Origin of the sequence: Mesorhizobium sp. M0119 (genome assembly GCF_040322615.1) — a bacterium.
Classification (GTDB): Bacteria; Pseudomonadota; Alphaproteobacteria; order Rhizobiales; family Rhizobiaceae; genus Mesorhizobium.
Genome location: NZ_JAMYTU010000025.1, coordinates 1 through 81,462 on the forward strand (window position 1 = coordinate 1; position 81,462 = coordinate 81,462).

The 81,462-nt window shown below is 62.5% G+C and carries 84 protein-coding genes and 1 tRNA gene; 56 read left to right on the forward strand and 29 right to left on the reverse strand.

The window, feature by feature from the left end; genetic code table 11:
* The first annotated feature begins 352 nt into the window (after window positions 1-352).
* The 5 genes from NKJ40_RS21375 to NKJ40_RS21395 are packed head-to-tail and all read left to right on the forward strand — an operon-like array spanning window position 353 to window position 6,293.
* Window positions 353-2,149, forward strand: a complete 1,797-nt coding sequence (locus NKJ40_RS21375; RefSeq protein ID WP_352467756.1) for an ATP-binding cassette domain-containing protein — start codon at window positions 353-355, stop codon at window positions 2,147-2,149.
* The gene (locus NKJ40_RS21380; RefSeq protein WP_352467757.1) at window positions 2,112-3,476 is read left to right on the forward strand and encodes an ATP-binding protein; all 1,365 of its coding nucleotides are present in this window, start codon (window positions 2,112-2,114) and stop codon (window positions 3,474-3,476) included. Before NKJ40_RS21375 ends, NKJ40_RS21380 begins: the two co-directional genes overlap by 38 nt.
* A gap of 23 nt (window positions 3,477-3,499) precedes the next feature.
* Window positions 3,500-4,633 carry a hypothetical protein gene (locus NKJ40_RS21385; RefSeq protein WP_352467758.1) on the forward strand — a complete coding sequence of 378 codons (1,134 nt, stop codon included), beginning with the start codon at window positions 3,500-3,502 and terminating at the stop codon, window positions 4,631-4,633.
* A gap of 17 nt (window positions 4,634-4,650) precedes the next feature.
* Window positions 4,651-5,151, forward strand: a complete 501-nt coding sequence (locus NKJ40_RS21390) for a phospholipase D-like domain-containing protein (RefSeq protein ID WP_352467759.1) — start codon at window positions 4,651-4,653, stop codon at window positions 5,149-5,151.
* On the forward strand, window positions 5,151-6,293 hold the full coding sequence (locus tag NKJ40_RS21395) for a hypothetical protein (RefSeq protein ID WP_352467760.1): 1,143 nt from the start codon (window positions 5,151-5,153) through the stop codon (window positions 6,291-6,293). Before NKJ40_RS21390 ends, NKJ40_RS21395 begins: the two co-directional genes overlap by 1 nt.
* 63 nt (window positions 6,294-6,356) lie before the next feature.
* On the opposite strand, the gene NKJ40_RS21400 is transcribed toward NKJ40_RS21395, so the two are convergent.
* Window positions 6,357-6,433: transfer RNA gene (locus tag NKJ40_RS21400), tRNA-Arg, on the reverse strand.
* Between the two features lie 163 nt (window positions 6,434-6,596).
* Entirely contained in the window at window positions 6,597-7,517 is a 921-nt protein-coding gene (locus NKJ40_RS21405) for a zinc-binding dehydrogenase (RefSeq protein ID WP_352467761.1), read from the reverse strand.
* A gap of 200 nt (window positions 7,518-7,717) precedes the next feature.
* Here NKJ40_RS21405 and NKJ40_RS21410 point away from each other — a divergent pair, with 200 nt between their 5' ends.
* Complete coding sequence (locus NKJ40_RS21410) at window positions 7,718-8,524, forward strand: AraC family transcriptional regulator (protein ID WP_352467762.1); 807 nt, start codon at window positions 7,718-7,720, stop codon at window positions 8,522-8,524.
* A gap of 33 nt (window positions 8,525-8,557) precedes the next feature.
* Here the strand turns inward: NKJ40_RS21410 and NKJ40_RS21415 are convergent, their stop codons facing one another.
* Window positions 8,558-9,448 (reverse strand): D-alanyl-D-alanine carboxypeptidase family protein, encoded by an 891-nt coding sequence (locus NKJ40_RS21415; RefSeq protein ID WP_352467763.1) that lies wholly within the window; start codon window positions 9,446-9,448, stop codon window positions 8,558-8,560.
* Between the two features lie 233 nt (window positions 9,449-9,681).
* Between NKJ40_RS21415 and NKJ40_RS21420 the strand changes: the two genes are divergently transcribed.
* From NKJ40_RS21420 to NKJ40_RS21430, 3 genes are all read left to right on the forward strand, one after another.
* Window positions 9,682-10,788 carry a hypothetical protein gene (locus tag NKJ40_RS21420; RefSeq protein WP_352467764.1) on the forward strand — a complete coding sequence of 369 codons (1,107 nt, stop codon included), beginning with the start codon at window positions 9,682-9,684 and terminating at the stop codon, window positions 10,786-10,788.
* A 76-nt stretch (window positions 10,789-10,864) separates the two neighbouring features.
* Window positions 10,865-11,485: a nucleoside triphosphate hydrolase gene (locus NKJ40_RS21425; RefSeq protein ID WP_352467765.1), complete on the forward strand. Its 621-nt coding sequence runs from the start codon at window positions 10,865-10,867 to the stop codon at window positions 11,483-11,485.
* Window positions 11,486-11,570: 85 nt separating this feature from the next.
* Entirely contained in the window at window positions 11,571-11,936 is a 366-nt protein-coding gene (locus tag NKJ40_RS21430; protein WP_352467767.1) for a hypothetical protein, read from the forward strand.
* A gap of 21 nt (window positions 11,937-11,957) precedes the next feature.
* Here the strand turns inward: NKJ40_RS21430 and NKJ40_RS21435 are convergent, their stop codons facing one another.
* The 3 genes from NKJ40_RS21435 to NKJ40_RS21445 form a co-directional block, all read right to left on the reverse strand.
* A complete protein-coding gene (locus NKJ40_RS21435; protein ID WP_352467768.1) occupies window positions 11,958-12,662 on the reverse strand; it encodes a glutathione S-transferase family protein in 705 nt (234 codons plus the stop codon).
* Window positions 12,663-12,798: 136 nt separating this feature from the next.
* Entirely contained in the window at window positions 12,799-14,007 is a 1,209-nt protein-coding gene (locus tag NKJ40_RS21440) for a beta-ketoacyl-[acyl-carrier-protein] synthase family protein (protein WP_352467770.1), read from the reverse strand.
* 4 nt (window positions 14,008-14,011) lie between these two features.
* Window positions 14,012-14,266, reverse strand: coding sequence for an acyl carrier protein (locus NKJ40_RS21445; protein WP_023677013.1), 255 nt, complete (start codon window positions 14,264-14,266; stop codon window positions 14,012-14,014).
* A gap of 223 nt (window positions 14,267-14,489) precedes the next feature.
* Here NKJ40_RS21445 and NKJ40_RS21450 point away from each other — a divergent pair, with 223 nt between their 5' ends.
* Genes NKJ40_RS21450 through NKJ40_RS21465 form a run of 4 tightly spaced genes read left to right on the forward strand, consistent with a single transcriptional unit; the run spans window position 14,490 to window position 16,251 of the window.
* The gene (locus tag NKJ40_RS21450) at window positions 14,490-15,311 is read left to right on the forward strand and encodes an urease accessory protein UreD (protein ID WP_502903737.1); all 822 of its coding nucleotides are present in this window, start codon (window positions 14,490-14,492) and stop codon (window positions 15,309-15,311) included.
* 28 nt (window positions 15,312-15,339) lie between these two features.
* Entirely contained in the window at window positions 15,340-15,642 is a 303-nt protein-coding gene (locus NKJ40_RS21455; RefSeq protein ID WP_023677011.1) for an urease subunit gamma, read from the forward strand.
* A 19-nt stretch (window positions 15,643-15,661) separates the two neighbouring features.
* Entirely contained in the window at window positions 15,662-15,916 is a 255-nt protein-coding gene (locus NKJ40_RS21460; RefSeq protein ID WP_352467771.1) for a DUF1272 domain-containing protein, read from the forward strand.
* 29 nt (window positions 15,917-15,945) lie between these two features.
* A complete protein-coding gene (locus tag NKJ40_RS21465; RefSeq protein WP_352467772.1) occupies window positions 15,946-16,251 on the forward strand; it encodes an urease subunit beta in 306 nt (101 codons plus the stop codon).
* A 26-nt stretch (window positions 16,252-16,277) separates the two neighbouring features.
* Here the strand turns inward: NKJ40_RS21465 and NKJ40_RS21470 are convergent, their stop codons facing one another.
* Window positions 16,278-16,772 carry a hypothetical protein gene (locus NKJ40_RS21470; RefSeq protein WP_352467773.1) on the reverse strand — a complete coding sequence of 165 codons (495 nt, stop codon included), beginning with the start codon at window positions 16,770-16,772 and terminating at the stop codon, window positions 16,278-16,280.
* 126 nt (window positions 16,773-16,898) lie between these two features.
* A complete protein-coding gene (locus tag NKJ40_RS21475) occupies window positions 16,899-17,282 on the reverse strand; it encodes a hypothetical protein (RefSeq protein ID WP_023677006.1) in 384 nt (127 codons plus the stop codon).
* A 179-nt stretch (window positions 17,283-17,461) separates the two neighbouring features.
* On the opposite strand from NKJ40_RS21475, the gene ureC reads away from it, so the two are divergent.
* The 8 genes from ureC to NKJ40_RS21515 all read left to right on the forward strand — a co-directional run bounded on the left by ureC (window position 17,462) and on the right by NKJ40_RS21515 (window position 23,635).
* On the forward strand, window positions 17,462-19,174 hold the full coding sequence (ureC, locus tag NKJ40_RS21480; protein WP_502903738.1) for an urease subunit alpha: 1,713 nt from the start codon (window positions 17,462-17,464) through the stop codon (window positions 19,172-19,174).
* Between the two features lie 47 nt (window positions 19,175-19,221).
* Window positions 19,222-19,815: a hypothetical protein gene (locus NKJ40_RS21485; RefSeq protein ID WP_352467774.1), complete on the forward strand. Its 594-nt coding sequence runs from the start codon at window positions 19,222-19,224 to the stop codon at window positions 19,813-19,815.
* Window positions 19,816-19,874: 59 nt separating this feature from the next.
* Window positions 19,875-20,459 (forward strand): urease accessory protein UreE, encoded by a 585-nt coding sequence (gene ureE, locus NKJ40_RS21490; protein WP_352467775.1) that lies wholly within the window; start codon window positions 19,875-19,877, stop codon window positions 20,457-20,459.
* Window positions 20,452-21,141 carry an urease accessory protein UreF gene (locus tag NKJ40_RS21495; protein ID WP_352467776.1) on the forward strand — a complete coding sequence of 230 codons (690 nt, stop codon included), beginning with the start codon at window positions 20,452-20,454 and terminating at the stop codon, window positions 21,139-21,141. The genes ureE and NKJ40_RS21495 overlap by 8 nt, the downstream gene beginning before the upstream one ends.
* Complete coding sequence (locus tag NKJ40_RS21500; RefSeq protein WP_352467777.1) at window positions 21,138-21,578, forward strand: DUF3995 domain-containing protein; 441 nt, start codon at window positions 21,138-21,140, stop codon at window positions 21,576-21,578. Before NKJ40_RS21495 ends, NKJ40_RS21500 begins: the two co-directional genes overlap by 4 nt.
* Window positions 21,575-22,216, forward strand: a complete 642-nt coding sequence (gene ureG, locus NKJ40_RS21505; RefSeq protein WP_352467778.1) for an urease accessory protein UreG — start codon at window positions 21,575-21,577, stop codon at window positions 22,214-22,216. The genes NKJ40_RS21500 and ureG overlap by 4 nt, the downstream gene beginning before the upstream one ends.
* 81 nt (window positions 22,217-22,297) lie before the next feature.
* On the forward strand, window positions 22,298-23,065 hold the full coding sequence (locus NKJ40_RS21510) for a class II aldolase and adducin N-terminal domain-containing protein (protein ID WP_352467779.1): 768 nt from the start codon (window positions 22,298-22,300) through the stop codon (window positions 23,063-23,065).
* Between the two features lie 237 nt (window positions 23,066-23,302).
* Window positions 23,303-23,635, forward strand: coding sequence for a hypothetical protein (locus NKJ40_RS21515; protein WP_352467780.1), 333 nt, complete (start codon window positions 23,303-23,305; stop codon window positions 23,633-23,635).
* Between the two features lie 53 nt (window positions 23,636-23,688).
* Here NKJ40_RS21515 and NKJ40_RS21520 read toward each other — a convergent pair whose 3' ends face one another.
* A complete protein-coding gene (locus tag NKJ40_RS21520) occupies window positions 23,689-24,321 on the reverse strand; it encodes an HAD family hydrolase (protein ID WP_352467781.1) in 633 nt (210 codons plus the stop codon).
* 360 nt (window positions 24,322-24,681) lie between these two features.
* On the opposite strand from NKJ40_RS21520, the gene NKJ40_RS21525 reads away from it, so the two are divergent.
* Entirely contained in the window at window positions 24,682-25,641 is a 960-nt protein-coding gene (locus NKJ40_RS21525) for a sugar-binding transcriptional regulator (RefSeq protein ID WP_352467782.1), read from the forward strand.
* A 75-nt stretch (window positions 25,642-25,716) separates the two neighbouring features.
* On the opposite strand, the gene NKJ40_RS21530 is transcribed toward NKJ40_RS21525, so the two are convergent.
* Window positions 25,717-25,902 (reverse strand): hypothetical protein, encoded by a 186-nt coding sequence (locus NKJ40_RS21530; RefSeq protein WP_352467783.1) that lies wholly within the window; start codon window positions 25,900-25,902, stop codon window positions 25,717-25,719.
* Window positions 25,903-26,010: 108 nt separating this feature from the next.
* Here NKJ40_RS21530 and gcvA (NKJ40_RS21535) point away from each other — a divergent pair, with 108 nt between their 5' ends.
* From gcvA (NKJ40_RS21535) to NKJ40_RS21575, 9 genes are all read left to right on the forward strand, one after another.
* Window positions 26,011-26,922 (forward strand): transcriptional regulator GcvA, encoded by a 912-nt coding sequence (gene gcvA, locus NKJ40_RS21535; RefSeq protein WP_292662413.1) that lies wholly within the window; start codon window positions 26,011-26,013, stop codon window positions 26,920-26,922.
* A gap of 221 nt (window positions 26,923-27,143) precedes the next feature.
* On the forward strand, window positions 27,144-28,454 hold the full coding sequence (locus NKJ40_RS21540; protein WP_352467784.1) for an ABC transporter substrate-binding protein: 1,311 nt from the start codon (window positions 27,144-27,146) through the stop codon (window positions 28,452-28,454).
* A gap of 116 nt (window positions 28,455-28,570) precedes the next feature.
* Window positions 28,571-29,443 carry a carbohydrate ABC transporter permease gene (locus NKJ40_RS21545; protein WP_031195183.1) on the forward strand — a complete coding sequence of 291 codons (873 nt, stop codon included), beginning with the start codon at window positions 28,571-28,573 and terminating at the stop codon, window positions 29,441-29,443.
* An 11-nt stretch (window positions 29,444-29,454) separates the two neighbouring features.
* The gene (locus tag NKJ40_RS21550) at window positions 29,455-30,279 is read left to right on the forward strand and encodes a carbohydrate ABC transporter permease (protein WP_292662404.1); all 825 of its coding nucleotides are present in this window, start codon (window positions 29,455-29,457) and stop codon (window positions 30,277-30,279) included.
* Between the two features lie 51 nt (window positions 30,280-30,330).
* A complete protein-coding gene (locus NKJ40_RS21555; RefSeq protein ID WP_352467785.1) occupies window positions 30,331-31,335 on the forward strand; it encodes an ABC transporter ATP-binding protein in 1,005 nt (334 codons plus the stop codon).
* Window positions 31,332-32,102: an L-iditol 2-dehydrogenase gene (locus NKJ40_RS21560; protein ID WP_292662398.1), complete on the forward strand. Its 771-nt coding sequence runs from the start codon at window positions 31,332-31,334 to the stop codon at window positions 32,100-32,102. Before NKJ40_RS21555 ends, NKJ40_RS21560 begins: the two co-directional genes overlap by 4 nt.
* Window positions 32,103-32,174: 72 nt before the next feature.
* Window positions 32,175-33,653, forward strand: coding sequence for a mannitol dehydrogenase family protein (locus NKJ40_RS21565; protein ID WP_352467786.1), 1,479 nt, complete (start codon window positions 32,175-32,177; stop codon window positions 33,651-33,653).
* Between the two features lie 15 nt (window positions 33,654-33,668).
* Window positions 33,669-34,352, forward strand: coding sequence for an HAD family hydrolase (locus NKJ40_RS21570; protein ID WP_352467787.1), 684 nt, complete (start codon window positions 33,669-33,671; stop codon window positions 34,350-34,352).
* The gene (locus NKJ40_RS21575) at window positions 34,349-35,935 is read left to right on the forward strand and encodes an FGGY-family carbohydrate kinase (RefSeq protein WP_352467788.1); all 1,587 of its coding nucleotides are present in this window, start codon (window positions 34,349-34,351) and stop codon (window positions 35,933-35,935) included. The genes NKJ40_RS21570 and NKJ40_RS21575 overlap by 4 nt, the downstream gene beginning before the upstream one ends.
* A gap of 14 nt (window positions 35,936-35,949) precedes the next feature.
* Here the strand turns inward: NKJ40_RS21575 and NKJ40_RS21580 are convergent, their stop codons facing one another.
* Complete coding sequence (locus NKJ40_RS21580; RefSeq protein ID WP_352467829.1) at window positions 35,950-36,531, reverse strand: histidine phosphatase family protein; 582 nt, start codon at window positions 36,529-36,531, stop codon at window positions 35,950-35,952.
* A 228-nt stretch (window positions 36,532-36,759) separates the two neighbouring features.
* On the opposite strand from NKJ40_RS21580, the gene NKJ40_RS21585 reads away from it, so the two are divergent.
* Entirely contained in the window at window positions 36,760-38,163 is a 1,404-nt protein-coding gene (locus tag NKJ40_RS21585; RefSeq protein ID WP_352467789.1) for an MATE family efflux transporter, read from the forward strand.
* A 277-nt stretch (window positions 38,164-38,440) separates the two neighbouring features.
* Here the strand turns inward: NKJ40_RS21585 and NKJ40_RS21590 are convergent, their stop codons facing one another.
* From NKJ40_RS21590 to speB, 5 genes are all read right to left on the reverse strand, one after another.
* On the reverse strand, window positions 38,441-39,673 hold the full coding sequence (locus NKJ40_RS21590; RefSeq protein ID WP_352467790.1) for a serine hydrolase domain-containing protein: 1,233 nt from the start codon (window positions 39,671-39,673) through the stop codon (window positions 38,441-38,443).
* A gap of 253 nt (window positions 39,674-39,926) precedes the next feature.
* Window positions 39,927-40,574, reverse strand: a complete 648-nt coding sequence (locus NKJ40_RS21595; protein ID WP_352467791.1) for an amino acid ABC transporter permease — start codon at window positions 40,572-40,574, stop codon at window positions 39,927-39,929.
* A complete protein-coding gene (locus tag NKJ40_RS21600; protein ID WP_292662374.1) occupies window positions 40,571-41,239 on the reverse strand; it encodes an amino acid ABC transporter permease in 669 nt (222 codons plus the stop codon). Before NKJ40_RS21600 ends, NKJ40_RS21595 begins: the two co-directional genes overlap by 4 nt.
* 6 nt (window positions 41,240-41,245) lie before the next feature.
* Window positions 41,246-42,055 carry a transporter substrate-binding domain-containing protein gene (locus tag NKJ40_RS21605; RefSeq protein ID WP_352467792.1) on the reverse strand — a complete coding sequence of 270 codons (810 nt, stop codon included), beginning with the start codon at window positions 42,053-42,055 and terminating at the stop codon, window positions 41,246-41,248.
* Window positions 42,056-42,192: 137 nt separating this feature from the next.
* Entirely contained in the window at window positions 42,193-43,254 is a 1,062-nt protein-coding gene (gene speB, locus NKJ40_RS21610; protein ID WP_352467793.1) for an agmatinase, read from the reverse strand.
* A 183-nt stretch (window positions 43,255-43,437) separates the two neighbouring features.
* On the opposite strand from speB, the gene gcvA (NKJ40_RS21615) reads away from it, so the two are divergent.
* The 8 genes from gcvA (NKJ40_RS21615) (at window position 43,438) to NKJ40_RS21650 (ending at window position 52,351) form a co-directional block, all read left to right on the forward strand.
* On the forward strand, window positions 43,438-44,412 hold the full coding sequence (gene gcvA, locus NKJ40_RS21615; RefSeq protein ID WP_352467794.1) for a transcriptional regulator GcvA: 975 nt from the start codon (window positions 43,438-43,440) through the stop codon (window positions 44,410-44,412).
* Between the two features lie 194 nt (window positions 44,413-44,606).
* Window positions 44,607-45,911 (forward strand): nicotinate phosphoribosyltransferase, encoded by a 1,305-nt coding sequence (gene pncB, locus NKJ40_RS21620; protein WP_352467795.1) that lies wholly within the window; start codon window positions 44,607-44,609, stop codon window positions 45,909-45,911.
* A gap of 171 nt (window positions 45,912-46,082) precedes the next feature.
* On the forward strand, window positions 46,083-47,519 hold the full coding sequence (locus tag NKJ40_RS21625; RefSeq protein ID WP_352467796.1) for a hypothetical protein: 1,437 nt from the start codon (window positions 46,083-46,085) through the stop codon (window positions 47,517-47,519).
* 163 nt (window positions 47,520-47,682) lie between these two features.
* Entirely contained in the window at window positions 47,683-48,987 is a 1,305-nt protein-coding gene (locus NKJ40_RS21630; RefSeq protein ID WP_352467797.1) for an ABC transporter substrate-binding protein, read from the forward strand.
* Between the two features lie 86 nt (window positions 48,988-49,073).
* The gene (locus tag NKJ40_RS21635) at window positions 49,074-49,955 is read left to right on the forward strand and encodes a branched-chain amino acid ABC transporter permease (protein WP_352467798.1); all 882 of its coding nucleotides are present in this window, start codon (window positions 49,074-49,076) and stop codon (window positions 49,953-49,955) included.
* A complete protein-coding gene (locus NKJ40_RS21640; protein WP_352467800.1) occupies window positions 49,952-50,914 on the forward strand; it encodes a branched-chain amino acid ABC transporter permease in 963 nt (320 codons plus the stop codon). The genes NKJ40_RS21635 and NKJ40_RS21640 overlap by 4 nt, the downstream gene beginning before the upstream one ends.
* Window positions 50,911-51,639 (forward strand): ABC transporter ATP-binding protein, encoded by a 729-nt coding sequence (locus NKJ40_RS21645; RefSeq protein WP_352467801.1) that lies wholly within the window; start codon window positions 50,911-50,913, stop codon window positions 51,637-51,639. The genes NKJ40_RS21640 and NKJ40_RS21645 overlap by 4 nt, the downstream gene beginning before the upstream one ends.
* The gene (locus NKJ40_RS21650; protein ID WP_352467802.1) at window positions 51,632-52,351 is read left to right on the forward strand and encodes an ABC transporter ATP-binding protein; all 720 of its coding nucleotides are present in this window, start codon (window positions 51,632-51,634) and stop codon (window positions 52,349-52,351) included. Before NKJ40_RS21645 ends, NKJ40_RS21650 begins: the two co-directional genes overlap by 8 nt.
* Here NKJ40_RS21650 and NKJ40_RS21655 read toward each other — a convergent pair whose 3' ends face one another.
* Complete coding sequence (locus NKJ40_RS21655; protein ID WP_352467803.1) at window positions 52,352-53,779, reverse strand: sodium:proton antiporter; 1,428 nt, start codon at window positions 53,777-53,779, stop codon at window positions 52,352-52,354.
* A gap of 40 nt (window positions 53,780-53,819) precedes the next feature.
* Window positions 53,820-54,419, reverse strand: coding sequence for a bifunctional nicotinamidase/pyrazinamidase (pncA, locus tag NKJ40_RS21660; RefSeq protein ID WP_352467804.1), 600 nt, complete (start codon window positions 54,417-54,419; stop codon window positions 53,820-53,822).
* A 272-nt stretch (window positions 54,420-54,691) separates the two neighbouring features.
* Between pncA and NKJ40_RS21665 the strand changes: the two genes are divergently transcribed.
* Genes NKJ40_RS21665 through NKJ40_RS21690 form a run of 6 tightly spaced genes read left to right on the forward strand, consistent with a single transcriptional unit; the run spans window position 54,692 to window position 61,753 of the window.
* Entirely contained in the window at window positions 54,692-55,552 is an 861-nt protein-coding gene (locus tag NKJ40_RS21665; protein ID WP_352467805.1) for an FAD binding domain-containing protein, read from the forward strand.
* Entirely contained in the window at window positions 55,552-58,305 is a 2,754-nt protein-coding gene (locus NKJ40_RS21670; protein ID WP_352467806.1) for a molybdopterin-dependent oxidoreductase, read from the forward strand. Before NKJ40_RS21665 ends, NKJ40_RS21670 begins: the two co-directional genes overlap by 1 nt.
* Complete coding sequence (locus NKJ40_RS21675; protein WP_352467807.1) at window positions 58,302-59,843, forward strand: 6-hydroxynicotinate reductase; 1,542 nt, start codon at window positions 58,302-58,304, stop codon at window positions 59,841-59,843. The genes NKJ40_RS21670 and NKJ40_RS21675 overlap by 4 nt, the downstream gene beginning before the upstream one ends.
* Complete coding sequence (locus NKJ40_RS21680; RefSeq protein WP_352467808.1) at window positions 59,843-60,718, forward strand: UPF0280 family protein; 876 nt, start codon at window positions 59,843-59,845, stop codon at window positions 60,716-60,718. The genes NKJ40_RS21675 and NKJ40_RS21680 overlap by 1 nt, the downstream gene beginning before the upstream one ends.
* Entirely contained in the window at window positions 60,711-61,295 is a 585-nt protein-coding gene (locus tag NKJ40_RS21685; protein WP_352467809.1) for an amino acid synthesis family protein, read from the forward strand. Before NKJ40_RS21680 ends, NKJ40_RS21685 begins: the two co-directional genes overlap by 8 nt.
* Entirely contained in the window at window positions 61,292-61,753 is a 462-nt protein-coding gene (locus tag NKJ40_RS21690; RefSeq protein ID WP_352467810.1) for a MarR family winged helix-turn-helix transcriptional regulator, read from the forward strand. The genes NKJ40_RS21685 and NKJ40_RS21690 overlap by 4 nt, the downstream gene beginning before the upstream one ends.
* 68 nt (window positions 61,754-61,821) lie before the next feature.
* Here NKJ40_RS21690 and NKJ40_RS21695 read toward each other — a convergent pair whose 3' ends face one another.
* From NKJ40_RS21695 to NKJ40_RS21705, 3 genes are read right to left on the reverse strand one after another with little or no spacing between them, the layout of a single operon-like run.
* Window positions 61,822-62,787, reverse strand: a complete 966-nt coding sequence (locus NKJ40_RS21695) for a substrate-binding domain-containing protein (RefSeq protein WP_352467811.1) — start codon at window positions 62,785-62,787, stop codon at window positions 61,822-61,824.
* A complete protein-coding gene (locus NKJ40_RS21700; RefSeq protein ID WP_023718176.1) occupies window positions 62,784-64,097 on the reverse strand; it encodes an ABC transporter permease in 1,314 nt (437 codons plus the stop codon). Before NKJ40_RS21700 ends, NKJ40_RS21695 begins: the two co-directional genes overlap by 4 nt.
* Window positions 64,094-65,677, reverse strand: a complete 1,584-nt coding sequence (locus tag NKJ40_RS21705; protein WP_352467812.1) for a sugar ABC transporter ATP-binding protein — start codon at window positions 65,675-65,677, stop codon at window positions 64,094-64,096. Before NKJ40_RS21705 ends, NKJ40_RS21700 begins: the two co-directional genes overlap by 4 nt.
* Before the next feature lie 217 nt (window positions 65,678-65,894).
* Here NKJ40_RS21705 and NKJ40_RS21710 point away from each other — a divergent pair, with 217 nt between their 5' ends.
* A complete protein-coding gene (locus NKJ40_RS21710) occupies window positions 65,895-66,914 on the forward strand; it encodes a LacI family DNA-binding transcriptional regulator (RefSeq protein WP_352467813.1) in 1,020 nt (339 codons plus the stop codon).
* 247 nt (window positions 66,915-67,161) lie between these two features.
* Entirely contained in the window at window positions 67,162-67,785 is a 624-nt protein-coding gene (locus tag NKJ40_RS21715; protein WP_352467814.1) for a L,D-transpeptidase, read from the forward strand.
* A gap of 159 nt (window positions 67,786-67,944) precedes the next feature.
* Here the strand turns inward: NKJ40_RS21715 and NKJ40_RS21720 are convergent, their stop codons facing one another.
* The 3 genes from NKJ40_RS21720 to NKJ40_RS21730 all read right to left on the reverse strand — a co-directional run bounded on the left by NKJ40_RS21720 (window position 67,945) and on the right by NKJ40_RS21730 (window position 71,444).
* Complete coding sequence (locus NKJ40_RS21720; protein WP_352467815.1) at window positions 67,945-68,946, reverse strand: LLM class flavin-dependent oxidoreductase; 1,002 nt, start codon at window positions 68,944-68,946, stop codon at window positions 67,945-67,947.
* 157 nt (window positions 68,947-69,103) lie between these two features.
* On the reverse strand, window positions 69,104-70,264 hold the full coding sequence (locus tag NKJ40_RS21725) for an AI-2E family transporter (protein ID WP_352467816.1): 1,161 nt from the start codon (window positions 70,262-70,264) through the stop codon (window positions 69,104-69,106).
* 118 nt (window positions 70,265-70,382) lie between these two features.
* A complete protein-coding gene (locus NKJ40_RS21730; RefSeq protein ID WP_352467817.1) occupies window positions 70,383-71,444 on the reverse strand; it encodes an LLM class flavin-dependent oxidoreductase in 1,062 nt (353 codons plus the stop codon).
* Between the two features lie 230 nt (window positions 71,445-71,674).
* Between NKJ40_RS21730 and NKJ40_RS21735 the strand changes: the two genes are divergently transcribed.
* Window positions 71,675-72,103 (forward strand): DUF6481 family protein, encoded by a 429-nt coding sequence (locus NKJ40_RS21735; protein WP_023718183.1) that lies wholly within the window; start codon window positions 71,675-71,677, stop codon window positions 72,101-72,103.
* Window positions 72,104-72,185: 82 nt separating this feature from the next.
* Here the strand turns inward: NKJ40_RS21735 and NKJ40_RS21740 are convergent, their stop codons facing one another.
* Window positions 72,186-72,494 (reverse strand): DMT family transporter, encoded by a 309-nt coding sequence (locus NKJ40_RS21740; protein ID WP_352467818.1) that lies wholly within the window; start codon window positions 72,492-72,494, stop codon window positions 72,186-72,188.
* A 158-nt stretch (window positions 72,495-72,652) separates the two neighbouring features.
* Complete coding sequence (locus tag NKJ40_RS21745; protein WP_013528464.1) at window positions 72,653-72,778, reverse strand: hypothetical protein; 126 nt, start codon at window positions 72,776-72,778, stop codon at window positions 72,653-72,655.
* 215 nt (window positions 72,779-72,993) lie between these two features.
* Here NKJ40_RS21745 and NKJ40_RS21750 point away from each other — a divergent pair, with 215 nt between their 5' ends.
* From NKJ40_RS21750 to NKJ40_RS21760, 3 genes are all read left to right on the forward strand, one after another.
* Window positions 72,994-73,803: a transglutaminase-like domain-containing protein gene (locus tag NKJ40_RS21750; RefSeq protein ID WP_352467819.1), complete on the forward strand. Its 810-nt coding sequence runs from the start codon at window positions 72,994-72,996 to the stop codon at window positions 73,801-73,803.
* Window positions 73,804-73,928: 125 nt separating this feature from the next.
* Complete coding sequence (locus tag NKJ40_RS21755; RefSeq protein WP_352467820.1) at window positions 73,929-74,891, forward strand: cation diffusion facilitator family transporter; 963 nt, start codon at window positions 73,929-73,931, stop codon at window positions 74,889-74,891.
* A gap of 67 nt (window positions 74,892-74,958) precedes the next feature.
* Complete coding sequence (locus tag NKJ40_RS21760) at window positions 74,959-75,363, forward strand: GFA family protein (protein ID WP_352467821.1); 405 nt, start codon at window positions 74,959-74,961, stop codon at window positions 75,361-75,363.
* Window positions 75,364-75,408: 45 nt separating this feature from the next.
* Here NKJ40_RS21760 and NKJ40_RS21765 read toward each other — a convergent pair whose 3' ends face one another.
* A complete protein-coding gene (locus tag NKJ40_RS21765; protein ID WP_352467822.1) occupies window positions 75,409-76,671 on the reverse strand; it encodes a DNA recombination protein RmuC in 1,263 nt (420 codons plus the stop codon).
* A gap of 103 nt (window positions 76,672-76,774) precedes the next feature.
* Here NKJ40_RS21765 and def point away from each other — a divergent pair, with 103 nt between their 5' ends.
* From def to truA, 4 genes are read left to right on the forward strand one after another with little or no spacing between them, the layout of a single operon-like run.
* Complete coding sequence (gene def, locus NKJ40_RS21770) at window positions 76,775-77,305, forward strand: peptide deformylase (RefSeq protein ID WP_352467823.1); 531 nt, start codon at window positions 76,775-76,777, stop codon at window positions 77,303-77,305.
* 16 nt (window positions 77,306-77,321) lie between these two features.
* A complete protein-coding gene (gene fmt / locus NKJ40_RS21775) occupies window positions 77,322-78,251 on the forward strand; it encodes a methionyl-tRNA formyltransferase (protein ID WP_352467830.1) in 930 nt (309 codons plus the stop codon).
* Entirely contained in the window at window positions 78,248-78,757 is a 510-nt protein-coding gene (locus NKJ40_RS21780) for a GNAT family N-acetyltransferase (protein WP_352467824.1), read from the forward strand. The genes fmt and NKJ40_RS21780 overlap by 4 nt, the downstream gene beginning before the upstream one ends.
* 18 nt (window positions 78,758-78,775) lie before the next feature.
* Window positions 78,776-79,531: a tRNA pseudouridine(38-40) synthase TruA gene (gene truA, locus NKJ40_RS21785; protein ID WP_352467825.1), complete on the forward strand. Its 756-nt coding sequence runs from the start codon at window positions 78,776-78,778 to the stop codon at window positions 79,529-79,531.
* On the opposite strand, the gene NKJ40_RS21790 is transcribed toward truA, so the two are convergent.
* Together NKJ40_RS21790 and dapE are read right to left on the reverse strand one after the other, a co-directional pair.
* Window positions 79,513-80,121 carry a transporter gene (locus NKJ40_RS21790; protein WP_254815875.1) on the reverse strand — a complete coding sequence of 203 codons (609 nt, stop codon included), beginning with the start codon at window positions 80,119-80,121 and terminating at the stop codon, window positions 79,513-79,515. The two genes, truA and NKJ40_RS21790, sit on opposite strands and share 19 nt — an antisense overlap.
* A 2-nt stretch (window positions 80,122-80,123) precedes the next feature.
* Complete coding sequence (gene dapE, locus NKJ40_RS21795) at window positions 80,124-81,323, reverse strand: succinyl-diaminopimelate desuccinylase (protein ID WP_352467826.1); 1,200 nt, start codon at window positions 81,321-81,323, stop codon at window positions 80,124-80,126.
* Window positions 81,324-81,462: the final 139 nt, after the last annotated feature.

Here is an 81,462-nt window from a genome sequence, read left to right on the forward strand (position 1 = left end):
AAGCAACAGCAGCCTGATCAGACCAGATACCGTTCCCGATTCGAAGGCCTCCGTCGAAAGCGCTCGCGTCAACGTGCAGCGAAAATAGCGCTTACAGTTGACGCACCTGACAGATTAGAATGACCAACCTGTCAGCAGGCGTCTGCGTCGGAGCCGCAAGCCTCAACGCCACGTAAGGCACACTTACATTCTCCAAGGCAAAAGTGCTCTGACTGCTTGGCCAAGGCAATTGTGGCGCGCTAGCGTATCAGCGTACAAGGAGCCTGACTCAAAATGGCCCGATTCCTTGATCCATCTCCGCATCGAATATCGAGACGATATGCTCGCTGTACGCTCTAGAACACTGCATAAGATGGAGACCGTGATCAAACTGTCGGATGGGTCGTCCGTCAGGGCTCGCAGGTATATTCCAATTGGAAAAAACGACTTCGTAAGGTTCGATAATAATGGCGAGCTAGAAGTTTTCGTCAAGAACGATCAGACGTTTATTCCATCTACGCCATGGCGCTTGGAAAAAGAATTCAAGATAGCTGGAAGAAACATTGATATCACATTTAAAGAGATCGAGACAAATGAAGAGCTCGAAAAATATGAGGGCCTGAAGAGATTCCATTATCGCGGTGGTGGAGGCGCGGGAAGGGTGGTTCCGTTAATTGCAAGGTCAGATTTATGGGACCTCCCGGAAGTTCTGGGATTCATTGAAATTACATCAAGTATGATTGCAAATACTGCACGTAGAGATTTCTTTAATGCTCCCTACCAAGAGCCAGGTGGGCTCGCGTGGACCACTTGGAATAGAGGCGCTAGCATAAAGTACTCAAACATTATTGCTCGTATTTCACGAGTTGTTGTTCACCCAGAGATTCGTGGATTGGGGCTGTCTAAGCTTTTTCTAGCGGCGGCACTCAACTATACAGCTCTTCGGTGGCATTACGGTGGTTATAGAGCTAGATTTCTCGAAATAACGGCCGAAATGCTCAGATATTACCCGTTCGTGTCGGGAGAGGATTTTGTTTTTGCCGGTAATACAGAAGGAAATGAGCACCGCTTGGACAAAGATATGAAGTATCTAGTTCGAAAAGCACTCTCCCCAGAGGGTATAATGCCTCAAGGAGGCGGTGGTGTTATGACTATGCAACGAGGGTATGCCGAAAAAGTACTTCAATTTATGAAAAAAAGTGGGACGCCGCTTGCAGCAATTTTGGATAATCTCAGGCATGATCCTGGGGTGCTAGACCAAGTGACATGGGAAGCCTTATACCGAGTTAGCAGAAGGCCAAAGCCAACGTACGTCGCCGGTCTCAATGCCGTCGCGAGGACGTACGTCCGTAACAGGGCGGCTTTACAAGCTAAACCGGGCGTACGCACCAAATTGCCAGAGTCGCCACGTGTATGGCGCATCTCAAAACTTAGAGCTGAGGCCTATGCTGATATCAGCCAGTCCTCAAATGCACGAGCCCTTCAAGACACCTTTGGATTCGTTGGAAAAAGATTGAGCACGAAGGTATCCTCTGATTTCTCGATCGATCTCCGATCTGGTGAGATAACGTTGATATGTGGAGCCAGTGGTTCTGGAAAAAGCCTCTTCCTATCTGCCATCTATTCAATTTGCCGCGACTCTGGGGCAAGTGATGATTTAAGGTCCGCAAGCACCACAGAGGGCCTTGAATTGCTTTACTCGGGCCAAGTCGACGGGTCGCCGTTGATTCAGAACTTAGCGGAGATCGATCGAAAACGGACGGCCATTTCATACCTCGGGAAAACGTCGCTGAAAGAGTTCTTAGATGTAAACGCGAGCGCTGGGCTCGCTGAGCCGCAGCTATTTGTCCGGCCCATCGCTAGCCTGAGCGTCGGACAAGCCTATCGGCTTCAACTTGCCCTTTCTTTTTTGACGGTTCCAAATATTCTGATAGTCGATAATTTCTGCGAAACATTGGATAGGTACAATGTCCTCGCTGTTTGTAGAGGGCTCCAACGTCTTGCGAAGCGTTACAATGTTGCGGTTGTAGTGGCTTCAGCTGCATATGAAAGGCTGCTTGCGGTGCTCTCCCCGAATCAAGTGGTTCTATTGAGGCGAGGGGACGAGCCGAAGCTATTGGATCAATCAAGCAATGACGAGATCACACGCTTATCGCAAGGTCTTTACTAAAACAAAATTTGGAACGGCAGAGCCTCTTTCATTTACGATAGATCACAAGCTTAAACGGGTATTAGTCGGATCGCGGGATTCGGACGCGCTCTCTGCTTTGTTCATGGGAAAAGTACTGGAAAGTGGAAGAAGCGCAAATATATTAGACTACGATGTATATATCGATGTGAAGTTTCCTCACGTAGTCGGTATTTTTGGATCAAGAGGGAGTGGAAAAAGCTTTGACCTCGGCGTATTTGTGGAAGGGTTGTTTCTAGATGAGCTAATGTGGGGTACGCCGAATAGCGGACAAGCTGCGATAATCTTCGACATACAGGACCAATTCTGGACCTTGCAACATGAACCGCAGGCAACCATCCCGCAGGATGCCAGCCACCGCCAAGCTCTAGAGAAGTGGGGTATTAGTCCCAACTCAGTAAACGGGCTTCAAATCTGGATACCCAACGGAAGCGACACCCAGGTTCCCAACGCAAGGCCGTTGTCGCTTTCTCCAGCACAGCTAACAAAAGCCGATTGGTTGTCGATACTTGAACTTGATCGATTTAGCCCAATGGGCCAAGCGCTGATTTCGCTGCTCGAAAATGCGACTGACGCCACTCCTGCAGAACTAGTAGACCGATGTTCCGCAGGAGTCCTACAGAACTATCAGCAAGGCACAGTGGACGGTCTTCGTTGGCGTCTAATATCTCTCCAGGAAGCGGGCGTAATCAACGCAGAGGGGCTAGAAGTTGACCAGCTGCTGGCGCCGGGAACGCTATCCGTCATTCTCATGCGAAATCTGCACGATTCTATCCGAGCGCTAATTGTGGGCGTGATAGCGCGTCTCGTAGCAGACAGAATGGGGCGTATTCAGCAGGCTCGAAAAATAGCATTGAGAACAAACACGTCTATGGTTGATAGTGAAAAACTGGCGCGAAGATTGTGGCTCGTGCTGGACGAAGCGCACGTGCTTGTTCCCTCAGGTGCATCGACACCGGCGACCGGCCCAATGATCGATTATGTAAAGCGTGGCCGGGACGCAGGATTGTCGCTCGTTTTCGCGACCCAACAACCTTCGGCTGTCGATAATCGGCTCATGAGCCAAGTTGATTTGACTCTGACCCATACGCTCGGATTTGAGATCGATCTTTCAGCTGCGACGGCGCGAATGCCAACTAGGACAGCCGTTGACTATGACATCGATAGCGCAAGGTCGCCAAACATTGCCGACGTAGTCCGATCACTAAGCCCTGGCGAGGCGCTTGTTGCAGACGCTTCAAGTGGTCGCGTGTTTCTCTGCCATATTAGACCTAGGGCCACCGCCCATGGTGGTAACACTCCAGGTTGATTATGTACAAGTCGCGGGAAGAGTTGGAAAAAAAGCTGGCGAAGTCTCTGTCTCGCCACATAGGATATACGGCAGCGGCTTACGATTTGGACAGAACGGTATCAATTCTGGACTACTTTACAGCCACACCATCCGCCTACCTGACGGAAGTTGTATCACATTTGCACCTTACAGCAAATGACGTGAGCGGCGATCTGGAAGATAAATACTTGGCTGAGGCTGTAAACATAGCCTCATCGCTTCAGATAATTAGCGTAGTATCTCCTCGAGCAAGTAAAATTCACAAAGTGGCGCCGACGATGATAGGGAGGTCACTACTTGGTGCCAAGGCGTCGGGGGATTTGAGATTTTATAAATACTTTCTATTGAAAGTAATATTATTAGCGGATTCTGATACCATCGCCATAATTCTTGAGTACTTACACTCCGGCACTAGAGGGGATATCAAAGCTTACTATTTGAGCAGTTTCAGTAGATTGCGGCAAGCGCGGCTGCGGTGGCTAGAGCGTGCCTTCCCTGAGAGACAGCTCCTTGACCGTATGGTCTCTCATATCCCGTGGATCCGAAAGGACAAAAGTGCCATCGGCCGCTACGATATAGAACCGATTACCCTCAATACCGCCCGGCACCACGTCACTCCGCGGCGCGGCTGGCTAGATTATCTCGGGCTTGCCGATCACACGAGCGGGCAACTCACTAGTTTTGGAAAGGCCGTCCATTCGGCGCTAAGTCCATCAGGCTCATATTTCTGGCTTGGACCTGAACGCGAGGTTCAAACTCTTCTACGGATCGATCCGGCAAATCGGGCAGCCGGGCCATTTGAGGACGAACTCAAAATAGTGCCGTCGATAACCCCTCGTAAGTCCACAAGTCGCATGGAAATTGTCAGAGACACAGCACGTCTGATGGTAGCCGCCTACACAAGCGCAAAGCTAGTTCATGCGTCCCAAGCTCCCCTGGACTTACCCATCGCTTACATAGAGTACAGGTCATATCGTGACGGCGTTAACTACGAGTGGCCCGGCATTATGGATGACCTTTTCAAGATGTATAAGGGTAATTTCCAGAGACTTTCTGCAAAGGTGGGGCAGATTGGCTATTACAAAGTAGTGAATCAACGGCTTGGGGATATTCGATGGACACAAGATCTAGGATAACGTTTCAAGATATACACATGACAAGGAGTTTTTGGAAAAGGTTTGTTTCTTCCTTAAGCGATGAAATCGGTCATGCTATAATCTGCTCGCCATATTTTGATGGGTTGCCTGAGCCGTTTAAAGAGATTTCAGGTTTCTGCAGGCACCTAAGGACTCGTGGCGTAAAAAAGATCGAAATAATTACGAGGCCGCCTGGCAAAGCTAACGCGATGACTATCGAGACGGCGAAGTTCCTAATGCGTGATGACGTAGATATATACATCAGAACTCAACCGTATCTGCATGCAAAAATGTACCATTTTGAGTATGTTAAGGGATACTTTAGGAATTTTGTCGGGTCATCGAATTTCACTATTGGAGGGCTTGAACGCAATGACGAATTAATGGCTGAATTCGAAGGTGTTGGCAATGAGACTCCGTGCCATCGCGAGATTGCCCGGTTGCGCGACAAAGGGGCGTTCCCGTATTCAGCATGGGTGAATTTGAAGATGCCGGAAGGGGTGGAGGAGACAACGTGATGCTTGAAACATTCGATCTGAAGCAAGACCCATTTCCTATGGTTCCAAACGGGCCAGTCCATAATTGGGCGGGCCGAGGTGAGCTTAAAGACGAGCTTGTCGACTTAGTCAAAGGCGTTAGAGCGCGCGACATTGGAGTAACTGAGTTTGCTATTGTCTACGGGGAGTATGGGGCAGGGAAGAGCCATGCGCTTCAATTCCTAAAAACATATGTGGCGACCAATGACCAATTCAATTCCCTCGCGATTTACTTAGAGCGGCCGCGGGTCGCATCCAAAATAAACTTTTTGGAAATTTACAAGTACATAATGAGGGATATAGGGAAAGACGCCATAAGAGATTGTTGCAAGAAGTTAAAAACGATTTATCAGAGTATAGTAGACCAGAAAGTGGCTGGCACTGGCTATCAAATCAAAGATCAATCCTCTTTTCATGATCCGGCAATGACAGAATTTGCCGAGCCAGATCGTGCCATGATAAATCTGTTACTCGTTGGGGCTGAGAAGTTTGATGCCGTATATTCCTATCTCACTGGTGAGGGGAAATATGATTTGGAAGGGCTCGCTCCCAAGATCGATTCCGATTTTGTTGCTGCAAAGGTCCTCGGTCAATTTTTTCGGGTTATTACAGCAGACTATAAAGATAAAGAACGGATATATGAATCCGTATATCTTTTTGTTGATGAATGTGAGATCCTCATTGACGTCAAAGCGTCGGAGAGCGAGCTTCTTTTCACGGGGTTTCGCGAACTAATCAATGAGCTGCCGTATCGTTTTTCCTTGCTGCTAAGCTTTTCAGCGGCCACGGCTCTCATCGAGGCGATCATGCCCATTCATCTGCTGAAAAGGATGACAAGGCCATACATCGAGGTTGGCCCTCTTGATGATCAGCATGCAAGAGAATTTATCAAATCACAGATGAATTTTTATCGAACTGAAAATTCACCTTACGTCGACACATTTTACCCTTTTAGCAATGAGGCCATGGACGATATCATCGGCCATATGGTCGATTTAACGCCAAGAAACATATTTATTCAGTGCAAGAGGGTGCTAGAGCGATCGATACGAAAATACGAACTGAAAAAGGGTGAGGAAATTTCAGCAGAAATGGCAAACAGGATACTAGAAAATTATCGGTAAAATTTCTTTTCCTGCGCCGCTCCTTAATATGATCTACTTAGGGTTCTTTTCCTTTTGCAAATTTGGCGCACCCGACAGGATTCGAACCTGTGACCTCTGCCTTCGGAGGGCAGCGCTCTATCCAGCTGAGCTACGGGTGCCTTCAGGATCGGTGATCCCAAAAACGAACCAGCCGGTAAACCGGCCAGCCACGGCTTCTTAGCGGAAGCAGGCGCCGGCTTCAACGGGCAATCGCCAGCGGGCTCAAGTTGCCGTAGCAGCCCGGGGGAGACAGACATCGTCCCGTCCGGCGGCCGCGCCTGCTCATTCTGTCATGGTAAGCACTGCCTTGCCGCTGATGCTGCGCTGCCGCAGCGCGTCTAGGGCCTGGGCGACGTCCCGCCACGGCAGGGTGAGGACTACGCGCGTTTCGAGCCGGCCGGCTGCGATCAGCGCGAGCAGCGAGGCGATGTCGGCGCCAACCTCCGGACCGGAAGCGTAGTAGGCGAAGGTCTGCAGCCGCGCGCCTTCGTGCCCCGGAACGAACTGGCGGAAGCCGATGGGCGTGAGTTCGCCGCTGCTCAAGCCGAACATGACGACGGTCCCGCCGGGCGCGATCCGTTCGATCGCGTGGGCGAGGCTATCGCCGCCCACCGATTCGGTAATCAGCGAGAACAGTCCTTCGGCCAGCTCGATCGTTTCGACGACCCGCTCGGCTCCGAGGCCGCGGAGATCGTCGGCATGACGGGCAGCGGCGACCGCCACCACCGACGCGCCCTGCTGGCGGGCGATCTGGATCTGGAAACGGCCGACCGCGCCGCTTGCGCCGGTAATCAGGACCCGCTGGCCGGCCAGGTCGCCGCCGAGGCGCAGGGTCCGCAGCGCGGTCGTGCCCGCGACCGGAACAGTGGCGGCGGAGACGAAGCTGACGTCGTCCGGCAGGACGGCGAGGTGGTCGGTCGGAACGGCGACCCGTTCGGCCCACCCGGCCTCGTCGACCAGAGCCGCAACCCGGGCGCCGACGGCCGGCCCGGAGCCGCCGGCCGCGGCGCGCTCGACAATTCCGGCGACGTCCTGGCCAGGCACCCAGCCGTTCGGACGGATGTTGAGCAGGCGCAGTTCGCCGCGGTTCAGCGAGACTGCCCGGACCGAGACCAGCGCCTCATGCGGGGCGGGCTCGGGCTCACCAAGCTCGGCGAGCCGCAACCCGGTGGCGCTGTCGGAAGATGTGACCAAGGCGAGCATTGGTATCGTCCCTTCTTGCTGCGTCGCGGACGCCAGCCTGTTTTCGTGCGCCGGGCTTGTTGGTCCGACGTTCAGAACGCAAGCAGGGCATGACTAAATGGAAGGCCGCCTGCCGGCTTCTGAGTTACTCATCCCTAAACTATCGACTTTCCTGTTTGAGTAATTTAGATATCTTGGCAGTCGATCGCTAAAATCAGTCAATGAGACAGCCTCTCCGCTACCCCTGGCCTTTCGATCCGGATGATGTCCTCGCCCCGGCAATCGCTGTGCGCGTTGACGTTACCGAAACCAGGGCGGAGGTGCCGGACCACCACCACCGCAAAGGGCAACTCGTCTTCGCACTCGGCGGTGGCGTCACATGTCGCGTCCCCAGCGGCCTGTGGATGGTGCCGCCGCATTGCGCGGTGTGGATTCCCGGCGACATGGAGCACAGCAATATCGCGACCGCCAATGCCCGGATTTTCTTCGTCTATATCGAACCGGGAGCTGCCGACCTGCCGGACCGGTGCTGCACGCTTTCGATCACGCCGTTGCTGCGCGAGCTCATCATAGAGCTGACGGATCGCGTTGAGGACGATGACGCGAGGGGCGAGCTCCTGACCAGCGTACTGCTATCCGAATTGCCGCGCATGCCTGTCCAGCAGCTGCATTTGCCGGTCTCGTCCGAGCCGCGCTTGAGGCGCATCGCCGCGGCGTTGGCGCAAGATCCTGCCGATCGCAGCACCCTGGCGGAATGGGCCAGTCGCGTCGCGCTCAGCGAGAGCAGTCTCGCACGTCTCGTGGTGAAAGAGACAGGGCTGACCTTCGGGCGCTGGCGCCAGCAACTGCACCTGATCGTCGCAATGCGCGAGCTGGCCTCCGGCGCCAGCGTGCAGCAGGTTTCGGCCGATCTCGGTTACGAATCGGTCACCGCCTTCATCACCATGTTCAAGAAAGCGCTTGGCAAGCCGCCGGCAAAGTATCTCAGCAGTGTCGCCCAAAACGGTGGCTCTGCGTTTGTCGCCTGAACCCGCACGCGGTCAACACTCGGACTTCAACTGTCACTGCTCCTCGGCATACAGCAGCCGCGTCTTTGCCTCGGAGGTCGGCAACAGGCTGCGCTGGATCAGCGCCTCGACGTGGTCGTTGCGCTGGCGCGCGCTGTCGGCGCCCATCACCACGATGATCAGCCTGTGCCCGTCCGCATTATAGGAGGTGACGATGTTGAAGCCCGAAGCCCTGATGTAGCCGGTCTTGATGCCGTCGACCCCGCGCACCCGGCCGAGCATGTCGTTGTGGCCGCGCACCAGCCTGCCGCGGAACATGAAGTCGCTTTCAGAGAAATAGTGGAAATGCTGCGGGAAGCGGGCGTGCAGCGCCATGCCGAGCACCGCCATGTCGCGCGCGCTGGTGTGCTGGTCGCCATCCGGCAGGCCCGAGGCGTTGCGGAAAACGGTGCTGCTCATGCCGATCTGGCGCGCCTTGGCGGTCATCATGCCGGCGAACCCCTCTTCGCTGCCGCCGAGATATTCGGCGACGGCGACCGCCACGTCATTGGCCGATTTGACGACGACGGCGCGGATCGCCGAATCGACGTCGATGGTCTCGCCGCGCCTGAACCGCAGCTTGGTCGGCGGCTGCCGGGCGGCGTTGTCCGACACCGGAATTTGTGTCTCCTTGCTGATGCGGCCAGAATCCAGCGCCTCGAACAGAAGGTAGAGCGTCATCATCTTGGTCAGTGACGCCGGATAACGCGGCGCCGTCGAATTGACCTCGAACAGCGTCTTGCCGGTGCCGGCATCGATGACCATGGCGGCATATTTCTGCGGCGGCGCCGGTACCGCCAGCACGCTGTCGGGCGGCGTGACAGTCGTGCAGCCGGCAGCAAACAGCAGCAGCGCCAGCACAGCGACGCATTTGTGGACGGACGAAAAGAACCGGAAGGCGGACAAGTCAGTTCCGAAGGCAGGCTGTTTCTGAGACGAGGCGAAGCTATCTTAACGCAAAGGCACAGTCCATTTGGTTAATATCGGTCTGGGCCTGGATTGGTGCCCTGTCCACAGGCCGACGTGGCGCCGTCTGATGCGAATTGCCGGCCACCGCGCTTGCGCAACCGGCGGCGAGTGGGCTTTGTTGGCCGGCAGAATCGGGCCGGAATTGGGCCGGCAGAATCGGTAGGGTGCACATGGATACGGTCACGATCACGGCGAAGGGCATTTCGGTATCGGTCGATCTTGCCGTCGGCCATCTCGCCGACATGACGGTCGAGATCGATGGCCGCCGGCTGAAGCCGCTGCATCGCGCACCCTGGGTCGACGAGCCGCGCGAGACGCTACCGAAAGACCTGCCTGAAGGGACGGTCCACCTGTCCGGCGATTTCCTCTGCGCGCCGTTCTCGGTCAGCGACGTCGAAGCGGCACCTTTGCATGGCTGGCCGGCCAACAGTCGCTGGGACGTCGTCGACAGCGCGGCAACGGCCGATGGCTGGCGCGCCGTCTTCCGCCTGCAGCGCCCGGTCATGGGCGCAACCGTCGACAAGATCCTGACCTTGCGCGACGATCATCCCTTTCTCTATCAGGAGCACGTCTTTTCCGGCGGCGCCGGCGCCATTCCCCTCGCCCACCATCCGATGACGGTGATGACGGCCGGCGGCAGGCTGGCCTTCTCGCCGAAGCGCTTTGCCGCAACGCCTAACGAGGCGCCGGAGCCCGATCCGGCTCGTGGCCGTTCGTTGCTTGCCTACCCAGCGCGAACCGCCGACCTGACGCGCTTTCCCGCCGCCGGCGGCGGCACGATCGACCTGACCGGCTATCGGATGGACCAGGAGCGTGAGGACTTCGTCACGCTGGTCGAGGCCGACCATGGCGGGCCGGGCTGGACCGCACTGGCGCGCCAGGCGGAAGCCGATCTCGTGCTGGTGCTGAAGAACCCGGCCGAATTGCCGGTCACAATGCTATGGGTCAGCAATGGCGGGCGCGATTATGCGCCATGGAGCGGCCGCCACCGCGGCGTGCTCGGCATCGAGGATGGCCGCACGGCCGTCGGCCACGCCGCATCGCTCGGCGACAACTGGCTTAAGCGCGAAGGCGTGGCGACCGCGTTTGCGCTTTCTGAAGGGCGCAGCTTTTCGTTCCGTCATGTCATCGGCGCACTGCCATGGCCATCCGGCGAGCCGCCGCGCGACGTCACGACCTCGCCGGGCCGCATGCGCATCCTGGCGGCTGACGACGCCGTGCGCGACGTCGGCTTCGACAGCGATTTCCTGCGGATCGGGCAATCCAGGCCCGATTGAAGGCCTGACACAATCCGGCGTTTGAAATTTCCGAAAACTGCCGCCAAAATGCGCCAGAACCACCGTAAGGGGGCCAATGTCAGAAATCGCCCATATCGCTGCTGCCATTTTCAAGCGCGCCGGCAAGGCGCCGCGCTTCGTCGTTGCCATTGCCGGTCCGCCCGGCGCCGGCAAATCGACATTGTCGGCAGGCTTGCACGACCTGCTGCCGGAAGGCACGACGGAAGTCGTGCCGATGGACGGGTTCCATTACGACGATGTCGTGCTCGAGCGGCGCGGCCTCCGCCAGCGAAAGGGTGCCCCGGAAACCTTTGATTTTGCCGGCTTCGAAACGCTGCTGAAGCGCATCCGCGCCGGCGAGCCGGATATCGCCATCCCGGTCTTCGACCGCAGCATGGAGCTGTCGCGCGCCGCCGCTGCGATCATCGCCGCCGAGACCAAATTCATCCTGGTCGAAGGCAATTATCTGCTGCTCGACGAAGAGCCATGGACGCGGCTGGCGCCGCTGTTCGACTTCTCGATCTTTGTCGATGTGCCGCGCGCCGAGCTCGAGCGCCGACTGCTGGAGCGATGGCACGAGCACGGCCGGTCCGACGAGGACGCGCGCGCCTGGATCGCTTCCAACGACATGCCGAACATCGATCGGGTGCTTGCCCGTCGGCGGCCCGCCGACCTGGTGGTCGGTGAGCAGGCCTGATCTGTAAGGACTGTTCGGCCGGAACCTTAAAACTTTCAGGCCGTTATCCCGGACACGGTAATTGTGCCGCATGAGGGAACAGTCGATGGAAACCATGGCAAGAAAGCCTGCGCCCGCCAAGGGCAGGGCAACACGATCAAAAGCAACCCGAGCGAAAACCAGCGCCGGCCCGGCAGCGGCGACGCGCTCCAAGGATGCGGCCAAGCCCAGCTTTGGCAAGGCAGCGCCGAAAAAGGTGATGCCCGCTGCGGCCAAGGCCGCAACTCCCAAAGCCGCCAGCCCTAAAAAGCCGGCAGGCAGCAGAGGATCGATCGCCGGCAGCGCAATGCGCACCGTCAAAACGACGGCCAACGTCGCCGCTGGTGCCGTGCTTGCGACCGCCAAAGGTGCGGCGTCGCTTGCCGCTTCCGTAGTCGGCAAGGGCTCGAAACGCCGGACCAAGGCAAAATAGCCGGGCCAGTCAGGGTTTTGATCAGGCTCTGGCCGGAATGGCGAGGCCCCTCTGCACCGCTGGACGGGCGAGGCCACGCTCCAGCCATGCGCCCACGCTGGGGAAATCGTCGAAACCGACGAGTTCCCGTGCCTCGTAAAAGCCGATCAGATTGCGCACCCATCCAAGCATCGAAATGTCGGCGATGGTGTAGTCGTCGCCCATGATCCAGCTGCGGGCCTTGAGCCTCGTTTCGAGGACGCCGATCAGCCGTCGCGACTCGTCGCGATAACGTTCCAGCGGGCGCTTGTCGGCGATTTCGCGGCCGGCGAATTTGTGGAAGAAACCGACTTGGCCGAACATCGGCCCGATCGAAGCCATCTGGAAGAACACCCACTGGATCGTCTCGTAACGCAGCGTTGCGTCTGCCGGAACCAGCTTGCCGGTCTTGTCGCTGAGGTAAAGCAGGATGGCGCCGGATTCGAACAGGCCGATCGGCTGTCCGCCCGGGCCGTCCGGGTCAATCATCGCCGGTATCTTGCCGTTTGGGTTCAAAGACAGGAATTCCGGGGTCCAGCTCTCGTTCTTGCCGATGTCGACGGCATGCGGCTCGTACGGCAGGCCAAGTTCCTCCAGCGCGATCGACACTTTCACCCCGTTCGGCGTCGGAAACGAATAGAGCTGGATGCGGTCGGGGTGGCTCGCCGGCCAGCGCCTGGCGATCGGAAACGCGGACAGATCGGTCATCGAAACTCCTGGTCGGGGACCGCGCCGAGCGGCATGGTCATGGCGGGTCGCAGACAGTTAGGCGCGACGCCTGGCGTGATCAATATGCGCATGGAAGGTTTCGCCGGCCCCGGTGAAGGGCCCGCAAGGCGTGCGGTCACACGGCCTTGACCGCCAGCACCGCATTGGTGCCGCCGAAGGCGAAGCTGTTGCTGATCGCAGTGCGCACGGTGCGTTCGCGCGCCACGTTCGGCGTGATGTCGAGATCGCAGTCGGCGTCGGCTTCCCGATAATTGGCGGTCGGCGGCACGATGCCTTCGCGGATCGCCATCACGCAGGCGATCATTTCCAGCGCGCCGGATGCGCCGAGGCAGTGGGCATGCATCGATTTGGTCGAGGAGATAGAAAGCTTGTAGGCATGGCCGCCGAAGACACGCTTGATCGCCGCCGTCTCGATCTGGTCGTTGGCCTTGGTGCCGGTGCCATGCGCGTTGAGATAGTCGACGTCCTCCGGATTGAGCCCGGCATCGACGAGGCAGAAGCGCATCGCCGCCTCCGGCCCTTCGATAGTTGGCGCGACGATGTCGGAGGCGTCGGCGGAAAGGCCGACGCCGGCGATTTCGGCAAGGATGGCGGCGCCGCGCGCCATGGCATGCTCATATGTTTCCAGCACCACCATGCCGGCGCCTTCGCCGAGCACAAGCCCTTGGCGATCGGCCGAAAACGGCCGGCAGGTGTCCGGCGACAATACCCGCAGGGCCTCCCAGCCCTTGAGGATGCCCCAGACCAGCGGCGCATCGGTGCCGCCGGCGACCATGACGTCGGCCCGGCCGAGCCTGATCTGATCGACCGCCGAGGCAATGGCGTGGTTGGATGACGAGCAGGCAGAGGTGATGCCGAACACCGGCCCGCGCAGACCAAGATTCATGCTGACATGGCCGGCGGCTGCGCCCGGCATTACTTTCGGTACGGTGAAGATGCCGGCGCGGTTCTTGCCTTCGAGCAGGATGGCGCGATAGTTCTCTTCGATTGCCTCCCAGCCGCAGACGCCGACGCCGACGATGGTGCCCATCCGGTAGGTGTTGGCCGCGTGCGGGTTCAATCCCGCCTGCTGTGCCGCCTCCCGCGCGGCAATCGTCGCCAGAAGGCTGAAGCGGTCCATCGACACGACCTGCTTGCGGTCGATGCCGTGCTCGGGAAGCGCCTTGATTTCGCAGCCGACCTTGACCTTCAGATCGTGCAGCAGCGGATTGTCGATCGCGCCGATTGCCGAACGGCCGGCGCGCATCTCATTCCAGATTGCCGGTGCATTGGTGCCGAGGCCGCATAATCCGCCGATGCCCGTGATGACGATGCGCTTGTGCATTCAGTCAGGCTTTTTTCGCGATCAGCGCGCGAACCGCCTCGACCATGTCGCCGACATTCTTCAGATTGCTCCAGGCATCGACCGTGTTCATCTCGATTTCGATGCCATACTCTTCCTCGAGATCGAAGATGATTTCCGTCAGTTCCAGCGAATGGATGCCAAGGGCGGTCAGTTCGGTACTGGTGGTGATTTCCTCGCCGCCCGGCTCGGCATGAGCCTTGATCTTGGCGATGATATCGTTTGCCAGCTGGTCAGCCATTCGGTTTCTTCCCCAACTCTGTCGTTTCCCGACGCCAACGGATCAGCGCCCCTTTTGTCCTCGATTACGTCGTCATCGTCGCCTTTTACCCCCGCCGGGCGCCGGTGACCGTACCAAGGTGGCTCCCTCTATAGAAACCGAAACGCTGTCAAGCAACAAGCTATATATCGACAAAGCCGCCGCAGTGCTTAACGTTGGTGTCGTGGATACGATCGCATATAGCTTGACCTCAGTGCCGCCGGCCCAGCGTGTTGCCGGCGTCGCGCGGCTTGCCTGCGACTGGAACGGAGGCCGCACGCGTCTTCGGCGCCTGTACCAGGACGGTTCGGCCAAGATCCGCATGCCGGCGGTCTCGGCCGATCCGCTCGAAGCCGTCCTGATCAACACTGCCGGTGGGCTGACCGGTGGCGACCGTCTCGCCTGGGAGGTCGATGTCGGTGCCGGCGCCTCCGCAACCATAACAACGCAGGCCTGCGAGAAAATCTACCGCGCCGCATCCGACCGCGCCGAAGTGCGGGTGCAGCTGACCGTCGGCGAAGATGGCCATATTGCCTGGCTGCCGCAGGAAACCATCGTCTTCGACCGCTCGGCCTTTGCCCGCACGCTTGACGTGGAGCTTGCCGCCGGAGCCGAGGCGCTGATCCTGGAGGCTGCCGTCTTCGGCCGTCTGGCCATGGGTGAACGGGCAGCGCAAGGCCATTTTCACGACCGCTGGCGTGTCCGCCAGGACGGGAAGCTGGTCCATGCCGAGGAGTTCCGCATCGGGCCGGACATTGCGGCCACCTTGAACCGCACGGCAGTTGCCGGCGGTGCCGTCGCCGTGGCGACGCTGCTGATGGTGTCGCCGCGGGCAGAGGCTTTGCTCGAGCCGGCCCGGGGCATAGTCGGCGACCAGGGCGGCGTCAGTTTCTGGAGCGTGCGGAAATCTGGCAAGCTTCTTGCGAGGCTGTTCGCCGAGGACGGCTACCAGCTCCGCAAGCGGCTGGTGCCGCTTGTCGAATTGCTCAACGGACGGGCGGGCCTGCCCAAATTATGGTCACTCTGATTTCGATTGTGCCACTGCAGGAAAAAGTATGAATCTGACGCCGAGGGAGAAAGACAAGCTGCTGATCGCCATGGCGGCGATCGTGGCCCGCAAGCGGCTCGAACGCGGCGTCAAGCTCAACCATCCGGAAGCGATCGCGCTGATAACCGATTTCGTCGTCGAGGGTGCCCGCGACGGCCGCGCGGTCGCCGAGCTGATGGAGGCCGGCGCCCATGTCGTCACCCGGGCCCAGGTGATGGAAGGCATTGCCGAAATGATCCACGATGTGCAGGTCGAGGCGACGTTTCCAGACGGCACCAAGCTGGTGACCGTGCACGAGCCGATCAGATAACACCGCCAAGGAGAGGAAAATGCTTGAGCTGGGTCCCAACTGCGAGTGCTGCGACAAGGATCTGCCGCCCGATGCGACGGATGCGGTGATCTGCACCTTCGAATGCACCTTCTGCGCCGACTGCGCACAAAACGTGCTCGGCGGCGCCTGTCCGAATTGCGGCGGCAACTTCTCGGCCCGCCCGATCCGTCCGGCAGCGATGCTGAAGAACTATCCGGCCTCCACCAGACGTGTGCTGAAGGCCGAAGGCTGCGGCCCCCGCAAGGCCGCCTGATCCGGCGACCGTGAAACGGAAGGCAATCAATGATCCCAGGTGAAATCATCACGACAAGCGGCGAGATCGAACTGAACCAGGGACTGCCGACGGTCACCTTGAAGGTAGCCAACAGCGGCGATCGGCCGGTTCAGGTCGGCAGCCATTACCACTTCTTCGAGACCAATGAGGGACTGAGATTCGATCGCGACAAGGCCCGCGGCATGCGTCTCGACATCGCAGCCGGCACCGCGATGCGCTTCGAGCCTGGCCAGGAGCGCGACGTTACCCTGGTGCCGCTCGGCGGCAAGCGCGAGGTCTACGGGTTTCAGCAGAAGATCATGGGCGCGCTGTGAGATCGAAGGCGTCGAGCAGTTTCAGCTCAGCCGGGCGGCTTGGCCGCCGCATAGATGACGACCTTTCCCGGATCGTCGAATTCTACCGCCAGAACGTCCTCGGTCTGCACTCGCCGCGAGTCGATGGCGTTGAACAGCAATGCGTTCGCCTCGATCTCCTTGCGCAGCTCGGCAATGTCGTCCCGATGTTGCCTGACCTTGTTCTCGATCGCCGGCGGCGGGCCGCCTTCGGTGCGCGCGGCGTCGGTAAGAAACACGATATCGACCTTGTCGAGCTTGGATGTCTTGCGCACGACGGCGATGTTTTCACGCGTGCGGTCGATCGCCGAACTGACCTTGCCGGCTTCCGCATTTGTCTTGGTCTCTTCCTGGCCGACCTCCGAGCCGACGATCCGGTTGACGGTCTCGGCGCTGTCAAGGCTCTGCGCGTTCAGCGCGGCGTACGGAATGCTGGCTGCCAGAAACGCGGTCGCGGCAATCCCATGCAGCCATCTGGTGTCGGAGAAGGTGGTGATCGCCATCGCTCGTTCTCAGGGTCCTTTTCGAGGCTTGTGTCAGGGCGACAGGACCGAAACGTAACGTCCCCCGTGAAGGTTCCCTTTGCGATGCGGCGGGCTGACCGGGCGCCGGCCCGCCGCCTCGTCTCGTCAGCTCGCTTTCTTGGTGATCAGCGTCAGCGCGCCATTGGTGCTCATGCTGGCGGCGATCACCTGCGCCGAGGTGAGCCCTTTGGCTTCGAGCGCGGACTTGACCTGCGGTGTCGCGTCGATCGAGCCGCGCAGTTTCTGCAGGTCGGCGTCGCTGCGCTTGGCGATCACCTCGTTGACCTTGGCTTGAGTGTCCGCGGGCAGATCCTTGATATCGACGACGTTGATCGCCTGGATGGTGGGCGCCTGCGGCTGCGCCCCGGGTGCGGCAGGAGCAGGCGCGGCCGGCGCCGGACTGGGCTGCTGCGCAGGCTGTTGCTGGGCGCTGGCGGCGGTTGCGAGCACCAGCGTGGCGGCGGCTGCCAGAAGGGTCGTTTTGCGCATGGATGTTCCTTTCCATCGATTGGCAAATGGTCGTTTTGGGGTGACCTGGCCACCTCAACCGCCAAATGGGATCGGAAAGTGTCGCTCAGCGGGTCATTGCGTGACCATAGGATGGCGGCAATGTGGGGCCCGGCTTCGACAAGCGGTATTTTCGGGCTGTATTTCGGGAGCAATTGCTGATGGCTAAAATCACCCGCGCCGCCTATGCGCAGATGTACGGCCCGACCGTTGGCGACAAGGTCCGGCTCGCCGACACCGAGCTGTTCATCGAGGTCGAAAAGGATCTCACCCTTTACGGTGAGGAGGTGAAGTTCGGCGGCGGCAAGGTCATCCGCGACGGCATGGGCCAGAGCCAGGTTTCGCGCGCGCAAGGCGCGGTCGACACCGTCATCACCAATGCGCTGGTCGTCGATGCCACCGCCGGTATCATCAAGGCGGATATTGGCCTCAGGGATGGCCGTATCGCCGCAATCGGTAAGGCCGGCAATCCGGATACTCAAGGCGGCGCCACCATCATCATCGGCCCGGGCACCGAGATCATCGCCGGCGAAGGCAAGATCCTGACCGCCGGCGGCTTTGACGCGCATATCCACTTCATCTGCCCGCAGCAGATCGAGGAAGCGCTGATGTCGGGCATCACCACCATGCTCGGCGGCGGCACCGGTCCGGCGCATGGCACGCTGGCCACCACCTGCACGCCGGGGCCATGGCATCTGGCGCGCATGATCCAGTCTTTCGATGCCTTCCCGATGAATATCGGCCTGTCGGGCAAGGGCAACGCGTCGCTGCCTGCCGCGCTCGAGGAGATGGTGCTCGCCGGCGCCTGCTCGCTGAAGCTGCACGAGGACTGGGGCACCACGCCGGCTGCAATCGACTGCTGCCTGTCGGTCGCCGACGATTACGACGTGCAGGTGATGATCCACACCGACACGCTGAACGAATCCGGCTTCGTCGAAAACACGGTCGCGGCGATCAAGGGCCGCACCATCCATGCCTTCCACACCGAAGGCGCCGGCGGCGGCCACGCGCCTGATATCATCAAGGTCTGCGGCCTGCCCAACGTCATTCCGTCCTCGACCAATCCGACCCGCCCCTACACGGTCAACACGCTGGCCGAACACCTCGACATGCTGATGGTCTGTCATCACCTGTCGCCGTCGATCCCCGAAGACATCGCCTTTGCCGAAAGCCGCATCCGCAAGGAAACCATCGCCGCCGAAGACATTCTGCACGACATCGGCGCCTTCTCGATCATCTCGTCGGACAGTCAGGCCATGGGTCGCGTCGGCGAAGTGGCGATCCGCTGCTGGCAGACCGCCGACAAAATGAAGCGCCAGCGCGGTTCGCTGCCGCAGGAGACCGGCGACAACGACAATTTCCGTGTCCGCCGCTACATCGCCAAATACACCATCAATCCGGCCATCGCGCATGGCCTGTCGAAGGACATCGGCTCGGTGGCGGTGGGAAAACGCGCCGACCTTGTGCTGTGGAACCCCGCCTTCTTCGGCGTCAAGCCGGACATGGTGCTGATCGGCGGCATGATCGCCGCCGCCCCGATGGGCGATCCCAACGCCTCGATCCCGACGCCGCAGCCGATGCATTATCGGCCGATGTTCGGCGCCTATGGCAAGGCGATGACCAATTCGTCGGTGACCTTCGTTTCGAAGGCCGCGCTCGATTCCGGCCTGCGCGGCAGGCTCGGCATCGACAAGCAGATGGTGGCGGTAGAGAACACCCGCGGCGGCATCGGCAAGCACTCGATGGTGCTCAACGACGCCACGCCGCATGTCGAGGTCGACCCCGAAACCTATGAGGTCCGCGCCAACGGCGAGTTGCTCACCTGCGAGCCGGCCACCGTGCTGCCGATGGCGCAACGCTACTTCCTGTTCTGAACCATAGGCGTTAGAACGACCGATGTAGAACATGCCGCGCCAGGCCTATGGACCAGCAACTCCCCTACGCCCACGACATTTTCCCGCATATTCGCATTGTCCTGGGCATGGTGATCGGCCTCGGCGTCACCCGGCTGCTGTCGGGGCTCGCCCGCATCGTCCAGCATCCCGGCCAATACCGGCTCTATCCCGTGCACCTCGCCTGGGTTGCGTCGGTGCTTTTAATGCTGGTGCATTTCTGGTGGTGGGAGTTCGGTCTGTTCCAGATCGAGAATTGGACCTTCGGCAAATACCTGTTCATCATCTTCTATGCCGTCACGCTGTTCCTGCTCTGCGCGCTGCTGTTCCCGGATTCGATGCTGGACTACACCAGCTATGAGGATTTCTTTTATTCGCGCCGCGCCTGGTTCTTCGGCCTGCTGGCGGCGACCTATCTGCTCGACGTGGTCGATACGCTGCTGAAAGGGCCGGCGCATTTCGCACATTTCGGCGTTGAATATCTGATCCGCACGCCGGTTTTCGTAGCGCTTTGCGTCATTGCGGTCCTGCTGCGCGACCGCCGCTTTCACATCGCCTTTGTCGCCGGCGCGCTCGTCTATCAGATATCGTTTATCCTGCGGCTCTTCGACACGATTGTTTGAGCGCCATTGGGGCGGCCGACGCGATAGGCTAGGCTTTTTTTGGGAGAGGCAGTTTTTACATGAAGCTCGATATTCGCACCGACTTCACCAAATTCCCGCGCGCCGTCGCCGTCCTGGCCGCAGGTGAAGCCGGAACCACCACGCCATACGACAGTGCGGTGCTTGCCCATGACGAGCGGCATCTGCGCCGGCGCGCCATCGAAACGGCCCGTAGCGACAAGGTGCTGGTCGACCTGCCCGAACCGGTGACCTTGAACCATGGTGACCGGCTGGTGCTGGAGGATGGCCGTCACATCCAGATCATCGCGGCCGAGGAGCCGCTCTACGACGTCCGGGCCAGCGACCCTGTCCATCTGGCCGAGCTAGCCTGGCACATCGGCAACCGCCATCTTGCAGCCGCCATCGAAGCTGGGCGCATCCTCGTCCTGCGCGACCGTGTCATCAAGGCGATGCTGGAGGGATTGGGCGCCACGGTGAGCGACGTCTCCGAACCGTTCAAGCCGGTGCGCGGCGCCTATTCCTGGCATGGCGGCCACGGCCATGCTCATGCCGAGGCACATGCGCACAGCCACGCCGAAGCGCATTCCCATAGCCACAGCGAATCGCATTCCCACAGCCATTCGCACGACCATGATCATGACTGACCAGCCCTCCAACGTGGCCCAGCCTTCCAACGTTGCTTTGTTGCGGCTGATGGCGTGGCTGTCGCCGTCTTTTCCGGTCGGCGGTTTTTCCTACAGCCATGGCCTGGAACAAGCCGTGCATGCCGGGCTGGTTGCCGACAGCAAAGACCTCGCCGCGTGGCTGGAAACGCTGGTCGAGATGGGTTCGGGCTGGAACGATGCGGTGCTGTTTGCCGAAAGCTGGCGCAGGGCACGAGAAGCCAGCGATCTCACCGAGATTGCAGCACTCGCCGAGGCCTTGGCAGGCTCGCGCGAGCGTCATACCGAGACGATGCTGCAGGGCGCCGCCTTCCTGAAAGCGGCCTCCGCCTGGCCGTGCCAGGTGCTGGATCGCCTGCCGGCCGAATGTGCCTATTGCGTTGCCGTCGGCGCCGTTGCCGGCGGCCACGGAATTATGCTGCGGGATGCGCTGGCCGGCTTCCTGCAGGCCTTCTTTTCCAACCTCGTCCAGGCCGCGATCCGGCTTGGTGTCGTTGGCCAGACCGGAGCGACCGCGCTGCTCGCCGGCTTCGAGCCGCTGGCCTTGGCGACTGCAGCCCGCGCTGCCGGCTCGACCCTCGACGATCTCGGCGGCTGCGCTTTTATCTCCGATATCATGGCGATGAAGCACGAGACCCAGTATTCGCGGCTGTTCCGCTCATGATCATCCTAGCCTCCGCGCTCTCCTCGGTCCTGCTGCTGATCACCGCGCTGCATGTCTATTGGGGCATTGGCGGCATCTGGCCGGGCAGGGATGCCGCGTCCTGCGCCCGCGCCGTCATCGGCTTTCGCGGCGTCGACGAAATGCCGGCACCCTTCGCCAGCTTCGCCGTCGCCGCATGTCTCGGCCTGGCGACACTGTGGCCGATGGCGCTCGAGGGCATCGTTGCCACGCCGTTTCCCAAGGCTGGGCTTGCCGCCACGTCACTGCTCATCGCGCTGGTTTTCCTGGCGCGTGGCATTGCCGGCTTCACGCCCTGGTGGCGCCGGCTGACGCCCGAACAGCCTTTCGCGCGGCTCGATCTGCGTTATTATTCGCCGCTGTGCCTGCTGATCGGGCTTGGCTTTGCTGTTCTTGCCCTCATGGAGTTCCCCGGATGATATCGCCCAACGGTCCTCTTCGCATCGGCATTGGCGGTCCGGTCGGCTCGGGCAAGACGACGCTCACCGAAAAGCTCTGCAAGGCGCTGCGTGACGAGTTCTCGATCGCCGTCGTCACCAACGACATCTACACCAAGGAAGACGCCATGATGCTGGCCCGGCTGCAGGCGCTGCCCGAGGATCGCATCATCGGCGTCGAGACCGGCGGCTGCCCGCACACCGCCATCCGCGAGGACGCCTCGATCAATCTGCAGGCGATCGCCGAGATGACCAAGAAATTCCCGGATCTCGACATCGTCTTCATCGAATCGGGCGGCGACAACCTCGCCGCCACCTTCTCGCCGGACCTTGCCGACCTGACGCTTTATGTCATCTCGGTTTGCCAGGGCGAGGAGATCCCGAGAAAGGGCGGCCCGGCGATCACCCGATCCGACTTCCTGGTCATCAACAAGAGCGACCTTGCGCCCTATGTGAACGTCAATCTCGACATCATGGAAAGCGACGCTGCCCGCATGCGCGGCAAGCGGCCGTTCGGCTTCACAGACCTGTCGCGCGGCAAGGGACTGCAGGAGGTGATAGATTTCATCGTCGAGCATGGCGGGCTCAGGGTCGGCGCGGCCACTAGCACGGCGGCATAACGGCGCTCGCCTGCACCAAACGAAACCGGTTGCGCGTGTTCCAGCCGCGCGGCATGCTCGCTCCATTCACGGAGGTCTACGATGAGCATCACGCGCCTGCAGAAGGAAGTGCTGACCAACCTGCCGTTCTATGAGGAGCGCGTCGATCTGGCTTGCGCCTTCCGCTGGGCGGCGCGGCTTAACATGCACGAGGCGGTGGCCAACCATTTTTCGCTGGCGGTCAACGACGATGGCTCGCAATTCCTGATGAACCCTAACCAGGTGCATTTCTCGCGCATCAAGGCGAGCGACCTGCTTCTGATCGACGCCAATGATCCCGACACGCTGGTCGGCCCGAATGCGCCCGATCCGACAGCGTGGGGCCTGCATGGTGCCATCCATCGCAACGTGCGTCATGCGCGCTGCGTCATGCATGTCCACTCGATCCACGCCACCGTGCTTGCCTCGCTCGCCGACTCGACGCTGCCGCCGATCGACCAGAACTCGGCGATCTTCTTCAATCGCCATGTCGTCGACGGGCATTACGGCGGGCTGGCCTTCGAGGAAGAGGGCGAGCGCTGTTCGCAGCTGCTTGTCGATCCGAAGGTCAAGGTGATGGTGATGGGCAACCATGGCGTGCTGGTCATCGGCGACAGCGTCGCCGATACCTTCAACCGCATGTTCTATTTCGAGCGCGCCGCCGAAACCTATATCAAGGCGCTGTGGACCTGCCGGCCGCTGCGGGTATTGTCGGACGAGATCGCGGAGAAAGCGGCAAGGGAACAGGAAGATTATCCCGGCCAGGCCGAGCGCCACCTTTCCGAACTGAAGGCGATCCTCGACGAGCAGGAGCCTGCCTACCGGAACTGAGAGCAGAGACTTCCGCGGACGCTAACGAGAGAGGGCGGCCCTGGCAAAGTCGCGCCGTCATCCACAACTTTCAGTGCCTAACGTTCATGCGGCTCTCTCTTTAGTTGGGCGAATTGGGCATCAATCCTATACTTGCGGTCAGGGGCGGGCGCGCATGATTATACGGCTAATAACTGGATTCACCGTTGCGTTGCTGCTCGGCCTAAAACCCATTCGACGCGTCGGAAGCAAATTGACATGAAGGTAAGAAATAAACGCCGCAAGAAAGAATACGATGTTTGTGCGATTGCATTTTATATATCTGATGATTTGGAATTTAAGGATCGAATTGTTTTCCATGTGGCCGAAGACGGTCTTTTCGGTTTAGGTGCAGAAGGATTTAAGGATGTAGAAATAATCGACCCAACATTGGGTTCAGAGTTTAAGTTTCATAATATGGATCATGATAAGGGATTCATGATGCTTTGGGACCATTTCACAGATATCAACCATCTTGCCCGCTTGATTGATCTTGACCCGGAGACCGTGGCCGCATTTGAAAAGGCGCGGGCCGCGCGTAGCATCAGCTAGGATCGGTACTTTCGACCTGTAGATGTGGGGCAGCGTCTACGTTTGCGGTGCGCTCAGAGTCCCAGTTCAGCTCGCAATTCGTCGGCGCTGTTGATGACAATCGCCCCCGGCGGCCCTTCCATCGGCACCTCTGGCCAGAAGATCGTCTTCATTCCCGCTGCCAGCCCCGCCGTGGCGCCGGTCACGCTGTCGTCGACCGCCACGGCCTCGGCGGGATCGACGTCGGCCAGCCAGGCGGCGCGCAGGAAAGGTTCGGCATGCGGCTTGCCTTCACGTACGTCGTTGCGGCTGACCGTCTTCATGCCGGGATAGATGAGGCCTACGGCGCGCAGATTGGCATCGACGATCAGCCTGTCCGAGTTGGACACCACCGCTTGCGGCACGCCAAGCTCCCGCAGCTCATTGAAAATCTCGATCGCGCCGCTGCGTGGCATCAGCGTTTCGGCCATCGGCAGATAGTGATCGTATTTGCGCACGATCCAGTCGTCGAAAGGCAGGTCGAGGCCGAACTCGTCGCGCAGCATTTCGTAGACCGGCCATGCGGCGATGCCGAGCACCCGCTCGTGCAGGTTGGCCGGCGGTGCGATGCCGACGCTGTGCAGCGCCGCAATCAGCGCTGCCTCGTGCAGCGGCTCGCTGTCGACCAGCGTGCCGTCCATATCCCAGAAAACCGCTTTCGGCGTCATGCAAGGCTCCATTCTCAAAAAATCCCTTAAAGCGTTTAGCGCGGGAGATAAACCGCCGCGTCCCCGCTAATGCATGTCGCTCAGAAATGTGGAGCGGTTTTGCGATGACGACATGCATAGAAAAGACCCTAAAACGCGTCGCATGAGGCCGATCGAACGCGACGCGCTTTAGAACCGAAATTGGTGCGACCTCGACAGCCTTGCTGTTGCAACGAGACTGGGTCGACCCGTCACTTCGCTCCAAACACCAAGTTTCAGCCCTAAGCAATTGCTCTTACAATAGGCAATTGCGCGCACGTTCATTCCCTGCGAAACTATGGTCCCCCGCCTCTTATGCTCGGCGGGTTGGGAGGCAGGAAATTGAATTCGCGGCAGGATAGCGGCGGCAACAGGCTGGACGACGCGGCGCGCGCCGGCTGGCTCTATTACGTTGCCGGCAACACCCAGGACCAGATCGCCGCCACGCTTGGCATCTCGCGGCAGACGGCGCAGCGGCTGGTGTCGCTCGCGGTCTCCGAAGGGTTGATCAAGGTGCGCGTCGACCATCCGATCGCCAATTGCCTCGACCTTGCGGCACGGCTGAAATCGCGCTTTGCGCTTGATCTGGTCGAGGTGGTGCCGAGCGACCCGTCTTCGTCCTCCACCGTCATCGGCGTCGCCGAGGCGGCGGCGGCCGAGATCGAACGGCGGCTGCGCTCGCCCACACCAATCGTCATGGCGATCGGCACCGGCCGCACGCTGAAGGCCGCGATCGAGCAACTGCCGCCGATGGAATGCCCGCAGCACAAGGTGGTGTCGCTGACCGGCAATATCTCGCCGGACGGCTCGGCGGCCTTCTACAACGTCATCTTCACCATGGCCGACAGGGTCAAGGCGCGCTCGTTTCCGATGCCTTTGCCGGTCATCGCCTCCTCGCAGGACGAGCGCGAGATGCTGCTCAGCCAGCCGATGATCCAGCCGACGCTGGCGCTTGCGGCTGAGGCCGACGTCACCTTTGTCGGCATCGGCGATCTCGGCCCGAAGGCGCCGCTTTACGAGGACGGCTTCATTTCGGAGGGTGAATTAAAGGCGCTGCAGAAGGCCGGCGGCGTCGCCGAGATCGTCGGCTGGGTGTTCGACCGCGACGGCCGCATGATCGAGGGCATCACCAATGATCGGGTCTCGTCGGCACCGCTGCCGTCGCGCGAAAAGTCGCTGGTGATCGCGCTTGCCATGGGCGACCGCAAGCTGCCGGGCATCTTCGCCGCCGTCAACCGGCGGCTGGTCAACGGCCTGATCACCGATGAGCGGACCGCCGCCGCCTTGCTGGCGGGCGCATGATCTCCGAGCCGCTGGCGGTCGGAAACGATCATGTGAAATCGAAACGCATCTGAACCCCCGATAAAACGAGCGACACTACTGGCGACGTCCGCAAGGATCATTGCCGTCGAGGAAGCCCATGTCGCGCTGCAGATGCGGCGGCAGTTCCCGGACGTCGAGATAGGCCCGTTTCCGCGCCGCGTGCCTTGCCAATCCCTGCGCCAGCCGTGAAAACCAGCCGTGGGCTGGAGCAAGAAGCAGCTTTTCCTGTATCGTGGTCATGATCGTCAGCCTTCACTATCTAGGCGTAATTGATCTTCAACACGGAATATCGGTAGGACCGGCCGGTGCCGCCAATCAAACGTCGATCACTGCCCATAAGGAGGGCTTATGCCGGAGCTCAATTCACGACAGCTGGTTTCGCAGCTTCCTCCGCTTCAGGCGATCCGGGTATTCGAGGCAGTGGCGCGGCATCTCTCCTTCACCAAGGCTGCCCAGGAGCTTGGCATGACGCAGGCGGCCGCAAGCTATCAGATCAAGCTTCTGGAGGAGCGCATCGGCGCGCCTCTGTTCCTGCGCCAGCCAAAACAGATCGTGCTGACCGAACCCGGCCAACGCCTGGCGCCCGCGGTCAGCGAAGCATTCGCGCTGTTGAGCGGCGCCTATGCCGCCGCGCGCACTGGCGCCGATGGCGTGCTTTGCGTTTCGACGCTGCTGACCTTTGCCTCCAATTGGCTGGCGCAGCATCTCGGTTCGTTCCAGGTCGCGCATCCGTCGCTGGCGGTGCGCGTCGATACTTCGAACAGGGTTGTCGACTTTGCCAGAGAGGATATCGACATCGCCATCCGCTCCGGTGGCGGTAACTGGCCGGGCGTCGAGACCCATATGCTTTTCAGGGCCGATTTCACGCCGGTTCTCAGCCCAAAGCTCGCGGCCAGCATCGGCGGCGTCAAGGAGCCGGCCGACCTGCTGCGGCTGCCGATCCTCGACCCGGGCGACATCTGGTGGCGGGACTGGTTTGCCGCCGCCGGCCTGCCGGTCGAGGAACTGGCCAAGCGCCCCGGCACCAGCATGGGCGCGCAGGCCTATGAGGCCAATGCCGCGATTGCCGGCCACGGCGTGGCGATCGTTACCAAGGCGCTGTTCAAGACCGAACTTGCCGACGGCCGCCTGATCCAGCCCTTCGATCTTGTTGGCGACGACGGCCATGCGTATTGGCTGGTCTATCCGACGGCGCGGCGCAACGTGCCGAAGATCCGCGCCTTCCGCGATTGGATCCTGAGCGAGATCGCTTGCCAATAGGCTGAATCCCAGCCACCCGGACAGCAAAGCTCCGGCTTTTGGCGGCGCGATGAGCCCGACCGAACCCCTCTCACACATCCCGCGAGTGGCCCAGGCTTGCCGCTGCACGAGACCGGCGTGCTGCGCTGCAGCAACGAATCCGTCTTGACATAATTCACCGCAAGTGAGTAATTGCTCACAGCCAAGGCAAATGCTCATCTTGGTTTATGGGAGGAATTTTGATGAAACTTCGCACGTTCACCCTAGGCCTGTTCTCGGCCAGCGCGCTTGCGTTCGCCGCTCATGCCGAATCCATCACCATCGCCACGGTCAACAATGGCGACATGGTCCGCATGCAGAAGCTGACCGACGACTTCACCGCAACGAATCCCGACATTCAGCTGCAGTGGGTTACGCTCGAGGAAAATGTCCTGCGCGAGCGCGTCACCACCGACATCGCCACCAAGGGTGGCCAGTACGACGTGATGACCATCGGCACCTACGAGGTGCCGATCTGGGCCAAGCAGAGCTGGCTCTTGCCTCTCGACAAGCTCGGCGACGATTACGACGTCAAGGACATCATCCCGGCCATAGCCGGCGGCCTGTCGGTCGACGGCAAGCTCTACGCAGCGCCGTTCTACGGCGAAAGCTCCTTCGTCATGTACCGCAAAGATCTGATGGAAAAGGCCGGGCTCAAGATGCCCGATGCACCGACCTGGGACTTCATCAAGCAGGCCGCCGACAAGATGACCGACCGCGCCAACGGCGTGAACGGCGTCTGCCTGCGCGGCAAGGCAGGCTGGGGCGAGAACATGGCCTTCCTGACCGCCATGTCGAATTCGTTCGGCGCGCGCTGGTTCGACGAGAACTGGAAGCCGCAATTCGACCAGCCCGAATGGAAGAACACGCTGCAATTCTATGTCGACCTGATGAAGGCCGACGGCCCCGAGGGCGCGTCGTCCAACGGCTTCAACGAAAACCTGGCGCTGTTCCAGCAGGGCAAATGCGGCATGTGGATCGACGCCACCGTCGCTGCCTCCTTCGTCTCCGACCCGAAGAACTCCACCGTCGCCGACAAGGTCGGCTATGCGCTGGCGCCGGACAATGGCCTCGGCAAGCGCGGCAATTGGCTGTGGGCATGGTCGCTGGCCATCCCCGCCGGCACCCAGAAGGCCGACGCCGCTCAAAAGTTCGTATCCTGGGCTACCAGCAAGCATTATGCCGAGCTCGTCGCCTCGAAGGAAGGCTGGGCCAACGTTCCGCCGGGAACGCGCTCCTCGCTCTATGCCAATCCCGAGTACCAGAAGGCAGCGCCGTTCGCCAAGATGACGCTGGACTCGATCAACTCCGCCGATCCGACGCACCCAACCGTCAAGCCGGTGCCTTATGTCGGCGTCCAGTTCGTCGCCATTCCTGAGTTCCAGGGTCTCGGCACCACCGTCGGCCAGCTCTTCTCAGCGGCACTTGCCGGCCAGTCGAGCGTCGACGATGCCTTGAAGCAGGCGCAGGATGCCGCCACCGCGACGATGACCGAGGGTGGTTACATCAAGTAAGGCTCCTCCCAGTGCCGGTTGCCAATAGCAATCGGCACCGGCCGCCCGAATCCCAGTTCGGGCGGCCAGCTTTCACACCGCTGAAAAAACTTGGCTGACCTCGAAGGGTGACCGTCATGGCTACTCAGCAGACCCGTTCGCTTGCCCGTTTCATGATGGCGCCATCCGTGGTGCTGCTGCTGGTTTGGATGATTGTGCCGCTGGCATTCACGCTGTGGTTCTCCTTCCAGCAGTACAATCCGCTCAATCCGATGCGCGACGGCTTCGTCGGCTTTTCGAACTACGCGCTGTTCTATTCCAACCCGGCATTCCTGCAGTCGATCCTCAACACGCTCACCATCGTCGTCAGCGTGCTTTTGATCACGGTGATTGGCGGTATCCTGCTGGCCCTTCTGCTCGATCAGCCGATGTGGGGACAGGGCATCGTCCGCATCCTCGTCATCTCGCCGTTCTTCGTCATGCCGCCGGTGGCAGCACTGGTCTGGAAGAACATGATCATGCACCCGCAATACGGTGTCTTCGCCGATATTGCGCGCTTCTTCGGCGGGCAGCCGATCGACTGGTTCGGGCAGCACCCGCTCCTGGCGATCATCATCATCGTTGCCTGGCAGTGGCTGCCGTTTGCGACGCTGATCCTGTTGACCGCGCTTCAGTCGCTCGACGGCGAGCAGAAGGAAGCCGCCGAAATGGACGGTGCCGGCTTCATCAGCCGCTTCATTTATTTGACGCTGCCGCATATGTCGCGCGCCATAACCGTCGTCATCCTGATCCAGACGATCTTCCTTCTCTCGGTCTATGCCGAGATCCTCGTCACCACCAATGGCGGCCCGGGTTATGCCTCCACCAACCTGCCCTTCCTCGTCTACCAGAAGGCATTGCTGGAGTTCAAAATCGGCCAGGCGTCCGCCGGCGGCATCATCGCAGTCATTCTCGCCAACATCGTCGCCTTCTTCGCCATGCGCGCCGTCGGCAAGAACTTGGACAAATAAGGGAGGCTAAGATGGCACGTGCAGTCACCACCCAGCACAAGACGATTGCGACCGCGGCCGCCTGGATCGTCGCGCTGCTGATCTTCTTCCCGATCCTCTATACGATCATCACCTCGTTCAAGTCGGAGCAGGAGGCCATCCAGGGCTTCAACCTGTTCCCGTCGGGAACCACGGAGAGCTATTCCGAGGTCCAGGCGCAGAACGGCTATTTCAAGTTCTTCCTGAACTCGGTGTTCCTGTCGGTCGGTTCGACCGTCCTGGCTCTGCTCGTCGCTATACCGGCGGCATGGTCGATGGCGTTTTCGCCAGGCAAACGCACCAAGGACATCCTGATGTGGATGCTTTCCACCAAGATGATGCCTGCCGTCGCCGTGCTGTTTCCGATCTATCTGATCTTCCGCGATACCGGACTGCTCGACAGCCGCATCGGCCTGATGGTCATGCTGATGCTGATCAACCTGCCGATCGTGGTCTGGATGCTCTACACCTATTTCCGCGAGATCCCGGGCGAGATCCTGGAAGCGGCGCGCATGGACGGCGCATCGCTGTGGAACGAGATCATTTACGTGCTGACGCCGATGGCGGTGCCGGGCATCGCCTCGACCATGCTGCTCAACATCATTCTCGCCTGGAACGAGGCGTTCTGGACGATTCGGCTGACCACCACCGAGGCCGCGCCGCTCACCGCGTTCATCAGCTCCTTCTCAAGCCCGCAAGGGCTGTTCTGGGCCAAGCTTTCGGCCGCCTCGACGCTGGCGATCGCGCCGATCCTGATCATGGGCTGGTTCAGCCAGAAGCAGCTGGTCCGCGGCCTGACATTTGGGGCAGTAAAGTAACGGAAACTGCCTGACGCAAAACGACGAAATAGCCCTTCGGGGGAGGAAATCATGGGAAACATCACGCTCAAGAACGTCTCCAAATCCTTCGGGGCGACATCCATCATTCCCGGTCTCGACCTGGTCATCGAGAACGGCGAGTTCGTCGTCTTCGTCGGCCCGTCAGGCTGCGGCAAGTCAACGCTGTTGCGTCTGATCGCTGGCCTGGAGGATACCAGCGGCGGCACCATCAATATCGATGGCCGCGACGTCACCGGTGAGGCGCCGGCCAAGCGCAAGCTGGCCATGGTGTTCCAGTCCTATGCGCTCTACCCGCACATGACGGTGGCCAAGAACATCGCTTTCCCGCTGAAGATGGCGGGCGAGGACAAAGCCACCATCGACAAGAAGGTGAAGGACGCCGCCCGCATCTTGAACCTCACCAACTACCTCGACCGCCGCCCCGGTCAGCTCTCCGGCGGCCAGCGGCAGCGCGTCGCCATCGGCCGCGCCATCGTGCGCCAACCTTCGGCCTTCCTGTTCGACGAGCCTTTGTCCAATCTCGACGCGGCGCTGCGCGGCACCATGCGGCTGGAGATCAGCGAGCTGCACCACCAGCTCAAGACAACCATGGTCTACGTCACCCACGACCAGATCGAGGCGATGACCATGGCCGACAAGATCGTCGTGCTCAATGCCGGCAATATCGAGCAGGTCGGCTCGCCGATGGAGCTCTACAAGACGCCGAAGAACCTGTTCGTCGCCGGTTTCATAGGTTCGCCGAAGATGAACCTGATCGAAGGCGCGCCGGCCGCCAAATATGGCGCCAACACAGTCGGCATCCGCCCGGAGCATATGAACATCTCGAAGACGTCAGGTGACTGGAAGGCGACGGTCGGCGTTGCCGAGCATCTCGGCTCCGACACGTTCTTGCACGTCCAGGCGGATGGTGTCGGGCCGCTGACGGTGCGCGCCGACGGCGAGCTGGCCGCCCATCACGGCGACACGATCTACCTGACGCCGGACAAGACCAAGCTGCATCGTTTCGGCACCGATGGGAAGGCGATGCTGCAATGAGGCTCGGAGGTAAATCGGCGCTGATTACCGGATCGGCGCGCGGCATCGGCAGGGCGTTTGCCGAAGCCTACATGCGGGAGGGGGCGACGGTCGCGATTGGCGACATCAATCTCGAAGCCGCCGAGAAGACGGCTTCGGAAATCGGCCACAACGCCTACGCGGTAAAGCTGGACGTCACCGATCTCGCGTCTATCGATGCGGCCGTCAAGGCGGTCGAAGCCAGGGCCGGCGGCCTCGATATCTTGATCAACAATGCTGCCCTGTTCGACCTGGCGCCGATCGTCGAGATCACCAAGACAAGCTACGACAAATTGTTTTCGGTCAACGTCGCCGGCACGTTGTTTACGTTGCAGGCCGCCGCCCGTTCGATGATTGCCCGCGGCAAGGGCGGCAAGATCATCAACATGGCAAGCCAGGCCGGGCGCCGCGGCGAGGCGCTGGTCGCCGTCTACTGCGCCACCAAGGCGGCGGTCATCTCGCTCACCCAGTCGGCAGGGCTCGACCTGATCAAACACCGCATCAACGTCAATGCCATCGCCCCGGGTGTCGTCGACGGCGAGCACTGGGACCATGTCGATGCCTTGTTCGCCAAGTTCGAGAACCGGCCGAGGGGCGAGAAGAAGAGGCTGGTCGGCGAAGCCGTGCCTTATGGCCGCATGGGCACGGCGCAAGACCTCACCGGCATGGCGGTGTTCCTGGCCAGCGACGAGGCCGAATACATCGTTGCCCAGACCTATAATGTCGATGGCGGCCAGTGGATGAGTTGAGGGGGGTGAAGGCGCTCTTCTCCCCGTCTCCTCCACGGGGGGAAGAGCCGTCCCGCTAAAGGGTAAAAACAGATGTCCGTGAAACTCTCTTCTTCCAACCTCGCTACGCTGCCGCCCAAGGTCGCCGGCCCGAAATACGATCGCGCCACGCTCAAGGCCGGGATCGTGCATTTCGGCGTCGGCAATTTCCATCGCTCGCACCAGGCCGTCTATCTCGACGACCTGTTCAATTCGGGCGTCGGCCACGACTGGGCCATTGTTGGCGCCGGCGTCTTCGAGGGCGAGAAGGTCGGCCGCGGCAAGCTGCAGGAGCAGGACTGGCTGACCACCGTAGTCGAGCAGGATAGCGGCCATATGAGCGCGCGCGTCACCGGCGTCATGATCGATTTCCTGATGCCTGGCGACGCGATCGCAATCGTCGAGCAGCTCGCCGATCCGGCGATCAAGATCGTTTCCCTGACCATCACCGAGGGCGGCTATTTCATCGATCCGGCTTCCGGCGTCTTCAATCCGACACATCCCGACATCGTTGCCGACGCTGAGCCGGGGGCGACACCGAAGACCGTCTTCGGCCTCATCCTCGCCGGGCTGCTGCGCCGCCGCGCCGATGGCATCGTGCCCTTCACAATCATGTCCTGCGACAACATCCCCCATAACGGCCACGTCACCTCGGACGGCGTCGTCGGCCTTGCCCGGCTGATCGACGAGGATCTGGCAAAATGGGTGAGCGAGAACGTTGCCTTTCCCAATGGCATGGTCGATCGCATCACGCCGGCCACCACCGACCGCGAGCGTGGCATTCTCGCCAGCGAGTTCGGCCTCGACGACAATTGGCCGGTGTTTTGCGAACCGTTCAAGCAATGGGTGCTGGAGGACCGTTTCACCGACGGCCGTCCGCCGCTGGAAAAGGTCGGCGTGCAGTTCGTCAGCGACGTCGCGCCCTATGAACTGATGAAGATCCGCATCCTCAATGGCGGCCATGCGACCATCGCCTATCCGGCCGGGCTGATGGACATCCATTTCGTCCATGAGGCGATGCAGGAGCCGCTGGTACGCGGCTTCCTCGACAAGCTCGAGCATGACGAGATCATCCCGACCGTGCCGCCGGTTCCGGACACCGACCTCGAAGATTACTACCAGCTTATCGAGCACCGCTTCTCCAATCCGAAGATCGGCGACACCATACGCCGGCTTTGCCTCGACGGCTCCAACCGCCAGCCGAAATTCATCATTCCGACCATCGCCGACCGGCTGAAGGCCGGCAAAAGCGTCACCGGCCTGGCGCTGGAATCTGCGCTCTGGTGTCGCTACTGCTTCGGCACGACGGATTCCGGTGCCGTCACCGAGCCCAACGACCCGAACTGGGGCCGGCTGCAGGCGACGGCCAAGGCGGCCAGGGACATGCCTGCCGCCTGGCTTGCCATGGAAGACATCTATGGCGATGTCGGCCGCTCGCGGCCGTTCGCCGAAGCGTTCGCCCATGCGCTCAAATCGCTGTGGGCGGACGGCGCGCGCGCGACACTGACGCGCTATCTCGCCGGCGACCTCTGAAGCCGATCCAGCGCGATGACGCCTGAACTGGTCATTTTCGACTGTGACGGCGTGCTGGTGGACAGTGAGATGCTGTCCGTCTCGGCATTGCTGGAGATGATCGCGCTTGCCGGCGGCAACGTCAGCGAGGACATTGCCTACGAGCGCTTCCTCGGCAAGAGCATGAAGAGCGTCCGCGAAATCCTCGCAAGCGACTTCGGGCTCGATCTGACCGACCAGCATCTGACCGAGATGCGCTCCGAACTGATGCGCAAGTTCCGCGAGCAGCTGAAACCGATGCCAGGCATCGCACAGGTCCTGCCGAAGCTCGGCGTGCCGTGCTGCGTCGCCTCCTCCGGCACGCTGGAGCGGATCCGCTATGCGCTCCAGGTTACGGGGTTGCTTGGGCTGCTGGAGCCGCATTTGTTCAGCGCTGCCATGGTGGCGCGGGGCAAACCGGCGCCCGATCTCTTTCTCCATGCAGCCGATAAAATGAGAGCGGCCCCACGAAACTGCCTCGTCGTCGAGGACAGCCCGGCCGGCATCGAAGCGGCGCGGGCGGCCGGCATGCGCGTCCTTGCCTTCACCGGCGGCTCGCACACCGGCAACCCGGCACTGAAAGCGCGGCTTGCGTCGAGTGAGCCGGACTTTATATTCGCTGACATGCTGCAATTGCCCGATCTGATTGCAGGCCTGGGAGCGAGAGCAAGAACACCTTGACCAACAGTTTCGTTTGCGCGGTCGATGTCGGCACCGGAAGCGCCCGTGCCGGCATTCTCGACACCGCTGGCGCCTTGCTCGGCCGCGCCGAGCACCCGATCGCCATGCAACAGCCGAAGGCCGATCACGCCGAGCACGATTCGCAGGATATATGGTCGGCGGTGTGCATGGCCGTCCGCGCTGCCCGCGAAAAGGCGGGCGTGCGGGCCGAGGATATCGTCGGCATCTCCTTTGACGCCACCTGCTCGCTGGTGGTGCGGGACCGGCATGGCGGCCAGCTCAGCGTGTCCGTCACTGGTGAAAGGCGCTGGGACACCATCGTCTGGCTCGACCATCGCGCCATTGCCGAGGCCGACGAATGCACCGAAAGCGGCCATGCCGTGCTCGACTATATCGGCGGCGTCATGTCGCCGGAAATGGAGACGCCCAAGCTGATGTGGCTGAAGCGCAACCTACCCGGAACATGGAACGAAGCCGGCTACCTATTCGACCTCACCGACTTCCTCACTTGGAAGGCGACCGGCTCTCTCGCCCGTTCACAATGCACGCTGACCGCCAAATGGACCTATCTGGCCCATGAAGAGACCGGCTGGCGGCGCGACTTCTTCGAAGCGGTCGGGCTCGGCGACCTTTTCGAGCACGGCAATCTGCCGGGAAAGGCAAGCCCGGTCGGTGCCGATATCGGTCCGCTCGGCGCACAAGCCGCGGCGGAGCTTGGCCTTACCGAAAAATGCCGGGTCGGCGCCGGCGTCATCGATGCCTATGCCGGCGCGCTTGGCGTGCTCGGCGGCTTCGCCGGTGACGCGAAGGACATCGGCCGCCATCTGGCCCTGATCGCCGGCACGTCGAGTTGCGTCATGGCGATGTCGCCCGACCCGCAGCCTTTCGCCGGTGTCTGGGGGCCGTATTATGGCGCCGCCCTTCCCGGTCTGTGGCTGTCGGAAGGCGGCCAGTCGGCCACCGGCGCGCTGCTCGATCACATCATCCGCTGGCACGGCGCCGGCGGCGAACCGGATGCCGCCATGCATGCCAGGATCGCCCGCCGCGTCGCCGAGCTGCGCGCCGCCGAAGGAGACAACCTCGCCGCCAGGCTGCACGTGCTGCCCGATTTTCACGGCAACCGTTCGCCGCTCGCCGACCCGCATGCCGTCGGCGTCATCAGCGGGCTGACGCTGGATTCCTCCTTCGACAGCCTGTGCAAGCTCTACTGGCGCACCGCCGTCAGCATCGCGCTTGGCGTCCGCCATGTGCTGGAAGCGCTGAACGAAAACGGCTATCTGATCGACACGCTGCACGTCACCGGCGGCCACACCAAGAACCCGCTGTTGATGGAGCTCTATGCCGACGCCACCGGCTGCACGGTGGTCGAGCCGCTGGCGGACGAGGCGGTACTGCTCGGCACCGGCATGATTGCTGCCACCGCCGCCAGGCTCTTTCCCGACTTGAACGCTGCCTGCGTCGCCATGCAGCAGGGCGGCAGGACGCGCGAGCCCAATCCGGCGGCGACCGGCCGGTTCGATCGCGACTATCGCGTGTTTCTCGAGATGCACCGGCAAAGGCGGGCGCTGGACGCGATCCGATAGACCGGGATCGGCCGCTAGCTCTGGTTCCAGCGCCGGACGACCGGCTCGTCAAGATCGTGCTCATAACCGAGCACGCTCACGCTGGCGGTATCCAGCACGAAAAGCGCGCCGTCTTGCGGCGGCAGGCCAAGCCAGCGTGCGGCCAGCACCCGCAGGAAATGCGAGCTTGAGAAGATTAGGACGTTGCTGCCGGCCTCGCGCAACTGGCTGACGATCCGGTCCGCCCTAGAGCCGACATCCACGGCGGACTCGCCACGCGGGCAGCCGTCGCGAAAAAGCCGCCAGCCGGGACGCTCGGCGAGGATTTGCTTGGTGGTCAATCCCTCATAGGCACCATAATCCCACTCCGCCAGATCGTCCTTCTTCACGCCTGACGAGCCGAAGCCGGCCAGCGCACAGGTGTTGAAGGCGCGCTGCGACGGGCTCGACCACACCGCCGAGAAGGACAGGCCCTTTAGACGCTCAGTGACCCGCCTCGCCGCGTCCTCGCCGGCCGGCGTCAGCGGTATGTCGGTCCGGCCGGTATGTTTTCCGGACGCACTCCATTCCGTCTCGCCATGCCGAACCAGATAGATTTCGGGAAACGCGCTCATCAGGCTGCCTTTCAAAGGAATCCGCCGTGACCATAGCGGCTTCCATAGCCTCTCCAATAGCCTGCGTTGAGCAGACTGGCTTAACCCTTCCGCAGGTCAGCCTCTTGCCACCGGTGCCCATTTGATAGACAAACCCGCCGTAATGCGGAATCCGGCCGATCATGGCCGTTTCCGCGCTGAGACGCGGCTTCCGGCTCTTGCCGACGTGCCGCAATCGGATAGGCGGAAAAAATGTCTGCGATCGAAGCCGACGCTCGCGCGCCGGAAAACCTTTGGCGTCGGGAAATCAGGGCGATGCTGGCGCTTGCCTGGCCGATGGTGCTGACCAATCTCGGCCAGACCGCGATGACCGCTACCGACGTCATGATGATGGGGCGGCTGGGGCCGGACACGCTGGCCAGCGGTGCGCTTGGTGCCAACCTCTACTTCATGCCGCTCATCTTCGGGCTCGGCCTGATGCTGGCGACCTCGCCGATGATGGCTACCGAGCTCGGCCGTCGCCGCCACTCGGTGCGCGACCTGCGCCGCACCGTGCGCCAGGGCCTGTGGCTGGCGATCCTCATCTGCCTTCCGATCTGGGTCCTTCTCTGGCACGGCGAGAGCGTGTTGCTGGCCATGGGCCAGGAGCCGGCGCTGGCGCACCAGGCCGGCATCTATCTGCGCTGGCTCGAATGGGCGGTGCTGCCCTTTTTCGGCTACATCGTCCTGCGCTCGTTTATTTCGGCGCTGGAGCGGCCGGGCTGGGCACTGATCATCGTTTTCGTTGCCGTCGCCTGCAACGCCTTTTTCAACTGGCTGTTCATGTTCGGCAATCTCGGCATCCAATCGATGGGCATCGCCGGCTCCGGCCTTGCCACGACTCTGTCCAGCACACTTATGTTCGCCGGCATGGCGGCGGTGGTGATGCTTGAGAAGAAATTCCGGCGCTATCGTCTGTTCGGACGCTTCTGGCGCGCTGACTGGCCGCGCTTCAAGGGCCTGCTGCGGCTCGGCCTGCCGATCGCCGGCCTGCTGGCCTTCGAGGTGACGATCTTCAACGCGGCGGCCTTTCTCATGGGCCTGATCGATGCGGCTTCGCTTGCCGCCCATGCGATCGCCATCCAGATCGCCTCGATCACCTTCATGGTGCCGCTCGGCCTCAACCAGGCCGTGACGGTGCGCGTCGGACTTGCCCACGGCTCCGGCAATCCGGAAGGTGTCAGCCGGGCTGGCTGGACCGCCTATGTCGTCGGTGTCTCCTTCATGGCGCTGATGGGGCTGGTGATGATCCTGTGGCCGCATCTCCTGATCGGCGCCTTCATCGACCTGGGCAATCCGGCGAATGCCGAGGTGGTGGCGCTTGCCGTGTCGTTCCTCGCCTTTGCCGCGCTGTTCCAGGTTTTTGACGGTGCGCAGGCGGTCGCCAGCGGCATGCTGCGTGGCCTGCACGACACCAAGGTGCCGATGATCTATGCCGCGATCGGCTATTGGGGCATCGGCCTGCCGCTCGGCGTACTGCTGGCCTTCCGTTTCGGCTTCAATGGCGTCGGCATCTGGATCGGCCTGTCGTCGGGACTGGCGGTGGTGGCGGCGCTCTTGCTGGGGCGCTGGCTGCGGCGCGACCGTATAGCGCCGCCTCTGGTGTTTGGGCGTTGAATTCGGATGGGCGCCGGTTGTCCGGTGGTCATCATCTCCTGACATTGTGGCTGATTAACCGACGCCTCCAGATCGGCGCACGAAACGTCCGATAAGGGCCCATGAGCGGACGCTTGGCACCGAGGCAACGAACGTCTCAATATGGGCCGCAAGGGGACAGGCAGCTTCAGGCTGCGGTTCCTCAAGAGCGGACATTCAGGTTGCGCGGGCATCGTCTCGACCACGGCCCAAGCCTGCCAAGCGCAAAGTTGCTCCGCGCAGTTTCTGTTGACGTGTCTTAGGTCCCCGTCAATGCGCCATGGACGAGTGCGCGCAGCTCTTTGCGCACCGGAATGGCACTCGAAGGCAGCAGTTGCGTGAAGAGAATGACAACCAGGTCGTCGACCGGACTCACCCAGAAGAAGGTGCCTGCCGCCCCGCCCCAGCCATAGTCGCCCACTTGCGCCGAAATTTGTGCCTTGGCCGGATCGAGGACGACCGAGCCCAACAGACCGAACCCGACGCCGTCAAACTGGGTTTCGGCCCAAACTTCGGTTGCCATCGAGGCAAGATCTCCCGGTAGGTGATTGCACGCCGCCAATCTCAAAGTGCGGGGACTGAGGATGCGTTCGCCGTTGAGTTCACCTCCAGCCCGCAGCATTTCGGTGAACCGCCAATAGTCGTCGATGGTTCCGACGAGCCCGCCTCCACCGCAGAACGTATCAACCTTGCCTTGCCGCCACGCCGAAACCTGCGGCGCTTCGTGCAATGCCATGCCGCCAGCTGTAGCCTCATAGAGCGGGGGAAAACGGCCGATCTCAGCCTCCGGTACAGAGAAGCCGGTGTCGGTCATGCCGAGGGGCTCGAAGATCCGCGTCGCGAAGTACTTGTCGAGCGTCACTCCAGAAACGACTTCCACGATGCGGCCGATGACATCGGACCCGGTGCTGTATTGCCATTTCGTGCCCGGCTCCCATTCCAATGGCAGCTCGGCTATCCTGCGCACCATCTTGTCGAGCCCACCGTAAGCAAGGGCGAGGCCGAGTTTTTCCTTGGCATAAGCTTCACCGAGCAGTCGAGGGTTCGTGAAAAGGCTTAGGCCGGATGTGTGAGTCAGCAGATGGTGGATCGTCATCTTCGTTTTGACGGGCACCGTTTGGTCGAGCGACGTTGCGCCCGGTATCAGAACTTGCCTATTTTTGAATTCCGGCAGGTAAGCTTCGACCGGATCGTCGAGATGCAGGCGCGCCTCCTCGTACAGCATCATCAGCGCGACGGCGGTGACAGGCTTGGTCATCGAGTAGATGCGGGCGATGAGGTCGCGCTGCCAAGGCCGCTTGGCTTCGACGTCTGAGTGCCCGGCGCAGTCGAAAAAGGCGAGTTCTCCATGGCGCGCGATGAGCACCGCACCGCCCGGCCAGCGCCCGGTGTCGGCATATCGCTGCATCCACCGCTTCAGTCGCGCCAGCCGCGCCTTGTCGAAGCCGAGGTCCGCAGGATCACGAATCGGTTCGCTACCAAATTGACTCATCGCGCAAATGCCTGTCGCAAACGAAGGCCCTTTGGACAATCCTGCGCTCTCCCCGCATTATTGACAATAGTCGCCTGCTTGACCTCCAGTGAAGCTGCAGACGACGTCTGCTCTCAGGAATCCCAAATGCGGTCCCCTTCGGCAGACTTGCTGCGCAAAGCAGTCATGCGCGCCTTCACCTTTGAGAGTCTGCTCGGGGTCAAAGCTGACGAAGTCTAACGTCGTCAAATGACCCAAACAAAATGCGCCCGGCTCAGCGGGCCGCCGCCCGCTGCTCGAGCGAACGTGCGTATTGCGTCAGCGGAAAGCACATGACGAAGAAGATCAGCGCTACCAGCCCATAGACTTTGAACGGTTCAAAGGTTGCATTGTTGATCGCGTTGGATGTCCTCACCAGCTCCTCGAAACCGATGATCGAGGTCAGCGCGGTCGACTTGATCAGCTGCACCAGGAAGCCGACGGTCGGCGCTCGCGTGATCGAAAACGCCTGCGGCAGGATGATCAGCCTCAGTTCCTGCAGATAGTGCAGGCCGAGGCTGGCGCCGGCGTCCCATTGGCCGCGCGGCAGTGCATCGACGCCGCTGCGCCAGATCTCGGCCAGATAGGCGCTGGCGAAGAAGGTCAGGCCAAGCACCGCCGCGGTCCACGGCTCGATGCGCAGGCCCAGCATCGGCAAGCCGAAGAACATCAGGAACAGCTGCATCAGCAGCGGCGTGCCCTGGAAAAGCGCGATGTAGCCGGAGGCAAGCCGCCGCGCCCATTTATTCTTGGCGATCCGGAAGAACAGCACGATCATGCCGACCACGGCGCCGCCGACAAAGGCGGCCAACGACAAGAGCACCGTCCAGCGCGCCGCCAGCAGCAGGTTGCGCAGAATGTCCCAGAAGGTGAATTCGATCATGACACGCCGGCTCCAAGAAGCCGGCGCCCGCCGCCGACCAGCAGCCGGCGCAGCCCAATCGACAGGATGAGATAGACCATCGTCACCACGAAATAGGTCTCGAAAGCCCGGAACGTGCGTGCCTGCAGCATGTCGGCTTCATAGGTCAGCTCGCGCACCGCGATCTGCGACACCACTGCGGATTCCAGCATCATGATCACGATCTGGCTGGTCAGCGCCGGATAGATCACCTTGAGCGCTTGCGGCAGCACGATCTTGATGAAGACCTGGCGCGGCCTGAGACCAAGCGCCAGTGCCGCTTCCGTCTGCCCGGGCGGCACCGCGTCGAGCCCGGCGCCGACGATCTCGATCGTGTAGGCCGCCATGTTGAGCGTCATCGCCAACATGGCTGCCAGCACCGGATCGAGCCTGACGCCGATGCTGGGCAGCCCGAAGAAGATGAAGAACAGCTGCACCAGGAAAGGCGTGTTGCGGATCACCTCGACATAGACGCCGATCGCCCGCTTGAGCAGGAGCGGACCGTTCCGCCGCCCTGCCGCGCCGAGGATGCTGAGCAACGTTCCCGCCAGCGTGGTCACGGCGATCAACAGGATCGTCGTGGCCGCGCCGCGCGCGATCGCCCCTGTCGCCCCGGCAAGCCAGCCGAAGTCGAGGCTATAGGTCACCGGCCGTCAATCCTTGAGATTGGCGGGATCGAGCGGTGTCTTCAGCCAGGCCTTCGAGCTTTCGTCCAGTTTGCCGTCGGCCAGCATCTTGGCAACCGCATCATTGACCGCTTGCTTGAGGCGGTCTTCCTTCTTGTTGAGGCCAATATGCGAGGGCGAGGTGAGAAGCTGGAATTTTTGCTCCGGCTTCAGCGCCTCCTGACGGGCGAGCACCTGGGCGCCGACATCGTTGCCGACCACCATCAGCTGGGTCTGGCCCGAAATGAAGGCCTGGATGACGGAATTGTAGTTGTCGAAACGGCGGATGTCGGCCGAGGCGGGTGCCGCCTCGGTCAACGAGGTGTCCTCCAGCGTGCCGCGATTGACAGCGATCGACTTGTCGGCGAGGTCTTCCTTGCCTTTGACCGCAAGTGCTGCGGGGCCGATGACTGCGATGTAATAGGGCGCGTAGGCGGCGGCGAAATCGATCACCTGCTCACGCTCCTTGGAGTAGCCGACGCTCATCAGCAAGTCGACACGCTTGTCGGTAAGATACGGAATGCGGTTCTGGCCGGTCACGCTGACCAGATTGAGCTTGACCTTGAGCTGGTCGGCGATGGATTGCGCCACGTCGATGTCGTAGCCCTTGATGCTCATATCGGCGCTGGCCGAGGAGAAAGGCGGGAAGTCGGAAAAGATGCCGACATTGATCGCGCCGGCCTTGGCGATGTCGTCGATCGCGTCGGCATTGGCGGCCTGGGTGGTGAAACCAAGGCCGGTCGCGCCGAGCATCAGCACGGCGGCGATAGATGATTTGAGTTTCATGTGAAGTGTCATTTTTATTCCCCTGCTGGAAGCTTGTTTGTTTGAGTGCAACCGCCGGCTCCAGCGCGGCGGTCGCCTTTGGATTCTCTAGTGAACCATGATCGTCTCCGAAAACCGGTTCCCACTTTTCGGGATCATGGTCGAGCGTGTCAGCCCGCCTTGCCGGTGATTGCCGGGCTGAAGACCATCAGGCTGAGGATCTCGAACAGCACCTGCGCGCCGGCGTGCGCCGTGTTGGTGGTCGCGTCGTACTGTGGTGCCACCTCGACGACGTCGCCGCCGACGATGTTGAGGCCCTTCAGGCCGCGCAGCAGCTCGAGCACTTCGCGCGTCGTCAGCCCGCCGACTTCCGGTGTGCCGGTGCCCGGCGCGAAGGCCGGATCGACGCTGTCTATGTCGAAGGAGACATAGGTCGGGCCGTCGCCAACTATCCTGCGCGCCTTCTCGATAATGGCGGGAATGGCGAGGCCGGTCACCTCTTCGGCATGCACGACGGTCATGCCGGACTCATAGGTGAACTCCCACAGATATTCGGCCGAGCCGCGAATGCCGATCTGGATGGTGCGGCTCGGGTCGAGCACGCCGTCCAGCACCGCGTTGCGGAACGGCCCGCCATGGTGGAACTTGGTCATGTCGAACAGGCCGCTGGTATCGCAGTGCGCGTCGATATGGATCATGCCCACCGGCGCCTTTTTGCCGACAGCCTTCAGGATCGGGTGGCTGATCGAATGATCGCCGCCGACAGATAAGGGCAGCACGCCGGCGTCGACGATCTGGTTGGTGCGGCGTTCGATGTCGTCATGGCTGGTCTCCAGCCGGTAGCGGCTCTGGAATGGCACGTCGCCGATGTCGGCGACCTTCAGCTCATGCGTCGGCGCGCATTCCAGCACATGATTGTAGGGGCCGATGCGCTCGATGGCGCGCAGCGCCCTTGGCCCGAAACGGGCGCCCGGCCGGTTGGTGACGCCCAGATCCATCGGCACACCGATCATCGCCACCTGAAGATCGCCGAAATCCGGATTGTCGGCGGCGATTTCACGATAGGGCGCCGCGAGGAAGGTCGGGATGCCGGAATAGGGCGCCAGCCGCGTGCCGCTCTTGGAGAAGATCTTGTCGGCGACACGCTGGAATTTCGGGTCGAACATTTCGCCGCCATGGCTCTCGCCGTATTTGCGGCGCAACGCTTCGAGCTTGCCGCGGTCGTAACCCATGTCGGTCCTCCATGGCTGGTGAAGCGCGCGGACGGCGGCCTCGATAGCCGCAGCCGTCGGCTGCCTGCAGCTTTCACGTCTTGATGCAATGCCTAGGCAAAGTGTCCTGTAGCTGCATTGAAAAATCAATTGATATTGTTAAGGTGTTTGTTGTGAGAAAATCTCACAGAGCTCAGGTTCCAAATGGCCAAGCGTTTGCCACCGCTCAACCCGCTGCGCGCCTTCGAGGCGACGGCGCGCCACGCCTCGCTGACCAAGGCGGCGGCTGAGCTCAACGTCACCCATGGCGCCATCAGTCATCAGATCAAGGCGCTCGAGCAATCATTGGGCGTCAAGCTGTTCGAGCGTGCCGGCCAGCGGGTGAAGCTGACGCCGCACGGCGCCGAATTGCTGCCGGCGGTGTCGACCGCCTTCGACGGCATTGCCGCCGCCACCCAGCGCATGACACGGCCGGCCAGCACCGGCGCGCTGTCGGTATCCTGCGTGCCGGCGCTGCTGTTGCTGTGGATGATCCCGCGGCTGGGCAGCTTCACTTCGCAATATCCGGATATCCGGCTGACGCTGATCCCATCCAATGATGCCAAGGACGTCCGCGCCCCGCATATCGATGTCTGCGTGCACTATGGTGACGGCAGCTGGACCGATTGCTGGATGCGCAAATGGTCGGGTCTCGAACTTTTCCCGGTGGTCAGCCCGACGCTGATCAACAACCGCCCGATCCGCACCGTCCGCGACCTTGCCGATCATGTCTTCCTGCACGGCGATGACGGCCGCGAATGGCACACCTGGCTGGCCGCCGCCGACGCGCTGGACCTCGAGCGCGGCCGCCGCCACCATCTTGGCGACGCGCGCATGGCGACCGAGGCGGCGGTTCACGGCCATGGCGTGGCGCTCGGCGATACGGTGACCGCGAGCGGACTGCTTGCCAGGGGCCTGCTTGTCGCGCCGTTCAGCCTTTCCGTGCCGGCGGTCGACGATTTCTATGTCGTCTGCCGCAACGAGATGCGGTCGGCGCCGATCGTGCAATTGTTCATCGACTGGCTGTTTGCCGAGAAAGAGCAGGCCGACCGCCGCGCCGATGCGCCGGTGGCGGGCCGCATCGGCACTCGCCGCAAGCGTCCAGCGCTCAAGGTGGTCGGCGCCAAGACCGCATCCTGAGATCGACACTGCCACGGGCGCCGCTTGCCGCAGCGGCTTCTTTTTGTCGGGCCAGCCCGCAAAGCGGGAGGCGCTTTCAAAAATTCGATGCTAAGAGCCATTTGGAGCAATTCCAGGAAAAGTGCGCAGCGGTTTTCCGTCCGGAATTGCGCTAGACAAAAAGGTAGAGCGAGCAGCGAAGGCGGCATTGAGCGATGGCAAAGACCGATATAGCGCGGCGCGTCTACAACCACACCTGGAAGCTCGACCCGATCGTCCGCAGCTTGCTCGACACCGATTTCTACAAGCTTCTGATGCTGCAGATGATCTGGGGCATGTATCCCAAGGTCGACACCACCTTCTCGCTGATCAACCGCACCACCTCGGTCCGCCTTGCCGAGGAGATCGACGAGACGGAGCTGCGCGAGCAACTCGACCATGCCCGTACGCTGCGCTTCTCGAAGAAAGAGATGATCTGGCTCGGCGGCAACACCTTTTATGGCCGCAAGCAGATCTTCGAACCGGAATTCCTCGCCTGGCTGGAAAATTTCCGGCTGCCCGAATACGAGCTTTCCAAGCGCGACGGCCAATACGAACTCGCCTTCAGCGGTCCGTGGATGTACACGACGCTGTGGGAGATCCCGGCGCTGGCAATTATCAATGAACTTCGATCTCGCGCGGCCATGCGGGCGTTCGGCCCGTTCGCGCTCGACGTGCTCTATGCCCGCGCCAAGGCCAAGATGTGGGCCAAGACCGAGCGGCTGAAGGCGCTGCCCGGCATCCGCATCTCGGATTTCGGCACCCGCCGCCGTCATTCTTTCCTGTGGCAGCGCTGGTGCGTCGAAGCGTTGAAGGAAGGCATCGGCGAGGCCTTCACCGGCACCTCGAACGTGCTGCTCGCCATGGACAACGACCTCGAAGCGCTCGGCACCAACGCGCATGAACTGCCGATGGTGTTCGCCGCGCTCACCAATTCGGAAAAGGAATTGAAACAGTCGCCCTATAAGGTGCTGCAGGACTGGCAGCGCTACTACGGCGGCAATTTGCTGATCGTGCTGCCGGATACCTTCGGCACCGCGGCGTTCCTGCGCGATGCGCCGGACTGGGTCGCCGACTGGACCGGGTTCCGCCCCGACAGCGCGCCGCCGATCGAGGGCGGCGAGAAGATCATTTCCTGGTGGCGCGAAAAGGGCAAGGACCCCAAGCAGAAGCTGCTCATCTTCTCCGACGGGCTTGAGGTCGAGACAATCGAGGAGACCTACCGCCACTTCCGCGGCAAGGTGCGCATGTCCTTCGGCTGGGGCACCAACCTGACCAACGACTTCGAAGGCTGTGCACCGACGGAGACCAACCGGCTCGACGCCATCTCGCTGGTCTGCAAGGTCACCGAAGCCAACGGCAGGCCGGCGGTCAAGCTTTCCGACAATCCGGCCAAGTCGACAGGCGACGAGAAAGAGATCGAGCGCTATTTGCGCATCTTCGGCCAGAAGGATCGCGTGGAGCAGTTGGTGAAGGTGTGAGGGTGTGGGGAACTCTTGCGTAGTATGAGTTCCTTCGCGCCCCCCTCTGTCCTACCGGACATCTCCCCCACGAGGGGGGAGATTGGCCATCACCCCCGCTTTCGCCAATCTTGCATTTTGCAAGAAAAGCGCCGACCCCACAGCCAGCCGATCTCCCCCCAAGTGGGGGAGATGTCCGGCAGGACAGAGGGGGGCGCCGTAGAGCGCTGTTGTTCGTCAGCCATTCCTGGCCTCGTCGCTTCCTTGGCTCTCCTGTCGCCCACGCCCGCCTTCGCTCATGCCTCCGACCGCGGCCACGTCCTGCTCCTTCCCACCGGCTACTACGTCGCCGGCGGCGCGCTCGCCGTTGCCGCCAGCTTCCTGATCCTGGCTCTACTCCCGCCGGACTCCCTCGACCGCTTCTGGCGCAAACGCCTACCGCTTTTCGCCTTCGGCGACGGCGCGCGGACTGCCGTCAGCCTGGTAGCCTTTGCCGGCTTTGCAATTCTTGTCGCGGCCGGCCTGTTCGGCAGCCGCGACCCACTTTCCAACCCGCTGCCGCTGACGATCTGGACGCTGCTTTGGGTTGGCCTGGCTCTGCTGCAGGGGCTCGCCGGCGATCTCTGGTCGTGGGCCAACCCGTGGTACGGGCCGTGCCGCATCGTCTCGGGCCAATCCGGCAGAACGCAGCCGCAGCTGCTCCCCCAGTGGCTCGGCTATTGGCCGGCTTTCGTGCTGTTCTTCGCCTTCGCCTGGTTCGAGCTGATCGACCCGGCGCCCGACGATCCGGCGCGGCTGGCCTGGGCCGCCGGCCTCTACTGGCTGCTGAGCTTTGCCGCCATGCAGGTCTTCGGCTACCGCGACTGGAGCCGCAGCGGTGAGTTCCTGACCGTATTCTTTTCCATGGTGGCGCGCTTCGCCATCGTCGAACGCAACGAGGACGGCCGGCTCAAACTCTGCTGGCCGGGCGCCAAGCTGCTTGGTGCCGCGCCGCTACCACTCAGCGGCGTCGCTTTCCTGCTGCTTGCGCTCTCGTCGGTGTCCTTCGACGGCCTGTCGAAAACCTTCTTCTGGCTAGGCTGGTTCGGCATCAATCCGCTGGAATTTCCTGGACGCACCGCTTTGATCCGCATCGGCAGTTTCGGCCTTGTGCTGAGCTTTGCCGTGCTTGCGGCCGTGTTCGCGCTCGCCGTCTTTCTTGGCCAGCACCTTGCCGGCAGCAAGCATTCGCTCGGTCACGCCGCCGGGCTTTTGGTCTGGTCGATTGTGCCGATCGCGCTCGCCTACCACTTCGCGCACTATCTGACGGCGCTGCTGGTCGACGGCCAATATGCGATTGCCGCTCTCTCCGACCCGCTTGCGCTGGGCTGGAACCTGTTCGGTACCGCCGACATGCCAATCGAAGCCGGCGTCGTCGCTGGCGCCGGCTCGGCTTGGTGGCTGTGGAACCTCCAGGCCGGCGTCATCATTGCCGGCCACATGCTTGCTGTGCTTGTCGCCCATGGCTTGGCCTGGCGGCTGCACCCCATTCCGGCTCGCGCCGCGCTCAGCCAATTCCCGCTCACCGTGCTGATGATCGCCTACACCGTCCTCGGCTTGTGGCTGCTTGCCACGCCGAGCGCCGGATGAACGAGGTGCGCGACGGCCGTCAATCGAACCTCGGGGAAAGCTCGCTTGCCACGTCAGAGCTTTGGTGATTTAGTTTGTACACATGCAATTTTCGGCCCTCTTAGCAAGAGCGGCCCGCCTCGCTACAGCCATTGGTCAAAGCTCAAAAACAAGGGGAACTGCCGTGACTGACAAGAATGGGTTTTTCGATCTCTCCAGATCCGCTCTCACCCGCCGCACGGCGCTGAAGGGCCTTGCCGCCGGCGCCGGTCTTGCCGTCGCGCCGGGTTTCGTGCGTTACAGCCAGGCGCAGAGCTCGGCGCCGATCAAGATCGGCTTCCAGTCGCACCGCACCGGCATCGGCGCCGCCTATGGCCGCTGGTACGAGAAGACCACGGCGGCTGCCGTCAAGGCGATCAACGATGCCGGCGGCATCAACGGCCGGCCGGTCGAGGTGATCATCGAGGATGACGGCACCGATCCCGGCCGGGGCGCCGAAGTCGTCGGCAAGTTCGCCTCCCAGCACAAGACCGACATCGTCTACGGCACGCTGTTTTCGCATGTCGTCATCGGCTCGGCGCCGGCCGCCGGAGAGGCCAAGATGCCCTATTTCGTCGTCAGCGAAGGCCACCACGTCGCCTCGACCAAGTTGAACCGCTACGTCTTCCAGCCCGGCATCACCGATGTGAAGAGCCAGATACAGTCGATGGCGCCGTGGATTGCCGCCAATGCCGGCAAGAAGGTGACGCAGATCTTCCCGGATTTCGCTTTCGGCTACGACCATCGCGACTACCTGCCGCCGGCGCTGAAGGCGCAAGGCGCCGAGGTTATCGCCCAGATCGCCATCCCGCCGACGGAATCCTCCTTCACCAAATATTTCCCGCAGATCCCCGCAGAGACCGAGGTGATCTACCACGTCATGGTCGGCCCGGCGGTGCTCACCTTCGTCAAGGAGCTCGGCGAGTTCTACGGCTCCAATCGGCCGCAGCTGTTCGGGTTCATCGATTCGCTCGAAGCCACCGACATCAACAGCCCCGGCCTCGAATTCCTCGACGGCAGCCATTTCTGGGAAGGTTCGCCGCGTTATGCGCAGCCCGATGACTCCCCTGCGCAGAAAGCCTACCGCGCCGCCGTCGGCATCGACGACAATGGTGCCGCCGTCGGCGATCCCAAGGACGTCTCCACCGCCGCACATATGTTCGGCTGCTGGGAAACGCTCTACGTCGTCAAGAAGGCGATGGAAGACGCCGGCTACAAGGGCCCGGAAGACCGCGCCAAGCTGGTCGAGGCGACCGAGGCGTTGACCGAGTTCGCCGAGGGGCCTGAGCATCCGCAGGGACCGAAAACCTTCAACGGCAAGATCCACCAGTGTTTTGGTATCCAGAACATCTCCAAAGTTGAAGGCGGCCGGCTGAATGTCGTCCACAAGACCAAGATCGAGGACGGCCTCTACGAGCCGGAAGGGGATTACACCACGCAGGCGCTGTGAGCTTGGCTGCTGCAGCAAGCGTGAGCGCCAAGACACCCCCCTCTGACCAGAGGGGGGTGCTTCGCGCATCCGCCGGTGCTTAGCCGATGCACTTCGGACCTCACCTGCTCCTCGCCGCCCTCGAAGGCCTCGTCACCTCCGCCGTCCTGGCGCTGACGGCGCTTGGCCTGTCGCTGGTGTTCGGCGTCATGCGCATCGTCAATGTCGCGCATGGCGAGTTCTTCATGCTGGGCGCGGTGCTTGCCTGGGCGATCTCTACGGCGATATCCGGCCATCCGGCGCTCGGCTTCCTGGCCGCCCTGGTGCTGGCGCCGCTGATCGTCGGCCTGATCGCATTGCTCGCCGAACGGCTGGTCCTGCGCCGGCTCAACTACAATCCGGAAGCCACCATCGTCGCCACCATCGGCATGCTCTACATCATCCAGCAACTGGCGCTGACCTTCTACGGCCCGGAGGCGCGGCCGGTGGAGCCGCCGTTCAGCTACCGCATCCTCCTGCCGTGGTTCGGCTATTCCGGCTACAAGCTGTCGATCATCGCCGCGTCGGCGCTGCTGCTGGTCGCGACCTGGCTGGTGCTGACGCGCACGAAAATCGGCCTCATCATGCGCGCCACGCAATATGACAGCGAGACGGCGCAGGCCTTCGGCATTCCGGTGACCACAGTCTATGCCGGCGTCTTCGCGCTCGGCGCCATGCTGGCTTCTGTGGCCGCGGTGCTGATCGTGCCGATCAGCCAGGCGCATTATCTGATGGGGCAGGATCCGCTGCTGCTCTCGTTCATCGTCGTCATCATCGGCGGCCTTGGTTCGTTGCGCGGCACGGTGGTCGCCGCGGTGCTGATCGGCCTTTCCGACGGCATTATCTCGGTGTTCTTCTCGCCGACGCTGGCCAAGATCATCGCCACCTTGCTCGTCGCCATGGTGCTGGTGTTCCGGCCGCAGGGCCTGTTCGGGACGACATCGCGATGAAGGATGCTTCGCCGGCAAAGCCATATGCGCTGCATCTCGGCGTCATCGCCCTGCTTTTCACCCTTAGCTTCGTCCTGCCGGAATACCATCACGGCCTGCTCGCCCGCATCATGGTGCTGGCGGTCTTCGCCATGGGCTACAATCTGCTGTTCGGCTATGCCGGGCTGCTCAGCCTCGGCCATGCCATGTTCTTTTCGGCCGGGCTCTATGGCGCCGGCCTTGCCGTCATCCATCTCGGCTGGAGCGTGCCGGCCGCCTTCGCAGCCGGGCTTGCCTGCGGCGCGCTGCTTGCGCTGGTGATCGGGCTGCTGGCGCTGCGCACCTCCGGCGTCGCCTTCATGATCGTCACCATGATGTTCGCTCAGGTATTCTATCTCGTCATCCTCTATCTCGCCGCCTGGACCGGCGGCGACCAGGGCATGGTCGTACCGCAGCCGATGCGTGTCCTTGTCCTTCGCGGCACGTCGCTCGACCTCACCAACCCGACCGTGCGCTATATGAGCGCGCTGGCGCTGTTCTCGATCGTGCTGCTTATTAGCTTGGCCACAATCCGCTCCGGCTACGGCCGCGTGCTGGTCGCCATCCGCGAGAACGAGGAGCGGACCAAGATGCTTGGCTACGATACGTTCTCCAACAAGCTCGTCGCCGTCGTCATCTCAGGCACTATCTGCGCGGCTTCCGGCGCGGCCTATGCGCTGCTGTTTGGCTATGTCGGCTCGAGCTTCGCCTCAGTGCAATATTCCATCCTGCCGCTACTCTGGGTGCTGCTGGGCGGCGCCGCCACCACGCTCGGGCCGCTGATCGGCACGCTGTTCATGTATTACGTCATCGACGTCGCCAGCGGCTACACCTCGGCCTATCTGCTGATCGTCGGCATTGCGCTGATCCTGCTGGTGCTGTTCTTCCCTAGGGGCATTCTCGGCAGCATCCGCCAGCGCTGGCTCGGGTGGTTGCCATGATGCCGCTTTTGACGACCAAAGGCCTGTCCCGCAGTTTCGGCGGCTTGCGCGCCGTCGACGGCGTCGACTTCGCGCTGATGCCGGGCGAAATCCGCGCCGTCATCGGCCCCAACGGTGCCGGCAAGACCACCTTCGTCAGCCTGGTCAGCGGCCGCATCCAGCCCTCGTCGGGCACGATCGTCTTCGACGGCGCCGACATCACCAATCTGCCGGCCTACGCCAGAGTTCGCCTTGGCATCGCCTACACCTTCCAGATCACCAGCGTCTTTGCCAATCTCAGCGCCTACGACAATGTTGCCCTGCCGGTGCAGCGCACACTGACCGACGGCCGCTCGAAGGGTGCTGTTCACATCGGCGTCATGGCGGCGCTCGAGCGCACCGGCCTTGCCGATCGGGCGCAAATACCGGCCGGGCAATTGTCCTACGGTCACCAGCGGTTGCTGGAAGTGGCGATGGGGCTGGCACTGAAGCCGCGGCTGCTGATCCTCGACGAACCGACGCAAGGGCTGGCCGACAGCGAGATCGACAATTTCATCGAGCTGGTGCGCGAGATCGCCGATAGCGCCACCGTGCTTTTGATCGAGCACAACATGCCGGTGGTCATGCAGCTCGCCGACCGCATCACCGTCTTCAACGCCGGCAGGATTTTAGCTGAAGGCACCCCCGAGCAGATCCGCGCCAATGCCGCGGTGCAGGACGCCTATCTGGGGACCACCCATGGCTGAGGCCCAGTCCAAGGCACTGACGATCTCCGGGCTTGATTGCTTCTATGGCGAGGTCCAGGTGCTCTATGGCCTCGATCTCGTGTTGAACGAGGGCGAGGTGCTCTGCCTGTTCGGCCGCAACGGCGCCGGCAAGACGACGACGCTGAAGGCGATCATGGGCCTGGTGCCGGCAAGCGCCGGCTCGATACGGCTCGAAGGGCGGGAATTGACCGGCCTGCCGGCGCACGAGGTGCCCAAGGCCGGCGTCGCCTACGTGCCGCAGGGCCGGCGGCTGTTCGCCGAGATGACGGTGGCTGAAAACATCGAGATCGGCCTGATGGCGCGCGACAAGGGCAGGGCGACCCGCGAAAACGTGCTCGATCTTTTCCCGCTGCTGCGCCAGCGCCTCAGGCAGCGTTCCGGCACGCTGTCCGGCGGCGAGCAGCAGATGCTGGCCATGGCCCGCGCCCTGTGTCTGGAACCGCAGGTGCTCCTGCTCGACGAGCCGACCGAAGGGCTGATGCCGTCGATGATCGCCAGGATCCGCGAGACCGTGTCGAAGCTGCGAGCGCTCGGCGTATCGACAATTCTTGTCGAGCAGCGCGTCGATGCCGTGCTGTCGGTGGCAGACCGCGTTTGCTTCATCGAAAACGGCCGCAACCGCGAGACGGTCGATGTCGAGGAACTGCGTGCCGATCCCTCGGCGGTCCGTCGCTATGTCGGCGTCGGATGATCAGGCAAAGAACAGCAAGCCGGCGAGCAGGAATGTCGGGATCAGCACGGCACCCGACCATGCCATATAGCCAAAGAAGCTCGGCATCTTGATGCCGCGATGCCGGGCAATGGCGTAGACCATGAAATTCGGCGCATTGCCGACATAGGTGTTGGCGCCCATGAACACCGCGCCTGCCGAGATCGCTGCCAGCGTCGAGGCGAGCTCGGTCATCAGATGCTGCGCATCGCCGCCGGCCAGTTCGAAGAACACCAGATAGGTTGGCGCATTGTCGAGGAAGGACGACAGTGCCCCGGTCAGCCAGAAATAGGCAAGGTTGTCGGGCGCGCCGGTCGGCGAACTGACCAGCAGCACCAACGGCGCCAGCGCGCCGTCGAGCCCGGCCCGCAATATGGCGACGACCGGCACGATGCAGATGAAGATGCTGGCGAACAGCTTCGCCACCTCGGCAATCGGCCCCCAGCTGAAGGCGTTTGCGCCGCGAAACTCCTTCGGCGAGACGACAAGCGAAGTGAAGGCCAGTATCAGGATGGCGGCGTCGCGCACCAGGTTCTGCAGCTCGAGGCTGACGCCCTGGAAAGAGAAGCTCACTCCCGGCTTCCAGGCAGCGGAAATCAGGATCGCGGCGATCACCCCTGCCAGCAGCGGGATGTTGGTCAGGCCGCGAATGCGCACCTTGCTGTCGGGCGTCGGATCCTTGATCTTCGGCGCGCCTTCCTCCCGGTGATGCATGATGATGTCGATCGCCAGGAAAACCACCAGCAGCACGCCGACAACGAACAGCGTCTCGGGCAACAGGTGAACTGTCGTCCAGAAGAAATCGACGCCGCGCAGGAAGCCGACGAACAGCGGCGGATCGCCGAGCGGCGTCAGCGACCCGCCGATGTTGGACACCAGGAAGATGAAGAAGATGACGACATGGGCGTTGAAGCGCCGGTTGTCGTTGGCGCGGATGAGCGGCCGGATCAGGATCATCGAGGCGCCGGTTGTGCCAATGATCGAGGCAAGCACAGCCCCGCCCAGCAACAGCCCGGCATTGACCAGCGGCGTGCCGTGTATGTTGCCGGCAACGAAGATGCCGCCCGAAATGGTGAACAGCGCAAACAGCAGGATGATGAACGACATGTATTCGGTGAGCAGCGCATGCAGCACCGCCTGCGTGGCCGACGGGATGCCGAAGGCGAGCGCCAGCGGCCCGATCACCAACGCTGCCCAGAAGGCGGCGATCTTGCCGTAATGGTGCTCCCAGACATGATGGAACAGCAGCGGGCCGGTCGCTATGCAAAGCAAGAGCCCGGCAAACGGCAGTACCCACCACAGCGACATGGCGGCGCCCGGCAATTCGTGCGCTTCGGCCGCGAGAACCGCTCCCGGAGAAAAGATTGCGGCAATAAGTGCAGCACTTGCCGTCAACGCCGCAAACCGCATGAAGCCCCTCAAAAGTCTGTCAGGTTCGGCTGGGCGACGTTCAAATCAGTGCCACGCCGGCATCGCGCATCCGGCCCAGCATCCTCTCCATGGAGCCGTTGAGATCGATGCCGCGGCAGGCGTCGAGACGCACGGACGTCGCAAAACCGAGCTTGACCGCGTCGAGCGCCGAAAAGGCGACGCAGAAATCCGTCGCCAGGCCGACCAGGGTCAGCGTCTCGATGTTCCGATCCCGGAGATAGCCGGCAAGGCCGGTCGGCGTCGTCCGGTCGTTCTCGAAGAATGCCGAATAGCTGTCGATCGCAGGACGGAACCCCTTGCGGATCACCAGCTCGGCCTTGCTCCAGGCCAAGCCCGAATGGAAATCCGATCCCAGGCTGCCCTGGATGCAGTGATCCGGCCACAGCGTCTGGTGGCCATAAGGCACATCGATCGTTTCGAACGGTTGCTTGCCGGGATGGCTGGAGGCGAAGCTCGAATGGCCGGCAGGGTGCCAGTCCTGCGTCAGCAGGACGTGCTCGGTCCGCCGGATCAGGTCATTGACCAACGGCACGATTTCGTCGCCACCGGCCACTTCCAGGGCGCCACCCGGGCAGAAATCGTTCTGCAGGTCGATGACGACAAGCGCTTCGTCGGCCATGGAGCCTCCTTATTTTCTTGGTCTTGAGCTTAGGCTCCAATGAAAACGCGACCGGACGCAGAAACTTGACCAGATGGCCGGCTGCGTCAACCTCTCATGGCATAACAAATGCGTTCCGGGCGCACCGGTGCCAACAGTCGTGCAAACTCTGGCTTTGACAATTCCTGCCGGCTTGATATCATTTGCATACGAATGAATTTCCTGCCTTGAATGCTCGGGAAAATCTTTCGGCAGGATCCCCTCTCGGGAAGCCCATTCTGGGAAGGCAAAGCGTGATCCGTTACGCAAAACCCACCACTGTCGACGACGCCCTCGCTTTGCTCGGCGAAGGGCAATGGCGCATCCTCGCCGGCGGCACCGACTTCTATCCGGCACAGGGCAGCAAGCCTTTCCGCGACAATGTCCTCGACATCAATGGCCTGGTGGCATTGCGCGGCGTTGCCGAAGCCGAGAACCATTGGCTCATTGGCGCGCGCACCGCCTGGACCGATCTCGTCCGTCATCCTCTGCCCGCGGCCTTCGACGCGCTGAAGCAGGCGGCGCGGGAAGTTGGCTCGGTGCAGATCCAGAACGTTGCCTCCATCGCCGGCAATCTCTGCAATGCCTCGCCTGCCGCCGACGGCGTGCCGGCGCTGCTGGTGCTCGACGCCGAAGTCGAACTGCGTTCCGCGGTGGCGACCCGGCATCTGCCCCTTGCAGAATTCGTCCTCGGCAACCGTCGCACCGCACTGCAGCCCGGCGAAATGGTGACGGCAATCCGTATTCCCAAACCCGCGACCGCCGGTGGCTCCGCCTTCGTGAAACTCGGCGCGCGGCGTTATCTCGTCATCTCCATCGCCATGGCCGCCGCACGCCTGGCCGTCGAAGATGGTATCGTCAGGAACGCGGCCGTCGCCGTCGGGTCCTGCTCGGTCGTCGCCAGGCGCCTCGCGGGTGTCGAGGCGGCGCTGCGCGGCCGGCCCGTCGGCCACGCGCTGGCCACTGCGATCCAATCCGCACCGATGAACGAGCTGTCGCCGATCGGCGACGTGCGCGGCAGCACCGAATACCGGCTGGATGCGGCGCGCGAGATCGTTGCCCGCGCCGTGCTTGGTGCTGTGGGCGCAATCCCTGGCGAAAGGGCGGCGGCCTGATGGGGATGGAGCGCGCCGACATCGCCTTCGAGGTCAACGGCGCCGCCGTCAGGGTTTGCGTGCCGCCGGTGCGGCGGCTGTCCGCGGTGTTGCGCGACGAGTTGCAGCTGACCGGCACCAAGATCGGCTGTGATGCCGGCGATTGCGGCGCCTGCACGGTGCTGGTCGACGGCGAGCCGGTCTGCGCTTGCCTGATGCCTGCGGCTTCCGCCTCCGGCACCGTGGTGACGACCGTCGAAGGGCTCGGCAATGGCAGGCTGTCGGCGCTGCAGGCCTCGTTTCTCAGCCATGGCGCAGCACAATGCGGCGCCTGCACGCCCGGCCTGCTGGTCGCCGCAACGGCACTCCTGGACAGGACGCCTTACCCGACCGAGGCCGAAACGCAGGATGCGCTGGGCGGCGTGCTCTGCCGCTGTACCGGCTACCGCAAGATCGTCGCCGCGGTGATGGATGCTTGGCGCCACGCCGACGGTCTCGATCAGCGCATGCCATCCTCTGGCCATGCCGTCGGTTCCTCTCCGATCCGCCTCGATGGCGTGCCGAAAGTCACCGGCGTCGAGAAATTCGGCGGCGATTCATTCCCGGTCGACGCATTGTCGGTGCTGGTCGTCCGCTCGCCGCATTATCATGCCGCTTTCACTTTTGGCGATCTCGGCAGCTGGGTGAAATCCCGTCCCGGCATTGCCGGCGTCTTCACCGCTGCCGATATCCCGGGAAAGAATTGTTTCGGCGTCATCGCGCCCTTCGCCGACCAGCCGGCGCTGGCCGAAGGGTTTTCGCGCTTTCGCGGCGAGGCGGTGGCACTGGTTGCCGGCGAACGCGAGGCCATCCTCGATCTCGACCTTGCCGATTTTCCTGTCAGTTGGACCGAATTGCCGCATTTTCTGGAAACTGGCGAAGCACAGGCCGGCGGCGTGCCACTGGTCCATGAAAACCGGCCGTCGAACCTGCTCACCTCCGGCTTTGTCGAGCGTGGCGACCCCGAGGCCGCGCTCGCGGACGCGGCTTTCGTCGTTTCCGGCGCCATCGACACCTCCTATGTCGAGCATGCCTATATCGAACCGGAAGCCGGCTATGCCTTCATGGACGGCGACACGCTGGTCGTCGTCGCTTGCACGCAGGCGCCCTATATGGACCGTGACGACACGGCAAAAGTGCTCGGCCTTGCCCCGGAAAAGGTGCGCATCGTGCCGACCGCCACCGGCGGCGGCTTCGGCTCCAAGCTCGACGTCTCGCTGCAACCGCTCATCGGCCTCGTCGCCATGAAAACCGGCCGGCCGGCGGCGCTCGCCTATACCCGCACCGAATCGATGATCTCGACCACCAAGCGCCATCCGGCGCAGATGAGAGCGAGCATCGGCGCCGATGCCAACGGCCGTGTCACCGGCATGGTCTTCGCCGGCGATTTCAACACCGGCGCCTATGCCAGTTGGGGGCCGACGGTCGCCAACCGCGTGCCGGTGCACGCCTCCGGCCCCTATGCGACGCCGAGCTATCGCGCCGAAGGCCGCGCCATCCACACCAATGGCCCGATTGCCGGCGCCTTTCGCGGCTTCGGGGTGCCGCAGGCGACGATCATGCAGGAGACCCTCTATGACGAATTGGCCGACAAGCTCGGCATGGACCGGCTCGACTTTCGCCTGAACAACTGCCTTCGGAACGGATCCGAAACAGTTACCGGGCAGCGGCTCGAGTCGGGCGTCGGCATCGCCGACTGCCTGGAGGCCCTCCGCTCACATTGGCAGCGTGCCCTTCATGATGCCGAAGCGTTCAATGCCGGTAGCAGCATCAAAAGACGCGGCGTCGGCGTGGCCTCTTGTTGGTACGGCTGCGGCAACACCTCGCTGCCCAATCCGTCGACCATCAAGGTCGGCATCTCGGTATCGGGCCAAGTCGTCCTGCATCAGGGGGCGGTCGATATCGGGCAAGGTTCGAACACCGTCATCGCGCAGATCTGCGCCGACGCGTTGGGTCTTCCGCTTGAAAAGCTGCGGCTGAAAGGCGCCGACACGGCGATCACCCCCGACGCCGGCAAGACCTCGGCCTCGCGCCAGACTTTCGTCACCGGCAAGGCCGCCGAAAAGGCCGGCCGCGCCTTGCGCGAGGAGATCTTGCGTTTCGCCAATGTCTCGGAAAAGGCGGCGATTGCGCTGGACGGCACAAGTCTGAGCATCGGGGAAGGCGAAGCGACGCGCCGCATCGATCTTTCCTCGCTGAAGGCAGACGCCGATGGCTTCGTCTTCCGCGCCGAGGAAAGCTACGACCCGCCGACGCAGCCGCTCGATGCAAAAGGTCAGGGCAAGCCTTACGCCGTCTATGGCTATGGCGCCCAGATCGCCGAACTGGAGGTCGACCTCAGGCTCGGCACGGTGAAGCTGATAAAAATCACCGCCGCGCACGATGTCGGCAAGGCCATCAACCCTTTGCTGGCAGAGGGCCAGATCGAGGGTGGCATCGCCCAGGGCATCGGCATGGCGCTGATGGAAGAATACATTCCCGGCCGCACCGAAAACCTGCACGATTATCTGATCCCGACGATCGGCGACGTGCCACCGATCGAGACGATCCTGATAGAAGTTCCGGACCCGGAAGGACCCTTCGGGGCCAAGGGTTTGGGCGAGCATGTGCTGATCCCGACGGCGCCGGCGATCCTCAACGCCATACGCCATGCCGCCGGTGTGGTGGTCGCCAAAATTCCGGCGACGCCGACCCGCATCCGCGCCGCCATCCTCGACAAGGAGGCGCGCCGATGAGCGAGCTTGCCGAACGCTTCGAGACACACGATCCCGGCGAGAAGCTGGTGGCGGAGAAGATCCGCTGCGATGCCTGTCCGGTCATGTGCTACATCGCCGATGGCCGCACCGGCGCCTGCGATCGCTACGGCAATGTCGGCGGCAGGATCGTACGGATGGATCCGCTGACCATCCTCGACCACGCGGCCGAGACAGGCGGCGCGGTCGTGCCCTTTGCCGAGGAAGGCAAGGGCTGGGACGGCGAACTGGTCAACACCGGCCGCCGCTTCGTCACCGCCATCGGCGCCGGCACCACCTATCCCGATTACAAGCCGGCGCCCTTCATCGTCAGCCAGGAGGTTGAAGGCGTCGATCTGGTCACCGTCGTCACCGAGGGCATCTTCTCCTATTGCGGCGTCAAGGTGAAGATCGACACCGACCGTCATATCGGCCCCGAAACGGCAACGGTCCGTGCCCAAGGCGAAGCGATCGGCCATGTTACCACCGGCGAATACGGCTCGCAGATGCTGTCGCTGGGCGGCGTGCATCATTTGACCGGCGGCTCGAAGGCTGAAGGGCGCGCCACCTGTGACGCCATGCTCAGCCTGTGCAACCGCAAGCCGGTCGAGCTCGTCATCGACGGCGGCGCCACCGTCATCGTCGAAGCCGGCAAGCCGCCGGTCATCGACGGCAAACTCGAGCAGCGCATGCGCGTCGGCTGCGGTTCGGCCACCATAGGCATGTTCGCCACCCAATGGCGCGGCCTTGTCGACGAGGTGGTGGTGGTCGACGACCACATCACCGGCGTCGTCTCCGAGCATCAGGCCGGCAAGGTGCTTGGCTGGCAGGACACCGGCATCAAGATCATCGGCCGCCGTTCTACACCGGGCCGTTATTTCAAGGTATCGGAGCCCGGCCTCGGCTGGGGCGGCACCAGCATTTCCGACCCGCTGTCGATCCTTGGTGAATGGAACGCCAAAAAGGGTGCGCGCCCCGGCATGTCGCTGCTGATGGTCTCGACCACCGGCGAGCAATTCGCCTATTACGAGCTCGACGACGAATTGAAGCCGGTGCAGAAACCCTTCCCGGAGCGGCTGCGGAAGTCGGTTGAACTGATCGAGGACAATTGCGAGCCGGCGCTCAGCACCGTGCTTTTCGTCGGCGGCGCCGGCGGCTCGCTGCGCGCCGGCGTCACCGAGAACCCGGTCAATCTGACCCGCTCGGTGCAGGGCCTCAAGACCTATGTGACGGTCGGCGGCGCGCCGGTCTATGTCTGGCCGGGCGGCGGCATCACGCTGATGGTCGACGTCACCCGCGTGCCGGAAGGCGCCTTCGGCTATGTGCCGACGCCGGCGCTGGTGGCGCCGATCGAGTTCACCATGCGCCGCGACGATTATGTCAGGCTCGGCGGCTACGAAGCCGAAATCCGCAGCGTCGATGATATCCTGGCTAAGGGCGGCGAGTATCTCAACCCGCGCCGCGGCACGGCCGCACCCGGCGACAATCCCTGGCCGCCGCTGGCGCAGTTGCGTCGCGCGGCCGTAAACGGGGCCGGGTGATGAACGGCCCGCAGGCGCATTGGCTCGAGGACGGCCGGCGGCTTCACCTCAATCATGGGCCGATCGATCTGATCGTCGAGGCCTTCGGCGAGGCAAGCGAATGCCGCGCCGCCTATCGCCAGACAGTGGCGCGCTTCCAGACGATCCTGCCCGAGCTGGTCGAAGAGTTGCCCGAACTGCGCTGCCCGGCCGCCTCGCGGCCACGGGCTTTCGCTGGCCCGACGGCGCGCCGCATGGAAGCGGCGGTCGTTCCGCTAGCGAAACAATTCATCACACCAATGGCGGCCGTCGCCGGCTCGGTAGCCGACGAAGTGCTTGGCGCGCTGCTTGCCGGCCGCCGGCTCGATCGCGCCTATGTCAACAATGGCGGCGACAGCGCGATCCATCTGGGCAACGGCCAGTCGATGACGCTTGCCATTGCCGGGACAGGTCATGGGTTGGCGGATCGTCTCACGATCCGCGCCGAAGACGGGATCCGCGGCGTCGCGACCAGCGGCTGGCGCGGCCGCTCCTTTTCGCTGGGCATCGCCGACGCCGTCACGGTGCTGGCGCGAACGGGTGCTGAAGCCGATGCCGCCGCGACCTTGATCGCCAACGCCGTCGACCTGCCCGATCATCCGGCCGTTAGGCGCGTACGGGCGCGCGATCTCGCACCTGACAGCGATCTCGGCGACCGTTTGGTGACGCAGGGCGTGGGGCCGCTTTCCGCCGCTGAAATCGCTATTGCGCTGGAAGGCGGATTTGCCGTTGCCGAGGAGTTTCGGCGGCGCGGCCTGATTGCCGCCGCGGCGCTTTTCCTCGGCGGTCAGGCGCGCATCGCAGGTCCGATGGCGCTCGCCAATAAAGCTTTAGAGAGGGAAATTGCTCATGCCTGAGTTTCCGATCCGCAAGATCGCCGTGCTGACCGAAGAGATTTTTCACGAAGGCGGGCCGGTGGCGAAGGTGCCGCGGCGCCGCGCCGCGGCCATGGCTGTGGTCAAGAACCCGTTCGCCGGCCGTTACGTCGAGGAACTGCAGAGTGCCATGGAGGATCTGAAGCCGCTCGGGCTGCTGCTCTCCGACAGGCTCATTGCCGCACTGGGCGGCGACGTCAAACAGATCGACGGCTACGGCAAGGGCGCCATCGTCGGCATGGCGGGCGAGCTGGAGCATGGCGCGCTGTGGCATGTGCCGGGCGGCTATGCCATGCGCGAGCGGCTCGGCGATGCCAAGGCGATCGTGCCGTCGGCAAAGAAGGTCGGCGCCTTCGGCGCGCGGCTCGATGTGCCGCTCGGCCACATCAACGCCGCCTATGTGCGCAGCCATTTCGACGCCATGGAAATCGGCATCAGCGATGGCCCGCGTCCCGACGAGATCCTGTTTTGCCTCGCAATGACCTGCGGCCCCCGCGTGCACGACCGCATGGGCGGGCTGGCGGCCAAGGACATCAAGGCATGGGATGGGCTGCGGTGAGCGCTGAGGACAATCTGCTCAAGCTGGTCGAGGCCGAGGAGCCTGACGAAAACGACTATCGCCTGCAGGAGCAGGTCGGCTTCATCCTGCGCAAGGCGCATCAGCGCCATGTCTCGATCTTCGCCGCACACATCGCCGATCTGACGCCGCCGCAATTTGCCGCTCTGGCCAAATTGCGCGACGTCGGCGAGACCTCGCAGAACCAGCTTGGCAGCCTGATCGCCATGGATGCGGCGACGGTGAAGGGCGTCATCGACCGGCTGAAAGCGCGTGGCTTTGTCGAACTTAGCAAACACGAAGTCGACAAACGGCGCCTGCTGGTCAGTCTGACGGCCGAGGGGCGCGACGCGATCGAGCGGCTGATTCCGCTTGCCCGCGAGATTACGCAGGAAACGCTGGCGCCGCTTTCCGCCAAGGAGGCGGCCATTTTCATGAAGCTGCTGGCCAAGCTGGCTTAATCTGCTGCCTGCCGGCGTTTGGTTGTTGTTCCTGCCGGGCGCTCAACGCCCGGCAGGAAAGCCTCCTCTCAGAGGCCGTTGTCCTTCAGGATCTGGGCGGCATTTTCCTTGGTGATCTTCTGCGTCGGCAGGGTGATGGTCTTTTCCACCTTCTCCCCGTTCAGGAACTTGATCGCCTGCCGCAGCCCTTCGGCGCCCGGCGTCACATAAGTGAACGTCGCCGTCAGCTCGCCATTGGCGACCAGCTGCACGCCTTCATTGGGCAGGCCGTCGATGCCGATGAACTTGATGTCCTTCTCACGTCCGGCGTCCTTGGCGGCAAGATAGGCGCCATAGGCCATCGGATCATTGTGGCCGTAGACAAGATCGATCTTCTCGTTGTTGCGCAACGCGGTCGCCATGATGTTGTAGGCCTGGTCCTGCTTCCAGTCGCCCGACTGCTGGTCGAGCAGGTATTTTATGCCCGGCTCCTTGTCGGTGAATTCATGGAAGCCGTCATGGCGATCGTGTGCCGGCTGGGTGCCCATGCCGCCCCAGATCTCGACGACGTTGCCGGCGGCCTTGCCCTTGCCGCCAAGCAGCTCCACGGCATATTCACCGGCAGCCCGGCCGATCAGCTTGTTGTCGCCGCCGACGAACTGCGTGTAGTCATTGGTTTCGACGTTGCGGTCGAGCACGAAGACCGGGATCTTGGCATCGATCGCCTGCTGCACGACACCCGTCAGGCCGGCGGATTCTTTCGGTGACACCAAGAGCGCATCGACCTCCTGACGGATCAGGTTTTCGACATCGGCGACCTGCTTCTCGGTCTTGTCCTCGCCGTCGGTGATGATCAGCTCGACTTCCGGATGCTTGGCCGCTTCGGCCAGGATGTCCTTGTTGAACTGGGCGCGCCAGGGTTCGATGGTCGTCACCTGCGAGAAGCCGATCTTCCACTTCTTGTCCTGCGCATGGGCACCGCCGGCAAGCATGGCGGTCGTGGTCAGGAGTGCCGCTGTCAGCCCGGCGAGCTTCAACAATTCACGTCGTTTCATTTCTTGTTTCCTCCAATATTCAGAGACGCGGTCTCTTGCGACGGCCGCTTTGCCGCGGCCGTTTCCTTGTGCGCTTGCCCACCGGGCAGTCGCAGATAGAAGAGAAGATCACCGGCATTGCGCTCCTGTACGAGCACGGTACCGATGATGATCATCCCCTTCAGCACCAGCTGAAGGTTCGAATTGATGTTGTGCAGCTGCAGGATGTTGGAGAGCAGCCCGAAGATCAGCACTCCGCAGAACGTCCCGGTGAGGCTGCCGCGTCCGCCCATCAGGCTGGTGCCGCCGATGACTACGGCGGCAATCGCGTCGAGCTCCAGCCCGGCGCCGGCGTCCGGCTTGCCTTGCCGGTACTGCGCGACGTAGAGCACCGCCGCGATGCCGGCCAGCAGCCCTGAAACCGCGTAGGTGGCGATCTTGACCCGGCCAGCGGCGATGCCCGACAGCCGCGCGGCCTCCTCATTGCCGCCGATTGCGTAGACATAGCGGCCGAACGGGGTGAAGCGCAGCACGGCGCCGTAGATCAGGATGGCGCCGAGGAAGAATAGGCCCGGCATCGGGATCACGCCGAACACCAGCGAGCGCAGCATTTCGAAATCGGCGGTGGCGTTCGACCCGGTATAGACCGGCAGCACCGCGTTGTTCTGGCCGGCTGTCAGCCGGGCGATGCCGAGCGCAGTAACCATCATCGCCAGCGTCACGATGAAGGGCTGCAGCCGCCCGGCGACGATGATGAAGCCATTGAGCGCGCCGAACAGCAGGCCGACGCAAGGCGCCACCAGCAACACGCCGAGCACGCCGAATTTTGAGCCTACCTGCGGCAGCAGGAACCACAGCACCAGGCTGCACAGGATCACCCCGACAATGCCGGGCGTCACCAGCCCGCGGACGCTGTCCAACCTGATGTCGTGCGTGGCCTGCGCGCCGGCGCGGGATTTTTCGATGTTCAGCAGGATGAAACGAGTGACGAGAATGCCGAGGCAAAGGGCTGCCACGGCAACTGTCGGCACCCCCAGCACCACGGCCGGCGTCACGCCGGGCACCGTCAGCAGCATGGCACAGACGACCGTGCAGATCGCCATCAGCGAGCCGACGGAAAGGTCGATACCGCCGGTGATGATCACCGCCGTCATGCCGGTGGCAATGAGTCCGGTGGTCGACACCTGGCGCAGCACATCGAGCAGGTTGCCGTAGGACAGGAAAATGTTGTTGCCCTTGGAGCTGATGGGCGAGCCGAGCACGCCGATCAGGAAAATGGCGATCAGGCCCCAATAGAGTTTCGTCCGGGACAGGATATGCAAAATGCTCATGCGGCAGGCCTCGTCATGGTCCGTCGCGGCGCCGCAAGTCGCATAATGGACTCCTCGTTGGCTTGCGCGCGAGACAGCATTCCCGTCTGGCGGCCGTCGGCCATGACCAGGATACGGTCGGAAAGATGCAGCAGCTCCGGCAATTCCGAGCTGATGACGGCGATCGCCAGCCCGTCTCGCGCCAGCTTGAAGATGAGATCGTAGATTTCCCGCTTGGCGCCGACATCGATGCCGCGCGTCGGCTCGTCGAGCAGCAGCACCCGCGGCCTCGTCGCCAGCCATTTGCCGATGACGACCTTCTGCTGGTTGCCGCCGGACAGCGTTCCGGCCGGCTGCTCGACGGTCTCGCAGCGAATGCCGAGCGCCTTGACGGCGTCCCGTGCCAGCCCTTGCTCACCGGCCAGCGAGCGCAGGCCGAACCGCGCCAGCGCGCCGACCAGCGGCAGCGCGACATTGTCGGTGATCGAGGCCTCGAGATGCAGGCCTTGCGTCTTGCGGTCTTCCGTGACCAGGGCGATGCCGAGCCGGCGTGCATCGCGCGGCGAACGGATTTCTACTGCCTCGCCATCGAGCCTGATCTCACCGCCGGCACGTCCGCCGCTGGACCCGAAGACCGTTTCCAGGATTTCGGTGCGGCCCGAGCCCAGCAACCCGCCGATGCCGAGGATTTCACCTGCGGCAAGATCGAAGCTGACGCCGTCCAGCACGGTGCGCCAGCCATGGCGATTGGGCTTCGACAACGACAGCTCGCTTACGGACAGGACCGTGTTGCCACCGGGGATGCGGTGCTCCTGGGAGGAAGCAAGCAGGTTTCGCCCGACCATCGCCGAAATTATGGCGTCTTCGTCGAGCTTGTCCATCGCCTGCGTCAGGACGTGGCGTCCATCGCGAAAGACCGTGACCCGGCTGGCCAGATGCATGACTTCGTCGATGCGGTGCGAAATGTAGACGATCGCCACGCCCCTATCGGCGAGCTGGCGGATGATGCGGAACAGCCGCTGGCATTCGGCCGGCGAAAGCGCCGAGGTCGGCTCGTCCATGATCAGGATGCGTGCCGACATCGACAGCGCCTTGGCGATCTCGACCAGTTGCTGTTCGCCAACGCGCAAGGCACCGACGCGCGCATCCGGATCGAGCTCGATGCCGAGCCTTTGCAACAGCGCGCCGGCGGCGCGGCTGCTCGCCTTGCGGTCGACGATCAGCCCGGCGATCAGCTTCTCGCGGCCGAGAAAGATGTTGTCGGCGACGCTGAGTTCGGGGACGAGGTTCAGCTCCTGGTGGATGATGGCGATGCCGGCGCGCTCGGCTTCGCGGACGCCGGTAAAGCGCACCGCATGGCCATCGATACTGACCGTTCCGTTATAATCCGTATAGACGCCGGACAGGATCTTCATCAGCGTCGACTTGCCGGCGCCGTTCTCGCCCATCAGCGCATGGACCTCGCCGCGCCGCAATTCGAAGCCGACATCGACAAGCGCGGCGATACCGCCGAAGGACTTGGAGATGTGCTCGGCGCTCAGCACGACAGCCGAGCCGTCCGCCATAACGCCTTGCGCAGGAATGGAATTGCCGTGCTGCATGACAAGGACGGCCTCCCTCCGTCGTCACCGAACACCTCAAACGCTAATCTAAACGTTTCGATCATGTCAAGCCAATATCTGGAGCCTGAGATTGTTCCATTTCAATTCTTGCGCAAAACCATAAGATTCCGTAGGTATTGCTGCCGCGGAGTGGTGAAACGTTTCGAAAATGACAGCATCAGGGCGAAAAAGGCAGCGTAAATCCACTGCACCGACCATGCTTCATGTGGCCGAGGCCGCGCGTGTTTCCGTGGCCACCGTATCGGCGCTGATCAACGGCACCGCGACCGTCAGCCCCGAGCTCAGCCAGCGCATCGAACAGGCGATCCGCGATATCGGCTACAAGCGCAACGCCATCGCCCGCAGCCTGAAGATGGGCACCACCCGCACCATCGGGCTCACCGTCCCCCACATCACCAATCCGTTCTTCACCGACGTGGTTTCGGTGATCCAGCAGGCTTTCGACAGAGCCGGCTACGCCGTCATGCTGTGCTGCACCGACGAGCACCTGAACACCCAGGACGACCAGATCAGGCTGCTGCTCGACCGGATGGTCGACGGACTGATCGTCGCGCGTGTCGGCGACGGCGCGATCCTCAAACGGATTGTCGACGACGCCAATGTGCCGGTCGTGCTGCTCGACCGTATTTGCCAGGGTGTCGACACCGATGCCGTCGTTCTCGACAATCAGCGCGCGGTGTTCGACGCAATCACCTACCTGATCGATCTCGGCCATCGGCGCATCGGCTATATCTCCGGCTCGTTCGATATCTCGCCGATGCATGACCGCATGGCAGGATACCGCGAAGCCCTCCAGTCCGCCGGCCTGCCGGCCGAGCCTGAGCTCGTCCGCTTCGGCAACTTCCATGAAGTCGACGGCTACAACGCCACCATGCAGTTGCTTTCGCTGCACGACCGGCCGAGCGCCATCTTTTCGGCCAACAACCCGATGGTGATCGGCACCATGAAGGCCATTCGCGATATCGGCCTGTCCTGTCCGGAGGATATTTCGGTCGCTTGCTTCGACGATTTTCCGTGGTCGGATGTGTTCCGGCCGCAATTGACCACGGTCGCACAGCCGGTGCAGGCGATTGGCGAACAGGCGGCCAATCTGCTGCTCGACCGGCTCGGCGGAAACAGGGATGCGCCGCCGCGCAAGCTGACGCTCAAGGGACGCTTGATGATCCGCAATTCATGCCGCCCGCTAGGTGCGACTGCGCAGAGCGTCAGCGCGTAGCGCTTGGGCTCTGTTCAGAATCTTTGTAATGCCGGACGGACAGCGCTCCCTCTGTCCTGCCGACCCCGGCCCTTCGCAACCGCTACGAGCGTTCGTCGTTCGAAAAACCGAGCAATTGAAGGGCGCGGCGCCGATCGAGCCAACAATCAGCCCGCCGACAAGCAGGAAAATCTTGGCAATCGAAGCATGTCGGATTAGGAATATGACGAGATGCGGCTGATCGCCTACACGGGCGCCGGCTTGAGTCATGTGCGTGAAATCGATCCTAATCGGGCTGGTACTTGCTGGGATAGTCGCATTCTTCGGCTGCACCACCGGCGGCGCATTAAGGACTTTCCCCTCGGCCTATGGCGGCCTCACCGACGCCGGTTTTCGCGTTCCGCCGGTTCCGATCTACAAGGTTGACCAAAAGTTCCATCGGCAGACAGTGCCTTATGCGACTGAAGAGGCGCCTGGCACCATCATTGTCGATACAGGAGCGAAGTTCCTCTACTACGTGTTGGGAGACGGTCAGGCGCTGCGCTACGGAATCGGCGTTGGCAAGGCGGGCTTCGAGTGGCATGGCACTGCTCACGTTGCGAGGAAGCGCGAATGGCCGGATTGGAGCGCGCCGTCTGCGATGATCGTGCGCGAGCAGAAGCGAGGCCGCATCATACCGGCTCATATGGAGGGCGGACTCATGAACCCGCTCGGGGCGCGCGCGCTCTATCTTTTCAACGAGAAAGGTGACACTGGATATCGCCTGCACGGTAGCCCTGAATGGTGGTCCATCGGCAAAGCTGTGTCGGCGGGCTGCATTCGCCTCATGAACCAGGACATCATCGATCTCTATGACCGCTCTACAATCGGCACCAAGGTGATCGTCATTTAGTGGATGCCGCGTTTCCGTCTCTAACGGACGAGCATGACGGATCGAAAACCTCCGCGTAAAACGCGCGAACTGTTCGCGATGTCTTCGCACACCTGTTCGCGATGTTCCCCTGCCTAAGGCCGGCCTTGACCGCAACAGTGCCAGGTGGCGAACCAACTCTCAGGCAGCTTCCGACAGCGATTTGTGAGCGTCGGCCAGGATCTCGAACGAGCGCACCCGCGCCGCATGGTCGAAAATCTGCGCCGTGACCATCAGTTCGTCGGCGCCGGTGCGGCCCACGAATGCCTCGATGCCTTGCCTGACCGTTTCGGGAGAGCCGACGACGGCGCAGGAAAGCGCCTGTCCGAGCATGGTCCTGGCCATCGGATCGAGGTCGCGCTCATATCCTTCGACCGGTGGCGGCAATCGGCCGGGCCGGCCGGTGCGCAGATTGACGAAGGCCTGCTGCAGCGAGGTGAACAACAGCCGCGCCTCGGCATCGGAAGGAGCGGCGAAGACATTGAGGCCGAGCATCACATAGGGCTTATCGAGCTGCTCCGAAGGCTGGAAGCGCGAGCGGTAGATCTCCAGCGCATGGTCAAGCTCGGCCGGCGCAAAATGCGAAGCAAAGGCGTAGGGCAGGCCGAGCATGGCGGCAAGCTGCGCGCCGTAGAGGCTGGAGCCCAGGATCCAGATCGGCACCTTTTCGCCTTCGCCGGGCACCGCGCGGATGCGTTGGCCGTCTTCGGCCGGCTGGAAGTAACCCATCAACTCGACGACGTCCTGCGGGAAATTGTCGGCGCCAGCGTCGAGGTTACGGCGCAGCGCTCGTGCCGTGGCCATGTCGGTGCCGGGCGCCCGGCCGAGGCCGAGATCGATCCGGCCGGGATGCAGAGCGTTGAGCGTGCCGAACTGCTCGGCGATGACCAGCGGCGAATGGTTGGGCAGCATGATGCCGCCGGCGCCGACGCGTATCGTCCTGGTGCCGCCGGCGACATGGGCAATGACCACCGAGGTGGCGGCGCTGGCGATGCCCGGCATATTGTGGTGCTCTGCCAGCCAATAGCGCCGGTAACCCAGCCGCTCGGCATGACGGGCGAGATCGAGCGAATTGGCGAGTGACTGCGAAGCGTTGCTGCCTTCGACGATCGGCGACAGGTCGAGAACGGAAAGAACGGTCATCGGCGCGGGTTTCCTGTGGGCCGAAGGGATGTAGGAAGCCGTTGCCGAGGCGGCAAATTCAAAATGTTGATGGAGCACTGCGGGCACAACGGACGTGCGGCCGATTGCAAGGTCGTGATCTGCACCAATCGGGGAACGCTTTTGACCCTTTAAGCCGCTACTTTTTCGCCTCGGGAATCTCTTCGTCCTCGAGCACCGCCGTGTGTTGCGCCGCCAGGAAATTGCCGACATAGCTGAGACCGTCGAAATGATCGCAGAACACCTTGATGACGACCAGCAGCGGCACCGCCAGCAGTGCGCCGACGAAACCCCATAGCCAGGACCAGAAGGCGATGGCGATGAGGATCGCCACGGCGTTGATCTCGAGACGGCGGCCGACCACCGTCGGCGTCACGAACTGGCCTTCGACGACATCGCACATAAGGACGAAGGCCGGCGCCAGCAGCGCATAGGAAATCGTGTCGAAGCTGATCAGCGCGATGATCGTGACCAGCGTGATGGTGGTCAGCGCCCCGATATAGGGCAGGAAATTGAGCAGAGCCGCTGCCGCGCCCCAGACCTGCGCGTTGGGCACGCCGAGCGCCCACAGGCCGAGCCCGATGACCACGCCGAGACATGTGTTGATGACCGTGACGGTAAGCAGATAATGCGAGATTTCACGTTCGACGTCGTAGACGACGCGCAGCGCCCGCTTCTTTTCGCTGAGACTAGGGAAGGACTGGACGATCTTTTCATAGAACATCGTGCCCGAGGCGAGCAGGAACAGCGACAGGACGAAGACGATGGTGACGCTGGCGCCGGCCGACAGCACATTGCCGGCGGCCTGCGAGAGAATACCGGATGGCGCCATCGCCACCCTCTGAACGCCCGGCTCCTGGGATGTCTGTGTCAGGCCTTCGACCTGGTGCGAAATCTCCACGATCCGTTCGAACGGACGGCGCAGTTGTGCCAGACGTTCGGTAAGCTGCTGGCCGATCGTCGAGGTGTTGTTGATGAGATCGATGACCGGGCCGCTGAGCAGATATCCCGCGACGGCGACGAGGCAGAACGAAAGCAGCACCAGCAGTGTCGCCGAAATGACATCGGGCATGCCATGCTTGCGCAGGAAGCGAACGATCGGCGTCAGCGTCAGCGCCAGCAGGAAAGCCAGAATGACCGGCATGAAGAAGGCGCGGGCGAAGTAAAGCGCGTAGATCGCCATGAGGATGAAGATGCCGACGAGCAGCGAACGCATCAGATGCGCATCCGCCCGCGCCTCGACGCGCGGATCCGGGCTTTCGGCAGCGCTTGCGCCCGAAGCGGCGGGTTCGGCTTTCATTCTGACCCTCGGCGGTACACCGCGATTGGTGTAGACCGTTGGCGAAAACGCCTCTGTCGCTTCAAGGTTCCGTTTGCCGGCGTCACCAGCAAGGCCGCCTCGCGGCCTTGCTGGTGAATCAGGCAACCGGCGCCGCCACGGCGGGAACGGCCTTAGCAGTTTCCCGGCGCACGATCGGCGCCACCTTGGTGCCGTAGAGTTCGATGGCCTTCATGACCTTGGCGTGCGGCATGGTGCCGATCGCCATTTGCAGCAGGAAGCGGTCGTTGCCGAATATCCTGTGCTGGGCAATGATCTTCTCGGCCACCTGTTCTGGATTGCCGACGAACAGCGCGCCGTTTGGGCCGCGCGATTGGTCGAAATGCGCCCGCGATGTCGGCCCCCAGCCGCGCTCGCGGCCGATGCGGTTCATCACCTCGGCCTGCGGCCCGTAGAAGTCGTCGGCTGCCTGGTCCGTGGTCTCGGCAATGAAGCCGTGCACGTTGAGGCTGGTGGCAAGGCTCGCCGGATCGTTGCCGGCCCGCCTGGCTGCATCCCTAAAGATGTCGAACAGCGGTGCGAACCGCGCCGGCTCGCCGCCGATGATCGCCAGCGCCAGCGGCAGCCCGAGCACGCCCGCGCGGGCAACGGATTGCGGTGTTCCACCGACGGCGATCCAGATCGGCAGTTTGTCCTGCAAGGGCCGGGGATAGACGCCGCGATCGTTGATCGGCGCGCGCAGACTGCCCGACCAGGTCACCTTGACATGATCGCGGATGGCGAGCAGCAGGTCGAGCTTCTCGGCGAAGAGCTCGTCATAATCTTCGAGATTGTAGCCGAACAGCGGAAAGGATTCGATGAACGAGCCGCGCCCGGCCATGATCTCGGCCCGGCCGCCGGACAGAAGATCGAGGGTGGCAAACTGCTGGAAGACGCGCACCGGATCATCGGAGGACAACACGGTGACAGCGCTGGTCAGCTTTATGCGCTTGGTTCGTTCGGCCGCCGCCGCCAGTGCCACCACCGGAGCGGAGGCAGCGTAGTCGGGACGGTGGTGCTCGCCGAGACCAAAGACGTCCAGCCCGACCTGGTCGGCAAGCTGGATCTCCTCGATCAGGTTGCGCAGCCGCTCATGCGCACCGATCGCACCGGGACCCGGTTCCGGGCTGACGTCGGCGAAGGTGTAGAGACCGAGTTCCATAAGTGTGTCATCCCAGCGTTTGTCTTGGCGCTACAGGTAGCGATCAGTCCGTCGCCCCGCCAGAGGCCTGGATGGTGAACAGTGCGGGTGGCTTTCAGTCGAATTCAATCGAAATGGCGTCTCCCGGTTGCAACAGATCAGAATTTCATGGCTGGCATACCGTTTTGGCGCTTGAACTCTCGGTTTTCACGCGTATGTAAGCCTCGCAAATTGACTCCAGGGAAGTGGACTTGGCTATCTACAGGGAAAAAGACGTTTTCGAGCGGCGTAATGCCGCAAACGAGGCAAAGAAGGCGCTTCTGGAGCGCTTTAAGGCAAAGCCGGCGGCAGATGATCCAGCGGTGCTGGCACGACAGGCGGAGCGCAAGGCGATCCTCGAGGCCCGCGCGATACGCGAGGCCGAAAAGGCCAGGCTGAAGCAGGAAAAGCTGGCGCGCGAAGCAGCAGAAAAGGCCGAGCGCGAGGCAGCTGCCGAAGCGGCACGCATCGCCGCGGAAGAAGCCGCACAGGCCGAAGCGAAGATCCGGGAAGCTGAAGAGAACGAGCGCATCGCCCGTTTTCTTGCCGACGAGGCCGAACGCAAGGCCAAGCGTGATGCGCGCTATGCCGCGCGCAAGCAGCGCACTGGCAGGACGCCGCCCGGCTTCTCCGCCCGATAGCGCCTTCCGGCGCTGATCAGCCGAATTCAAGAATCAGGGCCGCCTTGCAGCGGCCCCGAACGCGTTCGTCTGTCAGAATCGGCTAAGCCGCGAGCTTCAGTCCCATGATGCCGCAGACGATGAGCGCGATGCAGGCCAGCCTGATCGCCGTCGCCGGTTCCCCGAGCAGCCATATCCCCAACAGCGCCGTGCTGACGGTGCCGATGCCGGTCCACACCGCATAAGCGGTGCCGACCGGCAATGCCTTCAGCGCCAGGCCGAGCAAGGTCAGGCTGACGATCATCGAGGCTACCGTCAGGCCGGTCGGCAGCGGCTTCGAGAATCCGTCGGTGTATTTGAGGCCGATCGCCCAGCCGATCTCGAACAGGCCGGCGAGGAACAGGAAATCCACGACATCGGAACGCTCCGTTTCGATGGCTTCCGGCCGATTTCTTGAACGCGCAAAAACTGTCTTCGCCGCATCCATAGGGGATGCGGGTGAGCTTAATGAACAATCATACCGGCCGCGTTTGCGGCCGGTCGAAATAAACCGAAACGGTAGCTGCGGCCCTACTTGTCCTTCAGCTTCATCGCCTTCACCGGCGGTGCCTTCAGGGCCGGCGCCGGAGCGGGTTTCTTCGCGTCCTTCTTCGGCTTGCGGGCTTCCTTGCCTGCCTTCATCGCACCCTTAGCCATGATTCGTTCCTCCAGTTGATGTCTGGCGAAGTGAAACAAGAGAAAACGCTCGACTGCAAGGGGCCGCTGCCGTGCCGTCGCACTGGCCGATGGCAGTCAACCGGTTTCTAATTCCCTCGTAAACCGCAGCGGTCCGTGCCATGGTCTTCTTCGCACTGCAGCATCAGCCCTTGCGTTTCGCCGGCTGATGATCAGGCAGGCCGGTCAGGACGACAATGCGGATCCACATCGGTTGCCAGATGAGCTTCGACTTCCCGCAGGAAACACCGCTGATCGCGATGCTAAATGTCCATTATTCGCGCGCATCCGATCTTGAGCGGCCGGACTTCCTGACGTCGAACCCGCCGGTGCCGATCGAAAGCTACCGCGACAGTTTCGGCAATTGGTGCAACCGTTTCGTTGCGCCGGCCGGGCGCTTTGCGTTCGGCACGGACGCGGTGATCCGCGACCCCGGCTCCTTCGAGACGCGCGAGCTGACGGCGTGGCAGCACGAGGTGCGCGATCTGCCGTCGGAGACGCTGCTGTTCCTGCTGCCCAGCCGCTATTGCGAGAGCGACGTGCTGTCGAATGAAGCATGGCGGCTGTTCGGCAGCACCCCGCTCGGCATTCCGCGCGTCCAGGCGGTCTGCGACTTCGTCCATAACCACATCGCCTTCAACTATTTCAATGCACGCCCGACGCGCACCGCCGCCGAGGCCTATCGCGAGCAGAGTGGTGTATGCCGCGACTTTGCCCACCTCGCTGTCGCCTTCTGCCGCGCCCTGAACATTCCGACCCGCTACTGCACCGGTTATATCAGTGATATCGGCCTGCCAAAGCCGTGGTCGGACATGGATTTCGCCGCCTGGATGGAGGTCTATCTCGGCGGCCGCTGGCACGCGTTCGACCCGCGCAACAACGCGCCGCGCATCGGCCGCATCCTGATCGCCTCCGGACGCGATGCCGCCGATGTGCCGCTGACCCACATTTTCGGGCCGGGCGCGCTGGCTGGCTTCAAGGTCTGGACGGAGGAGGTCGTCGAATAGCCCCGCGCGCTGCCCTTTTGAACAACTGACGTTGTGAACAACTGGGCGCTTCGGGCGTTGTGGGGAGCTGTGGAGCGTGGGCGGGCGCTCCGCCAATATCGGTGCATCAACCAAGGCAGCACACCATGGCGGCGCATGGCGGGTCGAAAAAAGTGATCTATGCGGCGCTCGCCGGAAATCTTGCGATCGCACTGACCAAATTCGCCGCTGCCTTGTTCACGGGCAGCTCGGCAATGCTCTCGGAGGGCGTCCACTCGCTCGTCGATACCGGCAATGGCAGCCTGCTGCTTTACGGCATGCACCGTGCCGCCCGGCCGGCCGACCGCACGCATCCGCTCGGCCATGGCCGCGAGCTGTACTTCTGGAGCTTCATCGTCGCGCTCCTCGTCTTTGCACTGGGCGCCGGCATATCGTTCTACGAAGGCGTGACGCACATCATGGCGCCGGAGCCGATCGCCAACGCCAAGGTGAACTACGCTGTCCTTGGCCTTTCCTTCCTCTTCGAAGGCACCTCTTGGCTGGTGGCGCTGAAGGAATTCCGCCACCAAAAAGGCAGCCACGGCTGGCTCAAGGCGGTGCAGCTCAGCAAGGATCCGAGTGTCTACACCGTACTCTTCGAGGACAGCGCGGCACTTCTCGGCCTCGTTGTCGCCTTCGCCGGCATATTGGCAGCGGAACGGCTGGACATGCCGAAGCTCGACGGCGCCGTGTCGATCGGCATCGCGCTCATCCTGGGCGCGACCGCGATCTTCCTGGCGCGCGAAAGCAAAAGCCTGCTGCTCGGCGAGCCGGCCTCGCCCGAGGTGCAAACAAAGGTGCTGGCCATCGTCCAGCAGGACCCGGCGGTGCAACGCGCGAATGGCGCACTGACGCTGCATATGGGTCCGCAGGAGATCGTAGCCGCTTTGAGCATCGAGTTCGAGGACCATTTGTCGGCGCCCGAGATAGAGACCTGCGTCGAGCGCCTCGAGACGCGGCTTAAGGCAGAGATGCCGGAGGTGACGCGGCTCTTCGTCAAGCCGCAGACCACCGGCACCTGGGAACGCCGGAGCAAGGCCTTGGCGGCGTCCGGAGGGGAACCGGCCTGAGGAAAATGGCTGCGCCATCGGGCAGTCCCGGTTATGATTGCGGGCAAAAGCTCCAGGAGGAACGAAGATGAAAATCGACGGCGGGTGTCATTGCGGCGCCATCACTTACGAGGCCGAAGTCGATCCGGAAAAGACCACCATTTGTCACTGCATCGATTGTCAGAAGCTAACTGGAACGGCCTTTCGCGTCACCGTGCCGGCGTCCGAGGACAATTACAGGATCACCAAGGGCACGCCGAAAATCTACATCAAGACCGGTTCGAGCGGCGCCAAGCGCGCCCAGGCATTTTGCGGTGAGTGCGGCTCGCATCTCTACGCCACGTCGGCGGGCGAGGGACCGAAGGTTTACGGCATCAGGGTCGGGACGGCACGGCAGCGCGATCAACTGGTGCCGAGAAAGCAGATCTGGCATCGCTCGGCGCTGCATTGGCTGCCGGAATTCGAAGGCACGACCATCATCGAGGAGCAGTAGCGCCAGACCCGGGCGAAGCGCTCGCCTCCGGTTCCGGCGTAGCTCTCAATCGTCGCCTTCGACGACCCTTAGCCTCAACTGCCCGGTTTTCGAATCGGCGACACGCGGGCTGCTTTCCGCTTTTGCTCCGCTGCCATTCGAACCAGCGGTGTCCTCCGCCGGCTGCACGCCAAACTCCAGCGCCTCGATCTTTTGTCCGCGCCTGGTCACCTTCGATGTCGAGACCAGGATGTCGTCGATATCCTTGGCCGATTGGCCGAAATGCGTCTGCAATTTGCGCACCCGCTCGTCGAGCCGAGAGACGTCTTCCATCAGCCGGATAACCTCGCCCTGGATCAGGTGCGCCTGCTCGCGCATGCGGGCATCCTTGAGGATCGCCTGGATGACCTGGATCGACAGCATCAAAAGCGATGGCGAGACGATGACGATCCGCGATCGATGCGCCTTCTGGACAACGGCCTCGAAATTCTCATGGATTTCGGCGAACACCGATTCCGAGGGCACGAACATGAAGGCGGTGTCCTGCGTCTCGCCCTGGATCAGGTATTTTTCGGAAATATCCCGGACATGCACCTCGATGTCGCGGCGGAAAGCCTGTGCGGCGGACTTCTGCAGGTCGGCGCCTTCGGCGGCCCGAATGGCATTCCAGGCCTCGAGCGGAAACTTTGCATCGATGGCAAGCGACGGTGCGCCGTTCGGCATCTTCACCAGGCAGTCGGGCCGGCTGCCATTCGACAAGGTCGCCTGGAATTCATAGGCGCCGTGCGGCAATCCGTCGGCGACGATGGCTTCCATGCGCGACTGGCCGAAGGCGCCGCGCGTCTGCTTGTTGGAAAGGATCGCCTGCAATTGCACGACCTGGCCGGCCAGCGACTGGATGTTGCCTTGCGCGACATCGATAATCGCCAGCCGTTCCTGCAGCTTGGCGAGGCTCTCATGCGTCGATCTCGTCTGCTCGGTCATGGTCTGGCCTAGGCGGCCGGTCATGGCATCGAGGCGCTGGCCGATCGACTGTGTCAGTTCCGCCTGGCGCGCCCCGAACACTTCTGCGATGGCGCCCATGCGGCCCTGCATTTCCGCCTGGCTTGCCAAGATGCCGGCCATCCGCACCTCGGCGTCGCGGGCGTGGTCGGCGGCTTCGGCGGCCGCCACCGCACGCGCCTTGGCCGATCGCCAGAGCGCAACGACGAGCGCCACGAACAGTCCGAGGAACAGCATTGCGCCGAAACCCAGGGCATGGCCGAGCGTGATCGTGGTGGCGCCGAGCCGGGCGACAGGTTCGGACAGGATGGTGGCCAGATCGTTCATGCCGACAGCATAGATGATTCGGTCTACCGGCACAGATCAAAACGTGAACGACCCGAAGGCGCCCCGGTTGACGCTTTTCCTGCGAGGTCTTAGGTGAGACGCCATGTCGATCAAGCCGCTTATCATCCTCCCCGATCCCGTCCTGCGCCAGGTTTCAAAACCGGTCGAGCGTGTCGACGGCGACTTGCGCAAACTGGCCGGCGACATGCTGGACACCATGTATGACGCGCCCGGCATTGGCCTCGCTGCGATCCAGGTCGGCGAACCCTTGCGCATGCTGGTCATCGACCTCGCCAAAGAGGACGAAACGCCGGCACCGCACGTCTTCATCAATCCCGAAATCCTCGAAAGCTCCGACCAGCATTCGGTCTATGAGGAAGGCTGCCTGTCGATCCCGGACTACTACGCCGAGGTCGAGCGGCCGGCGGCGGTGCGGGTGAAGTATCTCGATCGCGACGGCAAGCTGCAGGAGATCGAGGCCGAAGGGCTGATGGCGACCTGCCTGCAGCACGAGATCGACCATCTCAACGGCGTGCTGTTCATCGACCACATCTCAAAACTAAAGCGCGACATGGTGGTCAAGAAGTTCAAAAAGCTCGCCAGGGACAAGGCGCCGGGCAAGATGGTGGGATAGGGGTCGACGAATGCCCCTGCGTGTCATCTTCATGGGTACTCCTGAATTCTCCGTGCCGACCTTGCGGGCGATTGCCGGGGCCGGGCATGAATTGGCAGCCGTCTACACGCAGCCGCCGCGCGCCGGCGGCCGGCGCGGGCTCAAGCTGACGCCATCGCCGGTGCAGCGCGAGGCGGATCGGTTGGGCGTCGAGGTTCGCACGCCGGTGTCGCTGAAGAGCGAGGCGGAGCAGGAAGCGTTCCGCGCCTTGGGTGCCGACGTCGCCGTGGTCGTCGCCTACGGGCTGCTTCTGCCCAAACCCATTCTCGAGGCGCCGCGGCTCGGTTGCCTCAACGGTCACGCATCGCTGTTGCCGCGCTGGCGCGGCGCTGCCCCTATCCAGCGCGCCATCATGGCCGGCGATACCGAGACGGGCATGATGGTGATGCGGATGGAGGAAGGCCTCGACACCGGGCCGGTGGCAATGGTTGAAAAATGCGCCGTTGGACCCGACATGACGGCCGGCGATCTGCACGACCGGCTGATGGTGTTGGGTGCGGCTCTGATGGTGCAGGCGCTCGAACGGCTGGAACGGAATACGCTGACATTTACCACACAGGCCGAGGTGGGGGTGACCTACGCCAAGAAAATCGATAAATCGGAGACTCGCATAGACTGGCTGCGACCTGCCGGCGACGTGCACAACCAGATTCGCGGCCTGTCGCCCTTTCCCGGTGCATGGTGCGAGGCCGAAATCGGCGGCCGCATGGAGCGGCTGAAACTGCTTCGCTCGACGCTCTTGCAAGGCGCCGGCGAACCGGGAGGAATTCTCGACGATCGGCTGACGGTCGCCTGCGGGTCAGGCGCGATCAGGCTGGTCGAAGTTCAACGTGCGGGCGGAAGGCCCATTGCCGCGCAGGAGTTTCTGCGCGGGGCCAAGCTCGAAAAAGGAATGAAATTGTCATGAGCATGATGTCCATACGCGCGGCGACGCCGCGGGACCGCGAGGCGATCCGCCTTGTCGAAGAACACGCATTCGGCCAGCAGGCGGAGGCCGGACTGGTCGACGCGCTGGTCACCGGCGGTGATGCCGTCGTCGAACTGGTGGCGGACGAAGACGGGCAAGTGGTCGGCCATATCCTGTTTTCACGGCTCTTCGTGCAGAATGGCGGCAAGAGCTTCCCGGCGGTTGCTTTGGCGCCTCTGGCGGTCGAGCCGTCGTTCCACGGCACCGGCATCGGCGGTGCGCTGGTCCGCGAGGCGCATATCCGCCTGAAGGCTGCTGGCGAGACGCTCGCCGTGGTGCTCGGCGATCCGGCTTACTATGGACGTTTCGGCTACAGCCGCGCCCGTGCAGCGAAATTCGAGAGCGAGTATCAAAGCGAGGCTCTGCAGGCGCTTGCCTGGGGCGAGGCGCCGGAGACCGGCAGGCTGGTCTACGCCTCGGCCTTCGGCTCAGCCCTCGCCGCCTGATTTCGCCTCGATCCGGGAATGCCGCGTTTTCGCCTCGACATCGAATATGACGGCAGTCTCTTCGCCGGCTGGCAGCGCCAGGCCAACCAGCCTTCGGTGCAGCAGGCGATCGAGCAGGCGATCGAGAAGTTCTGTGGTGAGCAGGTTTCGCTTCGCGCCGCCGGCCGCACCGATGCCGGCGTCCATGCGGCCGCTCAGGTGGCGCATGTCGATCTGATCAAGGCATGGCCCGGCGACAAGGTGCGCGACGCCGTCAACGCGCATCTGCAAGCGGCCAAGGTGCGCATCGCCATCCTGAAGGCCGCCGTCGTGCCGGATAGCTTCGATGCGCGTTTCTCGGCGATCGGCCGCCATTACCTCTACCGCATCGTCAACCGCCGCGCGCCGGCGGCGCTCGACAAGGGCAGGATCTGGTGGGTACCGAAGCAGCTCGATGCCGGTGCCATGCACGAAGCGGCAAAGGTGCTGCTTGGCCGGCATGATTTCACCACCTTTCGCTCGACCCAGTGCCAGGCCACCAGCCCGGTCCGCACGCTCGACCGGCTGGATGTCAGCCGGGCGGGCGATTTCATCGAAGTCCGCGCTTCGGCGCGGTCATTCCTGCACAACCAGGTGCGCTCGATGGTCGGCTCGCTCAAACGTGTCGGCGAAGGCGGCTGGACCATTGCCGACCTCAAGGCGGCGCTCGAGGCGCGCGACCGTGCGGCCTGCGGTCAGGTGGCGCCGCCCGACGGGCTGTTTCTCGTCGGCGTCGATTATCCTACGCCTGGCTGATCCGGCACGCTGATACCGAGCAGCGCCTGCAGGCCGAACAGGACGATCAGCGACGCCACGAACATACCGGCAAAAACAGCGCTGCCGACAGCCGCACCCCTGCCGATCGCGACGTTGGTCATCCGCCAGGTCAATACCATCGACAGCGCGAACAGCAGCAGCGACACCAGTCCGGAGACTTCGTTGGCCGACGTCAGGAAAAGCCGGATCAACGCTGATGGCAGCATCATCCAGGCGATGATCGCCGAGGCCCAGTTGCTGGCCACGACATAATGGACGAAACGGCCGCCGACGCCGACCCGCGGCGCCACCAGGGCGAGGCCTATGAGCGGCAGCACCCAGGCGCCGATATCGACAGTGGCCAGGCGGATCAACATGCTGAAACGGCCGACGAATGCGTTGGGATCGCCGATCTCGTTGGCAATACCGACCCAGCCGACGATCAGTGCCGGCGCCGCGACGACGATGGCAAAAAAGGAGTTCCAGAAACCGTCCGCCGAAAGGTCGAGCAGGCGAAATCCGTCGGCCTTGCCGAGCATCAGCCGCCAGGCGCCGGCAAGCGAAGCGTAGGTTTCATCCGCGGAAAGCATCACTAGGATATGTCCTGCGCAAACCAGTCTTCAACGAAGCGCAGATAAATCTGCGTCAGCGTCTCGAGGTCGGCAATCGCCACGCGTTCGTCGACCATGTGCATGGTCTTGCCGACAAGGCCGAATTCGACCACCGGACAATAATCCTTGATGAAGCGGGCATCGGAGGTGCCGCCGGAGGTGGAGAGCACCGGCTTCCTGCCGGTCACCGCCTTGACGGAACCGCCAAGCGTCTCGATCAACCTGTCGTCGCGTGTCAGGAAAACATGGCTCGGCCCGTCGCGCCAAGCGATCTCGTAGTCGACCGGCGTCTTCTTGCCGGCGCGGTATTTCTTGCGTTTCGCCGCCCGGTCGAGGCGATTGTGGATCTCGGCCTGGATCGTCTCGGCGGTCCATGTGTCGTTGAAGCGGATATTGAAGGTAGCCGCCGCCTTCGCCGGGATGACGTTGGTGGCAGGACTGCCGACATCGATGGAGGTCACCTCAAGATTGGTCGGCTGGAAATCCCTTGTTCCGTTGTCGAAGACGGGGTGCAGCAAGGCGTCGACCAGCGTCACCAGGCCGCGCACCGGATTGTCGGCTAGCTGCGGATAGGCGGCGTGGCCCTGGCGGCCGTTGACGACGACCGTGCCCGACAGCGAGCCGCGCCGGCCGATCTTGATCATGTCGCCGAGCGCGTCGGGATTGGTCGGCTCGCCGACGATCGCAGCATGCCATTTCTCACCCTTGGCAGCCGCCCATTCGAGTAGTTTCGTCGTGCCGTTGATCGCCGGCCCTTCCTCATCGCCGGTTATCAGCAGCGAGACCGACCCCTTCGGGCCGCCCTTCTGCGCGATATGTCGCGCTACCGCCGCGACGAAACAAGCAATGCCGCCCTTCATGTCGACGGCGCCGCGGCCGAACATCTCGCCATTGGCAATCTCGGCGGCAAAGGGCGGATGCGTCCAGGCTGTTTCATCGCCCACCGGCACCACATCGGTATGGCCGGCAAACATCAGATGCGGGCCGTTGCCGGAACGCCGCGCGTAAAGGTTCTCGATGTCAGGTGTGCCGGATTCGGAAAACACCGGGCGCTCGACGGCAAAGCCGAGCGGCTTCAACATTTCTTCCAGCGCGCTCAGCGCACCGCCTTCGGCGGGCGTCACGGAAGCGCAGCGGATGAGAGCAGCCAGATTTCTGGTCGGATCGGTAGGCAGCGTCATGGGCAAAAGCGATAGTCGAAAGCGCAAGGCCTGTCACGGCCAGACCTAGAGCGGTTCCCCCTTTGACGGAATCAAAGGGGATTCCAGATTTATCTGTTTTGTGATTCAAGATGCTGGCTGGAGTGGAGGCCAGCATCGG

What these genes read in the sequence shown, in the direction of transcription:
- NKJ40_RS21440 (WP_352467770.1), bottom strand. Translation starts at nt 14,007, where the DNA reads ATGCACAAGCGCATCGTCATCACGGGCATCGGCGGATTATGCGGCCTC.
- NKJ40_RS21605 (WP_352467792.1), bottom strand. Translation starts at nt 42,055, where the DNA reads ATGACACTTCACATGAAACTCAAATCATCTATCGCCGCCGTGCTGATG.
- NKJ40_RS21680 (WP_352467808.1), top strand. Translation starts at nt 59,843, where the DNA reads ATGAACGGCCCGCAGGCGCATTGGCTCGAGGACGGCCGGCGGCTTCAC.
- NKJ40_RS21755 (WP_352467820.1), top strand. Translation starts at nt 73,929, where the DNA reads ATGGCGGCGCATGGCGGGTCGAAAAAAGTGATCTATGCGGCGCTCGCC.
- NKJ40_RS21760 (WP_352467821.1), top strand. Translation starts at nt 74,959, where the DNA reads ATGAAAATCGACGGCGGGTGTCATTGCGGCGCCATCACTTACGAGGCC.
- NKJ40_RS21540 (WP_352467784.1), top strand. Translation starts at nt 27,144, where the DNA reads ATGAAACTTCGCACGTTCACCCTAGGCCTGTTCTCGGCCAGCGCGCTT.
- NKJ40_RS21670 (WP_352467806.1), top strand. Translation starts at nt 55,552, where the DNA reads ATGGGGATGGAGCGCGCCGACATCGCCTTCGAGGTCAACGGCGCCGCC.
- NKJ40_RS21635 (WP_352467798.1), top strand. Translation starts at nt 49,074, where the DNA reads ATGCACTTCGGACCTCACCTGCTCCTCGCCGCCCTCGAAGGCCTCGTC.
- NKJ40_RS21730 (WP_352467817.1), bottom strand. Translation starts at nt 71,444, where the DNA reads ATGGAACTCGGTCTCTACACCTTCGCCGACGTCAGCCCGGAACCGGGT.
- NKJ40_RS21560 (WP_292662398.1), top strand. Translation starts at nt 31,332, where the DNA reads ATGAGGCTCGGAGGTAAATCGGCGCTGATTACCGGATCGGCGCGCGGC.
- NKJ40_RS21675 (WP_352467807.1), top strand. Translation starts at nt 58,302, where the DNA reads ATGAGCGAGCTTGCCGAACGCTTCGAGACACACGATCCCGGCGAGAAG.
- NKJ40_RS21405 (WP_352467761.1), bottom strand. Translation starts at nt 7,517, where the DNA reads ATGCTCGCCTTGGTCACATCTTCCGACAGCGCCACCGGGTTGCGGCTC.
- NKJ40_RS21550 (WP_292662404.1), top strand. Translation starts at nt 29,455, where the DNA reads ATGGCACGTGCAGTCACCACCCAGCACAAGACGATTGCGACCGCGGCC.
- NKJ40_RS21720 (WP_352467815.1), bottom strand. Translation starts at nt 68,946, where the DNA reads ATGACCGTTCTTTCCGTTCTCGACCTGTCGCCGATCGTCGAAGGCAGC.
- NKJ40_RS21705 (WP_352467812.1), bottom strand. Translation starts at nt 65,677, where the DNA reads ATGCAGCACGGCAATTCCATTCCTGCGCAAGGCGTTATGGCGGACGGC.
- NKJ40_RS21570 (WP_352467787.1), top strand. Translation starts at nt 33,669, where the DNA reads ATGACGCCTGAACTGGTCATTTTCGACTGTGACGGCGTGCTGGTGGAC.
- NKJ40_RS21650 (WP_352467802.1), top strand. Translation starts at nt 51,632, where the DNA reads ATGGCTGAGGCCCAGTCCAAGGCACTGACGATCTCCGGGCTTGATTGC.
- truA (WP_352467825.1), top strand. Translation starts at nt 78,776, where the DNA reads ATGCCGCGTTTTCGCCTCGACATCGAATATGACGGCAGTCTCTTCGCC.
- NKJ40_RS21465 (WP_352467772.1), top strand. Translation starts at nt 15,946, where the DNA reads ATGATCCCAGGTGAAATCATCACGACAAGCGGCGAGATCGAACTGAAC.
- ureG (WP_352467778.1), top strand. Translation starts at nt 21,575, where the DNA reads ATGATATCGCCCAACGGTCCTCTTCGCATCGGCATTGGCGGTCCGGTC.
- NKJ40_RS21710 (WP_352467813.1), top strand. Translation starts at nt 65,895, where the DNA reads ATGCTTCATGTGGCCGAGGCCGCGCGTGTTTCCGTGGCCACCGTATCG.
- NKJ40_RS21555 (WP_352467785.1), top strand. Translation starts at nt 30,331, where the DNA reads ATGGGAAACATCACGCTCAAGAACGTCTCCAAATCCTTCGGGGCGACA.
- NKJ40_RS21375 (WP_352467756.1), top strand. Translation starts at nt 353, where the DNA reads ATGGAGACCGTGATCAAACTGTCGGATGGGTCGTCCGTCAGGGCTCGC.
- NKJ40_RS21435 (WP_352467768.1), bottom strand. Translation starts at nt 12,662, where the DNA reads ATGACCGATCTGTCCGCGTTTCCGATCGCCAGGCGCTGGCCGGCGAGC.
- NKJ40_RS21515 (WP_352467780.1), top strand. Translation starts at nt 23,303, where the DNA reads ATGAAGGTAAGAAATAAACGCCGCAAGAAAGAATACGATGTTTGTGCG.
- NKJ40_RS21750 (WP_352467819.1), top strand. Translation starts at nt 72,994, where the DNA reads ATGCGGATCCACATCGGTTGCCAGATGAGCTTCGACTTCCCGCAGGAA.
- def (WP_352467823.1), top strand. Translation starts at nt 76,775, where the DNA reads ATGTCGATCAAGCCGCTTATCATCCTCCCCGATCCCGTCCTGCGCCAG.
- dapE (WP_352467826.1), bottom strand. Translation starts at nt 81,323, where the DNA reads ATGACGCTGCCTACCGATCCGACCAGAAATCTGGCTGCTCTCATCCGC.
- NKJ40_RS21700 (WP_023718176.1), bottom strand. Translation starts at nt 64,097, where the DNA reads ATGAGCATTTTGCATATCCTGTCCCGGACGAAACTCTATTGGGGCCTG.
- NKJ40_RS21695 (WP_352467811.1), bottom strand. Translation starts at nt 62,787, where the DNA reads ATGAAACGACGTGAATTGTTGAAGCTCGCCGGGCTGACAGCGGCACTC.
- NKJ40_RS21725 (WP_352467816.1), bottom strand. Translation starts at nt 70,264, where the DNA reads ATGAAAGCCGAACCCGCCGCTTCGGGCGCAAGCGCTGCCGAAAGCCCG.
- NKJ40_RS21645 (WP_352467801.1), top strand. Translation starts at nt 50,911, where the DNA reads ATGATGCCGCTTTTGACGACCAAAGGCCTGTCCCGCAGTTTCGGCGGC.
- NKJ40_RS21545 (WP_031195183.1), top strand. Translation starts at nt 28,571, where the DNA reads ATGGCTACTCAGCAGACCCGTTCGCTTGCCCGTTTCATGATGGCGCCA.
- ureE (WP_352467775.1), top strand. Translation starts at nt 19,875, where the DNA reads ATGAAGCTCGATATTCGCACCGACTTCACCAAATTCCCGCGCGCCGTC.
- NKJ40_RS21485 (WP_352467774.1), top strand. Translation starts at nt 19,222, where the DNA reads ATGGACCAGCAACTCCCCTACGCCCACGACATTTTCCCGCATATTCGC.
- NKJ40_RS21715 (WP_352467814.1), top strand. Translation starts at nt 67,162, where the DNA reads ATGTGCGTGAAATCGATCCTAATCGGGCTGGTACTTGCTGGGATAGTC.
- NKJ40_RS21625 (WP_352467796.1), top strand. Translation starts at nt 46,083, where the DNA reads ATGTCCGGCAGGACAGAGGGGGGCGCCGTAGAGCGCTGTTGTTCGTCA.
- speB (WP_352467793.1), bottom strand. Translation starts at nt 43,254, where the DNA reads ATGGGTTACGACCGCGGCAAGCTCGAAGCGTTGCGCCGCAAATACGGC.
- NKJ40_RS21500 (WP_352467777.1), top strand. Translation starts at nt 21,138, where the DNA reads ATGATCATCCTAGCCTCCGCGCTCTCCTCGGTCCTGCTGCTGATCACC.
- NKJ40_RS21790 (WP_254815875.1), bottom strand. Translation starts at nt 80,121, where the DNA reads ATGCTTTCCGCGGATGAAACCTACGCTTCGCTTGCCGGCGCCTGGCGG.
- NKJ40_RS21425 (WP_352467765.1), top strand. Translation starts at nt 10,865, where the DNA reads ATGTCAGAAATCGCCCATATCGCTGCTGCCATTTTCAAGCGCGCCGGC.
- NKJ40_RS21390 (WP_352467759.1), top strand. Translation starts at nt 4,651, where the DNA reads ATGACAAGGAGTTTTTGGAAAAGGTTTGTTTCTTCCTTAAGCGATGAA.
- gcvA (WP_292662413.1), top strand. Translation starts at nt 26,011, where the DNA reads ATGCCGGAGCTCAATTCACGACAGCTGGTTTCGCAGCTTCCTCCGCTT.
- NKJ40_RS21455 (WP_023677011.1), top strand. Translation starts at nt 15,340, where the DNA reads ATGAATCTGACGCCGAGGGAGAAAGACAAGCTGCTGATCGCCATGGCG.
- NKJ40_RS21595 (WP_352467791.1), bottom strand. Translation starts at nt 40,574, where the DNA reads ATGATCGAATTCACCTTCTGGGACATTCTGCGCAACCTGCTGCTGGCG.
- NKJ40_RS21590 (WP_352467790.1), bottom strand. Translation starts at nt 39,673, where the DNA reads ATGAGTCAATTTGGTAGCGAACCGATTCGTGATCCTGCGGACCTCGGC.
- NKJ40_RS21470 (WP_352467773.1), bottom strand. Translation starts at nt 16,772, where the DNA reads ATGGCGATCACCACCTTCTCCGACACCAGATGGCTGCATGGGATTGCC.
- NKJ40_RS21745 (WP_013528464.1), bottom strand. Translation starts at nt 72,778, where the DNA reads ATGGCTAAGGGTGCGATGAAGGCAGGCAAGGAAGCCCGCAAGCCGAAG.
- NKJ40_RS21780 (WP_352467824.1), top strand. Translation starts at nt 78,248, where the DNA reads ATGAGCATGATGTCCATACGCGCGGCGACGCCGCGGGACCGCGAGGCG.
- NKJ40_RS21530 (WP_352467783.1), bottom strand. Translation starts at nt 25,902, where the DNA reads ATGACCACGATACAGGAAAAGCTGCTTCTTGCTCCAGCCCACGGCTGG.
- NKJ40_RS21565 (WP_352467786.1), top strand. Translation starts at nt 32,175, where the DNA reads ATGTCCGTGAAACTCTCTTCTTCCAACCTCGCTACGCTGCCGCCCAAG.
- NKJ40_RS21475 (WP_023677006.1), bottom strand. Translation starts at nt 17,282, where the DNA reads ATGCGCAAAACGACCCTTCTGGCAGCCGCCGCCACGCTGGTGCTCGCA.
- NKJ40_RS21520 (WP_352467781.1), bottom strand. Translation starts at nt 24,321, where the DNA reads ATGACGCCGAAAGCGGTTTTCTGGGATATGGACGGCACGCTGGTCGAC.
- NKJ40_RS21655 (WP_352467803.1), bottom strand. Translation starts at nt 53,779, where the DNA reads ATGCGGTTTGCGGCGTTGACGGCAAGTGCTGCACTTATTGCCGCAATC.
- NKJ40_RS21445 (WP_023677013.1), bottom strand. Translation starts at nt 14,266, where the DNA reads ATGGCTGACCAGCTGGCAAACGATATCATCGCCAAGATCAAGGCTCAT.
- NKJ40_RS21430 (WP_352467767.1), top strand. Translation starts at nt 11,571, where the DNA reads ATGGAAACCATGGCAAGAAAGCCTGCGCCCGCCAAGGGCAGGGCAACA.
- NKJ40_RS21410 (WP_352467762.1), top strand. Translation starts at nt 7,718, where the DNA reads ATGAGACAGCCTCTCCGCTACCCCTGGCCTTTCGATCCGGATGATGTC.
- NKJ40_RS21640 (WP_352467800.1), top strand. Translation starts at nt 49,952, where the DNA reads ATGAAGGATGCTTCGCCGGCAAAGCCATATGCGCTGCATCTCGGCGTC.
- NKJ40_RS21395 (WP_352467760.1), top strand. Translation starts at nt 5,151, where the DNA reads ATGCTTGAAACATTCGATCTGAAGCAAGACCCATTTCCTATGGTTCCA.
- NKJ40_RS21460 (WP_352467771.1), top strand. Translation starts at nt 15,662, where the DNA reads ATGCTTGAGCTGGGTCCCAACTGCGAGTGCTGCGACAAGGATCTGCCG.
- ureC (WP_502903738.1), top strand. Translation starts at nt 17,462, where the DNA reads ATGGCTAAAATCACCCGCGCCGCCTATGCGCAGATGTACGGCCCGACC.
- gcvA (WP_352467794.1), top strand. Translation starts at nt 43,438, where the DNA reads ATGGCCAAGCGTTTGCCACCGCTCAACCCGCTGCGCGCCTTCGAGGCG.
- NKJ40_RS21585 (WP_352467789.1), top strand. Translation starts at nt 36,760, where the DNA reads ATGTCTGCGATCGAAGCCGACGCTCGCGCGCCGGAAAACCTTTGGCGT.
- pncB (WP_352467795.1), top strand. Translation starts at nt 44,607, where the DNA reads ATGGCAAAGACCGATATAGCGCGGCGCGTCTACAACCACACCTGGAAG.
- NKJ40_RS21765 (WP_352467822.1), bottom strand. Translation starts at nt 76,671, where the DNA reads ATGAACGATCTGGCCACCATCCTGTCCGAACCTGTCGCCCGGCTCGGC.
- pncA (WP_352467804.1), bottom strand. Translation starts at nt 54,419, where the DNA reads ATGGCCGACGAAGCGCTTGTCGTCATCGACCTGCAGAACGATTTCTGC.
- NKJ40_RS21510 (WP_352467779.1), top strand. Translation starts at nt 22,298, where the DNA reads ATGAGCATCACGCGCCTGCAGAAGGAAGTGCTGACCAACCTGCCGTTC.
- NKJ40_RS21420 (WP_352467764.1), top strand. Translation starts at nt 9,682, where the DNA reads ATGGATACGGTCACGATCACGGCGAAGGGCATTTCGGTATCGGTCGAT.
- NKJ40_RS21380 (WP_352467757.1), top strand. Translation starts at nt 2,112, where the DNA reads ATGACGAGATCACACGCTTATCGCAAGGTCTTTACTAAAACAAAATTT.
- NKJ40_RS21685 (WP_352467809.1), top strand. Translation starts at nt 60,711, where the DNA reads ATGCCTGAGTTTCCGATCCGCAAGATCGCCGTGCTGACCGAAGAGATT.
- NKJ40_RS21495 (WP_352467776.1), top strand. Translation starts at nt 20,452, where the DNA reads ATGACTGACCAGCCCTCCAACGTGGCCCAGCCTTCCAACGTTGCTTTG.